The sequence below is a fragment of the Streptosporangium jomthongense genome, from assembly GCF_042650425.1.
Taxonomy (GTDB): Bacteria; Actinomycetota; Actinomycetes; order Streptosporangiales; family Streptosporangiaceae; genus Streptosporangium.
Genome location: NZ_JBHSBC010000037.1, coordinates 61,071 through 174,786, shown reverse-complemented (window position 1 = coordinate 174,786; position 113,716 = coordinate 61,071). Strand labels below are relative to the sequence as shown.

The 113,716-nt window shown below is 70.7% G+C and carries 101 protein-coding genes, 7 tRNA genes and 1 pseudogene (2 of these 109 only partly in view); 41 read left to right on the top strand and 68 right to left on the bottom strand.

Annotation, left to right across the window (positions count from 1 at the left end):
* The 8 genes from argH to argC form a co-directional block, all read right to left on the bottom strand.
* On the bottom strand, positions 1-554 hold the start of the coding sequence (gene argH / locus ACFOYY_RS31990) for an argininosuccinate lyase (RefSeq protein ID WP_352011717.1). Its footprint begins 865 nt before the window's first position; only the first 554 of its 1,419 coding nucleotides appear in the window; its start codon is at positions 552-554; the stop codon falls past the left edge of the window.
* A 40-nt stretch (positions 555-594) separates the two neighbouring features.
* Entirely contained in the window at positions 595-1,794 is a 1,200-nt protein-coding gene (locus ACFOYY_RS31985; protein ID WP_352011716.1) for an argininosuccinate synthase, read from the bottom strand.
* A gap of 65 nt (positions 1,795-1,859) precedes the next feature.
* Positions 1,860-2,354: an arginine repressor gene (locus tag ACFOYY_RS31980; RefSeq protein WP_184716701.1), complete on the bottom strand. Its 495-nt coding sequence runs from the start codon at positions 2,352-2,354 to the stop codon at positions 1,860-1,862.
* Positions 2,355-2,362: 8 nt separating this feature from the next.
* A complete protein-coding gene (gene argF, locus ACFOYY_RS31975; protein ID WP_352011715.1) occupies positions 2,363-3,331 on the bottom strand; it encodes an ornithine carbamoyltransferase in 969 nt (322 codons plus the stop codon).
* Positions 3,324-4,472 (bottom strand): acetylornithine transaminase, encoded by a 1,149-nt coding sequence (locus tag ACFOYY_RS31970; RefSeq protein ID WP_386194768.1) that lies wholly within the window; start codon positions 4,470-4,472, stop codon positions 3,324-3,326. Before ACFOYY_RS31970 ends, argF begins: the two co-directional genes overlap by 8 nt.
* 44 nt (positions 4,473-4,516) lie before the next feature.
* Positions 4,517-5,470, bottom strand: a complete 954-nt coding sequence (gene argB, locus ACFOYY_RS31965) for an acetylglutamate kinase (RefSeq protein ID WP_352011714.1) — start codon at positions 5,468-5,470, stop codon at positions 4,517-4,519.
* Positions 5,467-6,621, bottom strand: a complete 1,155-nt coding sequence (gene argJ / locus ACFOYY_RS31960) for a bifunctional glutamate N-acetyltransferase/amino-acid acetyltransferase ArgJ (RefSeq protein ID WP_352011713.1) — start codon at positions 6,619-6,621, stop codon at positions 5,467-5,469. The genes argB and argJ overlap by 4 nt, the downstream gene beginning before the upstream one ends.
* The gene (gene argC, locus ACFOYY_RS31955; protein WP_352011712.1) at positions 6,618-7,640 is read right to left on the bottom strand and encodes an N-acetyl-gamma-glutamyl-phosphate reductase; all 1,023 of its coding nucleotides are present in this window, start codon (positions 7,638-7,640) and stop codon (positions 6,618-6,620) included. The genes argJ and argC overlap by 4 nt, the downstream gene beginning before the upstream one ends.
* 212 nt (positions 7,641-7,852) lie before the next feature.
* Between argC and ACFOYY_RS31950 the strand changes: the two genes are divergently transcribed.
* A complete protein-coding gene (locus tag ACFOYY_RS31950) occupies positions 7,853-9,514 on the top strand; it encodes a class I adenylate-forming enzyme family protein (RefSeq protein WP_386194760.1) in 1,662 nt (553 codons plus the stop codon).
* Positions 9,515-9,629: 115 nt separating this feature from the next.
* The gene (locus ACFOYY_RS31945; RefSeq protein ID WP_352011710.1) at positions 9,630-10,883 is read left to right on the top strand and encodes an MFS transporter; all 1,254 of its coding nucleotides are present in this window, start codon (positions 9,630-9,632) and stop codon (positions 10,881-10,883) included.
* Here the strand turns inward: ACFOYY_RS31945 and ACFOYY_RS31940 are convergent.
* The 8 genes from ACFOYY_RS31940 to infC form a co-directional block, all read right to left on the bottom strand.
* Entirely contained in the window at positions 10,880-11,128 is a 249-nt protein-coding gene (locus ACFOYY_RS31940; RefSeq protein ID WP_352011709.1) for a hypothetical protein, read from the bottom strand. The two genes, ACFOYY_RS31945 and ACFOYY_RS31940, sit on opposite strands and share 4 nt — an antisense overlap.
* Before the next feature lie 70 nt (positions 11,129-11,198).
* Positions 11,199-13,715 carry a phenylalanine--tRNA ligase subunit beta gene (pheT, locus tag ACFOYY_RS31935; RefSeq protein WP_362775879.1) on the bottom strand — a complete coding sequence of 839 codons (2,517 nt, stop codon included), beginning with the start codon at positions 13,713-13,715 and terminating at the stop codon, positions 11,199-11,201.
* Positions 13,715-14,755 (bottom strand): phenylalanine--tRNA ligase subunit alpha, encoded by a 1,041-nt coding sequence (gene pheS / locus ACFOYY_RS31930; protein ID WP_352011735.1) that lies wholly within the window; start codon positions 14,753-14,755, stop codon positions 13,715-13,717. Before pheS ends, pheT begins: the two co-directional genes overlap by 1 nt.
* Before the next feature lie 130 nt (positions 14,756-14,885).
* Positions 14,886-15,968 (bottom strand): sensor histidine kinase, encoded by a 1,083-nt coding sequence (locus ACFOYY_RS31925; RefSeq protein WP_352011707.1) that lies wholly within the window; start codon positions 15,966-15,968, stop codon positions 14,886-14,888.
* Between the two features lie 77 nt (positions 15,969-16,045).
* Positions 16,046-16,861, bottom strand: a complete 816-nt coding sequence (locus ACFOYY_RS31920; protein WP_386194757.1) for a TrmH family RNA methyltransferase — start codon at positions 16,859-16,861, stop codon at positions 16,046-16,048.
* Positions 16,862-16,945: 84 nt separating this feature from the next.
* Positions 16,946-17,329, bottom strand: a complete 384-nt coding sequence (gene rplT / locus ACFOYY_RS31915) for a 50S ribosomal protein L20 (protein WP_012892552.1) — start codon at positions 17,327-17,329, stop codon at positions 16,946-16,948.
* A gap of 24 nt (positions 17,330-17,353) precedes the next feature.
* Positions 17,354-17,548, bottom strand: a complete 195-nt coding sequence (gene rpmI / locus ACFOYY_RS31910) for a 50S ribosomal protein L35 (protein WP_184716514.1) — start codon at positions 17,546-17,548, stop codon at positions 17,354-17,356.
* A 130-nt stretch (positions 17,549-17,678) separates the two neighbouring features.
* Positions 17,679-18,473: a translation initiation factor IF-3 gene (gene infC / locus ACFOYY_RS31905; protein WP_449343627.1), complete on the bottom strand. Its 795-nt coding sequence runs from the start codon at positions 18,471-18,473 to the stop codon at positions 17,679-17,681.
* 182 nt (positions 18,474-18,655) lie between these two features.
* Here infC and ACFOYY_RS31900 point away from each other — a divergent pair, with 182 nt between their 5' ends.
* Both ACFOYY_RS31900 and ACFOYY_RS31895 read left to right on the top strand, forming a co-directional pair.
* Entirely contained in the window at positions 18,656-19,003 is a 348-nt protein-coding gene (locus ACFOYY_RS31900; protein ID WP_352011705.1) for a PadR family transcriptional regulator, read from the top strand.
* On the top strand, positions 19,000-19,932 hold the full coding sequence (locus ACFOYY_RS31895) for a hypothetical protein (RefSeq protein WP_386194755.1): 933 nt from the start codon (positions 19,000-19,002) through the stop codon (positions 19,930-19,932). Before ACFOYY_RS31900 ends, ACFOYY_RS31895 begins: the two co-directional genes overlap by 4 nt.
* On the opposite strand, the gene ACFOYY_RS31890 is transcribed toward ACFOYY_RS31895, so the two are convergent.
* The 9 genes and pseudogenes from ACFOYY_RS31890 to ACFOYY_RS31850 form a co-directional block, all read right to left on the bottom strand.
* Positions 19,907-20,734, bottom strand: coding sequence for a shikimate dehydrogenase (locus tag ACFOYY_RS31890; RefSeq protein WP_352011703.1), 828 nt, complete (start codon positions 20,732-20,734; stop codon positions 19,907-19,909). The genes ACFOYY_RS31895 and ACFOYY_RS31890 overlap by 26 nt on opposite strands.
* Positions 20,731-21,867: an endolytic transglycosylase MltG gene (gene mltG / locus ACFOYY_RS31885; RefSeq protein WP_386194754.1), complete on the bottom strand. Its 1,137-nt coding sequence runs from the start codon at positions 21,865-21,867 to the stop codon at positions 20,731-20,733. The genes ACFOYY_RS31890 and mltG (ACFOYY_RS31885) overlap by 4 nt, the downstream gene beginning before the upstream one ends.
* A 178-nt stretch (positions 21,868-22,045) precedes the next feature.
* Complete coding sequence (mltG, locus tag ACFOYY_RS31880; protein ID WP_352011701.1) at positions 22,046-23,077, bottom strand: endolytic transglycosylase MltG; 1,032 nt, start codon at positions 23,075-23,077, stop codon at positions 22,046-22,048.
* Between the two features lie 83 nt (positions 23,078-23,160).
* Positions 23,161-23,625: pseudogene (gene ruvX / locus ACFOYY_RS31875) on the bottom strand (Holliday junction resolvase RuvX); the annotation flags it as partial.
* A gap of 53 nt (positions 23,626-23,678) precedes the next feature.
* Complete coding sequence (gene alaS / locus ACFOYY_RS31870) at positions 23,679-26,351, bottom strand: alanine--tRNA ligase (protein ID WP_386194752.1); 2,673 nt, start codon at positions 26,349-26,351, stop codon at positions 23,679-23,681.
* Position 26,352: 1 nt separating this feature from the next.
* Positions 26,353-26,607, bottom strand: coding sequence for a hypothetical protein (locus ACFOYY_RS31865; protein WP_352011699.1), 255 nt, complete (start codon positions 26,605-26,607; stop codon positions 26,353-26,355).
* Positions 26,604-26,996: a DUF948 domain-containing protein gene (locus ACFOYY_RS31860; protein WP_352011698.1), complete on the bottom strand. Its 393-nt coding sequence runs from the start codon at positions 26,994-26,996 to the stop codon at positions 26,604-26,606. The genes ACFOYY_RS31865 and ACFOYY_RS31860 overlap by 4 nt, the downstream gene beginning before the upstream one ends.
* Positions 26,966-28,381 (bottom strand): methyltransferase family protein, encoded by a 1,416-nt coding sequence (locus ACFOYY_RS31855; protein WP_386194749.1) that lies wholly within the window; start codon positions 28,379-28,381, stop codon positions 26,966-26,968. Before ACFOYY_RS31855 ends, ACFOYY_RS31860 begins: the two co-directional genes overlap by 31 nt.
* Positions 28,378-29,292 carry a hypothetical protein gene (locus ACFOYY_RS31850; protein ID WP_352011696.1) on the bottom strand — a complete coding sequence of 305 codons (915 nt, stop codon included), beginning with the start codon at positions 29,290-29,292 and terminating at the stop codon, positions 28,378-28,380. The genes ACFOYY_RS31855 and ACFOYY_RS31850 overlap by 4 nt, the downstream gene beginning before the upstream one ends.
* An 83-nt stretch (positions 29,293-29,375) precedes the next feature.
* Here ACFOYY_RS31850 and ACFOYY_RS31845 point away from each other — a divergent pair, with 83 nt between their 5' ends.
* A complete protein-coding gene (locus ACFOYY_RS31845; RefSeq protein WP_352011695.1) occupies positions 29,376-30,023 on the top strand; it encodes a TetR/AcrR family transcriptional regulator in 648 nt (215 codons plus the stop codon).
* Between the two features lie 4 nt (positions 30,024-30,027).
* Here the strand turns inward: ACFOYY_RS31845 and ACFOYY_RS31840 are convergent, their stop codons facing one another.
* Both ACFOYY_RS31840 and ACFOYY_RS31835 read right to left on the bottom strand, forming a co-directional pair.
* Complete coding sequence (locus ACFOYY_RS31840; protein WP_352011694.1) at positions 30,028-31,341, bottom strand: replication-associated recombination protein A; 1,314 nt, start codon at positions 31,339-31,341, stop codon at positions 30,028-30,030.
* A 38-nt stretch (positions 31,342-31,379) separates the two neighbouring features.
* Positions 31,380-31,853 (bottom strand): hypothetical protein, encoded by a 474-nt coding sequence (locus ACFOYY_RS31835; protein WP_352011693.1) that lies wholly within the window; start codon positions 31,851-31,853, stop codon positions 31,380-31,382.
* Between the two features lie 197 nt (positions 31,854-32,050).
* Between ACFOYY_RS31835 and ACFOYY_RS31830 the strand changes: the two genes are divergently transcribed.
* Together ACFOYY_RS31830 and ACFOYY_RS31825 are read left to right on the top strand one after the other, a co-directional pair.
* Positions 32,051-32,953, top strand: coding sequence for a peptidylprolyl isomerase (locus ACFOYY_RS31830; protein WP_386194745.1), 903 nt, complete (start codon positions 32,051-32,053; stop codon positions 32,951-32,953).
* Positions 32,954-33,120: 167 nt separating this feature from the next.
* The gene (locus tag ACFOYY_RS31825; protein ID WP_352011691.1) at positions 33,121-34,317 is read left to right on the top strand and encodes a cytochrome P450 family protein; all 1,197 of its coding nucleotides are present in this window, start codon (positions 33,121-33,123) and stop codon (positions 34,315-34,317) included.
* 90 nt (positions 34,318-34,407) lie between these two features.
* On the opposite strand, the gene aspS is transcribed toward ACFOYY_RS31825, so the two are convergent.
* The 3 genes from aspS to ACFOYY_RS31810 all read right to left on the bottom strand — a co-directional run bounded on the left by aspS (position 34,408) and on the right by ACFOYY_RS31810 (position 38,387).
* A complete protein-coding gene (gene aspS / locus ACFOYY_RS31820; RefSeq protein WP_352011690.1) occupies positions 34,408-36,144 on the bottom strand; it encodes an aspartate--tRNA ligase in 1,737 nt (578 codons plus the stop codon).
* Between the two features lie 278 nt (positions 36,145-36,422).
* Positions 36,423-37,688 carry a histidine--tRNA ligase gene (gene hisS, locus ACFOYY_RS31815; RefSeq protein WP_386194743.1) on the bottom strand — a complete coding sequence of 422 codons (1,266 nt, stop codon included), beginning with the start codon at positions 37,686-37,688 and terminating at the stop codon, positions 36,423-36,425.
* Between the two features lie 3 nt (positions 37,689-37,691).
* Complete coding sequence (locus tag ACFOYY_RS31810) at positions 37,692-38,387, bottom strand: MBL fold metallo-hydrolase (RefSeq protein WP_352011688.1); 696 nt, start codon at positions 38,385-38,387, stop codon at positions 37,692-37,694.
* Positions 38,388-38,535: 148 nt separating this feature from the next.
* Between ACFOYY_RS31810 and ACFOYY_RS31805 the strand changes: the two genes are divergently transcribed.
* Both ACFOYY_RS31805 and ACFOYY_RS31800 read left to right on the top strand, forming a co-directional pair.
* Complete coding sequence (locus tag ACFOYY_RS31805; protein WP_352011687.1) at positions 38,536-39,399, top strand: peptidylprolyl isomerase; 864 nt, start codon at positions 38,536-38,538, stop codon at positions 39,397-39,399.
* Between the two features lie 60 nt (positions 39,400-39,459).
* The gene (locus ACFOYY_RS31800) at positions 39,460-40,689 is read left to right on the top strand and encodes a DUF349 domain-containing protein (RefSeq protein WP_352011686.1); all 1,230 of its coding nucleotides are present in this window, start codon (positions 39,460-39,462) and stop codon (positions 40,687-40,689) included.
* An 82-nt stretch (positions 40,690-40,771) separates the two neighbouring features.
* Here the strand turns inward: ACFOYY_RS31800 and ACFOYY_RS31795 are convergent, their stop codons facing one another.
* The 20 genes from ACFOYY_RS31795 to pgsA form a co-directional block, all read right to left on the bottom strand.
* Positions 40,772-42,964, bottom strand: coding sequence for a RelA/SpoT family protein (locus ACFOYY_RS31795; protein WP_352011685.1), 2,193 nt, complete (start codon positions 42,962-42,964; stop codon positions 40,772-40,774).
* Positions 42,965-43,203: 239 nt separating this feature from the next.
* On the bottom strand, positions 43,204-43,722 hold the full coding sequence (locus ACFOYY_RS31790; RefSeq protein WP_352011684.1) for an adenine phosphoribosyltransferase: 519 nt from the start codon (positions 43,720-43,722) through the stop codon (positions 43,204-43,206).
* Positions 43,723-43,786: 64 nt separating this feature from the next.
* Entirely contained in the window at positions 43,787-44,839 is a 1,053-nt protein-coding gene (gene secF, locus ACFOYY_RS31785) for a protein translocase subunit SecF (RefSeq protein WP_362775859.1), read from the bottom strand.
* Positions 44,839-46,617, bottom strand: a complete 1,779-nt coding sequence (gene secD / locus ACFOYY_RS31780; RefSeq protein WP_352011682.1) for a protein translocase subunit SecD — start codon at positions 46,615-46,617, stop codon at positions 44,839-44,841. Before secD ends, secF begins: the two co-directional genes overlap by 1 nt.
* A gap of 119 nt (positions 46,618-46,736) precedes the next feature.
* Positions 46,737-47,105: a preprotein translocase subunit YajC gene (yajC, locus tag ACFOYY_RS31775; protein WP_352011681.1), complete on the bottom strand. Its 369-nt coding sequence runs from the start codon at positions 47,103-47,105 to the stop codon at positions 46,737-46,739.
* 226 nt (positions 47,106-47,331) lie between these two features.
* Positions 47,332-48,378, bottom strand: coding sequence for a Holliday junction branch migration DNA helicase RuvB (gene ruvB, locus ACFOYY_RS31770; RefSeq protein WP_352011733.1), 1,047 nt, complete (start codon positions 48,376-48,378; stop codon positions 47,332-47,334).
* Positions 48,379-48,439: 61 nt separating this feature from the next.
* Positions 48,440-49,060: a Holliday junction branch migration protein RuvA gene (gene ruvA, locus ACFOYY_RS31765; RefSeq protein ID WP_352011680.1), complete on the bottom strand. Its 621-nt coding sequence runs from the start codon at positions 49,058-49,060 to the stop codon at positions 48,440-48,442.
* The gene (ruvC, locus tag ACFOYY_RS31760; protein WP_352011732.1) at positions 49,057-49,641 is read right to left on the bottom strand and encodes a crossover junction endodeoxyribonuclease RuvC; all 585 of its coding nucleotides are present in this window, start codon (positions 49,639-49,641) and stop codon (positions 49,057-49,059) included. Before ruvC ends, ruvA begins: the two co-directional genes overlap by 4 nt.
* 103 nt (positions 49,642-49,744) lie before the next feature.
* Positions 49,745-50,902, bottom strand: coding sequence for a GNAT family N-acetyltransferase (locus tag ACFOYY_RS31755; RefSeq protein ID WP_386194738.1), 1,158 nt, complete (start codon positions 50,900-50,902; stop codon positions 49,745-49,747).
* Between the two features lie 68 nt (positions 50,903-50,970).
* On the bottom strand, positions 50,971-51,723 hold the full coding sequence (locus ACFOYY_RS31750) for a YebC/PmpR family DNA-binding transcriptional regulator (RefSeq protein ID WP_352011678.1): 753 nt from the start codon (positions 51,721-51,723) through the stop codon (positions 50,971-50,973).
* A 3-nt stretch (positions 51,724-51,726) separates the two neighbouring features.
* Positions 51,727-52,317, bottom strand: coding sequence for a pyridoxal 5'-phosphate synthase glutaminase subunit PdxT (gene pdxT / locus ACFOYY_RS31745; RefSeq protein ID WP_352011677.1), 591 nt, complete (start codon positions 52,315-52,317; stop codon positions 51,727-51,729).
* 70 nt (positions 52,318-52,387) lie between these two features.
* Positions 52,388-53,608 carry an MFS transporter gene (locus ACFOYY_RS31740; protein ID WP_362775853.1) on the bottom strand — a complete coding sequence of 407 codons (1,221 nt, stop codon included), beginning with the start codon at positions 53,606-53,608 and terminating at the stop codon, positions 52,388-52,390.
* Positions 53,609-53,650: 42 nt separating this feature from the next.
* Complete coding sequence (locus ACFOYY_RS31735) at positions 53,651-54,067, bottom strand: MarR family winged helix-turn-helix transcriptional regulator (RefSeq protein ID WP_352011675.1); 417 nt, start codon at positions 54,065-54,067, stop codon at positions 53,651-53,653.
* Positions 54,068-54,150: 83 nt separating this feature from the next.
* On the bottom strand, positions 54,151-55,815 hold the full coding sequence (locus tag ACFOYY_RS31730; RefSeq protein ID WP_386194735.1) for an alkaline phosphatase D family protein: 1,665 nt from the start codon (positions 55,813-55,815) through the stop codon (positions 54,151-54,153).
* A gap of 191 nt (positions 55,816-56,006) precedes the next feature.
* Positions 56,007-56,921: a pyridoxal 5'-phosphate synthase lyase subunit PdxS gene (pdxS, locus tag ACFOYY_RS31725; RefSeq protein ID WP_352011673.1), complete on the bottom strand. Its 915-nt coding sequence runs from the start codon at positions 56,919-56,921 to the stop codon at positions 56,007-56,009.
* 162 nt (positions 56,922-57,083) lie between these two features.
* Positions 57,084-58,100 (bottom strand): DUF3048 domain-containing protein, encoded by a 1,017-nt coding sequence (locus ACFOYY_RS31720; protein WP_352011672.1) that lies wholly within the window; start codon positions 58,098-58,100, stop codon positions 57,084-57,086.
* Between the two features lie 81 nt (positions 58,101-58,181).
* On the bottom strand, positions 58,182-58,721 hold the full coding sequence (locus tag ACFOYY_RS31715) for a hypothetical protein (protein ID WP_362775848.1): 540 nt from the start codon (positions 58,719-58,721) through the stop codon (positions 58,182-58,184).
* Positions 58,718-59,845, bottom strand: coding sequence for a glycosyltransferase family 4 protein (locus ACFOYY_RS31710; RefSeq protein WP_352011670.1), 1,128 nt, complete (start codon positions 59,843-59,845; stop codon positions 58,718-58,720). Before ACFOYY_RS31710 ends, ACFOYY_RS31715 begins: the two co-directional genes overlap by 4 nt.
* Before the next feature lie 49 nt (positions 59,846-59,894).
* Positions 59,895-60,809: a phosphatidylinositol mannoside acyltransferase gene (locus tag ACFOYY_RS31705; RefSeq protein WP_386194732.1), complete on the bottom strand. Its 915-nt coding sequence runs from the start codon at positions 60,807-60,809 to the stop codon at positions 59,895-59,897.
* Positions 60,810-60,821: 12 nt separating this feature from the next.
* Positions 60,822-61,439 carry a phosphatidylinositol phosphate synthase gene (pgsA, locus tag ACFOYY_RS31700; protein WP_352011668.1) on the bottom strand — a complete coding sequence of 206 codons (618 nt, stop codon included), beginning with the start codon at positions 61,437-61,439 and terminating at the stop codon, positions 60,822-60,824.
* Between the two features lie 199 nt (positions 61,440-61,638).
* On the opposite strand from pgsA, the gene ACFOYY_RS31695 reads away from it, so the two are divergent.
* The 3 genes from ACFOYY_RS31695 (at position 61,639) to ACFOYY_RS31685 (ending at position 67,783) form a co-directional block, all read left to right on the top strand.
* Positions 61,639-63,771, top strand: a complete 2,133-nt coding sequence (locus ACFOYY_RS31695; protein WP_386194730.1) for an elongation factor G-like protein EF-G2 — start codon at positions 61,639-61,641, stop codon at positions 63,769-63,771.
* A gap of 125 nt (positions 63,772-63,896) precedes the next feature.
* Positions 63,897-65,534, top strand: coding sequence for a glycoside hydrolase family 10 protein (locus ACFOYY_RS31690; protein WP_386194728.1), 1,638 nt, complete (start codon positions 63,897-63,899; stop codon positions 65,532-65,534).
* 104 nt (positions 65,535-65,638) lie between these two features.
* The gene (locus ACFOYY_RS31685; protein ID WP_386194726.1) at positions 65,639-67,783 is read left to right on the top strand and encodes a hypothetical protein; all 2,145 of its coding nucleotides are present in this window, start codon (positions 65,639-65,641) and stop codon (positions 67,781-67,783) included.
* Here ACFOYY_RS31685 and ACFOYY_RS31680 read toward each other — a convergent pair.
* Positions 67,726-68,280: an HIT family protein gene (locus tag ACFOYY_RS31680; protein WP_352011664.1), complete on the bottom strand. Its 555-nt coding sequence runs from the start codon at positions 68,278-68,280 to the stop codon at positions 67,726-67,728. The two genes, ACFOYY_RS31685 and ACFOYY_RS31680, sit on opposite strands and share 58 nt — an antisense overlap.
* 125 nt (positions 68,281-68,405) lie before the next feature.
* Between ACFOYY_RS31680 and ACFOYY_RS31675 the strand changes: the two genes are divergently transcribed.
* Positions 68,406-68,939: an Asp23/Gls24 family envelope stress response protein gene (locus ACFOYY_RS31675; protein ID WP_352011663.1), complete on the top strand. Its 534-nt coding sequence runs from the start codon at positions 68,406-68,408 to the stop codon at positions 68,937-68,939.
* Positions 68,940-68,995: 56 nt separating this feature from the next.
* On the opposite strand, the gene thrS is transcribed toward ACFOYY_RS31675, so the two are convergent.
* Positions 68,996-70,963: a threonine--tRNA ligase gene (thrS, locus tag ACFOYY_RS31670; protein ID WP_352011662.1), complete on the bottom strand. Its 1,968-nt coding sequence runs from the start codon at positions 70,961-70,963 to the stop codon at positions 68,996-68,998.
* Between the two features lie 58 nt (positions 70,964-71,021).
* The gene (locus ACFOYY_RS31665; RefSeq protein ID WP_386194723.1) at positions 71,022-71,660 is read right to left on the bottom strand and encodes a glycoside hydrolase family 25 protein; all 639 of its coding nucleotides are present in this window, start codon (positions 71,658-71,660) and stop codon (positions 71,022-71,024) included.
* A 93-nt stretch (positions 71,661-71,753) separates the two neighbouring features.
* On the opposite strand from ACFOYY_RS31665, the gene dapD reads away from it, so the two are divergent.
* Together dapD and ACFOYY_RS31655 are read left to right on the top strand one after the other, a co-directional pair.
* Positions 71,754-72,731: a 2,3,4,5-tetrahydropyridine-2,6-dicarboxylate N-succinyltransferase gene (gene dapD / locus ACFOYY_RS31660; protein WP_352011660.1), complete on the top strand. Its 978-nt coding sequence runs from the start codon at positions 71,754-71,756 to the stop codon at positions 72,729-72,731.
* Positions 72,732-72,849: 118 nt separating this feature from the next.
* Complete coding sequence (locus ACFOYY_RS31655) at positions 72,850-73,446, top strand: hypothetical protein (RefSeq protein WP_352011659.1); 597 nt, start codon at positions 72,850-72,852, stop codon at positions 73,444-73,446.
* A 26-nt stretch (positions 73,447-73,472) separates the two neighbouring features.
* On the opposite strand, the gene ACFOYY_RS31650 is transcribed toward ACFOYY_RS31655, so the two are convergent.
* A complete protein-coding gene (locus tag ACFOYY_RS31650) occupies positions 73,473-74,369 on the bottom strand; it encodes a TIGR03564 family F420-dependent LLM class oxidoreductase (protein WP_386194721.1) in 897 nt (298 codons plus the stop codon).
* A gap of 79 nt (positions 74,370-74,448) precedes the next feature.
* The gene (locus ACFOYY_RS31645) at positions 74,449-75,072 is read right to left on the bottom strand and encodes a DUF4232 domain-containing protein (RefSeq protein WP_352011657.1); all 624 of its coding nucleotides are present in this window, start codon (positions 75,070-75,072) and stop codon (positions 74,449-74,451) included.
* Positions 75,073-75,160: 88 nt separating this feature from the next.
* On the opposite strand from ACFOYY_RS31645, the gene ACFOYY_RS31640 reads away from it, so the two are divergent.
* Positions 75,161-75,604, top strand: coding sequence for a helix-turn-helix domain-containing protein (locus tag ACFOYY_RS31640; RefSeq protein ID WP_386194718.1), 444 nt, complete (start codon positions 75,161-75,163; stop codon positions 75,602-75,604).
* Here the strand turns inward: ACFOYY_RS31640 and ACFOYY_RS31635 are convergent.
* Positions 75,578-75,649: transfer RNA gene (locus ACFOYY_RS31635), tRNA-Val, on the bottom strand. The genes ACFOYY_RS31640 and ACFOYY_RS31635 overlap by 27 nt on opposite strands.
* 461 nt (positions 75,650-76,110) lie before the next feature.
* Here ACFOYY_RS31635 and ACFOYY_RS31630 point away from each other — a divergent pair.
* Positions 76,111-76,527, top strand: a complete 417-nt coding sequence (locus ACFOYY_RS31630; RefSeq protein WP_089210725.1) for an SsgA family sporulation/cell division regulator — start codon at positions 76,111-76,113, stop codon at positions 76,525-76,527.
* 72 nt (positions 76,528-76,599) lie between these two features.
* On the opposite strand, the gene ACFOYY_RS31625 is transcribed toward ACFOYY_RS31630, so the two are convergent.
* Both ACFOYY_RS31625 and ACFOYY_RS31620 read right to left on the bottom strand, forming a co-directional pair.
* Positions 76,600-77,430 (bottom strand): aminotransferase class IV, encoded by an 831-nt coding sequence (locus ACFOYY_RS31625; RefSeq protein ID WP_352011655.1) that lies wholly within the window; start codon positions 77,428-77,430, stop codon positions 76,600-76,602.
* Positions 77,431-77,500: 70 nt separating this feature from the next.
* On the bottom strand, positions 77,501-78,445 hold the full coding sequence (locus ACFOYY_RS31620) for a LysR family transcriptional regulator (RefSeq protein ID WP_362911439.1): 945 nt from the start codon (positions 78,443-78,445) through the stop codon (positions 77,501-77,503).
* A 13-nt stretch (positions 78,446-78,458) separates the two neighbouring features.
* On the opposite strand from ACFOYY_RS31620, the gene ACFOYY_RS31615 reads away from it, so the two are divergent.
* The gene (locus ACFOYY_RS31615; protein WP_386194715.1) at positions 78,459-79,727 is read left to right on the top strand and encodes an NAD(P)-binding domain-containing protein; all 1,269 of its coding nucleotides are present in this window, start codon (positions 78,459-78,461) and stop codon (positions 79,725-79,727) included.
* Here ACFOYY_RS31615 and hutH read toward each other — a convergent pair.
* A complete protein-coding gene (gene hutH, locus ACFOYY_RS31610; RefSeq protein WP_352011652.1) occupies positions 79,708-81,255 on the bottom strand; it encodes a histidine ammonia-lyase in 1,548 nt (515 codons plus the stop codon). The two genes, ACFOYY_RS31615 and hutH, sit on opposite strands and share 20 nt — an antisense overlap.
* 28 nt (positions 81,256-81,283) lie before the next feature.
* Positions 81,284-82,015, bottom strand: a complete 732-nt coding sequence (locus ACFOYY_RS31605) for an ArsR/SmtB family transcription factor (RefSeq protein WP_386194712.1) — start codon at positions 82,013-82,015, stop codon at positions 81,284-81,286.
* A gap of 147 nt (positions 82,016-82,162) precedes the next feature.
* Here ACFOYY_RS31605 and ACFOYY_RS31600 point away from each other — a divergent pair.
* The 3 genes from ACFOYY_RS31600 (at position 82,163) to ACFOYY_RS31590 (ending at position 82,419) form a co-directional block, all read left to right on the top strand.
* A tRNA-Gly gene (locus tag ACFOYY_RS31600) sits at positions 82,163-82,234 on the top strand.
* A 24-nt stretch (positions 82,235-82,258) separates the two neighbouring features.
* Positions 82,259-82,329: transfer RNA gene (locus ACFOYY_RS31595), tRNA-Cys, on the top strand.
* 15 nt (positions 82,330-82,344) lie between these two features.
* A tRNA-Val gene (locus tag ACFOYY_RS31590) sits at positions 82,345-82,419 on the top strand.
* A 39-nt stretch (positions 82,420-82,458) separates the two neighbouring features.
* Here the strand turns inward: ACFOYY_RS31590 and ACFOYY_RS31585 are convergent.
* Positions 82,459-83,637: an alpha/beta hydrolase gene (locus tag ACFOYY_RS31585; RefSeq protein ID WP_386194710.1), complete on the bottom strand. Its 1,179-nt coding sequence runs from the start codon at positions 83,635-83,637 to the stop codon at positions 82,459-82,461.
* Positions 83,638-83,771: 134 nt separating this feature from the next.
* Here ACFOYY_RS31585 and ACFOYY_RS31580 point away from each other — a divergent pair, with 134 nt between their 5' ends.
* From ACFOYY_RS31580 to ACFOYY_RS31560, 5 genes are all read left to right on the top strand, one after another.
* A complete protein-coding gene (locus ACFOYY_RS31580; RefSeq protein ID WP_352011649.1) occupies positions 83,772-85,547 on the top strand; it encodes a phosphatidylglycerol lysyltransferase domain-containing protein in 1,776 nt (591 codons plus the stop codon).
* A 901-nt stretch (positions 85,548-86,448) separates the two neighbouring features.
* Positions 86,449-88,302 carry a tetratricopeptide repeat protein gene (locus ACFOYY_RS31575; RefSeq protein WP_386194708.1) on the top strand — a complete coding sequence of 618 codons (1,854 nt, stop codon included), beginning with the start codon at positions 86,449-86,451 and terminating at the stop codon, positions 88,300-88,302.
* 42 nt (positions 88,303-88,344) lie between these two features.
* Entirely contained in the window at positions 88,345-89,637 is a 1,293-nt protein-coding gene (locus ACFOYY_RS31570; protein WP_386194706.1) for an MFS transporter, read from the top strand.
* Positions 89,638-89,690: 53 nt separating this feature from the next.
* Entirely contained in the window at positions 89,691-89,819 is a 129-nt protein-coding gene (locus tag ACFOYY_RS31565; protein WP_352011646.1) for a hypothetical protein, read from the top strand.
* A 90-nt stretch (positions 89,820-89,909) separates the two neighbouring features.
* Positions 89,910-91,010 carry a HesA/MoeB/ThiF family protein gene (locus ACFOYY_RS31560; protein ID WP_352011645.1) on the top strand — a complete coding sequence of 367 codons (1,101 nt, stop codon included), beginning with the start codon at positions 89,910-89,912 and terminating at the stop codon, positions 91,008-91,010.
* Here ACFOYY_RS31560 and ACFOYY_RS31555 read toward each other — a convergent pair.
* From ACFOYY_RS31555 to ACFOYY_RS31545, 3 genes are read right to left on the bottom strand one after another with little or no spacing between them, the layout of a single operon-like run.
* On the bottom strand, positions 90,989-91,990 hold the full coding sequence (locus tag ACFOYY_RS31555) for a phosphotransferase enzyme family protein (RefSeq protein ID WP_386194704.1): 1,002 nt from the start codon (positions 91,988-91,990) through the stop codon (positions 90,989-90,991). The genes ACFOYY_RS31560 and ACFOYY_RS31555 overlap by 22 nt on opposite strands.
* A gap of 4 nt (positions 91,991-91,994) precedes the next feature.
* Positions 91,995-92,642 carry a response regulator transcription factor gene (locus tag ACFOYY_RS31550; protein ID WP_352011643.1) on the bottom strand — a complete coding sequence of 216 codons (648 nt, stop codon included), beginning with the start codon at positions 92,640-92,642 and terminating at the stop codon, positions 91,995-91,997.
* Positions 92,633-93,880 (bottom strand): sensor histidine kinase, encoded by a 1,248-nt coding sequence (locus tag ACFOYY_RS31545; protein WP_352011642.1) that lies wholly within the window; start codon positions 93,878-93,880, stop codon positions 92,633-92,635. Before ACFOYY_RS31545 ends, ACFOYY_RS31550 begins: the two co-directional genes overlap by 10 nt.
* A gap of 196 nt (positions 93,881-94,076) precedes the next feature.
* On the opposite strand from ACFOYY_RS31545, the gene ACFOYY_RS31540 reads away from it, so the two are divergent.
* Together ACFOYY_RS31540 and ACFOYY_RS31535 are read left to right on the top strand one after the other, a co-directional pair.
* Positions 94,077-95,378 (top strand): acyltransferase family protein, encoded by a 1,302-nt coding sequence (locus ACFOYY_RS31540; RefSeq protein WP_386194701.1) that lies wholly within the window; start codon positions 94,077-94,079, stop codon positions 95,376-95,378.
* 72 nt (positions 95,379-95,450) lie between these two features.
* Complete coding sequence (locus ACFOYY_RS31535) at positions 95,451-97,943, top strand: DEAD/DEAH box helicase (protein WP_352011640.1); 2,493 nt, start codon at positions 95,451-95,453, stop codon at positions 97,941-97,943.
* Positions 97,944-97,951: 8 nt separating this feature from the next.
* Here ACFOYY_RS31535 and ACFOYY_RS31530 read toward each other — a convergent pair whose 3' ends face one another.
* Entirely contained in the window at positions 97,952-98,329 is a 378-nt protein-coding gene (locus ACFOYY_RS31530; protein WP_352011639.1) for an MmcQ/YjbR family DNA-binding protein, read from the bottom strand.
* 54 nt (positions 98,330-98,383) lie between these two features.
* On the opposite strand from ACFOYY_RS31530, the gene ACFOYY_RS31525 reads away from it, so the two are divergent.
* Positions 98,384-98,908, top strand: a complete 525-nt coding sequence (locus tag ACFOYY_RS31525) for a DUF2087 domain-containing protein (RefSeq protein WP_386194698.1) — start codon at positions 98,384-98,386, stop codon at positions 98,906-98,908.
* Positions 98,909-98,932: 24 nt separating this feature from the next.
* Here the strand turns inward: ACFOYY_RS31525 and dusB are convergent, their stop codons facing one another.
* Positions 98,933-100,048: a tRNA dihydrouridine synthase DusB gene (dusB, locus tag ACFOYY_RS31520; protein ID WP_386194696.1), complete on the bottom strand. Its 1,116-nt coding sequence runs from the start codon at positions 100,046-100,048 to the stop codon at positions 98,933-98,935.
* A gap of 237 nt (positions 100,049-100,285) precedes the next feature.
* Here dusB and ACFOYY_RS31515 point away from each other — a divergent pair.
* The 7 genes from ACFOYY_RS31515 to ACFOYY_RS31485 all read left to right on the top strand — a co-directional run bounded on the left by ACFOYY_RS31515 (position 100,286) and on the right by ACFOYY_RS31485 (position 103,384).
* Positions 100,286-100,357 (top strand) — tRNA-Gly (locus ACFOYY_RS31515).
* Positions 100,358-100,382: 25 nt separating this feature from the next.
* A tRNA-Cys gene (locus ACFOYY_RS31510) sits at positions 100,383-100,453 on the top strand.
* A gap of 15 nt (positions 100,454-100,468) precedes the next feature.
* Positions 100,469-100,543: transfer RNA gene (locus ACFOYY_RS31505), tRNA-Val, on the top strand.
* A 112-nt stretch (positions 100,544-100,655) separates the two neighbouring features.
* Positions 100,656-101,162: a hypothetical protein gene (locus ACFOYY_RS31500; protein WP_386194694.1), complete on the top strand. Its 507-nt coding sequence runs from the start codon at positions 100,656-100,658 to the stop codon at positions 101,160-101,162.
* 129 nt (positions 101,163-101,291) lie between these two features.
* The gene (locus ACFOYY_RS31495) at positions 101,292-101,834 is read left to right on the top strand and encodes an RNA 2'-phosphotransferase (RefSeq protein WP_352011635.1); all 543 of its coding nucleotides are present in this window, start codon (positions 101,292-101,294) and stop codon (positions 101,832-101,834) included.
* Positions 101,831-102,499 (top strand): hypothetical protein, encoded by a 669-nt coding sequence (locus ACFOYY_RS31490; RefSeq protein WP_386194691.1) that lies wholly within the window; start codon positions 101,831-101,833, stop codon positions 102,497-102,499. The genes ACFOYY_RS31495 and ACFOYY_RS31490 overlap by 4 nt, the downstream gene beginning before the upstream one ends.
* A gap of 120 nt (positions 102,500-102,619) precedes the next feature.
* Entirely contained in the window at positions 102,620-103,384 is a 765-nt protein-coding gene (locus ACFOYY_RS31485) for a VOC family protein (protein ID WP_386194689.1), read from the top strand.
* A gap of 123 nt (positions 103,385-103,507) precedes the next feature.
* Here ACFOYY_RS31485 and ACFOYY_RS31480 read toward each other — a convergent pair whose 3' ends face one another.
* Both ACFOYY_RS31480 and ACFOYY_RS31475 read right to left on the bottom strand, forming a co-directional pair.
* Positions 103,508-103,738 (bottom strand): transposase family protein, encoded by a 231-nt coding sequence (locus ACFOYY_RS31480; RefSeq protein ID WP_386194687.1) that lies wholly within the window; start codon positions 103,736-103,738, stop codon positions 103,508-103,510.
* Positions 103,735-104,124, bottom strand: coding sequence for a transposase family protein (locus ACFOYY_RS31475; protein WP_386194685.1), 390 nt, complete (start codon positions 104,122-104,124; stop codon positions 103,735-103,737). The genes ACFOYY_RS31480 and ACFOYY_RS31475 overlap by 4 nt, the downstream gene beginning before the upstream one ends.
* 926 nt (positions 104,125-105,050) lie before the next feature.
* Here ACFOYY_RS31475 and ACFOYY_RS31470 point away from each other — a divergent pair.
* From ACFOYY_RS31470 to ACFOYY_RS31450, 5 genes are all read left to right on the top strand, one after another.
* Complete coding sequence (locus ACFOYY_RS31470) at positions 105,051-106,049, top strand: LLM class flavin-dependent oxidoreductase (RefSeq protein ID WP_386194683.1); 999 nt, start codon at positions 105,051-105,053, stop codon at positions 106,047-106,049.
* Positions 106,039-107,190: an LLM class flavin-dependent oxidoreductase gene (locus ACFOYY_RS31465; RefSeq protein WP_352011631.1), complete on the top strand. Its 1,152-nt coding sequence runs from the start codon at positions 106,039-106,041 to the stop codon at positions 107,188-107,190. Before ACFOYY_RS31470 ends, ACFOYY_RS31465 begins: the two co-directional genes overlap by 11 nt.
* Positions 107,191-107,715: 525 nt before the next feature.
* Complete coding sequence (locus ACFOYY_RS31460) at positions 107,716-111,543, top strand: Pls/PosA family non-ribosomal peptide synthetase (protein ID WP_386194681.1); 3,828 nt, start codon at positions 107,716-107,718, stop codon at positions 111,541-111,543.
* A 36-nt stretch (positions 111,544-111,579) separates the two neighbouring features.
* Positions 111,580-112,875, top strand: a complete 1,296-nt coding sequence (locus ACFOYY_RS31455) for a M1 family metallopeptidase (protein WP_386194679.1) — start codon at positions 111,580-111,582, stop codon at positions 112,873-112,875.
* A 53-nt stretch (positions 112,876-112,928) separates the two neighbouring features.
* A protein-coding gene (locus ACFOYY_RS31450) for an RNA polymerase sigma factor (RefSeq protein WP_362775796.1) crosses the window boundary here: on the top strand, positions 112,929-113,716 show its 5' portion. The gene runs 469 nt beyond the window's last position; the window shows 788 of its 1,257 coding nt (coding positions 1-788); the start codon lies at positions 112,929-112,931; its stop codon lies off the right edge, out of view.

The following is a 113,716-nucleotide window of genomic DNA, read 5'->3' as shown; positions in this document are numbered from 1 at the left end:
TCGCGGGTGAAGGCGTGGACGTGGGCCAGGAGCTGGTGGCCGAAGGAGACCGGCTGCGCGTGCTGCAGGTGGGTCATGCCGGGAGCGGCCGTCTCGGCGTGCTGCTCGGCCTGGCTCATCAGCGCGGTCTCCAGCTCGACCAGCCGGGACACGATGTGCCTGACGTGGTCGCGGAGGTAGAGGCGAAGATCGGTGGCGATCTGGTCGTTGCGGCTGCGGCCCGCGCGGAGCTTTCCGCCGAGTGTGCCGAGGCGCTCCAGCAGACCGCGTTCGAGCGCGGTGTGGACGTCCTCATCCGCCACGGTCGGCCGGAACTCTCCGGCCTGGCAGGCCCGCTCAAGGTCGTCCAGGGCGCCGATCATGCGTCCCAGCTCGTCCTCGGTGAGCAGGCCCGCCCTCTGCAGCACCCGGGCGTGCGCGCGCGAGGCCAGCAGGTCGTACGGTACGAGCCGCCAGTCGAAGTGCACGCTCACCGAGAGCCGGGTCAGCGCGTCGGCCGGCCCTCCCTCGAACCGGCCGCCCCACAGCCGCATCGGCTTACCACCATCAGTCACCGTTGTTCTCCTCCCCATTCAATCCGCGACCTTAGCCCAATCAGGCCAGCCGAGCGTCCCGCGCCGCCGCGATCTTGGAAGGAAGGCTCCACAGCTCGACGAAGCCCTTGGCCAGGGACTGGTCGAAGGTGTCGCCGGTGTCGTAGGTGGCGAGGTTGAAGTCGTACAGCGAGGCCTCGGAGCGCCTGCCGGTGACGGTGGCCCGGCCGCCGTGCAGGACCATCCGGATCTCGCCGGTGACGTGCTCCTGGGCCTCGGCGATGAAGACGTCCAGGGCCTTCTTCAGCGGGGAGAACCACAGACCGTCGTAGACGAGCTCGCCCCAGCGCTGGTCGACGGACCTCTTGAACCTGGCCAGGTCGCGCTCGACGGTGACGTTCTCCAGCTCCATGTGCGCGGTGATCAGCGCGATGGCGCCCGGCGCCTCGTAGACCTCACGGGACTTGATGCCGACGAGCCGGTCCTCGACCATGTCGAGCCTGCCGACGCCCTGGGCGCCCGCGCGCTGGTTCAGCTCGGAGATGATCTGGAACGGGGTCAGGTGACGCCCGTCGAGCGCGACCGGGACGCCCTTGACGAAGCTGATGATGACCTCGTCGGCCTCACGCGGCTGGGCCGGGTCGGAGGTGTAGGAGTAGACGTCCTCGATGGGGCCGTTCCAGATGTCCTCCAGGAAGCCGGTCTCCACGGCCCTGCCCCAGATGTTCTGGTCGATCGAGTAGGGGTTCTTCTTGCTGGTCTCGATCGGGAGGTTCTTCTCCTCGGCGTAGGCGATCGCCTTGTCCCTGGTCCACGCGTAGTCACGGGCGGGGGCGATGACCTTGAGCTCGGGGAAGAGCGCGGCCAGGCCGGCCTCGAAGCGGACCTGGTCGTTGCCCTTGCCGGTGCAGCCGTGGGCGACGTGGGTGCCGCCGAACTGCTTGGCCGCGGTGGCCAGGTGCTTGACGATCAGCGGCCGGGACAGCGCGGAGACCAGCGGGTAGCGGTCCATGTAGAGCGCGTTGGCCTGCAGGGCGGGCACGCAGAAGTCGGCGGCGAACTCCTCTCGGGCGTCGACGACGACGGACTCGGCGGCGCCGCAGTCGATGGCCCGCTTGCGGATGATCTCCATGTCCTCGCCGCCCTGGCCGACGTCGATGGCCACGGCGATCACCTCGGCTCCGGTCTTCTCCGCGAGGAACGGGATGGCAACGGAGGTGTCGAGGCCGCCTGAGAAGGCGAGTACGACCCGGTCAGTCATGATCAGTCTCTCCAAAGTCTTGTGCAGGTGTTTCTGGTTGAGCTGGGATGGCCCGTCGAAGCGGGCTACATACGTCGGTCGGCGTGCCTCAGCAGGGCCTCGGCGACCGCTTCCCCACCCATCGGGTCGCGGCTGATGACGAGGATCGTGTCGTCTCCGGCCACCGTGCCGAGGATGGACTTCCAGCCCGCGTGGTCGATGGCGGAGGCGAGGAACTGCGCGGCACCCGGCGGGGTGCGCACGATCACCAGGTTGGCGGACGCGTCCGCCGAGACGAGGAGTTCCTCGGCGATCCGGCTCAGCCGGGCGGCCGGAGTCTCACCGCCGCCGAGCCTGGCCGGCGGGATTCTTCCGCCGCCCTCGCCCGGCAGGGCGTAGACCAGGGAGCCGTCCTCGGCCCGCAGCTTGAGCGCGCCGAGTTCGTCCAGGTCGCGGGAGAGAGTGGCCTGGGTGACCTCCACCCCGCTCTCCAGCAGAAGCTTAGCCAGGTCAGGCTGGGAGCGGACCGGCTGCCGCGCCAGGAGCTCGGCGATTCGCGCCTGGCGGGCCACCTTGGTCATGGGAATCGTCACGGTGTCCGCCCTCCCTTCCCGGACTGCGAGACCAGCCAGTGCAGCAGGGCCTTCTGGGCGTGCAGGCGGTTCTCCGCCTGGTCCCACACCAGGCTCTGCGGGCCGTCGAGGACGTCGGCGGAGATCTCAAGCCCCCGGTAGGCGGGCAGGCAGTGCAGAACGATCGCGCCTCTGGCGGCCCGGTCCATCAGCTCGGCGTTGACCTGGAAGGGCGTCAGGTCGGCGATCCGCTGCTCCTTGCCGTCCTGGCCCATCGAGACCCAGGTGTCGGTCGTGACGACGTCGGCGTCCGCCACGGCCGTCCCGGCGTCCGGCAGCACGGCGACCGAGCCGCCGGTGCCCACGGCGATCTCGCCCGCCTTGCGCAGGACCGCCGGGTCGGGCCGGTACCCGGCCGGGGCGGCGATCCGCACGTGCATGCCCGCCAGCGCCCCGCCGAGCAGGTAGGAGTGGGCCATGTTGTTGGCGCCGTCCCCGAGGTAGGTCAGGGTGAGCCCGGCCGTGGAGCCGAAGTGTTCCCTGACGGTCTGCAGGTCGGCGAGGATCTGGCAGGGGTGGAACTCGTCGGTCAGCGCGTTGACCACCGGCACGGAGGAGGCCGCGGCCATGGCCTCGACCCGCTCCTGTCCCGAGGTGCGCCACACGATGGCGCTCGTCTGGCGTTCCAGGACCCGGGCGGTGTCCTCGATGGACTCGCCCCGGCCCATCTGCGAGGACCCGGCGTCGAGGATGAGGGGCAGGCCGCCCAGTTCCCCGACGCCCACGGCGAAGGAGATCCTGGTGCGGGTCGACGGCTTGTCGAAGAGCACCGCGACCGTCTGCGGGCCCTCGAAGGGGCGGTAGCCGTACCGGTCCTTCTTCATGGCCGTGGCCAGGTCGAGCACCTCCGCCTGCTCGGCGGGCGAGAGGTCGTCGTCACGCAGGAAGTGCCTGGTCCCTGAAACGGTGGTGCCTTGCTCAGTCACTGGATGCCTCGTCGAGAAGTACCGGAAGCGCGGTCACGAAGGTGGTGACCTGTTCCGCGGTGATCACGAGCGGGGGTGCGAGCCGTACGGCGTCCGGCTGGACGGCGTTGACCAGGAAGCCGGCGCGCTGGGCGGCCTCCTGGAATCGGCCCGCGCGCTCGGCGGTCAGGACGACGGCCAGCCACAGGCCCCGGCCTCTGACCCCCTTGAGCAGGGGATGCTCGACCGCGGCGATTCCCTCGGACAGCAGTGTCCCGACGGTCTTGACGTGTTCGAGCAGGTCCTGGCTCTCGATGGTCTCCAGTACGGCCAGCGCCGCGGCGGCCGAGACGGGGTTGCCGCCGAAGGTCGAGCCGTGATCTCCCTTGGCGAAGAGCGTTCCTGCGGCGCCGAGGCCGACGCAGGCGCCGATCGGCATGCCTCCGCCGAGGCCCTTGGCCAGGGTCAGCACGTCGGGCAGGACGCCTTCGTGCTGGTGGGCGAACCAGCGTCCGGTACGGCCGATGGCCGACTGGATCTCGTCGGCGACCAGCAGCGCGCCGGTCGTGTCGCAGATCTCCCTGACGGCCCTGAGGTAGCCGTCGGGCGGCGGGACGACTCCGGCCTCGCCCTGGGTGGGTTCGAGGAAGACCGCGGCGCACTCGTCGGTGACGGCGTTCTTCAGCGCGTCGGCGTCGCCGTAGGGGACGAAGCGGACATCAGCCGGGAAGGGCCCGAACTGGTCGCGGATGGCGCGCTTGCCGGTCAGCGAGAGAGCGCCCAGGCTACGGCCGTGGAAGCCGTTCTCCGTGGCCACGACGTAGGGGCGGCCGTTGGCCTTGCCGTACTTGATGGCGAGTTTGAGGGCGGCCTCGTTCGCCTCGGTGCCCGAGTTGGTGAGGAACACCCGGGCGGGGGCGCCGAGCAGGCCGATCAGCCGTTCGGCGAGCAGCACCTCGGGCTCGTTCAGGAACAGGTTGCTGGTGTGGGCGAGCGTGGCGACCTGCCGGGTGACGGCCTCGACGAGCGCGGGGTGCGCGTGGCCGAGCGAGCTGACCGCGATGCCGCCGATCAGGTCGAGGTACTCGGTGCCGTCGACGTCCCAGACCCGTGAGCCCTCGCCGCGCGCCAGCACCACCGGGGGCACGCCGTAGTTGGGCATGAAGGCGGCCTCGAAACGCCTGCTGAGCGCTTCCGACTGGTTGCTCACGTGTCACTCCCGTTCAGCTCGTTGGTGGTGCTCGCCCGCCGCCCGGCCGTGTCCGGCAGGACCATGGTGCCGACGCCCTCGTCGGTGAAGATCTCCAGCAGCACCGAGTGGGGCACCCTGCCGTCGAGCACGTGCGCCTGGGGCACGCCGCCGCGGACCGCGCTCAGGCAGGCCTCCATCTTGGGCACCATGCCGCTGGACAGGCCGGGCAGGAGCCCGGCGAGTTCGGTGGCCTTCAGGCGCCTGATGACCTCGTTCTCCCCGGCGGCCGCGTCGGGGCGCCAGTCGCGGTAGAGGCCTTCGACGTCGGTGAGGACGATCAGCTTGGAGGCGCCGAGCGCCACGGCCAGGGCGGCCGCCGCGGTGTCGGCGTTGACGTTGTAGACGGTGCCGTCCTCGCTGCGCGCGACCGAGGAGACGACGGGGATGCGCCCGTCGTCGAGCAGCGCCCGCACCGCTCCGGCCTCGACGTCGACGATGTCGCCGACCTGGCCGATGTCGACCTTGACGCCGTCGACGACGGCGTGCTTGCGGACCGCGGTGAACAGGTGGGCGTCCTCGCCGGACATGCCGATCGCGAGCGGGCCGTGCCGGTTGATCAGGCCGACGACGTCACGGTTGACCTGGCCGACCAGGACCATCCTGACGACCTGCATGGCCTCGGGGGTGGTGACCCGCAGGCCCGCGGTGAAGGTCGACTCGATGCCGAGCCGGTCGAGCTGGGCGTTGATCTGGGGGCCGCCGCCGTGCACGATCACCGGCTTGAGACCGGCGTAGCGCAGGAAGACGACGTCGTCGGCGAACTTCTCCCTCAGGTGTTCCTCGGTCATCGCGTTACCGCCGTACTTGATGACGACGGTCGCGCCCTGGAAGCGGGCGAGCCAGGGCAACGCCTCGATGAGCGTGTGCGCCTTGGCCAGGGCCGCCTGGGTCCTTGTGGGGACGCTCATGACGAGTAGGCCGAGTTCTCGTGGACGTAGGCCACGGTGAGGTCGGTGGTGTGGATCGTCGCGGCGTGCGGGCCCGCCGACAGGTCGACGGTGATCGTCACGTCGCGGGGGCGCAGGTCCACCTTGGAGCGGTCGTCCCCCGCGGCTCCGCCACGGCAGATCCACACGCCGTTGATGGCCACGTTGAGCCGGTCGGCCTCGAAGACGGCGTCGGTGGTGCCGACGGCGGACAGCACCCGGCCCCAGTTGGGGTCCTCGCCGTAGATGGCGCACTTGAGCAGGTTGGAGCGGGAGACGGCACGGCCGACGACGACGGCGTCCTCCTCGGAGGCGGCGCCGATGACCTCGATGGCGATCGCCTTGGTCGCGCCCTCGGCGTCGACCAGGAGCTGACGGGCCAGGTCGGCGCAGACGGCGCGGACGACCTGCCCGAATTCGGCGAGGTCGGGGCTGACACCGGAGGCGCCGCTGGCCAGCAGCAGGACGGTGTCGTTGGTCGACATGCAGCCGTCGGAGTCGAGCCGGTCGAAGGTGACCCTGGTCGCCTCGCGCAGCGCGGTCTGGAGCTGCTCGGCGGGCACGTCGGCGTCGGTGGTGATCACGCAGAGCATGGTGGCCAGGCCGGGGGCGAGCATGCCCGCGCCCTTGGCCATGCCGCCGACCATGTAGCCGCCCTCGCCCTTGCGGAAGGAGATCTTGGAGACGGTGTCCGTGGTGCGGATGGCGTCGGCGGCGGCCAGGCCGCCGTCCCTGCTGGCCTGGGAGACCGCGGTGCCGATCCCGCCGAGCAGGGCGTCCATCGGCAGCCGTTCGCCGATCAGGCCGGTCGAGCAGACCGCGATCTCACCCGCGGAGTCCTGGAGCTCCTCGGCGACGCGCTCGGCGGTCGCGTGGGTGTCCTGGAAGCCCGCGCTGCCGGTACAGGCGTTCGCGCCGCCCGAGTTGAGCACGACGGCCCTGACCCGGCCCCCGGCCAGCACCTGCTGGGACCACACGACCGGTGCGGCCTTGACACGGTTGCTCGTGAAGACACCGGCCGCGGCACGTGACGGGCCGTCGTTGACGACCAGCGCCAGGTCGCGGGCGTCACCGGACTTGATGCCTGCGGCGATGCCGGCTGCCCTGAATCCGAGGGGGGCGGTCACGCTCATGGGGCGACTCCGTTGAGAGGAAGGCCGAGTTCTTCTGACAGGCCGAGTGCGAGGTTGGCGCTCTGGATCGCGCCCCCCGCGGTGCCCTTGGTGAGGTTGTCGATGGCGACGACGGCGACGACGCGGCCGGCGCGCTCGTCCAGGGTGACCTGGAGGGCGGCGGTGTTGGCGCCGAGGGTCATCGAGGTCGTGGGCCACTGGCCCTCGGGCAGCAGCCGCAGGAACGGCTCGTCCTTCGTCGCGGCCTGGTAGGCCTCGCGGAGCAGGGCGGCGGTGACGCCGGGTTTGGCGGGCGCCGTGCAGGTGGCGAGGATGCCGCGGCTCATGGGAGCGAGCAGCGGGGTGAAGGAGACCTTCACCGGGGCTCCGGCCAGCGGGGAGAGGTTCTGCTCCATCTCGGGGGTGTGCCGATGGACGCCGCCCACACCGTAGGCGCCGACCGAACCCATGACCTCGCTGCCCAGCAGGTTCGGCTTGAGGGACTTGCCCGCCCCGCTCGTGCCGCTCGCGGCGACCACGACCACGTCGGGCTCGGCGAGACCCGCGGCGAAGGCGGGGAACATGGCCAGCGTGACGGCGGTCGGGTAGCAGCCGGGGACGGCGATCCTGCGGGTGGCGCGGAGTTCCTCGCGCCGTCCGGGCAGCTCGGGCAGGCCGTACGGCCAGGAGCCCGCGTGGGCGCCGCCGTAGAAGTGCTCCCAGGCGGCGGGGTCGGTGAGACGGAAGTCGGCGCCGCAGTCGACGACCAGCGTGTCCTGGCCGAGTTGCTCGGCGACCGCGGCCGACTGGCCGTGTGGCAGCGCGAGGAAGACCAGGTCGTGGCCGCCGAGGGTCTCGGCGGTCGTCTCCAGGAGTGTGCGATCGGCGAGCGGGGCCAGGTGGGGCTGGTGGGCGCCCAGGAGGGTGCCCGCGTTCGACCCGGCGGTCACCGCGCCGATCTCAATCTCCGGGTGTGACAGCAGCAGGCGCAGGATCTCGCCTCCGGCGTAACCGCTGGCACCCGCGATGGCCGCTTTCATCCGCCCCCCAAACACTGCATATTCATGCACGATTACTCATGAACTTACTAGAAAGATTATGCACGCCGGGGGAACGTCATGCAAGCATCAGACAATCTACTCTTCCATCCACAAAACATCACAAAACATGCATGTGATCATGCGGGGCCCGCCCCTGCCCCGCCCGGTATCGTGATGTCTCCCGCCCCTTCATCTCCGGGGAGTACGAACGCATGGCCGTCCCTCACGACCAGGTCCTGGCTCGGCTCACCGCCCCGGGGCAGCTCTTCGAGATGGAGGAGGTCCCGGGTTCCTGTGGCCCGGTGAGAACGTGGAAACACGCCCCTGTCCACTTCCGGACACTGCTTGAGGCCAGCAGGCGCCACGGCCCCAAGGTCTTCCTCGTCTACGAGGACGAGCGCGTCACCTACGAGGAGCACTACCTGCGCGCCGCGACGCTGGCCAGGCGTCTGGCCGGGGAGTACGGCGTGGCCAAGGGCGACCGGGTGGCCATCGCCATGCGCAACTACCCGGAATGGGTGATCGCCTTCTCCGCGGTGCTGGCCGCCGGGGCGGTCGCCGTACCGCTCAACGCGTGGTGGAGCGCCAAGGAGCTGGAGTTCGGCCTGTCCGACTCGGGGGCGCGGGTGCTGATCGCCGACGGCGAGCGCGCCGCGGCGCTCGCCGGGGCCGGGTGCCCGCTGATCGTGGCGCGCGGCGAGGTGCCCGCGGGCGCCCGTTCCTTCGCCGAGGTGCTGGGCGCCGTCGAGCCGGACGTGACGCCGCCGCCGGTCGACCTCTCCCCGCAGGATCCCGCGACCATCCTGTACACCTCCGGCACGACCGGCCGCCCGAAGGGCGCACTCGGCAGCCATCGCAACCTGGGCCAGTCCCCGCTGACGGTGGCCTACGGCACGACGCGCAGCGCGGTCAGGGCGGGCAGGGACCCCGCGCGCAAGGCGGGAAGGCGCCGCGTCACCCTCCTGACCGTCCCCCTCTTCCACGCCACCGGCTGCTTCGCGGTGATGACCACCACGATGTTCGGCGGCGACGGCCTGGTGCTGATGCGCAGGTGGGACGCAGGACGCGCGCTCGAACTCATCGAACGGGAGCGGGTCACCAACCTCAGCGGCGTGCCGACCAACATCTGGCAGCTGTTGTCCCACCCCGGCCTGGCCGAGGCCGACGTCTCAAGCCTCACCTCCCTCGGGTACGGCGGCGCCCCCGCCCCGCCGAGGCTGCTCGAACGGCTCACCGAACTGCTGCCCAGCCGCTCCCCGACCAACGGGTACGGCATGACCGAGACGACCGCGCTGGCCATCGGCAACGGCGGCCCGGACTATCTCGCCAGACCTGACAGCGTCGGCCTTCCCGTGCCGGTGGTCGACGTGCGCGTCACCGGCCAGGGCGGTGAGGAGCTGCCGGTCGGCGAGGTCGGCGAACTGCGCCTGCGCGGCCCCAACGTGATCCTCGGCTACTGGAACCGGCCGGAGGAGACCGCGGAGGCCTTCGCGGACGGCTGGCTGCGCACCGGAGACCTGGCCAGGGTCGACGAGGAGGGCTTCGTCTACATCGTCGACCGGGCCAAGGACATGGTCATCCGGGGCGGGGAGAACGTCTACTGCGCCGAGGTCGAGGCCGCGCTCTTCGAGCATCCGGCGGTCGAGGACGCCGCGGTGATCGGCATCCCGCACGAGGAGCTCGGCGAGGAGGTCGGCGCGATCGTACGGCTCGCCTCCCCCGTGGGGGACGAGGAGCTGCGGACCTTCCTCCGCGAGCGGATCGCCCCCTTCAAGGTCCCCGTCCGGTTCTGGATCCGCGAGAGCGAGTTGCCCCGCAACCCCGGCGGCAAGATCCTCAAGACGGTCCTGCGCCGGGAGGTCCTCGGCGCCTGACCTGCCGCCGGGGGGTGGAAAACCGTTTGCCCCGATGCGGAGCGATACCAAAAACTGTCTCCTTGTGCCGGAGAAATCTGATCGCTCCCTCGGGGGGCTGCTGCGCAGAGTCGGAATGGACCTTGGGCCGCTCCGCGACTCACGTGACTTCCGGCTGCTGTTCGCCTCCGGGGCCATCACGATGTTCGGCACCTTCCTCACCCTGGTCGCGCTGCCGCTGCAGATGAAGCAGCTCACCGACTCCTATGTGGCGGTCAGCCTGGTCAGCGCGGCCGAGTTCGTGCCGATGGTGCTGTGCGGGCTCTGGGGCGGCGCGATCGCGGACGCGCTCGACCGGCGCAAGATCATTCTCTACACCGAGGCCGGGCTCTGCCTCACGACGGTCGCCCTGACGGTCAACGCCCTGCTGCCCAGGCCGCAGATCTGGGTCCTGTACGTGGTCGGGGCGCTCAGCGCGGGACTGGGCAGCCTGCAGCGGCCCAGCCTGGAGGCGCTGCTCCCCCGGGTCGTCCGGCACGACCAGGTCGGCGCCGCCGCCGCGCTGTCCGGCTTCCGCTGGACCCTCGGTGCCATCGTCGGCCCCGCGCTCAGCGGCCTGATCGCCGCCGTGTTCGGCGTCGCGGCGGCCTACGGCGTCGACGTGGCCACCTTCCTGATCTCCATGGCCCTGCTCTGGATGGTCAGGATGCCCGCGCAGTCGAAGGACGCTCCCCCCGCCTCGATCGCAGCGCTCGTCGAGGGGGTCCGCTACGCCGTGCGGCGTCCCGACCTGATGGGCACCTATCTGGTGGACATCGCGGCGATGGTCTTCGCCTCGTGCGCCGCGCTGTACCCCTTCCTGGCCGACGAGCTCGGTTCCCCTCAGGCGATCGGCCTGCTCTTCTCCGCCACCGCCGTCGGATCGCTGGTCGCCTCGGCCACCTCCGGCTGGACGGCCCGGGTCCACCGGCACGGCCTGGGTGTCATCGTCGCGGCGGCCGTCTGTGGGGTCGCGGTCGCGGCGGCGTCCGTCATGCCGACCGTCTGGGGCGTGTTCGCCTTCCTGGCGCTGGCCGGGGCGGCCGACATGATCAGCGGCATCTTCCGCTCGACCATCTGGAACCAGACCATCCCCGACGAGCTTCGGGGCCGTCTGGCCGGGATCGAACTGCTCTCCTACACCAGTGGCCCGATGCTGGGCAACGCGCGAGCGGGCATGATGGCCCAGCTCGGCGGCACCCGCTTCTCCATGGGCGTCGGCGGGCTGCTGTGCGTCGGCGCGGTCGCGGCGATGGCGGCGCTGCTGCCCGGCTTCGGGCGCTACGACGCCCGTACCGACGAGCACGCCGTACGGGAACGTGCCCGCCGTACGGCCGTCACCGAGGCCTAGAGGTCCTGCTCGCGCCAGCCGTCGTGCTCCTCGGCGAGTTCCTCAAGCCGGGTCACGGCCTCGGCGGGCAGCGCGCCGCCGGGGTCCTCAACGACCACGAGCCACTGGGCGTCCTCGGCGTCGTCCTCCCCCGCGAGGGTCTCCCGCACCACCGAGGGCGCCTCCACCTGGGGAAACTCCTCTCCCACCAGGTCCGCGACCTCCTCGGCCTCCGTACGTTCGGCGAACACCAGCAGATGTCTCATTCGTCCCCCACAGGCGAAGGCCCCGGCCGCCACGGGTCGTCCGTGGTGGCCGGGGCCGTACCGAATCCGATCAGACCCCGCGCAGCTGCGCTCCGGTCCGCTCGCCCGCCAGGGCGACCGCGGCGTCGCGGGCCGCGGTGGTCTCCTCGACGGTGAGCGTCCGGTCGGCCGCCCTGAACCACAGGGAGTAGGCCAGCGACTTGTTCCCCTCACCGATCTGGGCGCCGGTGTAGACGTCGAACAGCCGGATCGACTCCAGCAGTTCGCCCGCTCCCTCGCGCAGCGCCGCCTCGACCTCGGCAACCGGCGTCGCGGCGTCGACGACGAGCGCGACGTCCTGGGTGGCGATCGGGTAGGCGGAGATGGAGGAGACCTGCACCGGGCCCGGCATCAGCCCTTCGAGGTGGGTCAGCTCCAGCTCCATCGCGCTGGTGCGCGACGGCAGGCCGTAGGCCTCGATGACGCGCGGGTGCAGCTCACCGGCGTGGCCGACGAGGACGTCCCCGACGTACAGCGCGGCGCAGCGGCCCGGGTGCCAGGGCTCGTGCCGGTCGGCGCGGACGTCGAGGACGACCCCCGCCTCGCGGGCCACCACGCGGGCGGCCTCGACGGCGTCGGCCCAGCCTGCCTGTCGGCCCTTGCCCCACCAGCCGGAGCGCTCGAACTCGCCCGCGAGCACCACCCCGGCCCGCAGCGGCTGGGCGGGCAGAGCCGCCTCGATCGAGGCGAGCTCCTCCGCCTCGGGCCTGCGGTCCACGCCGAGGACCGGCGCGGTCGCGGGCGCGTCCTCGGCGGGCCGGTAGACCAGGCCCGTCTCGAACAACGCCACGTCGCCGAAGCCCCTGCCCACGTTGCGGACCAGCGTCTTGAGCAGGCCGGGCAGCAGCGTGGTGCGCAGCAGCGGCTCGTCCTCGCTGAGCGGGTTGGCCAGCCGTACGGCCAGGCGACGGGCGTCACCGGCGGGCAGCTGCAGGTTGTCGAGGTCGCGCTCCCCGAAGAACGGGTAGGCCAGGATCTCGACGTAGCCGGAGGCCGCCAGCGCCCTTCCCGTACGGCGGCGCAGCCGCTGTCCCGGGGTCAGGCCCGCGCCCGCCGGAGCGCCCGGCAGGATCGAGGGCAGCCTGTCGTAGCCCTCAAGCCGGATGACCTCCTCGGCGAGGTCGTTGGGGTCGGTCAGGTCGGGCCGCCACGAGGGCGGGGTGACGGTCAGCATGTCGTCGCCGACCACGGCCAGCTTGGCTGCCAGTTCGTCCCCGGGCTCGACCGAGCCTTCCACGACCGTGCAGCCGACCTGCTCCAGGTTCCGGACCACCGTCTCGCGGTCGTAGACGACGCCCGCGACCCGGCCGGGGTAGCCGCTCGGGATGGAGATCTGGACGGGCTCGATCTCGATCGCCGCGTGGGTCACCCCGGGCTGGACCACGCCGCCGCCCAGTTCGGCCAGCAAGCTGACCGCACGCCAGGAGGCGTAGAGCGGAAGCTCCCGGTCCACACCCCGCTCGAAGCGCTTGGACGCCTCGCTGACCAGGTTGTGGCGGCGGGACATCCGCGCGATGCCGCTGGCGGAGAAGTGCGCGGCCTCGATCACGATGTCGGTCGAGGTGTCGGAGATCTCGGTGTTCAGGCCGCCCATGGTGCCCGCCATCGAGATGGCACCCGAGGCGTCGGTGATGAGGATGTCACCGGGGTCGAGCGTGCGCACGGCGTGGTCGAGGGTCTCCAGCTTCTCGCCGGGCTCGGCGCGGCGCACGACGATCTCACCGTCAAGCCGGGTCGCGTCGAAGGCGTGCAGGGGCTGGCCGAGCTCCAGCATCACGTAGTTGGTGACGTCGACGGCCAGCGAGACCGGCCGCATGCCCGCGCGCGACAGGCGCGTGCGCATCCACAGCGGGCTCGGCGCCGCCGGGTCGAAGCCCTGGACCTCCCGCAGCACGAAACGGTCGCACGCGCTCGCGTCGGCGATCGAGGCCGGGTAGGACGGGGCCGCCTCGGCGGGCGGGGAGACGTCGGCGGGGTCGAGGAAGGCAACCCCGAAGGCGGTGGCCACCTCCCTGGCCACACCGCGGATCGACAGCGCGTAGCCGATGTCCGGGGTGATCTCCAGCTCGATCACGTCGTCGCGCAGGCCGAGGAGCTCGGCCACGTCCGCGCCGATGGGCGTGCCCTCCGGCAGCACCATGATGCCGTTGTGCTCGTCGCTCAGCCCGAGCTCGCGCTCCGAGCAGATCATGCCCTCGGACATGCGTCCGTAGGTCTTGCGCGCGCCGACCTCGAAACCGCCGGGCAGCACGCCGCCGGGCAGCACGACCGGCACCCGGTCGCCGACGACGAAGTTGGTCGCGCCGCACACGATCTCCCGCGGGGCGGCCTCACCGACCTCGACCTGGCAGTGCCGGATCGGCTTCTTGAAGCCCTGCAGCTCCTCGATGGCGAGCACCTCGCCGACCACGACGCTCTTGACGTCATGACCGTAGGAGGTGACGGCCTCCAGCTTGAGACCGGCGGCGGTGAGCCTGTCGGCCACCTCGTGCGCGGTCACGGCGGGGAGATCGACGTACTCCCGCAGCCATGAAAGCGGGACCTTCATCAGACCTCCATTCCGAACGGAAGCGTGAAACGCACGTCTCCCTCGACCATGTCACGCATGTCCTCGACGTTGTGGCGGAACATCAGCGTGCGCTCGATGCCCATACCGAAGGCGAACCCGCTGTAGCGGGACGGGTCGACGCCGCAGGCGATCAGCACCCGCGGGTTGACCATCCCGCAGCCGCCCCACTCGATCCAGCCCTCCGACTTGCACGTACGGCAGTGCGGGTTGCCCGGCACCGCGGAGGCGCCCCGGCACACGAAGCACCGCAGGTCCATCTCCGCCGAGGGCTCGGTGAACGGGAAGTAGTTCGGCCTGAACCTGGTGGTGATGCCCTCCCCGAACATGAGCTCGGCGAACCTGTCCAGGGTGCCCTTGAGGTGGGCCATGGTCAGGCCCTCGTCGACGGCCAGTCCCTCGACCTGGTGGAAGACCGGCGTGTGGGTGGCGTCGAGCTCGTCGGTGCGGAACACCTTGCCCGGCGAGATCACGTAGACCGGCAGCGGACGGCTCAGCAGCGCCCGGACCTGCACCGGGGAGGTCTGGGTGCGCAGCACCTTGCCCGAGTCGACGGACTCGACGAAGAAGGTGTCGTGCTCGGAGCGCGCCGGGTGGTCGGGCGAGATGTTCAGCGCGTCGAAGTTGAACCACTCGCCTTCCAGCTCCGGCCCCTCGGCGACCTCGTAGCCCATGCCGACGAAGGCGTCCGCGATGCGCTCCTGCAGGGTGGTCAGCGGGTGGCGGGCGCCGCGGGCCGTACGGTCCCAGGGCAGTGTGACGTCGACGGTCTCCTCAACGAGGACCCGCTCGTCGCGCTCGGCCTCCAGCTGTGCCTGACGCTCGGCGAAGGCGTCCGCGACGGCCTTGCGCGCGCCGCCGATGCGTTTGCCCGCCTCTGCCCGGGCCGCGGGCGGAAGCGCGCCGATCTCGCGGTTGGCCAGGGCGATCGGCGAGCGGTCGCCGGCGTGCGCGAGCCGTACCTGCTTGAGTTCGTCGAGGTCGCGCGCCGCCTTGACGGCGTCGAGCGCCTCCGCCTGCATGCGCGCCACCTCGTCGGCGTGCAGCGGGGTCACCTCGACCGGGTCGTAGTTAGACAAGAGAAAGCTCCGAATCCAGGGCTTGAGCGGCCATGAGTCTAGTCGGGGAAGCCCACCGGGCTGGCATCCGCGCTCAGGCGAAGTCAGGGGTGCCGGTGGGCACCATAAATCGAAACTCGGCCCCGCCCTCGGGCCCCCGCTGCACGGAGATGGTGCCGCCGTGGGCCTCGATGAGACCCTTGACGATGAAGAGACCGAGGCCGGTGCCACCGCGGCGGCGGGCGTTGCCCCGCCAGAACTGCCGGAACACGCGCGTGGCCAGCTCGGGCGGAATGCCCTCTCCCTGGTCACGGACGGACACGGTCACTCCCCATTGGTTCGGTTCGACGACTATTGTCACCGTACCGCGCCCGTGGCGCACGGCGTTTTCCATCAGGTTGGCCAGCACCTGGTCGATTTTGTCCTGATCGAGCCAGGTCTCGGGAAGTTCGCCCAGCACCCGGAGCAGGAAGCGCCCCTCGGGCTCCCCCGCTGCGACCCGCCCATCGATGATCTTCTGGACCCTCGCCGGGACGTCGACCACCTGACGATGGATCTCAAGGCGCCCCGACTCGATGCGGGACACGTCGAGCAGCTCGGTGATCAGCCGGGTCACCCGGTCGGCGTCGGCGTTGACCGTCTCCAGCATGACCAGCTTCTGGTCGTCGGTGAAGCGGGTCCATTTGGCGAGCAGGGTCGCGGTGAACCCCTTGACGCTGGTCAGCGGGGAGCGCAGCTCGTGGGCGACGGTCGAGACCAGGTCCGCGCGGCTGCGTTCGAGCCTGGCCCGCGCGCCCGCGTCACGCATCGTGATCACCACACGGGCGATCTCGCCACCCCGCTCGGGCCTGCGCACCAGCCGGGCCGCGACGAGCATCTCCTGACCGCCGGGAGTGCGCAGCGGCAGCTCGGGCTGTCGGGTGCGGGTCGGCAGGCCGCCGTAGGTGTCGAGCCACTTCCACCAGTCGCGCCCGTCGTGATCGCGGAAGGAGAACACGTCCCGCACGTGACGTCCGACGGCCTGGTCCCAGCCGATCCCGGTCAGCCGGGTCGCGGCCCGGTTGACGCTCAGCACGTGGCCGTCCCGATCGGTCACGACGAGGCCGTCGGGAAGGTCGTCGACGTCGATCACACAGGCGGAATCAGCGCTCCGCTCGTCGGTGTGTTCGCCGTGCACGACCCCGCCTCCTCGACGCTACAACGCCGACAATAGCGGGTTTCGCGTGTCCTCCGGCAGCCTCGGGACGGGGGGCCTCACCCGCTCAGGGGACGTACACGTTGAGACCGGGCAGAGGCATACAGACACACCGCGGCGGCCGTCGCGAGGTTGAGGCTCTCCGCCCCGCCGTAGATCGGCACCCTGACCACCTCGTCGGCAAGGTCGAGGATCTCCTTGGGCAGCCCCCAGGCCTCGTTGCCGAAGATCCAGGCCGCGGGCCCCGAGAGGTCGACGTCGTCGAGCGTCCGCGTTCCCGCGCCGTCGGCGGCGAACACCCGCAGGCCCGCCCCTTTGAGCCTGTCCACGGCCTGTGCCACCGGGGCACCGGTGACGACGGGCAGGTGGAAGAGGCTCCCGGCGCTGGCCCGAACGCACTTGCCGTTGTAGGGGTCGACGGAGGCGTCGGTGAAGACCACCGCGTCGGCCCCCGCGGCGTCCGCGGTGCGCAGCACGGTCCCGGCGTTGCCCGGGTCGCGGACGTGGGCGAGCACGGCGACGAGCCTCGCCTGGTCGGTGACCGCGCCCTCCAGGGGGACGTGCACGAACCGGCACACCGCCAGGAGGCCCTGCGGGGTGACGGTCTGGGCCAGTTCGGCCATCACCTCACCGCTGGCCCGGTGCACGGGCACCCCCGCGGAGACGGCGGCGGCGACGAGGTCGGCGTGGCGCGCCTCGGCCTCGACGGTGGTGAACAGCTCGGTCACGACGCCGTCGAGCGCCAGCGCCTCACGAACCGCCTGCGGCCCCTCCGCCAGGAAGGACCGGTCCCGGTCCCTGAAGGCTCGTTTGGTCAGCCGCCTGGCCGCCTTGACCCGCGGCGACTTGATGTTGGTCAGCTCAGATCCCGCCATGTCCGTTCCCCAGGAATGCGAATGCGGCCCACAGCGTGATCGCTGTGGGCCGCGTGTTCTTCAGCGCGTTCGTCGGCGCCGGATTCAGCCGGCGACCGGCGCGTTCACGTCGGCCGGAAGCGCCTTCTTGGCGGCTTCGACCAGGGTCGCGAACGTGGCGGCGTCGTTGACCGCGAGGTCAGCGAGGATCTTGCGGTCGACCTCGATGGAGGCCAGACGCAGCCCCTGGATGAGGCGGTTGTAGGTGATGCCGTTCTGACGGGCAGCGGCGTTGATGCGCTGAATCCACAGACGGCGGAAGGTGCCCTTGCGGTCCTTGCGGTCGCGGTAGGCGTAGGTCATCGAGTGGAGCATCTGCTCCTTGGCCTTGCGGTACAGCCTGGAGCGCTGCCCCCGGTAGCCCTTCGCCCGCTCGAGAACGACCTTGCGCTTCTTCTTGGCGTTGATCGCCCGCTTCACGCGTGCCATTTGTATCTATCTCCCCGGGGGCCGTTACTTAGCGAGCAGCTTCTTGATCTTCTTGGCGTCGGCGTCAGAGAGCACGACCTCGGGCTTGAGACGACGCGTCAGCTTGGAGGACTTCCACTCGTTGTAGTGGGCGCGGTTGGCGCGGCGGCGCTTGATCTTGCCTGAGCCGGTGAGCCGGAACCGCTTCTTCGCACCGCTGTGCGTCTTCATCTTCGGCATCTCAGCCGTCTCTCCCTCGATCGTGCCGATGTCCCGGGCCGGTAACCCGAGTCAAGGGCATGCCTGACTGTGAGACCGGACCCGGCCTCGGCTTCATCTCGCGACTGCCTGACGGTTCAGGCTATGCGAGTCACTCCTGCGGAGCGGGCACCTGCTCGTCCTGAGACCCGTCCGCGGCATCGTCGTCACGCCGCGCCTTGGCCGCCGCCTTCTCGGCCTTGGCCTCGGCCTTCTTCTTGTGCGGCCCGATAACCATGATCATGTTACGGCCATCCTGCTTGGGCTGGGACTCGACGAAGCCGAGCTCCGTGACGTCCTCGGCCAGCCGCTGCAGGAGCCGGAAGCCCAGCTCGGGCCGGGACTGCTCCCGGCCGCGGAACATGATCGTTACCTTGACCTTGTCCCCCGCCTTGAGGAACCGCACCACGTGACCCTTCTTGGTCTCGTAGTCGTGCGGGTCGATCTTCGGGCGGAGTTTGATCTCCTTGATGATCGTGTACGCCTGGTTACGCCGCGCCTCGCGTGCCTTCATCGCGGACTCGTACTTGAACTTGCCGTAGTCCATGAGCTTGCACACGGGCGGGCGAGCCGTAGCCGCGACCTCGACGAGGTCGAGATCGGCTTCCTGAGCCAGCTTCAGAGCATCGCCGATGGAGACGATGCCAACCTGTTCGCCGTTCGGACCGACGAGGCGGACCTCGGGGACGCGAATACGGTCGTTGATGCGGGGCTCGGCGCTGATGAGGCCTCCTAGGTTGCGATCCGCCGCCGTCCTTGCAGGCGGCTTTGCACATACTCGATCGTGCCGGGAGGGTCGCGGAACACAGGCCGTTTCCAGGTCGAGAAGCGCGAATGCCCCGCACGTCGCGCATGCGGGGCCACATGAACTCGCCGATTCACACACCGCGAGCTCGGCCGGAGTCATCCGGCTGTGATCCTTGACCTGCCGACCTCTCGGTCGACCAGGTGGGAGGTGAACCTCCGCTTGCGCGTCCAGCAGGCATGCCGGACCGATCGAGTAGTTACTCTATCACACCCCCCGACACCCGCCGAATCATTCCCGATCCCACCTTCTCAATATGCCGATGGTCGATATATAAAGACCATATGAACCAGAGATCGATGCAGGAGCCGACGTTCCTGATCCTCACGGCCCTGGCCGCGGGACCCCAGCACGGTTACGGGGTGATCAGCGACGTCCAGGAGATCTCCGGCGGCCGGGTGCGCCTGCGGGCGGGAACCCTGTACGCCGCCCTCGACCGCCTCCAGTCCGAAAACCTGATCGCCACCGACCGCGAGGAGGTCGTGGAGGGCCGGATACGGCGCTACTACCGGCTGACCGCGGAGGGCGGCACCCGCCTGGCCACCGAGGCCGAACGGCTGCGCAGGCACGCCGAGGCGGCCTCGACCCGGCTGCGTGCCCTGGTCCCCGGCGTGGGCGGGGGTGTGGCGTGAGCACACTGGAGGAGCGTTACCGCAGGCTGCTGGCCCTCTACCCGGCCGAGCACAGGGCCAGGCACGGGGAGGAGATGCTCGGGGTGATGCTGGCGCAGGCCGGGCAAGGATGGCGGTTCCCCGACCCGCGTGACGTGCTCGACCTGGTCAAGGGCGGGGTGCTGATCCGCCTGCGGCACGCCTTCGGCCCGGGCAGCGGCGGATCCTGGCGTGACGCGCTGAACATCGCCGCGATCGTCGCCCCGCTCCACCTGCTGGTCCTGGAGATGAGCACCTGGGGCACCATACTGTTGACCGTCGACGGCACCCAGCCTCTCCTCTACGCCCTGACGCCCGCCGTCTACGCGCTGCCGCGCCTGCTGATCGTCTGGCTCGCGCTGCGCGGCCCGCGCTGGGCGGCCGCGGCGGCGGCCTGGGTCTTGACGGCCGCCAGCACGACGATCCCGGCTGTGCTCAGCATGGGCATCGACCCGTTCACCCCCTTCGAGAGGGCGTTCTACGCACTGCCCGACCTCGCTGTCGCGCTTCTGCTGACGTTCGCCCCCAGTCCGACGGCGGGGGCGGCACTGGTCGGCCGCCGTTCGCTGCTGCGCTGGACCGCCGCGGCGATCCTGACGATGAACGTCGCCTCGGCTCTGGAGCACTTCCTCGCCCCCGAGTACTTCCTCGGTTCCCTGGCCATGACGACGATGGTCTGCATGGCCTGTGGAGCGGCCAGCCGCACCCCGGCGGGACGCCGGGCCGTCGTCCTCCTGGTGCCGCTGTTCCTGGTGCTCTACCGCGGCGTGCCGTGGTCCGGGATGTCGCACGACGAGTGGCTTCCCGGACTCGTCCAGGTCCTGGTGGGCGTCACCGCCTTCGTCGTGGCCAGGAGGGGCTTCCGGCCGTACGGCTCGGGGACCGTCAGCTCCCCGGAGCCGCTCGCCTGACGATCTCGGCCTTGCCCGCCGCGCGCATCGCCTCGACCGGGACGTCGGTCCGGCCGGTCATCATCTCGACCTGCCGGACCGCCTGGTGCAGCAGCATCGGGAAGCCACCGACCACGGTGCCGCCCGCGGCCTCGACGGCCGAGGCCAGCCGGGTCGGCCACGGCGCGTAGACCACGTCGAAGAGCGCGGGCACCCCGGCCAGCAGGCCGGCGAAACCGTCCGCGGCGCCGGAGGGCAGGGTGGAGACGACCAGGTCGACGTCCAGGACGCTCTCCAACTCGTCGAAGGTGCGCACCGACAGGGCGGTGCCGAGCCGTTCGGCCACCTGTGCCGTCTCGCCCGCCCTGGCCGGGTCGCGGACCACCAGATTGGCCCGCGAGAGGCCCAGCTCGCGCAGGGCGGCCAGTGTCGAGGCGGCCGTCGCCCCGCCGCCGAGGACCGTGGCGCCGTGCGGCGGCTTGACCCCGGCCTCGGTGAGCGCCTGGACGATGCCGTACACGTCGGTGTTCTCCCCGTGGCGACCGCCCTCGGAGAGGATCACGGTGTTCGCCCCGCCGACCTCGACCGCCAGGTCGGAGACCGTGTCGAGCAGCGGGAGCACGGCGCGCTTGAGCGGCATCGTCAGCGACAGGCCCGCCCAGCCGGGGCCGAGCCCGTCGAGCAGGGCGGGCAGCCCCGCCTCGTCGCATTCGAAGGCCTCGTACTGCCAGTCGTACAGGCCGAGGGCCTCGTAGGCGGCCCGGTGCAGGTGGGGCGAGAGCGAGTGGGCGATGGGCGAGCCCAGGACCGCCGCCCGCGTCATCCGCCGTTCCTGTTCTTCTCGAACTCCGCCTTCAACTGGAAGAACTCAGCCTCCGTCGAGGCGAACTTGGTGATGCCGCGCTTGGGGTCTGTGGTGACGAACCAGATCCAGTCGCCCTTGGCCGGGTCGAGCGCCGCCTGGATGGCGTGGTCACCCGGGTTGGCGATGGGGCCGGGCGGCAGGCCGAGCCGCTTGTAGGTGTTGTAGGGCGACTTGCTCTCCAGGTCGGCGTTGGTGGCGGAGATGCCGTACTTGTTCAGCCCGTACATCACCGTGCTGTCCATCTCCAGCTTGCGGTTGCCGTCCAGGCGGTTGTAGATGACCCGGGCCACCTTGGACATGTCCTCGACGCTGCCCGACTCGGCCTGGACGATGCTGGCGATCGTCATGATCTCGTGCGGGGTGTGCCCGAGGCTCTTGGCCGCCGAGACGAGCCCGTCCTTGTCGGCCGTCTGGTTGAAACGGTCGACCATCGCGGTGAGGATGTCCGCCGCGGTCATCTTGGGGGTGATGTCGTAGGTGGCGGGAAAGGCGTAGCCCTCCAGGCGTCCCTTGGCGTAGCCGGGCAGGCCGAGCGCCTTGACGTTCTTCGCGGCCTGCTGGAACTCCTTGAGCGGCTTGCCGGTCTCCTTGGCGAGCGTCGCCAGGGTGTCGGACAGGCGCAGTCCCTCCTTCAGCGTCACCCGCTCCAGCAGCCGCAGAGACGGATCGAGCAGCTTGACGGCCGCCGCCGAGGACATCCGCTTGCGCATGCGGTACTCACCCGGTTGCAGGGAGGCGCTCTTGCCCGCGTCGGCGACGGCCCCGGTGAACGTCCTGGCGCTCTTGACGACGTCCTGCTTCTCCAGGGTCTGGGCGACATCGGAGGCGGTCTGACCGTCCTTGATCTCGATGACGACCTCGCCACTGCCCTCACCGGCGTAGTCCTGGGGAGTCGTCATCTCACGCAGCCAGGTGTAACCGTAGAAGCCCGCCGCGCCGAGACCGCCGATCAGGACGATGACCGCGAGCATCGGGGCGAGGAAGCCGCCCCTGTTGCGGCGACGCCTTCTGCGGCCGCCACGCCGTCCTGGAGACTGGCGAGAGCCACGCCGTGACCCGTCGTCGTCCTCGGCGCCGACCAGAAAGTCCATATCGAGCCCGTTCATAGATGCGCTGGCCAATCTCCCGGCAGGGACGGCGTGGCGTCAAGCGGGTCCGCCAAACCGAGGAGGAGCCCCGGACCGGACACCTCGGACCGCCGTTGGCCCTCGTTCGGACCGCCGGAGTGGATCGCCGCGCGCGGCGGAACGGGGGGTGTTCCGCCGGACATCAGTGCGTCCCGAGGTATCTGTTCAGCTGTTCCCGGTATCTCACAAACTCACTCTCTTTGTCAGTGAATTTCGTGATTCTATGCGCCGGATCCGTGGTGACGAACCAGAACCACCTTCCCCGGCCAGGCCGAAGCGCCGCTCTCAGCGCCTTCTCCCCGGGACTGGCGACGGGGCCCGGCGGCAGGCCGGGCCTCAGATAGGTGTTGTACGGCGAGCGCACCGTGGTGTCCTTCTCCGAGACCATGAGGCTTCTGCGCCTTTGCGCGTAGAGCACCGTGGTGTCGAGCTGGAGGGGGGAACCGGCCTTGATCCGGTTGTAGATCACTCTAGCGATCTTCGGATAGTCCGAGTATCTCCCACCTTCCGCCTGGACGATGCTGGCCACCGTGACGGCCTCAAGCGGGGTCAGGTCCCTCCTGGCGGCCCGCCGTTCCAGGTTCAGGTCGGCGGCGGCGTCCTTGAAACGTTCCACCATGGCCCCGAGCAGCTCGGCCGGGGTCGTGTCCGGCTCCACCTCGTAGGTCGCCGGGAACAGGAAGCCCTCGGGGCCCCTGGCGTAGCCGGGCAGGCCCAGCGCCCGGAGGTTCCTCGCCGCCCCGGCGAGGTCGGCCCTGCGCATCCCCGTGCCCTCCGCGAGCCGGTCGAGCAGCTCCGGCAGACGCAGTCCCTCGGGGACGACGACACGCCGCACCATCCGGGAGCGGGGCTCGGTCAGCAGGTCGAGTGCCGAGGTGGCCGACATGCCTTTGCGCATCCGGTAGTGCCCGGGGAACAGGCTGCCCGCCTTCCCGCGTTCCTCGGCCACCGCGACGAACGAGCCCGCGCTCGCCACGACCCCCGCCTCGGCCAGCGTCGCGGCGATCTCCCCCGCGCTCGCGCCCTGCGCGATCCGCACGGTGACCGCTCCCGTGCCGGGCCCCTCGAAGTCGGCGGGGGTGAGGTAGGGCCTGGCCAGGACATAGCCCCCGGCTCCGAGCAGCGCGGCGCCCGCGCCGCAGGCCAGCAGCCATGCCAGCCGCCGCCCGCTCACCGTCCGGTCCCGCCGCTCGGCCTCTCCTCACCGGGCCGCCGGGCGCCCGGCGGCCCGGACGAAGAACCTCTCGGCGACCCGGAGGACGGCCCTGCCGGTGGACCGGCCGCCACGCCCGGCGGCCTGCCGGTCGCCCGTTCGTTGTCCAGGGCAGCCTGGAGCAGCACGACCGCCGCCGCCTGGTCGACCACGCCGCGCTGCTCCCTGGCCCTGACGCCACTGGCGCGCAGCCCCTGCTGCGCGGTGACCGTGGTGAGCCGTTCGTCGAACAGCCTGACGGGGACGGGCGCCAGCCGCGAGGCGATCCTGCCCGCGAACTCGCGGGCCACCCCCGCCGCCTGCCCCTCACGGCCGGAGAGCGAGGTCGGCAGGCCGACGACGATCTCCACCGCCTCGTACTCGGCCGCGATCTCCGCGAGCCGGTCGAGGTCGCCTCTGCCTCGCCGTACGGTCTCCACCGGCGTGGCCAGCAATCCGGACGGATCGCTGCGGGCCACGCCGATGCGGACCGAGCCGACGTCGACACCCAGCCGGATGCCACTTCTCATCATGTTCTCCGCCTCCGCCTCAGAGCCGCGCGCGGCTCACCGGCTTCGGCCGCTCAGGCGAGTGTCTGGGCGATCGCCTGTTCGACGGCGCCCAGCGCGTCGCCGATCGCCTCGGGCCGGGTCCCGCCGCCCTGGGCGACGTCGTCCTTGCCGCCGCCGCCACCGCCGAGGGCCTTGGCCGCGACGCCGACGAGCCTGCCCGCCTTGAGGCCGCGCTCACGGCCCGCGTCGTTGACCGTGGCCACGACGACCGGCCGGTCGGCGGGAACCGCCGCGACGACGACGACCGCCGCGCGATCCCCTGGGAACCGTCCGCGCACGTCAAGGGCGAGTTTACGCAGATCATCCGCAGAGGTGCCATCAGGCGCGCGGTGTGTCACCACGGACACTCCGCCCAGATCACGTGCTCCGGCGGCCATCTCGCCCGCGAGCGCGAGGACCTGGGCGGAACGGAGCCTGTCCAGCTCCTTCTCCGCGGTGCGCAGCCGGGTGACGATGCCCTCGATCCGCTCGGGCAGCTCCTCCCTGCGGGCCTTGAGCTGCTCGGAGAGCTGGGCGACGAGCACGCTCTCACGGGCCAGGAAGCGGAAGGCGTCCAGGCCGACCAGGGCCTCGACCCGTCGCACTCCGGCGCCGATCGAGGCCTCGCCGAGCACCTTGACCAGGCCGAGCTGGCCCGAGCTCGCGACGTGGGTGCCGCCGCAGAGCTCACGGGAGTAGTCGCCGACCTCGACGATGCGGACGGTCTCGCCGTACTTCTCGCCGAACAGGGCCAGCGCGCCCATCGCCCTCGCCTCCGCCTGGGAGGTGTGGAAGGCGTTGACCTTCAGGTCGTTGATCAGGATGGCGTTGACCTCGTCCTCGACGTCACGGAGCACACTGGGCGGCACGGCGCCCGCCGCGGTGAAGTCGAAGCGGAAACGGCCGGGCGAGTTCTCCGAACCCGCCTGCGCGGCCGTCTCGCCGAGCGCGTTGCGAAAGCCCCTGTGCACCAGGTGCGTAGCGGTGTGGCTGCGGGAGATGGCGCGGCGCCGCTCGACGTCGATCTCAGCCTGGGCCTGGTCACCGGCCCGGACCTCACCGGTCCTGACCTTGCCCCGGTGCACGATCACGCCCGAGACCGGGGACTGCACGTCGACGATCTCGACCTCGGCCCCGTCGGTGCGGATGATCCCCTGGTCGGCGAGCTGGCCGCCGCCCTCGGCGTAGAAGGGGGTACGGCTGAGCACGACCTCGACGGTGGTGCCCGCGCCCGCGGCGGGGACCGGGAGCCCGTCGACGAGCAGGCCGATGACCGCGGACTCGGCGGTCACGTTGTCGTAGCCGAGGAACTCGACCCTGCCGGTCTTCTCCAGGATCTGGCCGAAAACCGAGATGTCGGCGTTTCCGGTCTTCTTGGCGGCGGCGTCGGCCTTGGCGCGGTCGCGCTGTTCCTTCATCAGCCTGCGGAAGCCCTCCTCGTCGACCTTGAGGCCCTGCTCGGAGGCCATCTCCAGGGTCAGGTCGATCGGGAAGCCGTAGGTGTCGTGCAGTTGGAAGGCCTGGTCACCGCCGAGGGTGCCCCGTCCCTTGCGCTTGGTCTCCTCGACGGCCGCGTCGAAGATCGCGGTGCCGGTGCGCAGGGTGCCGAGGAAGGAGGCCTCCTCCGCGTCGATGACGCCGTGGATCTGCGGGGCGTCGGCCTTGAGGTCGGGATAGAGATCGCCCATCACGTCGATGGTCACCGCGGTCAGGTCGTGCATGTAGCGCTGCTCGCCCGCGCCCAGCAGGCGCAGGTTGCGGATCGCACGGCGCAGGATCCGCCGCAGCACGTAGCCCCGGCCCTCGTTGGAGGGCAGCACGCCGTCGGCGACGAGCATCACGCCGGTGCGGACGTGGTCGGCGACCACGCGCAGCGAGACGTCGGCGCGCTCGTCACGGCCGTAGCGGGTCCCGGTCAGCTCCGCGGCCCTGTCGAGGATCTTGTAGGTGGTGTCGATCTCGTAGATGTTGTCGACGCCCTGCAGGATCGCGGCCATCCGCTCCAGGCCCATGCCGGTGTCGACGCTCTTGGCGGGCAGTTCGCCCACGATGTCGAAGTCGGTCTTGCTGCGCACCGTACCGAGCTGGAACTGCATGAAGACGTTGTTCCAGACCTCCAGGTAACGGTTCTCGTCGGCGATCGGGCCGCCGTCCCTGCCGTACTCGGGGCCGCGGTCGTAGTAGATCTCGGTGCAGGGGCCGCCGGGGCCGGGCACGCCCATGTGCCAGTAGTTGTCGGCCAGGCCGCGGCGCTGGATGCGCTCCGCGGGGATGCCGACCTTGTGGTGCCAGATGTCGTAGGACTCGTCGTCGTCGTGGTAGACGGTGACCCAGAGCCGCTCCTCGGGGAAGCCGAAGCCGCCCTCGGACTCGGGCTTGGTCAGCAGCTCCCAGGCCAGCGGGATCGCCCGCTCCTTGAAGTAGTCGCCGAAGGAGAAGTTGCCGAGCATCTGGAAGAAGGTGGCGTGCCTGGTGGTCTTGCCGACCTCGTCGATGTCGGGGGTGCGCACGCACTTCTGGACGCTGGCCGCCCGGGGGTAGGGCGGCTTCTGCTGGCCCAGGAAGTAGGGCTTGAACGGCACCATGCCCGCGGGGACGAGAAGCAGCGTCGGGTCCTCGGCGATGAGGCTGGCCGAGGGCACGGCGGTGTGCCCACGCTCCTCGAAGAAGCGCAGGAAGCGGCGGGCGATCTCTGCCGACTCCATGTCAGCGGCCATCCTTTACGTGGTAGGTGTAGGTGTTCTCAACACTGTCGAGGCCGAATCGGGAGCGCAACTCGGTTTCCCGCTGCGCCGCGCCGTCCAGCGCCTCGGCCGCGAAGTCCCGGGCCTGGTCCAGGACCCCCGAGGCGCCGCGCACCGCACGGCGCGCCAGGTGGTTCGGATGCAGTGACTGCAGCTTACGCATCGCCCACACGGCGCCGAACGCGCCCAGGGAGATGTAGAAGAGCCTGCGGATCATCGCCGCCGCCCTTCGAGGACCCGGGAGCCGGGCCTGCCGTTCCTGCGGGCCGACAGGGCGCGCCTGACGCCGTGGGTCAGCGCGGCGAGCTTGATCAACGGCCCGGTCACCAGGGTCTGGGTGACGTCGCTGATCTTGGCGGCGTGCCCGCTGACCTGCTTGACGTCCTTGGCGATGGCCTCGACGGCGACCAGCTGGCGGTTGGTCTCGCTGACGGTGACCGTGACGTCCTCCAGCAGCGGGACCACACGTTCGCCCAGCTCGGAGACCATCTTGGTGGTCTCGGTCAGCAGCCGGGCCAGCTTGACCAGCGCCACGGCCAGGAAGCAGACCAGGATCGCCCAGGCCATCGCGACGATCAGTCCGGCGACCTCTCCTGCGGTAAGCATGCGCCGATCTCCTTAGTTGACCCGGCTGGAACAGGCAAGACCTTACCGCGTCCCGAACCGCTTCCCCGGCATACCGTGACACGACGCCCAGGCGGTCGGCCGTACCCGCCCGGCTTCCCCGCCGGCGACGGCCCGTTCCGTACGGCCAGGGTCCTGGGCGCGCCCCCGAAGGCGTCCATGCAGAGCTGGGCGAACCGGCCGACCCCCGGGATCATGAGCGTCCAGCCCGCCAGGGCCCAGCCGAGGTGGATGTGGGTCAGCACGTGGGCGATCGCCGCCACCCCCTGGGCACCGCGCCCGTCCGCCGACTCGTAGGTGATCCGGCGCAGCCCCGCGGGGTGGTCCTCCGCGGCGAGCACGCGCAGCCCGGCGGGACGGCGCGCGACGATCCATCCGCCGACCTGCGAGCAGATCCCGCAGGTGGTGGCCACGTACACGGACGCGACGGCCCCGGGGAAGGCGACGGGCCGCCACCTGGGCACCCACGCCCGTACGGCGCGCCGGTAGGCGGCCCACTCCCCGCCGAAGCGCGCGGTGAGCCCCTCCCCCTCGTGCCAGGCCGCCAGCCCCGCCCCGTAGGCGAAGGCGACCAGCGCCGCGGCCAGGAACACCGGGTCGAGCAGGGCGAGCAGCAGGTAGCCGCCCGTCATCGCGGCCTGCATCGGGTTACGGACGTAGGCGTAGGGCCCGGTGACCACCAGCCGTTCCGGCGGGTCGTACGGCAGCGGCGTCCCCCGGCCGGCGAGCGCGAACTCCCGTACGGCGGCCAGCCCGAGCAGCGAGGGCACGGCCAGCGCCTGCGCCATGAGGCCGAGCACCCACGTGGGCTGCCGCCACGCCCCGGTCAGCACGATGGGCAGCGCCATGCCCCCGGCGGCCGCGAGGACGATCTGGGCGGCGGCCCTGAGGGGCAGGCGGCGGCCTCCGGCCGTCCAGGAGGCCACCAGCAAACCGGGGAGCAGGGCGACGGCCATCGCGACCGCCTCCCCGGCGAGCCAGTGCTCACCGAGCACGACGACGGGCTCGGCCAGGGGCATCACCGCCAGGTCCAGCCAGCCGAGGGACGCGGCGACCAGCGGGATCGGCGCCCGGCGTGCCACCAGGCCGGGCACCGCGCCCCAGAGCAGTGCCCAGCCCAGCAGCAGGTCGATCGGAACGCCCCGGTAGAGGGCCCCTACCGCGGTGAAGCGCCACCAGCCGAGGTCCTGGGCGAGGAGGTTCACCGCGATGAGCGCCTCCAGGTTCCACAGCGTGGCCAGGATCGCCGCGGCCGCGTCCCGTTCTCCGAACCCCCGGCGGACCCGGCCTCTCCAGGTGGCCGCGAGCACCGCGGCGACCGGTACCGCGAGGGCCAGACCGCGCACCAGCACGGGGTCGCCCGTCATCGGGCGAAGGTCCCGGCCAGGTAGTCGGCGGCCTGGCCGACGGCGTAGCGCTGCAGGGGGCCGAAGTACCAGCCGGGGTCGAAGGTACGGCGGTAGCGCAGGGTCACCGCGAGCCTCCCGTTCCCCCAGGTGAACTCCGCCTCGCGGAGGTCGAGCCAGCGGGTCAGCGTGGTGTCGCGGACCACGGAGAAGGTCACCCGCCCCGGGCCGCGTTCCTTCACCCTGAGGGTCATCGAACGTGGTTCGGGAAGGGCGCCGATGCCGAGGGAGCGGCGCGGGTTGAAGGTGATCTCCCGCAGGGCGCCGACCTCGAGGCCGGTGCCGGTTGCCGCCAGCGGCCTGGGGAAGCCGATCTTCAGGAACGCCGACTCGAACGGGCCGAAGCGGGGGACGGCGGCCAGGGCCTGTTCCGTCCCGGTCCCCGGGGCCGCCCGCACCGCGGTGACCGCGTTGTCACGGGCCGGTCCGGCCACCTCCGCGCCCACGGCGACGAGCGTGAGCAGCACCAGCGGGGCGGCGAGCGCGTGGGGTCCCCGCCGGTCGAAGTAGTCGATGACGGCCCCGATCAGCAGGCCGACGAGGTAGAAGAGCGGGGCCGCGAACAGCAGGCAGACGATCCCCTCGCCGAGCAACGGTCCCGCGAAGGCGAGGGCCACGGTGATCGTCGCCAGGATCGCGCCGGTCGCGGACCTCGGTTTGCTCGTCAGCACGACCGTGATGGCGATGACGGCGGGGAGGCCGACGTAGAAGAGCGTCGTCTCCTCCAGGTGGCCCGCGTGCAGCACCCGGTAGAGCAGGAGCGCGACGAACAGGGCCAGGAGCAGACCGGCGAGGTTCCAGCGTGCCCTGCGCTCGGTCCGGTCCTCGGGGAGCGGTTCCGAGTCCGGTGATCTTCCGGACGGGTCATCCATGGGGCCACCCTCTTCATCGATCGGTTTAATCAGTCGATTAAACCGTATGATCGAAGAGATCGTCTTGGCAAGGGAGCGGTGAAGTGAACAAGCAGGCGGGCGCGGAGACCCGGGAGCGGCTGATCGAGGCCGCCGCCGAGACCGTGCGGACCGAGGGATACGCCGGGGCCAGCGCCCGTACCATCGCCAAGGCCGCCGGGGTCAACTCGGCGCTGGTCTTCTACCACTTCGGCGGGGTCGATCCGCTGCTGCTCGCCGCACTCGACCGCGCCTCCGAGCAGCGGATGACCGACTACCGCAGAGCCGTCGAGCGGGCCCGCACGCTGGAGGAGCTGGCCGAGATCGCCACCGCGATCTACCGGGCCGACCTGGAGGCGGGGCACATCACGCTCTTCTCCGAGCTCGTCGGCGCGAGCATCGCCAGGCCCGAGCTCAGGGCGGAGATCGTCAAACGCTCCGACCCGTGGATCGACTTCGTCGAGCAGACGCTGGAGCGGGTCATCGGCGGCTCACCCCTGGCCAGGCTCATGCCGCCCCGCGACCTCGCCTACGCCGCAATCACCTTCTACCTGGGCGTCAACCTCTTCACCCACCTTGACGCCGACCGCTCCCGCACCGACGCCCTGTTCACGCTGGCCCGCCGGGTCGCCCCCCGCGCCAGGCTGCTGACCGTGCGCTTCCCCCGCCGCGGACCTCGCGCCCGACGGCAGGACGGCGCGCCTCCCTCCTGAGGGGCTACTGGCCGCCGCGCAGGAAGGCGCGGATCCTGCTCCAGCGGTCGGCGAAGGCGGCCTCGGCTCCGTGCCGGGTCGGCCGGTAGTAGCGGCGGTCCCTGAGCTCGGCGGGGGCGTAGTCCTGGCGGACCAGGCCGTGCTCGAAGTCGTGCGGGTAGCGGTAGCCCTCACCGTGGCCGAGCCCCCGTGCCCCGGGGTAGTGCGCGTCGCGCAGGTGGGCGGGGACCTGGCCGATGTCGCCCCGCCGTACGTCCTGGGCGGCGGCGTCGATCGCGGTGATCACCGCGTTGGACTTGGGGGCGAGCGCGCAGTGGACGACCGCCTGGGCCAGGTTCAGGCGGCCCTCGGGCAGGCCGATGAACTCGACCGCCTGCGCCGCGGCCACCGCCACCTGCAGGCAGGTGGGATCGGCCATGCCGACGTCCTCCGAGGCGAAGATGACGATCCTTCGGGCGATGAACCTGGGGTCCTCCCCCGCCTCGACCATCCTGGCCAGATAGTGCAGCGCGGCGTCGGCGTCGGAGCCCCGCATGCTCTTGATGAAGGCGCTGACCACGTCGTAGTGCTGGTCGCCCTGGCGGTCGTAGCGCACGGCCGCCTTGTCGACCGCGCGCTCGACCACCTCGACGGTGATCTCGTCCTCGGCGATCAGCGCGGCCGCCTCCAGATAGGTGAGGGACCTGCGGGCGTCTCCCCCGGCCAGCCGTACCAGGTGCTCGACCGCCTCGGGCGCCAGCCGTACCCGACCGTCCAGGCCGCGCGGGTCGGCGGCGGCGCGTTCGAGCACGCCGCGGATGTCCTCCTCCGACAGCGACTCCAGGGTCAGCAGCAGCGAACGGGACAGCAGCGGCGAGATGACGGAGAAGAACGGGTTCTCCGTGGTCGCGCCGATGAAGGTGACCCAGCGGTTCTCGACGGCGGGCAGCAGGGCGTCCTGCTGGGCCTTGTTGAAGCGGTGCACCTCGTCGACGAACAGCACGGTCTGCCGCCCCGACATGCCCAGCTCGCGGCGGGCCTGCTCGATGGCGGCGCGGACCTCCTTGACCCCGGCGGAGACCGCGGAGACCTCGACGAAGCGGCGCTTGGTCACCCCCGCGACCACGTAGGCGAGGGTGGTCTTGCCCGTGCCCGGCGGCCCCCACAGGAACAGCGACATCGGGGCCTCGCCCTCGACGAGCCTGCGCAGCGGCGTGCCCGGCCCGAGCAGGTGACGCTGGCCGATCACCTCGTCCAGGCCACGGGGGCGCATCCGCACCGCCAGTGGCTCATGGCCGCGGTGGGCCTCCTCCGCCGCCGAGTCGAACAGGCTGTCCACGCTCAGACAGTACCGTCAGGGGGCGGGCTCCCGATCCCTCAGAAACCTCCCCAGACCGCGACGGCGCCGCTGTGGCCCGCCCTCACCACGTAGTAGCCGGCCACCACGGCCAGGACCACCGTCAGCGCGCGCAGCGCCGTCCCGACCCCCTTGGGCGCGCTCTCCGAACGCCCGGGACGCGTGAGCCGGACGAGACCGAGTGAGACCACTCCGAGCGCCAGTACGGCCAGCAGCAACGGGGTCGCGAAGCTCTCGTGCTCGGCGACGCGCTGCCCGAGCTCCCCGCTCGCCGAGGAGAAACGTCCCCTTTTGAGCTCCTCACCGCTCTGCCTGGCCGCGAAGACCGTCACGGGCGAGATGACCGCGAGCCCGACGACCGCCCAGGTCAGCACCGCGCGCGTGCGTGCGGCCAGGGCGTAGACGGCGGCCAGCACCACCAGCAGGGGCGTCAGGACCACGGCGGCGTGGACGATCAGCGGGTGGGCGGGCAGGCCCAGAATCTCGTCGAACATAGGGGGGCTCCGGTCATCGGCGGCGTCTGTGCAGGTGGGATCCCACCGTGAACGCTACCTGGAACGCGGCACTTCACCCGCGTCTTCCTCTCCTACCCCATCTGACGGATTCTGTCACTTACATCCATCACACGCCGAGGCGGGTACGCTTTCGCCCAGTCAATAGTCATGGAACAGCAATTCTGGAGGACGAAGCGGTGAGCGGCGAAGACCGCCAGAGCCAGCTGGCGCGGGAGCACAAGGAGCGGCAGGCCCAGCGGGCCCAGCAGACCGCCCAGCAGTCGACCGCAAAGTCGAGGCGGAACACCTTCATCGGAGCCGGCGTCGCGGTCGTCGTCGTGGCCGGAGGCCTGTTCGCCGCGACGAACCTCCTCGGCGGCAACGACCCCAAGCGCCCCACCTCCCCGGAGAAGAGCGCGGCGGCCGACCCAAGTCAGGCCCCCGCCCTGCAGCCGTCGCCGACCCCCTCGGCGGAGCTGGCCAAGCTGACCTGCTCCTACCGCAAGGACACCAGCGGCAGCCCGGCCAAGTACGTGGGCATGCCCCCGGCCAAGCCCAACCTGAAGCTGAAGAACATGAAGATCACCACCAACCTCGGTGACATCGTGATCGAGCTCCAGACGGACCGGGCCCCCTGCGCGGTCAACTCCTTCGCCTTCCTGGCGAAGAAGAACTTCTTCGACAACACCAGGTGCCACCGCCTGGCCACGCCGGAGAACTCCGGGCTCGGCCTGCTGCAGTGCGGCGACCCGCAGGCCAAGGCCGACGGCAAGAACCCCACCGACGGCCAGGGCAGCTCGGGTTACGTCTTCAACGACGAGAACCTCGGCGGGCTGCCCTACACCAGGGGAACGGTCGCGCTGGCCCAGGCGGCCGAGGCGGCGAACCAGAACGGCAGCCAGTTCTGGATCTCCCTGTCGGACGAGACCGCCCAGCTGCAGCCCGACTACACGCCCCTCGGCACGGTCACGCAGGGCATGGACATCCTCGACAAGGTCTACAAGGGCGGCTGGATCGAGAACCCCAACGACATCACCGGCGACGGTGGCTCGAACGCCCCCAAGATCCCGGTGATCATCAAGGACGTTCAGCTCACCTAGGGCCACCTCGGAGGGCCTCGACGGGGGTGAGGTCCTTTCGTCGCAGGCTCGCTCGCACCGACATACCGGTCATCACGGCCACCATCTCGCACACGGCGGGCGAGCCGCGACCTCCCGGGCCAGACTGGAGGGGAACAGGATCCGATCCATCTCCCCGGGGGGCGCCGATGCCGGAGAAGTTACCTTTCGAGTTCATACTGAGCCCCGATCCGCACGCCGCCTGCGCCGCGCTCAGGGGGAAGGGCCCCGTCCATCCGGTCGACTTCCCTCCCGGCATGGGCGCCTTCCTGGTGCTCGACTACGAGCACGGCCGTCCCGCCCTCAACGACCCCCGCCTGGCCAAGAGCGTCTCCTGGGTGCCCGAGCCGTTCCGCGCGCGTTTCCACGCCGACAACCGGATCCTGGCCGGCAACATGCTCGACAGCGACCCTCCCGACCACACCCGGCTGCGCCGCCTGGTCTCCAAGGCCTTCACCCCCCGCAGGATCGAGGCCCTGCGCCCCCGCGTCCAGAAGATCGCCGACGACCTGGTCGACGCGATGCTCCCCAGGGGCGGGGCGGACCTGCTCGACGACTTCGCCTTCCCCCTGCCGATCACGGTGATCTGCGAACTGCTCGGCGTGCCCGTCGAGGACCAGGACGCCTTCCGCGACTGGTCCGGCACCCTCGTCGGCCCCGCGCTCAACGAGGAACAGGCCAGGCACCGCGGCGAGGTGAACCTCGCCGTCGGCGACTACTTCACCGCGATCATCGCCGAACGGCGGGCCGCCCCGCGTGACGACCTGGTCAGCGCGCTGGTCCTGGCCCGCGACGACGACGAACTGCTCGACGACCAGGAGCTCCTGGCGGGCCTGACGCTGCTGCTCATCGCCGGGCACGAGACCACGGTCAACCTGATCGGCAACGGCATGCTGGCCCTGCTGACCGCCCCCGAGCAGCTGAAGCTGTTACGGGAGCGGCCGGAACTGCTGCCGTCGGCGGTCGAGGAGTTCCTCCGGCACGACGGACCGGTCGAGCGTGCCACGTTCCGCTTCGCCACGGAGGATCTCGAACTCGCGGGAGTCCACATCCCGAAGGGCAGCGTGGTCCACATCCTGCTCGGCGCGGTCAACCGCGACCCCGAGGTCTTCCCCTGCCCCGACGTCCTGGACATCACCCGCGCGGACAACCGGCATGTGGCCTTCGGCCACGGCATCCACTTCTGCCTGGGCGCGCCGCTGGCCAGGCTCGAGGCGTCGATCGCCTTCGGGACGCTGCTGGAACGCCTGCCGGGCATCGAGCTGGACTGCGATCCCGCCGAGATCCGGTGGAACCTCAGCGGGTCACTCATCCGCGGCCTGCGTACGCTGCCCGTCCGCTTCTGACCCGCCGTGCCCGTACGGCCCGCAGCCGTACGAGCACGGCCCCGGGGCGTTGACCCCCGGAGCCGTGCCCCACCGGCCCTCAGGACCGTCTCAGGCGTCCGCCTTGGGCTTGGCGTCGACGCCCGCCTCCTTGCGCTGCTCGACCGTGATCGGGGTCGGCGCGCCCGTCAGCGGGTCGAAGCCGGAGGCCGTCTTCGGGAAGGCGATGACGTCACGGATCGAGTCGCCGCCGGAGAGCAGCATGCAGACCCGGTCCCAGCCGTAGGCGATGCCGCCGTGCGGCGGCGGGCCGTACTTGAACGCCTCGAGCAGGAAGCCGAACTTGCTCTCCGCCTCCTCCTTGGAGATGCCGAGCACGTCGAAGACGCGCTGCTGCATCTCGGCGCGGTGGATACGGATCGAGCCGCCGCCGATCTCCATGCCGTTGCAGACCATGTCGTAGGCGTAGGCGAGGGCCTCGCCCGGGTGGTCCTGGAAGTTGTCGGCCCACTCGGGCTTCGGACCGGTGAAGGGGTGGTGGACCGCGGTCCAGCCGCCCTCGCCGTCCTCCTCGAACATGGGCGCGTCGACGACCCACAGGAAGCTCCACGCCGACTCGTCGATCAGGCCGCAGCGGCGGCCGATCTCCAGCCGGGCCGCGCCGAGCAGGTCGCGGGAGGCGGCGGCCGTACCGGCGGCGAAGAAGATCGCGTCACCGGGCGCGGCGCCCGCCTTCGCGGCCAGGCCCGCGGTCTCGGTCTCCGACAGGTTCTTGGCCACCGGGCCGCCGAGCGTGCCGTCCTCGCCGACGAGGACGTAGGCCAGGCCCTTGGCGCCGCGCGACTTGGCCCACTCCTGCCAGCCGTCGAGCTCCTTACGGGTCTGCGAGGCACCGCCCGGCATCACCACGGCGCCGACGTAGGGCGCCTGGAAGACCCGGAAGGTCGTCTCGGCGAAGAACTCCGTCATCTCGACGAGTTCCTGGCCGAAGCGCAGGTCGGGCTTGTCCGAGCCGAAGCGGGACATGGCGTCGGCGTAGGTCATCCGGGGCAGCGGCGTCGGCAGCTCGTAGCCGATCGTCTCCTTCCAGACGCGGCCGATCAGCGCCTCGCCCAGCGCGATGACGTCGTCCTGGTCGACGAAGGACATCTCAACGTCGATCTGGGTGAACTCCGGCTGCCGGTCGGCGCGCAGGTCCTCGTCGCGGAAGCAGCGGGCGAGCTGGTAGTAGCGCTCCATGCCGCCGACCATGAGCAGCTGCTTGAACAGCTGGGGCGACTGCGGCAGGGCGTACCAGTTGCCCGGCTGGAGACGGACCGGCACCAGGAAGTCACGGGCGCCCTCGGGGGTCGACCGGGTGAGCGTGGGGGTCTCGATGTAGACGAACCCGTGCTCGTTCATCACCTCGTGGGCCAGGTAGGTGGCCTTGGAGCGCGCCCGCATGGCCTGGGCGACCTGCTGGCGGCGGATGTCGAGGTAGCGGTACTTCAGGCGGGCCTCCTCGGAGACCCCGGTGCCGCCCTCGATCGGGAAGGGCAGCGGCGCGGCCTCGCTGAGCACCTCGACCTCGGAGGCCACGACCTCGATCGCGCCGGTCGGCAGCTCGGGGTTCTCGTTGCCCTCGGGGCGGACCCGCACCTGCCCGACGACCTTGACGCAGTACTCGGCGCGCAGGCCGTGCGCGTCGTCCTCCTCGCGGAAGACCACCTGACAGGAGCCTGAGGCGTCGCGCAGGTCGATGAAGACCACGCCGCCGTGGTCACGGCGGCGCGCCACCCAACCGGCCAGCGTCACCTGCTGCCCGGCGTGCTCCTTGCGCAGTGATCCCGCTTCGTGCGTGCGGATCATCGAAACTCCTTAAGCATGGAAACCCGGTCCTTCGAGGCCGGGAGGAAACGCGGCGCGGCGCCGCAGGACTCGGTAACGTGTTCGGTGGCGGCGATAACCAAGCCGCCACCTGCACGATCGGCTCCACCCTCGCCGCCGGGCCGGCGGAGAGGCGAAACGCCTGCGGAGCTGGTGTAAGACCCCAACGAAAGATCCTTTTCGGGCGGGCAACCGGCGGTGAAACAGGAAACCCTGCGGGCGACCGTGGGAATCCCCTTCCTTTCAGGGAGGGGATGAGGTCAATTCTCCAGTCTCTCCTTCAGGGTCGTGACGATCTCGGCGAGCGGTACGGCGCTCTGGTCGCCGCTGACCAGGTCCTTGACCTGGGCGGTCCCGGCGGCGATGTCCCGCTCGCCGAGGATGACGGCATAGCCCGCGCCCGACCGGTCGGCACCCTTCATGGCGGCCTTGACGCCCTTGCCTCCGAACGACATGTCGGCGTCGAGGCCCGCCCGGCGCAGCTCGGTGATGAGCAGGAACATCCGGCGGCGTGCCTCCTCGCCCAGCGGCACACCGTACACCTGGACGTGCGGGCCGTCCGCCTCGTCGTCGAGCAGCCCCTCGGCCTCCATGGCCAGCAGCGTCCTGTCGACGCCGAGCGCCCAGCCGACGCTGGGCAGCGCCGGGCCGCCGAGCATCTCGCTCAGTCCGTCGTAACGCCCCCCGCCGCCGACCGCGGACTGCGAGCCAAGCCCGTCGTGGACGAACTCGAACGTGGTGCGCGTGTAGTAGTCAAGCCCGCGCACCAGCCGGGGATCGTCGGTGTAGGCGACCCCGGAGGCGGTCAGCAGCGTGCGGACCTCCTCGTGGTAGGCCTTGCACTCCTCGCACAGGTGGTCGACGACCAGCGGGGCGTCCGCGAGTTGGGCCTGCACCTCGGGACGTTTGTCGTCGAGCACCCGCAGCGGGTTGATCTCGATCCTGGCCCTGGTCGCCTCGTCGAGGTCGAGACCGCGCAGGAAGTCCTGCAGCGCGGCGCGGTAGGCGGGTCTGCAGACGCGGTCGCCCAGCGTGTTGAGCAGCAGCCTGACCCCGGTGAGGCCGAGCCCGGCGTAGCCCTCCGCGGCCAGCAGGATCAGCTCGGCGTCGAGGGCCGGGTCCTCCGCCCCCAGGGCCTCGGCCCCCACCTGCCAGAAGTGGCGGTAGCGGCCCTTCTGGGCGCGTTCGTAGCGGAACTGGCTGCCGGAGTACCAGAGCTTCACCGGGAGCCTGCCGTTGTGCAGGCCGTGCTGGAGGACCGCCCGCACGACCGACGCGGTGCCCTCGGGGCGCAGCGTGATCGAACGCCCGCCCTTGTCGGTGAAGGTGTACATCTCCTTGGAGACGATGTCGGTCGACTCGCCGACGCCGCGCACGAACAGCGCGGTGTCCTCGAAGACCGGCGTCTCGATGTAGCCGTACCCCGCCCGCCTGGCGGGGGCGGTCAGCGCCTCCCGGACGGCCAGCGCGCGCTCGGAGCGCGGCGGGAGCAGGTCGAAGGTGCCCTTGGGCGCCTGCAGAGTCATCTTCTAAAGTCCCCTGGTGGGACCGGCGTACGGCGCCGCCTCCGCCAAGTACGGATTGGTCGCGCGCTCGTGGCCGATCGTGGTCTGTGGTCCGTGTCCCGGCAGCACCACCGTCTCATCGGACAGCGGCAGGCACTTGGCCGCCAGGCTGCGCAGGATGGTCGGATAGTCCCCGCCGGGAAGGTCTGTGCGGCCTATGGAGCCGGCGAACAGCAGGTCTCCCGAGAACATCACCTCGGGGATCTCCCCGCTCCCGGGCAGCCTGAAAGCCACCGACCCCCTGGTATGGCCGGGGACGTGGTCGACCGTCAGCTCCATCCCGGCCAGGCTCAGCACCTCTCCGTCCGCCATCTCGCGCACGTCGTCGGGCTCGGAGAAGGTCAGCCCGCCGAACAGCTGCTGCCCGAAGGCCAGGGACATCCCCTTGATCGGGTCGGACAGCAGTTCCCGGTCCTCGGGGTGGATCCACGCGGGGATGTCACGCGCTCCGCAGACCGGGGCGACCGACCACATGTGATCGAGGTGGCCGTGGGTGAGCAGCACGGCGACCGGCTTCAGGCGATGCTCGCGCAGCAGGTCGTCCAGGTCGCCCACGGCGTTCTGACCGGGGTCGACGACGACGCACTCCTCGCCCGCGGCGGGAGCCACGGCGTAACAGTTGGTCTGAAACGACCCTGCGGGAAAGCCGGCGATGAGCATCTGCCTCAGCTGATCTCGTCAAGAAAACGGATGGGAATGTAACCGAAGGGTACCGGTGCGGGTCGGCGGGCTGCGAACCATTACCCATTGGCCGATACGATTCGCCCACCTCAATAAGTGATACTCCGGCACTCGGGAGGGCGAAGTGGTGAGCGGCAAGGACCGCCAGAAGCAACTGGCCCGCGAGCACTACGAACGGCAGATGCAGCGGCGCGCCGAACGTGAGTCGCGTATGAAGCGCAATGCGATCATCGGCACGAGTGTGACCGTCGTGGTGCTCGTCGGCGGTGTGATCGCCGCGATGTCCCTGCTCGGAGGTGGTGGAACGTCCCCGGCGACCGCCGCCTCGGGCACCCCGTCCGCGCCTGCGAGCCCGGCTGAGACGGGCACCGGCGCCAAGCCGGCGGCCTTCGACCCCGCGGCGGGCACCTGTGGTTACGTCGCCGAGACCGAGGGCGGACCGGCCAAGAACGTCGGCCTGCCTCCGGCGAAGGTGGACACCACGCCGAAGACGATGACCCTGAAGACCAACCTGGGCGACATCGTCATCGCGGTCTCGGCGGAGAAGACCCCCTGCACGGTCAACTCCTTCGCGTTCCTGGCCGGGAAGAAGTACTTCAACGGCTCCAAGTGCCACCGTCTCGGTTCCGAGCAGTTCCCCGTGCTCCAGTGCGGCGACCCGCTGGCCAAGGCCGACGGCAAGAACCCGACCGACGGCCAGGGCGGCCCGGGGTACCGTTTCGTCAACGAGAACCTCGAAGGCGCGAAGTACACCCGCGGTGTCGTGGCCATGGCCAACAGCGGCCCGGACACCAACGGCAGCCAGTTCTTCATCGTCTACGGCGACGCCCAGCTGTCTCCGGACTACACCCCGTTCGGCACGGTCACCAAGGGCCTGGACATCCTCGACAAGGTGAACAAGGCGGGTGTCATCACCCCGGGCCCGGACGGCACCGGCGCCCCGAAGGAAACCGTGGAAATCAAAGACGTGACAATGTCCGACAAGAGCTGACGTAATACATCCAAGAGGCGGATAGCCTCGAAAGGCTGATGAAAGTTGCGGGAGGACACGGTGAGCACCGACCCGTGGGGCCGGGTAGACGACGACGGCACCGTCTACGTGCGTACGGCTGAGGGAGAACGGGCCGTCGGGTCCTGGCAGGCCGGCGAACCGGAAGAGGCTCTGGCCTACTTCCACCGCAAGTTCGACGAGCTGGCCGGGCAGGTCACGCTGCTTGAGCAGCGGGTCCGCGGCACGGATCTGCCGCCCGCCCAGGCGGAGGCGACGATCGTCAAGCTCCGCGAGGCGATCGTCGACGCGCACGCGGTCGGCGATCTCGACGGGCTGCTGGGCCGCCTCAACAGCCTCACGGAGCTGGTCTCCCAGCGCCGCGAGGAGGTCAAGGCCGCCCGCGACGTGGCTCGCGCCGAGGCCAGGGGCGTCAAGGAACGCATTGTCGCCGAGGCCGAGCGCATCGCCGACGACACCACCCACTGGAAGACCGGTGGGGAGCGGCTGCGCCAGCTCGTCGAGGAGTGGAAGGCCGCCGAGCGCATCGACCGGGTGACCGAGGCGGCGCTGTGGAAGCGCCTGTCCGCGGCCCGTACGGCCTTCGCCAAGCGGCGCAAGGCCTACTTCGCCGGGCTCGACGAGCAGCGCGAGGGCGTGCGTTCGGCCAAGGAACGCATCGTCGTCGAGGCGGAGGCGCTGGCCTCCTCGACCGACTGGGGCGCGACGGCCTCCGCCTACCGCGAGCTGATGCAGCAGTGGAAGGCGGCCGGCCGGGCCTCGCGTGAGGTCGAGGACGAGCTGTGGGGCCGTTTCAAGGGCGCCCAGGACCAGTTCTTCCAGGCCCGTTCGGCGGTCTTCGCCGAGCGTGACGCCTCGCTGGCGGCCAACGCCGAGGTCAAGGAGCAGCTGCTGGCCGAGGCCGAGAAGATCCTTCCGGTCTCCGACGCCCGCGTCGCCAGGAACGCCCTGCGTGGCCTCCTGGAGCGCTGGGAGGAGGCCGGCCCGGTCCCGCGCGAGCAGCGTGACCGGCTTGAGGGCGGTCTGCGCAAGATCGACGAGGCGGTCCGCAAGGCCGAGGAGGCCGAGTGGAAGCGGTCCAACCCCGAGGCCCGCGCCCGCGCGCAGAACACGGTCGACCAGCTGCGCAAGTCGATCGGGCAGCTTGAGGGCCGTCTGGCCAAGGCCCAGGCGGCCGGCAGGGACAAGGAGGCCAAGGACGCCGAGGAGGCCCTGACCGCCCGCCGTTCCTGGCTTGAGGAGGCCGAGCGCACGCTCGCCGAGTTCTCCTGACCCTCCGGCGCCAAAACGGGGGACGCTCCTTTCCGGAGCGTCCCCCGTTTCGCTGTATGGCCCGGGGCGGGCCTGAGAGGGCCTAGGAGGCGCCGCTCACCCGGTAGACGTCGTAGACGCCCTGGATGTTGCGTACGGCCTTCAGCACGTGCCCCAGGTGCTTGGGGTCGCCCATCTCGAAGGTGAACCTGCTGATCGCCACCCGGTCCTTCGAGGTCGTCACCGACGCCGACAGGATGTTGACGTGCTGGTCGGACAGGGTCCGGGTGACGTCGGACAGCAGGCGCGGCCGGTCGAGCGCCTCGACCTGGAGCGCCACGAGGAACACCGAGTCCTCCGCGGCCGACCAGGAGACCTCGACCAGGCGGTCGGGCTCTGACCTCAGCTGCTGCACGTTGGGGCAGTTGGTGCGGTGCACCGAGACGCCGTGGCCGCGGGTGACGAAGCCGATGATCTCGTCTCCGGGGACCGGGGTGCAGCAGCGCGACAGCCGTACCCAGACGTCGGAGTCGCCCGCGACGACCACGCCCGCGCCGCCCCGGCCGCGGGGACGGCCGCGCAGCTTCGTCGGCACCGAGACCTCGGCGATGTCCTCCTCGGCGCCCTCGACCCCTCCGAGGGAGTGCACGAGCTTCTGCACGACCGCCTGGGCGGCCACGTGGCCCTCTCCGACGGCCGCGTAGAGCGCCGAGACGTCCGCGTAGTGCAGGTCCCTGGCGAGCACCAGGAGGGACTCTCCGGACATCAGGCGCTGCAGCGGCAGGCCCTGCTTGCGCATCGCCCTGCCGATGGCCTCCTTGCCCGCCTCGATCGCGGTCTCGCGGCGCTCCTTGGAGAACCACTGCCGGATCTTGTTGCGGGCCCGGCCCGACTTGACGAACTTGAGCCAGTCACGGGAGGGACCGGCGTCCGGCGACTTGGAGGTGAAGATCTCCACGGTGTCGCCGTTGCCGAGCCGCGACTCCAGCGGCACGAGACGGCCGTTGACCCGGGCCCCGATGCAGCGGTGGCCGACCTCGGTGTGCACGGCGTAGGCGAAGTCGACCGGGGTCCCGCCCTCGGGAAGCGCGATCACCTGACCGCGGGGGGTGAAGACGTAGACCTCGGAGACCGACAGGTCGAACCTCAGCGACTCAAGGAACTCGCCCGGGTCGGCGGTCTCCTTCTGCCAGTCGAGGAGCTGCCTGAGCCAGGCCATGTCGCTGGCCGGCTTGAGCTTCGCCCCGGGCGGGCCCGAGGTGGTCATGTCCTCCTTGTACTTCCAGTGCGCCGCCACGCCGTACTCGGCCCTGTGGTGCATGCCGTGGGTGCGGATCTGCAGCTCGACGGGCTTGCCCTCGGGGCCGATGACCGTGGTGTGCAGCGACTGGTACATGTTGAACTTGGGCATCGCGATGTAGTCCTTGAACCGGCCGGGCACCGGGTTCCATCGCGCGTGAATCGTTCCCAGGGCGGCGTAGCAGTCGCGGACCGTGTCGACCAGCACCCGGATGCCGACCAGGTCGTAGATGTCGTCGAAGGCGACGTCCCTGGCGATCATCTTCTGGTAGACCGAGTAGTAGTGCTTCGGGCGCCCCTTGACCACCGCGCGGATCTTGGCCTCGCGCAGGTCTCCGGAGACCTTCTCGATGACCTCCTGCAGGAACAGGTCCCTGCGCGGGGCGCGCTCGGAGACCATGCGGGCGATCTCGTCGTAGCGCTTGGGGTAGAGCATGGCGAACGCGAGGTCCTCAAGCTCCCACTTGATGGTGTTCATGCCGAGGCGGTGGGCGAGCGGCGCGAAGATCTCCAGTGTCTCCCGGGACTTCTGCTGCCGCTTGTGCTCGGGCAGGTAGCGCATGGTGCGCATGTTGTGCAGCCGGTCGGCGAGCTTGATCACCAGCACCCGGATGTCGCGGGACATCGCCACGACCATCTTGCGGACGGTCTCGGCCTGGGCGGCGTCGCCGTACTTGACCTTGTCGAGCTTGGTGACGCCGTCGACCAGCAGGGCGATGTTGTCGCCGAAGTCCTTGCGCAGCTCGTCGAGGCCGTAGGCGGTGTCCTCGACGGTGTCGTGCAGCAGCGCGGCGCACAGCGTCTCGTCGTCGGTGCCCAGCTCGGCCAGGATCGTCGCGACCGCGAGCGGGTGGGTGATGTAGGGATCACCGCTCTTACGCTTCTGATCACGGTGGTGGTAGGCGGCCACGTCGTAGGCGCGCTCGATGAGCCGCAGATCCGCCTTCGGATGCGTCGCGCGGACCGTCCGGAAGAGCGGCTCAAGCACCGGGTTCATGGCGCCACCCCATTGCCCCCCAAAACGCGCGAGCCTACGCCTTACCGCAGGCCTGTCCTCGGTGGCTCCGGACATGGCGGAACCGGCATCGCCTGCCGGGACGGCCGTCTCGGGACCGCCACCGTCGGCGGTCACGTCGGGGACGACCACATCACGGGGCACTCAGACTCCTCACGTTCGAGTCCAGATCCCCCCAGTGTATCCAGACTGGCCAGGATGCCTTCCCCGGCGGGGTGGGATCAGACAATCACCAGGGAATGCACCTCGACGCCGTCCAGCCGTTCCCGTCCTTTGAGGAAGGCCAGCTCCATGAGCACGGCGATGGCGACGACGTCGGCGCCCGCCCTGCGGACCAGCTCCACCGCCGCACGCGCCGTACCGCCGGTGGCGAGCACGTCGTCGATGATCAGGACGCGTTCCCCTGGGGTGAAGGCGTCTCGATGGACCTCGATGGTGGCGGAGCCGTACTCCAGATCGTAGGACGCCTCAAGGGTTTCCGCGGGCAGTTTGCCTTTCTTGCGCACCGGAACGAAGCCCGCGCCCGCCCGATAGGCCGCGGGAGCGGCCAGGATGAAGCCTCTGGCCTCGATCCCGACGACCTTGTCGACCTGGTGGAGCCCGGCGAAACCGTCGATCACGGCGGCCAGGGCCTCAGGATCGGCGAGCAGCGGGGTGATGTCCTTGAAGAGGACGCCGGGCTGGGGGTAGTCGCGGATGTCCCGGACGTGGTCCAGGATCAGCCTGCTCAGGTCACTCATCGTCGCTCCCTCAAGGAAAAGCCTCCGTCCCCTCGGCGGGGACGGAGGCCTTGCTGACTTCCGGCTACTTCTTCTTGCGCTTGTCGCCGTCGGGCGCCGAGCCGTTGGCGGCCCCCGCGGGGACCGGCTGCTTGGCTCCCTTGACCGTCTGGCCGCCCTTGGCCCCGCCGCCCTGTGAGGAGAGCCTGCGGGCGATCGCCTGGTAACGCGGCTCGCGCTCCTTCAGTGTGACCAGCATCGGCGTGGCCACGCACAGGGACGAGTAGGTACCGACGATCATGCCGACGAACAGGGCGAGCGAGAGGTCCCTCAGCGTGCCCGCGCCGAACAGCGTGGTGCCGATGAACAGGATCGCGGCCACCGGCAGGATCGCCACCAGGGTGGTGTTCAGCGACCGGATCAGGGTGTGGTTCAGCGCGTTGTTCGCCGCCTGCGTGTAGGTCATCTTGGAGGTCGTGCCGAGCTTGGCGGTGACCTCCTTGATCATGTCGAACACGACGACCGCGTCGTACAGGGAGTATCCGAGGATCGTCAGGAAGCCCAGCAGGGTCGCCGGGGTGACCTCGAACTGGGTCCACGCGTAGACGCCCGCGGTGATCACCAGGTCGTGGAAGAGTGCCACGACCGCCGACAGCGCCATCTTCCACTCGAAGGCCACCGTGAGGTACAGGATGATCGCCAGCATGAAGACGATCAGACCGGTGACCGCCTTGTCGGCCACCTGACCGCCCCACGAGGCGCCGATCACCTGGAGGGTGACCTCGTTCTGCTGTATGCCGTACTTCTGGGCGACCGCCTTCTGGACCGTGGTCACCCGCTCGGGGGGCATGCTGTCGGTGGTGACCCGCCAGCCGTTGTTGGTCGTCTGGACGATGACCTGGTGGGCGCCCGCGCCGTTGAAGGTGTCGCGGACCTCTTCGATGTGGGCGCTGGGCGCCTTGAAGGAGAAGACCGAGCCGCCCCTGAACTCGACGCCCAGGTTGAGGCCTCCGTTGAAGAGCAGGCCCGCGATGGACACCAGCAGCAGCACGGCGGACAGGCCGTACCAGAGCTTCCTGCGTCCGACGAAGTCGACGTCGATCTCGCCGCGGTACAACCGACTCGCGATGCCGGACATCATGCCTCCTGCGGAACGGTCTTGGTACCGGCGACCGTCGTGCTGCTCATGCGCTCGGCGTCGAGACCGGAAAGCTTGTGTCCCTTGGCGAAGAACTTCAGCCTGGCCAGCAGCGTGACGAACGGCTTGGTGAACAGGAAGACCACGACGATGTCGATGAGCGTGGTCAGGCCCATCGCGAAGGCGAACCCGGCCACACCGCCGACGGCCAGGAAGTACAGCACGACGGCGGCGATGAACATGACCGCGTCGGCGATCAGGATCGTCCGGCGGGCGCGGGTCCAGGCGACCTCGACGGCCGTGCGCAGCGACCGGCGGCCCTCCTTCATCTCGTCTCGTATTCGTTCGAAGTAGACGATGAAGGAGTCGGCGGTGATACCGATCGAGACGATGAGGCCGATGATGTGCGGCAGCGACAGGCGGAAGCCCGCGAAGGCACCGAGGATCACGACCGCCTGGTAGGTGAGGATCGAGGCGGCCAGCAGGCTCAGCACCGAGACGACGCCAAGGCCGCGGTAGTACAGCATGGAGTAGACGACCACCAGGGCCAGGCCGATGCCACCGGCGATCATGCCGCCGCGCAGCTGGTCGGCGCCCAGGGTCGAGGAGACCTCGTCGATCGAGCTCTTCTCGAACTTCAGCGGCAGCGCGCCGAACTTCAGCTGGCCGGCCAGCTCGTTGGCCGTCACCTGGGTGAAGTTGCCGGAGATCTGCGCCCGGCCGCCGGTGATGGGCTCCTGGATGACCGGCGCGGAGATGATCACACCGTCCAGGACCATGGCGACCTGGTTGCGCGGCGGCTGGGAGTTGAACGCGGTGGTGGTCACCTTGGACCACTGGTCGGGGCCCTGCCCCTTGAAGGAGAGCTGGACGAGCCACTCACCGGTGGTCTGGTCGACGCCCGCGTTGGCGCTGGCGATCGCGCTTCCGGTGACGGCCGCCTTGTCGAGGACGTACTTGGCGCTGCCGTCCTGGCTGCAGCCGGCGTACTGCTTGTTGGGGTCGTCCTGGGCGCCCTGGCCCTTGTTCTTGGAGCAGTCGAGGGCCTCGAACTGCTTGAGCACCGCCGGGTCGATGCCGGTGGTGTCCACGTCGGCCAGCGGGTTGTCCGCGGGCGAGGAGGGCTGGGGCGAGGGGGAGCCGCTCTGGCCGGGCTTGGCCGAGGGGGAGGCCTCCGCCTTGTCGCCCTTCTTGCCGGTGTCCTGCTTGCTCTCCTGCTTGCCGGTGGCGGTCGGGGTCGCCTCCGGGCTGGGGTTGAGGAGCGCCGCCGACAGGGCGCGGCCCGCGGGCGAGGCGCTCGGGTTCGCGGCGGCCGTCGCGGTCGGCTCCGGCGTCTTCGTGCCCTGCTCGGCCGCGGGGGAGGCGGACGGGGCGGGGGACTTGTCGCCCTTCTTGCCGGGAGCCGTCGAGGAGGGGGAGGATGACGGCGTCGGCGCCTGGGTGGGCATCTGCCCCGGCGGCTGGGGTGCCCCTGCCGCGACCGCCATCACCTGACGGAAACGCAGTTCCGCGGTGGTGCCGACCAGCTTGACGACTTCCTCCTGGCCAACTCCGGGGACGGAGATGACGATGTTGTCACCGGATTTGGCGACCTCGGCGTCGGAGATACCGCTGCCGTTCACCCTGTTTCGGATGATGCCGACGGCGAGATCCAGGCTTTCCTCTGTGGGAGCCGTGCCGTTCGGGGTGACGGGCTGCAGTGTCACTGTCGTGCCACCGGCGAGGTCGAGGCCATATTCGGGGGTGTAAGCCCTGTTCAGGAGCATCACCCCACCCATGGCGAGAATAATCGCCAGTAGCAGTAGGAGCACGCGCCCCGGTCTGCTCTGGCCGCTGGTCGGTCGGGCCACTGGTCGTCAGTTCTTTCGGCTATAGGGAATGTTGGCGAGCCTACTTATCACTTCTTGGTCGTCGAGTCCTGGTCGTCACCGGGCGACTGCGCGGTTTCCACCACATTGTCATCTACGGTGTCGGTGTTCTCGGCGTCGCCCTGCGTGTCGTCGACCGGGCCCACCACACGCCCGATCGCGGCCTTGACCCAGCGGGTCTCGACGCCGGGGGCGATCTCCAGGATCACATCTTCGGCGTCGATCGCTACCACCGTCGCGAAAAGCCCGGTAGTGGTCATGATGCGGGTCCCCGGGGTGAGGGAGTTCTGCATCTGCGCCTGCTCCTGCTGCCGCTTACGCTGCGGCCTGATCAGCAGGAAGTAGAACACCACGACCATCAGCGCGATCATGATAAGGCTGGAGTAATTGCCGCCCATTGGGCCGCTCCTTCGGTTAAGGATGACCGGCCGGAGCCGGACGTCATGTGAGGCCACGCCGCGCTCAGCACGTCAGCCTACACAGCCAGCCAAGCCACGGAGTTTAGGCGAGCTGTTAGGAGCGCGGCAACGAGGTCACGTTCTGGCGCGCGGGGAAGTTCCCATTTTGATACGGTTGTCACCTTTTTGTGATCAACCCCGTGCGTTTTCTCACCGTAACTCAACGTCAGGAAGCCGCGGGGTCATCCCCAAGATCATGCAGGTCAGGCCCCTGGCCGGGCATCGGCACCGCGCCGAAGGCTCCGGGAGGGGGCGTCAACCCAAGGTGGACCCAGGCCGCCGCGGTCGCGACGCGTCCGCGAGGAGTGCGGGCCAGCAGGCCCTGCCGTACCAGGAACGGCTCCGCGACCACCTCGACGGTCTCCGGTTCCTCCCCCACCGCGACCGCCAGTGTTGACAGACCGACGGGACCGCCACCGAACTTGCCGAGCAGGGCGCCCAGGACGGCGCGGTCGAGACGGTCGAGTCCCTCGGCGTCCACCTCGTAGAGGTTCAGCGCCGCGGCGGCGACGTCCCTGCTGATCACCCCGTCCGCCCGGACCTCGGCGAAGTCGCGCACCCGGCGCAGCAGCCGGTTGGCGATGCGGGGCGTGCCCCGGGAGCGCCCGGCGATCTCGTGTGCCGCGTCGCCCGGGAGACGCAGGCCGAGCAGCCGTGCCGAACGGTGCAACACCTGTTCGAGCTCGGCGGCCTCGTAGAAGTCCATGTGCGCGACGAAGCCGAACCTGTCACGCAGCGGCGCGGGCAGCAGGCCCGCCCTGGTGGTCGCCCCGACCAGGGTGAAGGGCGCCACCTCCAGCGGGATGGCGGTCGCGCCCGGCCCCTTGCCGACCACGATGTCGACGCGGAAGTCCTCCATCGCGAGGTAGAGCATCTCCTCGGCGGGACGGGCCATCCGGTGGATCTCGTCGATGAAGAGGACCTCTCCCTCGGAGAGGGTGGACAGGATCGCCGCGAGGTCACCCGCCCGTTCGAGGGCGGGCCCGGAGGTGAGCCTGAGCGGCGCGGAGAGCTCGGCCGCGATGATCATCGAGAGGGTCGTCTTGCCCAGACCGGGCGCGCCGCTCATCAGCACGTGGTCGGGGGGACGGTTGCGCCGCAACGCGCTGTGCAGCACCAGGGAGAGCTGCTCGCGCACCCGCGCCTGGCCGATGAACTCCTCAAGACGTTTGGGGCGCAGCGCGGCCTCGATCAGGCGCTCGTCACCCTCCATCTCGGGTGAGACCAGATCCCGTTCCGCGCTCACGTCGTCTCCGCCTTTCCTGTGCCCTGTCTCACCGGACGCTCAGCACGCGAAGCGCGGCCTTGAGCAGCACGGCGACCTGGGGAACCCTGCCCTGCGCGATCTCGGCGTCAGCCTGGACGGCCACCGTGGCGACCGCCTCGTCGGCGTCCCTGACCGAGTAGCCGAGACCGACCAGGCCCGAGTGCACCTGGTCGCGCCAGGGCGGGACTGCGGCGGTGCCGTCGAGCGCGGCGTTGACCGCCTCCTCCGGCGTGCCGAGCTTGTCCTTGAGGTCGACGATGATCCGCTGAGCGCCCTTGGGGCCGACTCCGGGCACCCTGGTCAGCGCCTTGACGTCGGCGCTCGCCACCGCGATCCGCAGGGCGTTCGGCGTGTGCACGGCGAGCATGGCAAGGGCGACCTTGGGACCGACCCCGTTGGCCGTCTGCAGCAGCTCGAAGACCAGACGCTCGTCGTCGGTGCCGAAGCCGAACAGTGTCAGGGAGTCCTCCCTGACCACGAGCGAGGTGGCCAGTCTGGCCTCCTCCCCCACCCGCAGCGCCGCCAGTGTGCCGGGTGTGCAGTGGACGAGCACGCCGATCCCGCCGACCTCGACCACCGCCCCCTCCGGCGCGATCGCGGCCACCCGTCCCCGCACCGAGGCGATCACTTCGTGCTTCCCTTCGAATATCCGGCCCTGCCCCCGCCGCGGAAGTAGGCGGCGGCGCTCGTGCCGGGAGCGGCGGCCTTCGCGACCGCCTCCGCGAGCCTGTTGCGCGCCCCGCCCCGCCACACGTGACAGATCGCGAGGGCGAGGGCGTCGGCGGCGTCGGCGGGCTTGGGCATCTCGTCCAGGCGCAGGAGCCTGGTCACCATCGTGCCGACCTGTCGTTTGTCGGCGGTGCCGCTGCCGGTGATCGCGGCCTTGACCTCGGAGGGCGTGTGCAACGCCACCGGCAGCCCCCGGCGGGAGGCGCACAGGATCGCCACCGCGGAGGCCTGCGCGGTGCCCATCACCGTCCTGAGGTTGTGCTGGGCGAAGACCCGCTCCACGGCGACCGCGTCCGGCTTGATCTCGTCGAGCCAGCTCTCGATGCCCGCCTCGATCGCCACGAGCCTCGCGCCGGTCTCGTCTTCCGCGGGGGTGCGCACGACCCCGACCTTGACCAGGGTCAGCGGCGCCCCCGGCCGTCCCTCGACCGCGCCGAGCCCGCACCGGGTCAGCCCGGGATCGACCCCCATCACCCGCAGTTCGGGCAACCGCACCGGCACGCCTCCACTCGCCGAACACCTGTTCGGTGCCAGACTCTACCGCCTGCGCGCACACGACGCACGGTTCCCGGGCAGGCACCCCTCAGAAGTGGTCCAGCATGTACGGCCTGGCGTGGAAGGCCCCGTCCAGGGCGGCGTCGCCGTCCGCGGAACCGGTCAGTCCGCCGGTCCTGCGCAGGGTCGCGGCCGGAACCCCGCAGAACAGGGCGGAGAACGCCCCGGCCGTGAAGACGGGCAGAGCCGAGGGGAGGGTGCCCGCGGGCTCGGCCGTCGCCCGCCCTCCGGAGACGGACAGGTGCCAGGGTCCGGAGTTCTCCGGCCGCTGGGGGTCCTCGACCTGGATCACGGTGTCGAGGGTGACGCCGGGCGGGAAACCCCGCTCACGGATCGCCGCGGCCAGGTCGACGACGCGGAACATCCAGCGGGTCTGGCCCACCTCGTCCGTCGGACGGTTCCCGATCAGCCAGAAGACGGGGTCGTCGGGGGCCACGACCGCGTGGACGGACCTGGCGATCGAGGCCGAGGAACCGACCAGGGACCACAGCGTCCGCGCGGTCGCCTCCGAGCCCGCGACCAGGACGGGAACCTCCAGGTCCTGGTCGCGCCAGCGGTAGACGACGAGGCCGTCGTGTGCGAGATAGACGAAGTCGTCCCCCGTCGCCAGGCGCGCCCGCCAGACGTCGGCGTCCCAGCAGACGGGGCCGCAGGCGCGGGTGGCCAGGTGGACTCCCCGCAGGACCGAGACGACCCGCTCTGCGTCCTCCGGCCCGGCCCTGCGGACCTGGACCTGCTCGGTCCGCCTGATGGTCCGCAGCGCCTCGGCGGGCAGCACGGCGCGGTGCATGGCTCCGGCGTGCTCCCAGCCCAGCGATCGGTAGATGTGGGTGGTGGCCGGGTAGAGGGCGGAGACCGGGTGACCGAGGCTGGCGCAGCGCTCAAGGGTGGCCAGCATGATGGTCCGGCCGGCTCCCCCGCCCCTGTCCTCCGGGGCGACGGTCACCGAGGCGACGCCGCCGAGGGAGATCGGCCTGCCGTGCCAGTACTGGGTGAAGTCGTTGATCCGGCTCGTCGCGACCAGGCGGGCGCCGTCGAAGAGACCGAGATATCTCCCCGCTTCGAGTGCGGGAGTCACCATCCCGACCCACTGCCGCTGGACCGCCTCCGACACCGGTCCGAAGGCCCGCCTGCGATTGTCCGTCACCGCGTCGAGATCGCCCGCGGTCAGTTCACGTAGCTTCACAGCCACCCAACCTAGGCGGCGCGGTCCGGGCGGGGCGAATCGGTCGTCCCGCCCGGCACGACGGCCGTTCAGGCGTCGAGCTTCTCCAGGACGTCGTCGGAGACGTCGAAGTTGGCCCAGACGTTCTGGACGTCGTCGCTGTCCTCAAGGGCGTCGATCAGCCTGAAGACCTTGCGGGCGCCGTCCTCGTCGAGCGGGACGTTCATCGTCGGCACGAAGCTGGACTCGGCGGAGTCGTAGTCGATGCCGGACTCCTGCAGGGCCTTGCGGACCGGGACGAGGTCGGTGGCCTCGGAGACGACCTCGAACTGGTCGCCGAGGTCGTTGACCTCCTCGGCGCCGGCGTCGAGGACCGCGGTCAGCACGTCGTCCTCGCTCAGCGAGCCCTTGGGCACCAGCACGACGCCCTTGCGGTTGAACATGTAGGACACCGAGCCCGGGTCGGCCAGCGAGCCGCCGTTACGGGTCAGGGCGACGCGGACCTCGGAGGCTGCACGGTTGCGGTTGTCGGTGAGGCACTCGATCAGCACCGCGACCCCGCCGGGGGCGTAGCCCTCGTACATGATGGTCTGCCAGTCGGCGCCGCCCGCCTCAAGGCCGCCGCCACGCTTGCGCGCGCGCTCGATGTTGTCGATCGGGACCGAGCTCTTGCGCGCCTTGGTGATGGCGTCGTACAGCGTCGGGTTGCCGTCCGGGTCGGGGCCGCCGGTTCGGGCCGCGACCTCGATGTTCTTGATGAGCTTGGCGAACAGCTTGCCCCGCTTGGAGTCAAGCGCGGCCTTCTTGTGCTTCGTCGTCGCCCATTTGGAGTGGCCGGACATCGGCTAGAGCTCCCTCACCATGTCAACAAAATATGAATGCACACCGACATCCCCGGTAAGTTCCGGGTGGAAGGACGTGGCGAGCAGCGGTCCTTGGCGGACCGCGACGATCCTATCCCCAGCTTCGGCCCGAGCCAGCACTTCGACATCGGAACCGACAGATTCCACCCACGGGGCGCGAATGAAGATCGCCCGTATCGAGCCCCGGCCCGCGAAGTCGAGGTCCGCCTCGAAGGAGTCGACCTGACGGCCGAAGGCGTTGCGGCGGACCACCATGTCGATGCCGCCGATGGTCTGCTGGCCCTCGATGCCGCCCTCGATCCGGTCGGCCAGCATGATCATGCCCGCGCACGAGCCGTAGGCGGGCATGCCGCCCTTGATCCTCATCCTGAGCGGTTCGAGGAGTTCGAAGGTCTCGGCGAGTTTCCACATCGTGGTCGACTCCCCGCCGGGGATGACCAGGCCGTCGACCGCCTCCAGTTCACCGGGGCGCCGTACGGCGACGGCCCTGGCACCCGCCGCCTCCAGTGCGCGCGTGTGCTCGCGCACGTCTCCCTGCAGGGCGAACACTCCGACGGTCGGGGCGATGCTCACAGTGGTCCTCTCCAAGGGCTCGGAACGCCCCTTCAGCGTATGGCCACTGTGCGCGTCGCCCCAAACCGGGTCAGGCCGGGGCAGAGGCATCCTGGAAGGTGTGGTCGACGTCGATCCGATCCAGGCTCCTCATGTGGTGGCGCCTGCCGTACAGGACGGCCATGCCCGCCAGGCAGCAGGCCGCGCCCAGGACGTACGGCACCGCGGGCCCGACCTCCTCGCCCAGCTTGGTGACGACGTAGGGCGCGAGCGCGCCGCCCATCCAGCGCACGAAGTTGTATCCGGCGGAGGCGACGGGCCTCGGCGCGTCGGAGACCTCCATGGCCGCCTCGGTGAACACGGTGTTGTTCAGGCCGATCGGCAGGCCGGACAGGATGACGAAGACGACGACGCCCGGGTGACTGCCCGCCTGCTGTGACAGGGCGATGCCCACCTGCAGCAGGGCGAGCGCCCCCAGCGAGAGATGGAGCACGTTGACCGAGCCGATCCTGCGCTGCAGGGCGGGGGCGCCGAAGACCGAGGCCAGCGCGACACAGACGCCCCATCCGAAGAAGACCGCGCCGATGCCGTACGGCGACATGCCGAGGATGAAGGGGGTGAAGGCCAGGACGGTGAAGAAGGCGAAGTTGTAGAAGAACGCGGTGAACGCCGTCGTCGACAGGCCGCCGTGGGCCAAGGCGCGCAGCGGGTCGGACAAGCGGGTGCGCGCGGCCGGTTCCGGCGTGGCCCTCAGCAGGGTCAGGACGAGGACGAACCCGACGGCCATGAGGGTCGCGGTGCCGAAGAAGGGGGCGCGCCAGTTCCAGTCGCCGAGGGCGGCACCGACCAGCGGCCCCATGGAGATGCCCAGGCCCAGGGCCGCCTCGTACAGGACGATGGCCGCCTCCGCGCCTCCGCTGGCGGCGCCGACGATCACCGCGAGGGCGGTGGCGACGAACAGGGAGTTGCCCAGGCCCCACCCGGCGCGGAACCCGACGAGTTCGCCGACGCTGCCCGAGGTCCCGGACAGGGCGGCGAAGACGACCACCAGGGCCAGGCCGAGCAGCAGGGTGCGCTTGCCGCCGATCCTGCTGGAGACCCAGCCGGTGACGAGCATGGCCACCGCGGTGACCAGGAAGTAGCTGGTGAACAGCAGGGAGACCTGGCTCGGGCCCGCGTTCAGGCCCTTGGCGATGGAGGGCAGGATCGGATCGACCAGGCCGATGCCCATGAAGGCGACGACCGCGGCGAACGCGGTGGCCCAGACGGACATCGGCTGACGCAGGATTGCGCCGCCGCTCTGTGAGGACATGGAAGGCGCTCCTTGGGAGAAGGGGGACGGGTGGAGGGGCCGTCAGGGGCGGCCCAGTTTGGCCAGGGCGGGAAGCGCCGCGGCGACGGCCTCGCGTTCGGCCTGGGTGAGGGCGCCGAGCCGGTCGCTCAGGTAGGCGATCCTGGCGCGCCGTACGGCCACCAGGCGGGCGCGGCCCTCGTCGGTGAGCTCGACGGTGCGGACCCTGGCGTCGGCGGGGTCGGCGCCCCGCGCGACCAGTCCCGGCTCCTCAAGGCGGTTGATCTGCACGGTCATGGTCGGCAGCTGGACGCCGTGTTCCTCGGCCAGCTCGGTCATCCGGCGCGGGCCGTCCTGGAGCGAGCCGAGCACGGCGTACTGCTGGCTGGTGATCGGCTGCCCGGCCGCCGCGCGGCGCAGCAGCAGCACCAGGTGGCGCAGCTCCTTGGAGAGGTTCTCCGCGAGTTCATCCGTCATCATAGTTAGCCAGTCTAACTTAGCCTGTCTAACTATTATTCCGGAAAAACGGGACGACGCCGGACATGCGTCGTCCCGTTGGGGGTTCAGGGGCGCCTGGTCTCCAGGTCGACGACCTTCTGGATGAGATCGGTCTCCGGTTCCGTGGGCATCCGGCTCGCCGCAGGCGCGGCCGGGCGCAGGTAGGTCTGCCGCACGCCCGGCACCCGGTCCTCGACCACGAAGGTCGCCTTCACGTGAGCCTGCGCGCCGGCCTGCCGTACCTGCGGGAGCACCGTGAAGTCGGCGGTCAGCAGGTCGGGCTCGATCCGGGTGAGCACGTAACCGCGCTGGTTGTTGTAGAAGCGCAGGTGCGGGTTGATCCTGAGGAACGGCTGCGTCGCGGGGTCGGAGTCCGCGCCGTCGCCCCCGGTGGTGATGGAGGTCGTGACCAGCTCAGAGCCCACCGTGGGGGTGGTCGGGTCGTCGTAGTCGAGCTTGAGGTCGGCCGCCCAGTGCGCGTGCACGTCACCGGTGAGCACGACCGGGTTGCGCACCCCCGCGTCCACCCACCCCTGGGTGATCCGCCGCCGCGAGGCGACGTAGCCGTCCCAGGCGTCCTGACTGGTCACCTTGGCGGGCCCCGCGTCGCTGTCACGCTGGGCGAAGAAGACCTGCTGGCCGATGACGTCCCACCGTGCCCGCGAGCGGCGGAAGCCGTCGAGCAGCCAGCGTTCCTGGGTCTCCCCCGTGATCGAGCGCGCCGGGTCGGTCGCGGCCGGGCAGTCACGGTAACCGTCTCCGCAGCCCTGGTCGTCGCGGTACTGCCGGGTGTCGAGCATGTGGAAAGTGGCCAGGGCGCCCCACCGGACACGCCGGTAGATCTGCATGTCGATCCCCCTGGGGATGGAGGTACGCCGCAGCGGCATGTTCTCGTAGTAGGCGCGGAAGGCCGCGGCGCGCCGGGTGAGGAAACCCGGTTGCGGGATCTCCGGTTTCTCCGGCACCTCGTCGGCCCAGTTGTTGTCCAGTTCGTGGTCGTCCCAGACGACCAGCCAGGGCGCCGCCGCGTGCGCCGCCCGCAGGTCGGGATCGGTCTTGTACTGCGCGTGCCGCTGCCGGTAGTTCGCCAGCGTCTCGGTCTCCGGCCCCTCGTGGTCGCGGACGTTGCCGCCGGGGATGGTGTAGGTGTCGCGGGCGTACTCGTACTGGTAGTCGCCCAGGTGCAGGACGAGGTCGGGTTCCTCCTCGGCCAGGCGCCGGTAGGCGGTGAAGTGGCCGTGCTCGTACTGGGCGCACGAGACGAAGGCCATCGTCAGGCCCGTGCCGAGCGACAGGGGGTGCGGGGCGGTCCTGGCCCGTCCCATCGGCGACAGGTACGGCCCGGTCCTGAAGCGGTACCAGTACTCCCGGCCCGGCTCAAGGCCGTCCAGCTCGACGTGGACCGAGTGTCCCCACCGGCTGTCGGTGATCACCGTGCCCTGCCTGACCGTCCTGTGCCCGGCGTCGTCGCCGTAGACCTGCCACCGGACGGGGAAGGGCAGGTCGGGCATGCCGCCGAGGCCGTCCTCGGCCAGCGGCAGGGGGGCGAGCCTGGTCCAGATCACGAACCCGTCCGGGCTCGGATCGCCGGAGGCGACGCCGAGGGTGAAGGGGTCGGCGCGCGGCCTGCGGGCGGCGGGAACGGCCGCGGCGGCGGGGGCGGTGACGTGCGCCGCCGCGAGGCCGGCGACGCCGGTGACGAGGAAGGAACGTCGGCTGAGCCGGGACATGGGGGCCCCTCGAAGGTCGTCGGACGTGGTCGCCCGCCAGCCTTACCGACGATCGTGACCTTCGAGTTAACGTTCCGGGTCATGAAAAAGGCGGCGTCCCGCAAAGACGCCGCCTTCTCGTGGTCCGCCCCCACCGGCCGTGCTCCGCCAGGCGGTGCTCCAGCCGGTGGAACCGGTCCGGTCCTGATCGGCTACCAGCCGCGCTCCGCCAGGCGGTGCGGGACCGGGATGTCGTCGACGTTGATGCCGACCATCGCCTCGCCCAGGCCACGGGAGACCTTGGCGACGACGTCCGGGTCGTCGTAGAAGGTGGTGGCCTTGACGATCGCCGCGGCGCGCTGGGCCGGGTTGCCCGACTTGAAGATGCCGGAGCCGACGAACACGCCCTCCGCGCCGAGCTGCATCATCATCGCGGCGTCCGCCGGGGTGGCGATACCGCCCGCAGTGAAGAGCACGACGGGCAGCTTGCCCGCCTTGGCGACCTCGACCACCAGCTCGTACGGCGCCTGCAGCTCCTTGGCGGCGACGTACAGCTCGTCCTCGGCCAGCGAGGACAGCCGCCTGATCTCACCGCGGATCTTGCGCATGTGCATGGTGGCGTTCGAGACGTCGCCGGTGCCCGCCTCACCCTTGGAGCGGATCATCGCCGCGCCCTCGGTGATGCGGCGCAGCGCCTCGCCCAGGTTGGTGGCGCCACAGACGAAGGGCACCGTGAAGCGCCACTTGTCGATGTGGTTGGCGTAGTCGGCCGGGGTCAGCACCTCCGACTCGTCGATGTAGTCGACGCCGAGCGACTGGAGCACCTGCGCCTCGACGAAGTGGCCGATGCGGGCCTTGGCCATGACCGGGATGGAGACGGCGGAGATGATGCCGTCGATCATGTCGGGGTCGCTCATCCGCGAGACGCCGCCCTGGGCGCGGATGTCGGCGGGGACCCGCTCAAGGGCCATGACCGCGACGGCACCGGCGTCCTCGGCGATCTTGGCTTGCTCAGGGGTGACGACGTCCATGATGACGCCGCCCTTGAGCATCTCTGCCATGCCGCGCTTCACCCGGGCGGTTCCGGTGACGGCGGTCTCGGTGACTTCGGGCGTGCTGCTGGACACGGTCTCTACCTCACGACGAGCGGGTTGCGGATCACGGTCCGCCTCCCTGGGCGGGTTTCCGGCGTTCTCTATCGTAGGCGCTGAGTGGCATGTGCCCTTACACACCATCTTGTCGCGCTTATGCGATCTTCTTGGACATGATGGTAAGGACCGTCATGGTTCTCAGGGAATGACAGGCTTGGGCGCCGCCAGCACGATCCACACCTGGCCCGGGGCGAAGTTCATCGGCTCACCCGCCTCGGTGGTGAAGACCGTGCCGTCCTCCTCCGTCTTGCGCGACCAGGTGGCCTTGAACGCCTGGCCGTCCCTGAGCACGACCGCCCTGCCCTTGCCGACGCTGTGCACCAGGGGCGTGTAGCTCTGGTTCAGGTCGTGGAACTCCGAACGCTCGGTCTTGGCGTACTGCACGACGATCGTGGGGGCGCCGAGCTGGCCGCCCTCGGCGGCCATGTCCTTCTTGCCGTCCTGCCAGACCAGCCACCTGCCCGCCTCCTGCGACCAGGCGAAGGTGAAGCGCGCCGCCGGGTACCGGACCGTGAACGACTTCTTGGCCACGCCTCCCTCGGGGGCGTCGCCGAAGGTGAAGCCGATGTCCTTGGCCTTGGAGGCCCCCGGCGCCTTGGCCAGCAGCTGCTTGGTGTTCGCGAACAGGTTGTAGGGCGCGTAGCGGCCCGGCTGGCGGAAGTAGGCGCCGGGGGCCCTGCTGTCGGAGACGTCGACCAGGGACGCGGCCTGGACCTTGGGGATCATCTTGGTCTGCACGCCCGAGTAGGCCAGGGCGGGCTTGCCGAACTGCGGCAGGATGTGCAGGTCGGAGATTCTGGCGCTGCGGACCGGGCCGATCTTGGGCGGCAGCTTCGAGGAGAAGACGGCCATCAGGCGGGTCAGCCCCGCCTCGACCTGCTCCACGTAGACGATGTCGGCACTCCTGAGCCCGAGCTGGGGCTTGCCCGCCGAGGTGTTCTCGATCTTCGCGGCGAGCACGGGCCTGCGCGCGGCACCGGGAAGCCCGGTGAAGGGGTGGGTCGGCGGGGGCTCGGGGGTGGGCGTCTCCGACGGGGAGGGGTCGGCGGCCTGCGGACTGCCTCCGGCTGCGGGCTCGTTCGAGGAACAGGCCGCCACCGGCCCGAGAACAGCCACTCCCGCCAGCGCGACGGCGATCATCCGGGGCACCCGCACGGTTCATCTCCTCAAATCGGCCATGAAACGCCCAAGAGCTTACCTGTGCCCGACTTGCCGGATATCCGAGTTCCGCGTGTCCTATTCGATGGCGAGCGCCTTCGGAGGGGTGTCGTCGATCTCGAAGAAGGAGGGATATTCGGTGTGTCCGGCCAGCCTGAGGGTCCTGGCCAGCCATCGGCGCTGGGCGGTGCGCGTCACGCCGACCGCGTTGTTGTAGAAGCGGCGGGAGTAGATCACCTTGGCCACCGCGGCGCCGAGTTCGTCGAGCAGCTCGCCCCCCTCCGGGACGTCGGCCAGGCGCTCACGGAAGCGCTCCTGGTCCACCACCGCCCGCAACGCGCGTGACAGGTCGCTCTCTGCGTGCTCGCGTTCCTCGGGCCCCGCCGTACGGGCCTCGTGCGCCGCGGTGGCCAGCACCAGGCTGGTGGCCGGGTCGAGCAGCCGGGAGGCGGCCAGTTCGAGCGCCACGGCGGCCCGCCGTACCAGGGCGGCGTCCAGCGACTCCCTGGCCAGCTCAAGGCGGATGTGCAGGCGGTCGAGACGCCCGGCCCGCCAGGAGACGTAGACGGCGGTGAGCAGCACGATCGCGCCCACCACCAGGATCAGGGTGGTCGTCACCGGTTGTCGTCCTCCTCGACTCCCGCGGTGCTGGCGACGGTCTCGTAGACCCGCAGGACGTCGCGGGCGACCGTCGACCAGTCGTACTTCCACACGGCCCGGCTCGCCTCGGCGGACAGTTCGGCCCTGCGCCCGGGGTCGTCGAGCAGCGCCGCGGCCTCACGGGCGAGCGAGGCGGCGTCCCCGGTCTCGAACAGCGCCCCCGCCCTGCCGTCGTCGAGCACCCTGCGGAAGGCCGGGATGTCGCTGGCCAGAATGGCGGCGCCTGCGGACATCGCCTCGGTCAGCACGATGCCGAAGCTCTCCCCTCCCAGGTTCGGCGCGCAGAACACGTCCACCGAGTGGTAGGCGCGCACCTTGTCCTCCTCGCTGACCATGCCGAGCAGGACGACACGGTCGCGGAAGGCGGCGGGAACCCTCGCCAGGGCCTCCTGTTCGTCTCCCGGACCGGCCACGAGCAGGCGCAGTCCCGGGCGGTGCGGGGCGAGCTCGGCGAAGGCGTCCAGCAGCACGGGCAGCCCCTTGCGCGGCTCGTCCATCCGCCCGAGGAAGCCGATCACCTCGCCCTCGTCCCAGCCGGGCAACGGCTCGGCGTGCGTGTAGCGGCCGACCGCGACCCCGTTGGGGATGAGCACCGCGTCGCCGCCGACGAACTCGACCAGGGTCTTCCTGGCGGCGTCGGAGACCGCGATCCGGCCGCTGATCTTCTCCAGCGCGCTCATGAGCACCGGCGTCGTGACCGACAGCGAGCGGTAGCGCTCGTGCGAGGTGTGGAAGGTGGCCACGATCGGCCCCTTGGCAACCCAGCAGGCCAGCAGCCCGACGGAGGGTACGGCGGGCTCGTGCACGTGCAGCACGTCGAAGCGGCCCTCACGCACCCAGCGCCGCACCCGGTTGGCCGACAGGAAGCCGAACGACAATCTCGCGACCGAGCCGTTGAAGGGCACGGGGACCGCCCTGCCGACCGAGGTCACGTAGGCGGGCAGGGGGGCGTTCTCCGAGGCCGGGGCGATGACCGAGACCTGGTGGCCCTCCTCGATGAGGGCCTCGGCCAGGTCGCGGACGTGCGCCTGCACCCCGCCGGGCACGTCCCAGGTGTAGGGACAGACGATGCCGATCCTCACCTCCGGCCCACCCCTCGCGCGCCGTACCGGCCGTGTTCCGCGAAGGCGTTCATGTGCGGGGCTCCAGATCCTCCAGCCAGAGCCGCTGGAGCATGTGCCAGTCCTGCGGGTGCTCCGCGATGCCCTTGGCGAAGACGTCGGCCAGGGCCTGGGTGAGGATGGCGACCTTCTCCGCGCGGGTGCCCTCCTGCGGGACGGCGATCTCGTCGTGGAACTGCAGGCCCCAGTCGTCTCCCTCGAACCACAGGGTCGTCGGGACCAGCGCCGCCCCCGTGTGCACGGCCAGCAGGGCGGGCCCGGCGGGCATGCGCGTGGCCGAGCCGAAGAAGCCGACCTCGATCCCCTTGGCCGTGAGGTCCCGCTCCGCGGGCAGCGCGACCGCGCCCCCCGCCCTCAGCCGCTGCGACAGGGTGCCGAAGGTGTGCCCGTCCCCGCCGGTGAGCGGCAGCACCTCCATCCCCAGCCCCTTCCTGAAGGCGGTGTAGCGCAGGAACAGCGACTCCGGCCGCAGCCGTTCGGCGACGGTGGTGAACGGGTGCCCCGTCGCGCGGAACCAGGCGCCCGCCATGTCCCAGTTGCCCATGTGCGGCAGCGCCATGACGACCCCCCGGCCCGCGGCGAGGTTGTCGTGGACCCGCTGGACACCGACGGCGTGCATGCGGGAGAGGATCTCCGCCTTCGGCATGGAGGGCAGGCGGAAGACCTCGTGGAAGTAGCGGAAGTAGGAGCGCATGCCCGCACGGCTCAGCTCGCGGATCGCCGGGTCGTCCTTCGACGTGCCCTTGACCCGGGCGAGGTTGGCCTCAAGACGGAGGACGGAGGCGCCGCGACGCCTCCACAACCGGTCGGCGGCCGTCCTGAACGCCCAGGCCGTGAGGCGTTCCGGCAGGTGGGGGACGATCGCCCAGCCCGCGCCGAACCCCGCGGCGACGAGACGATCCTGGGGAGATGGCTTGCCTGTCATCGCTTTTTCCGATCAGCGGAGGGGGCGTGACGCCGAGGAGGAGGCCTGGCGGTAGACGTGCAGGAGACGCTGGACGACCGTGACCGCGCTTCCCACGGCCAGCAGCCAGAGCCCCCCAGACAGCACGTACGGCACGCCGAGCCCGCCGATCCCTGCGGCGACCAGGCCGACGACCAGCCGTTCCGGCCGTTCGACGAGACCGACGTCGCACGTCATGCCCAATCCCTCGGCCCTGGCCTTGACGTAGGACACCACGGCCCCGGCGACCAGGCAGAACAGGGCGACCATCGCCAGCGTCCGCTGTCCGTCCAGCATGAGCCAGATCACCAGCCCCGAGAAGATCCCGGCGTCGCCGACCCGGTCGAGGGTGGAGTCGAGGAAGGCGCCCCAGAGGCTTCCCGGGCCCGACATCCTGGCCATGACCCCGTCGAGCAGATCGGCCAGCACGAAAATAGTGATCACGACACTGCCGGGGAACAACTGCCCACGGGGATAGAAGAAGAGAGCCGCGGCCACGGTGCCGATTGTGCCGACCGCGGTGACCATGTTGGGGCTGATCCCCCGGCGGGCGAGCGCCCTGCCCAGGGGGGTCAGGATTCGGGTCACGGCGGGGCGCAGAAGTTTCAGCATCGCGCTCCGATCGTAGGCCACACAACCTGTGAGCGCGCATCCAACGCTCCGCGACCGGATCACCTCGGCCCTCTTGTGATATTCGCCACACGGGTATTTGGTGAACACACCGCGTCCTTGCGGTGTACGGACGCGGCGGCGGACCCCGGGGTGTGGCCGCACGCGGCCGCGCTCCTTCGGCAACGACGCAGGAGGCGACGTGGCAGAGAAGGCAACCGGCGGGACAGCGGGAGCCGCGGGTAGGGCGCCCGCGGCCGACCGGCCGGACATGATTCGCAATGTCGTACTGGTCGGCCATTCCGGCTCGGGCAAGACGACCCTCGTGGAGACGCTGCTGGCCGCGACGCGGACCGTGCAGCGCGCGGGCCGGGTCGAGGACGGCGGCACGGTCAGCGACTTCGACGAGGTCGAGGTGCGCCAGCAGCGCTCGGTCAACCTGACCCTGGCCCCGCTGGTCCACAACGGCGTCAAGGTCAACCTGCTGGACACCCCCGGTTACGCCGACTTCGTGGGTGACCTGCGGGCCGGGCTGCGCGCGGCGGACGCGGCGCTCTTCGTCGTCTCCGCCTCCGAGGGGATCGACGGCCTCACCCGGATCCTCTGGGAGGAGTGCACGGCCGTCGGGATGCCCCGCGCCGTGGTGATCACGAAGCTCGACCACCAGCGGGCCGAGTTCGACGAGGTGCTGACCGCCTGCCAGGACGCCTTCGGCGACGGCGTGGCACCGCTGTACCTTCCGGTCGCCGAGGGGGGCGAGCTGAGGGGCCTGGTCGGGCTGCTGACCCAGACCTTCCACGACTACACCGGCGGCAGGCGCACCGAGGGCGTCCCCGACGCCTCACAGCGGGACAGGATCGACTTCTACCGCGCCTCCCTGATCGAGGGGATCATCCAGGAGAGCGAGGACGAGTCCCTGATGGACCGTTACCTCTCGGGTGAGGAGATCGGCACCGAGACCCTCATCGGCGACCTGGAGAAGGCGGTGGCCCGCGGGGGCTTCTATCCGGTGCTCGCCACCGGGGCGGGGGTCGGCGCCTTCGAGATCCTCGAACTCGTCACCCAGGGCTTCCCCTCCCCGCTTGAGCACCCGCTGCCCGAGATCACCACGATCGACGGCAAACCGGTCACCGATGTCACCTGTGACCCGGAGGGACCTCTCGTCGCCGAGGTCGTCAAGACCACCAGCGACCCCTATGTCGGCCGCATCAGCCTGGTCAGGGTGTTCTCCGGCACGCTGCGCCCCGACATGACCGTGCACGTCTCCGGCCACGGGCTGGCCGAGCGGGGGCACGAGGACCACGACGTGGACGAACGCATCGGCGCGCTCTCCTGCCCCCTGGGCAAGACCCAGCGCACGGTCGCCGCATGCGTGGCGGGCGACATCGCCGCGGTGGCGAAGCTGTCGCGCGCCGAGACCGGCGACACCCTGTCCGACAAGGAGCGGCCACTGCTGATGACCGCCTGGAGCATGCCCGACCCGCTGCTGCCCGTGGCGATCCAGGCGAAGTCGAAGGCCGACGACGACAAGCTCGGGCAGGCCCTGCAGCGCCTGGTCGCCGAGGACCCCACGCTCAGGCTGGAGAACAACCCGGAGACCAGGCAGCTGGTGCTGTGGTGCATGGGCGAGGCCCACGCGGACGTCCTGCTCGACCGGCTGAGCAGGCGCCACGGCGTCGAGGTCGAGAAGATCGGGCTGCGGGTGCCGCTCAGGGAGACCTTCGGCGGCAGCTGCCAGGCGCTGGGCCGCAACGTCAAGCAGACCGGCGGGCACGGCCAGTACGCCATCTGCCATCTGGAGATCGAGCCGCTGCCCTCCGGCGGGGGCTTCGAGTTCGTCGACAAGATCGTCGGCGGTGTGGTCCCGCGTCAGTTCATCCCCTCCGTCGAGAAGGGGGTGCGCACCCAGATGCAACGCGGCGTGCTGGCCGGCTACCCGCTGGTCGACGTGCGGGTGACGCTGTACGACGGCAAGGCCCACTCGGTCGACTCCTCGGACATGGCCTTCCAGATCGCCGGGGCGCTGGCGCTGAAGGAGGCCGCCGCCAAGGTTCCCACGCTGCTGCTCGAACCGGTCGACGAGGTCACCGTGCTGGTTCCCGACGACCACGTCGGCTCGGTGATGTCGGACCTGTCCTCCCGCAGGGGACGCGTCCTGGGCACCGAGCCGGTCGGCACCGGCCGCACGCTCGTCCGCGCCGAGGTGCCCGAGCTTGAGATCACCCGTTACGCGATCGACCTGCGGTCCATGTCGCACGGCACGGGGACGTTCCACCGTGTCTTCCTGCGCTACGAGCCGCTGCCCGCCCACCTGGCGGACAAGGTCGCGAGCTGATCCGAGGGAGGCGTGGGCGCCGCCGCCCACGCCTCCCAAGGATTGACTACATAACAGTAGCGTCACGGAATGATTTCTTTTTTCAGGGCCAAAGTACCCCGGTCCCGATGACAGACTGATGAACCATGCGAACCGGACGTCCTTTGCTCGCCGCAACCGCCCTCGCTGTCCTCACGACCGGCGCGGCCTACACCTTCGGCCCGGACGCCCCTCCGGCGAAGCCGGCCAAGCACTCCAAGGCCTCCAAGACCACCAAGGCCGCCGAGTCCGCCACACAGACCGGGACCGAACCGGCTTCGGGCACACCGGCGGCGGACAGCGTGACGGCCGCCTGCGAGACGGACGCGAGATACCCCAAGCGGGAGATGCGCGGCATCTGGATCGCGACGGTGAAGAACATCGACTGGCCCTCCCGCACCGGGCTCTCGCCCGCCAGGCAGCGCGCCGAGTACGTCAAGATCCTCGACCAGGCGGTCAAACGCCGCTTCAACGCGGTGTTCTTCCAGGTCCGCCCGGCCTCGGACGCGCTGTACAAGTCGTCTCTTGAGCCCTGGTCGGAGTATCTGACCGGCACGGCGGGCAAGGACCCCGGCTGGGACCCGCTGCCGTTCCTGATCGCCGAGGCCCACCGGCGCGGGCTTGAGTTCCACGCCTGGTTCAACCCCTACCGTGCCGCGTTCGAGGGGGGCGCGGAGGGGCTTCCCGCGGGCCACCCCGCCCGTGAGCACCCGGAGTGGATCGTCAAGCACGAGGGCAAGATCTACTACAACCCCGGCCTGCCCGCGGTCCGCGACCACGTCACCGCGGTCGTCAAGGACGTGGCCCAGCGCTACGACGTGGACGGCGTCCACTTCGACGACTACTTCTACCCCTATCCCGGCGCGGGCGCGCCGTTCGGCGACGACGCGGCCTTCAGGAAGTACGGCAAGGGCGCCAAGCGGGCCGACTGGCGGCGTTCCAACGTCAACGCGCTGATCTCCCAGGTCGACACGGCGGTTCACCAGGTGAAGCCGTACCTCAAGTTCGGCGTGAGCCCCTTCGGGATCTGGCGCAACAAGGCGCAGGACCCGACGGGCTCGGCCACCGGCGGCATGTCCGCCTACGACTCCATCTACGCCGACGCCCGCCACTGGATCAAGAAGGGCACGGTCGACTACGTCATCCCGCAGCTGTACTGGCCGCGCGGCTTCAAGGCGGCCGACTACGACGTGCTGGTGCCGTGGTGGGCCGCCCAGGTCAAGGGCACCGACGTCGACCTGTACATCGGGCAGGGCCTCTACCGGGTCGGGGCGACCGACACCCCGGCCTGGACCAAGGCGGGTGAGCTGGCCTCCCACCTGGCGGTGAACCGCAAGTACAAGGAGGTCAACGGCGACGTCTACTTCAGCGCCAAGCAGCTCCTGACCAACCCGCTCGGCGCGCTCGACCGGGTCGTGGCCAAGTACTACACCCGCCCCGCGCTGCTGCCCCTGATCAAGGGTCTCGGCGGCAGGGCCCCGGCCACGCCCGCGGACCTGAGGGTCCAGGACGGCACGATCAGCTGGAACCCCTCCCCCGACGCCCGCTCCTACGCCGTCTACCGGGTCGCCTCCGGTGAGGCCGGGGCGTGCGCGACCGCGGACGCCCGCAACCTTCTCGCCGTGGTGCCCGCCTCGGACCAGGCGCGGCAGAGTTTCACCGCGCGCGGGAGCGGGACCTACCTCGTCACCGCGCTCGACCGCCTGCAGAACGAGAGCCCAACTGCCAAGATCGTCCTACCTTGACCCGGTTGATACCGGTGATTCTCTCCTTCCGGTAGACCTCGGACGGGCTCTTCCCCTACCTTCCCGTACGGTGCCGACACTCGGCTGAGTCAGGGAGGTCTCCGGTGAGGCGAACGCTTGCCGTGTTCGCGCTGGTCCTGGGAGTGCTGTGGCCTGGGGCCGCGCACGCGGCGGCGCAACCGGCGGTCCGGGTCACGGCCCATGCGGACGGTCCCGCGCGGGTGGTGCTGATCGGGATCCCCGGTCTGCTGTGGAGCGACCTGACCCCCGAGGGCACGCCGAACCTGTGGGCCCTGGCGGGCCGGAGCGCGACCGGGTCGCTCTCGGTCCGCACGGTCGGCCGCGTGACCTGCCCCTACGACGGCTGGCTCACGGTCTCCGCCGGGATCAGGTCCGCCGTCGGGTACGGCTGCGGCCTGCCGCCCGAGCCCACCCCCGAGGGACAGGGCGCCGTCATCCCCGGCTACGACTACCTGTACCGGGTCGCGGGGCAGCGCGGCACCGGCACGCTCGGCGACGCCGTGCACGCAGCGGGCGGCTGCACGCTCGCGGTGGGGCCCGGGGCGGCCCTCGCCCTGGCCGACCGGTCGGGGCGGGTCGACCGCTACGCCGCCTCCCCGGAACGGCTGACCCCCGGCGCGTTCGACGCGTGCCGGGTGGCCGCGGTCGACGTCGACGACCTGATCCGGCCCTACGTGACCGGCGGGCGGTTGCCCGAGGCCGAGGACGCCCTCACCCCGGAGCGGCGGGCGCAGGCCCTGCGGCTGGCGGACGCCAAGACGGGGGCGGCGCTGAACGCCCTCCCGCAGGACGCCGTCGTGCTGCTGGCGGGTCTGGGAGACCACGGGGGCGTCCCGCACCTGCGGGTGGCCATGATGCGCGCTCAGGACGCCTCGGGCCGTTTCCTCGGGGCGCCCTCGACCCACCGTGAGGACGTCTCCATCGTGCCCGACATCACGGCCACGATGCTCGGGGTCACGGGCGTGGCCGTACCGCCCTCGGTGATCGGGGTGCCCTGGCGGGTGGCGGCGAGCCGTACGGGCGGGGTCGAGGGGGCCAAGGCCGAACTGGTCGACGACGACGGGGCCGGCCAGGCGATCAGGGACATGGGCGGGATCTTCTTCACCTCGGTGGCCGCGCTGCAGGTGCTGTTCTACGTCGTCGCCTTCCTGCTGATGCGCCGCAGGCGCGGGCTCGGCGGGGTCAGGGTGGCCGCGGTCACGCTGGCGTGCCTGCCGGTCTCGACCTACCTGGTCAACCTTCTCGCCTGGGAGCACACGGGGACGCCGCTGGCCGCCGTGGTCGGCGGGATCGTCGTGATCACCCTGCTGCTGGCCGTGACCGCGCTGGCGGGCCCGTGGCGCCGTTCCCCGCTCGGGCCGCTGGTGTTCGTCACGGGCGTCACCGCGGCGGTCATCGCCGGTGACCTGGTGACCGGGACGAACCTGCAGTTCAACAGCGTCATGGGCTACACCGCCGTGGTCGGCGCCCGTTACTCGGGTCTGGGCAACATCCCGTTCGCGCTGTTCGCCACCTCGGTTCTGCTGGTGGTGACCTCGATCGCCCACCGGCTGGTGAGCGTGGGGCGTAAGAACGCGGCGGTCGGGATCGTGGCGACGCTGGGAGGAGTCGCGATGATCCTGGGCGGCTTCCCCGGGATCGGCAGTGACTTCGGCGGGGTGATCGCCTTCGTGCCCGGCATCGCCGTGACGGCGCTGCTGATCGCGGGCAGGCGGGTCTCGATCGTCAAGCTGGGCGCGTTCTGCGTGGCGGGCGGTGTCATCGTGATGACCATCGCCTATCTCGACCACCTGCGCCCGCCCGGCTCCCAGACCCACCTGGGCCGTTTCGTCGGCCAGATCTTCACCGGCGAGGCCTTCGAGGTGGTCAGCCGCAAGCTCGGCGCGATGCTGGGCACGCTGCTCAACCCGAACCTGATGCCGATCGTGATCGCCGCGTTCGCCTTCCTGGTCTACGCGCTGCTGCGGCCGGACGCGGCCAGCGCGGGGGTGCTGCCCGCGGCCTTCGAGTACTCCCCCACGCTGCGCGCCGGTCTGATCGGCACCCTGGTCAGCGGGGTCGTCGGCACCCTGGTCAACGACTCCGGCGCCGCCGTGCTGTCCATGGCCCTGGCGCTGGCCGTACCGCTGGTGCTCTCGGTCGGGGTCAGGGCCCTCGGCGAGAGGGGGTCCTACGCGGAGGCGGGCCAGGAGCCCGCGAGCAGTTCCCTGGTGTCGCGCAGCAGCTGAGGCAGCACCTTGGTGTGACCGACGACCGGCATGAAGTTGGTGTCCCCGCCCCAGCGGGGCACCACGTGCTGGTGCAGGTGGGCGGCGATGCCCGCTCCGGCGACGTCGCCGAGGTTCATGCCCACGTTGAAGCCCTGCGCGCCGCTGGCCTTGCGCAGGGCGGTGAGCGCCCGTTTGGTGAAGTCGGCCAGCTCGGCGGTCTCCACCTCGTCGAGGTCGGCGTAGTCGGCCACGTGCCGGTAGGGGCAGACCATCAGGTGGCCGGAGTTGTACGGGTAGAGGTTGAGCAGGGCGAAGACCGCGGTTCCCCTGGCGACGATCAGGCCGTCCTCGTCGCTCAGTTCGGGGATCTCGCAGAAGGGACAGCCGTCGCCGGGGCCGGAGCCCGCCGGCTTGTTCTCCCCCTTGATGTAGGCCATCCGGTGCGGAGTCCACAGTCGCTGGAAGTTGTCAGGGACCCCAGCCCCCGCCTGCTCGATCGGCTCGCTCTCCTGCATGCATTGCAGCATAGGCCCACCGGTTTCGGGCGTCCCCAGCCGGTGCCGCCTGTATATGCGGACAAAGCGGCCTATTTTCCGGCAGAATCCTCGCGAGCATGACCACCGAAAGCCGAGGAGTACCCATGACCGACGTCTCCGTCGAAGAGATCACCGAGGAGACCGACTCTCCCGCTGAGGCTCCGGCCGCCCGCCCGTTCCCGCTGAACCTCTCGGCTTCCCTCGCCACCGCTCCCGCGGTCTCCGAGAACCCGGGAACCGCCGGGGCCGCCGCGGTGGTGAAGGGCCGCATCAGGGTGGCCGACGAGGTGGTCGAGAAGGTGGCCGCCCTCGCGACCCTGGAGGTCGCCGGTGTCGTGGGGCTCGGCGAGGACCCCTCCGGCGTGCTTGAGGCGATCGGCGAGCGGGTGGCCCCCGGAGCCAGGAGGAGCGGGCGGGGTGTGAGCGCCCACGTCCAGGACCGCACGGTCGCGATCGACGTCTCGATCGTCGCGGAGTACGGCCACGTCGTGATGGACGTGGCCAACGAGGTCAAGAACAACGTGGCCCGCACGGTCAGCCGGATGCTGGGCATGCGGGTCGTCGAGGTCAACGTGGGCGTCGAGGACGTCCGCCTGCCCGGCGAGCCCGTCACCGGCCGTTCCGCCGAGGACGTCTGACCCGGTGAGCGGCCCGTGCTCCGCGTCGGAGGCACGGGCCGCGCCGGAGGCGGGGATCAGACCTGGACGCGCCGCTCGATCGCGTCGACGATCTCGTCGATCGCCTGGGCGACGGGGACGCCGTTCTTCTGCTCGCCGTTGCGGAACCTGAAGGAGACCGCGTCGTTGGCGATGTCCTCGTCACCGGCCAGGAGCATGAACGGCACCTTGGCCTTCTGCGCGTTGCGGATCTTCTTCTGCATGCGGTCGCCGGAGGCGTCGACCTCGATCCTGACGCCCCGCTCGCGGGCCTTCTTGGCCAGGTCCTGAAGGTAGGGGACGTGGGCGTCGCCGATCGGGATGCCGACGACCTGCACGGGGGCGAGCCAGGGAGGGAAGGCGCCCGCGTAGTGCTCGACCAGGACGCCGAAGAAGCGCTCGATCGAGCCGAACAGCGCCCGGTGGATCATGATGGGCTGCTGGCGCGTGCCGTCCGACGACTGGTACTCCAGCTCGAAGAGCTTCGGCAGGTTGAAGTCGAGCTGGATGGTCGACATCTGCCAGCTGCGCCCGATGGCGTCGCGCGCCTGCACGGAGATCTTCGGCCCGTAGAAGGCGGCCCCGCCGGGGTCGAGGACGAGGTCGAGGTTCTCCGACTCGGCGACCTCGCGCAGTGTCGCGGTCGCCTCCTCCCAGTCCTCGTCCGAGCCGACGAACTTCTCCGGGTCCTTGGTGGACAGCTCAAGGTAGAAGTCGTCGAGGCCGTAGTCACGCAGCAGGTCGAGGACGAACCTCAGCAGCGACTTCAGCTCGTCGCGCATCTGGTCGCGGGTGCAGTAGATGTGCGCGTCGTCCTGGGTCAGGCCGCGCACCCGGGTCAGGCCGTGGACCACGCCCGACTTCTCGTAGCGGTAGACGGTGCCGAACTCGAACAGCCGCAGCGGCAGCTCACGGTAGGAACGCCCGCGCGACCTGAAGATCAGGTTGTGCATCGGGCAGTTCATCGGCTTGAGGTAGTAACTGGCCCCCTCAAGCTCCATGGGCGGGAACATACCGTCGGCGTACCAGTCGAGGTGACCGGAGATCTCGTAGAGGTGGCCCTTGGTGATGTGCGGGGTGTTGACGAAGGAGTAGTCCGCCTCCTCGTGCCTGCGCCGCGAGTAGTCCTCGAGCACCCTGCGGATCACGCCGCCCTTGGGGTGGAAGACCGGCAGTCCCGAGCCGAGCTCCTCGGGGAAGGAGAACAGGTCGAGTTCGGCGCCCAGCTTGCGGTGGTCGCGCTTCTCGGCCTCCTCCAGCATGTGGAGGTACTCGTCCTGCCGCTCCCTGGACTCCCACGCGGTGCCGTAGATGCGCTGCAGCTGCGGGTTCTTCTCGCTGCCCCGCCAGTAGGCGCCGCCGGTGCGCATCAGCTTGAACGCCGGGATGGAACGGGTGCTGGGCACGTGCGGGCCCCGGCACAGGTCCTTCCAGCACAGCTCGCCGGACTTGGGGTCGAGGTTGTCGTAGATGGTCAGCTCGGCGCCGCCCACCTCGACGCTCTCCTCGGCGTCACCGCCGCCCTTGAGCCCGATCAGCTCCAGCTTGTACGGCTCGGCCGCCAGCTCCGCGCGCGCCTCCTCGTCGGAGACCCTCCTGCGGGAGAAGAGCTGCCCCTGCTTGACGATCTCCCGCATGCGCTTCTCGATGCGCTTGAGGTCGTCGGGGGTGAAGGGGTCCTTGACGTCGAAGTCGTAGTAGAAGCCGTTCTCGACCGGCGGGCCGATGCCGAGCCTGGCCTCGGGGAAGATCTCCTGCACCGCCTGGGCCATGACGTGGGCGGTCGAGTGGCGCACGATGGCCCGGCCGTCGGCGCTGGCCGCCTCGACGGGCTCGACCTGGTCGCCCTCGGACACCACGGCCGCGAGGTCCCTCAGCTCGCCGTTCACCCTGGCGGCGACCACCGAGCGGCCGTCCGCCCCGAGGGCGTCGCCGTACGTCGTGCCCCCCGCCACCACACGCTCGGCTCCGGCGAGGGTGATGCGCAGTTCTGACACGGCCGACACGGTTGCTCCTCGGTATGCGTGACGCTGGTTCTCGGGAAACCCGACTATGGATCCGATGCTACCGGTGTCCGCCACGCCTTTTTCCAGTGCGCCGCCGGGGCCGGTAGCCCAGCGAGGTGAGCTGCGCCCTGGTCCCCCGGAAGACGTTGCGGTCCAGCGGTTCGTGACAGTACTGGTGGATCGTCCATCTGTGCCACGGCTGCGGGATCTCCGGCCTGCCCGTCGGATGGTCGGGGGCGGCGATCCACAGCGGGTGGTCCTCAAGCCCGGCGCAGTTGCCCGCGTCGGCGAAGGCCAGAAAGGTGTAGATCACCGGCCTGACCCTCGCGCGGGCGGCGACGGCCTCGCACCAGGCGCGCGCGAAACGGGCCACCTTCCTGGGCGGCAGCCGGTCACCGGTCTCCAGGTCGAGGGCGACCAGGTCTCCGTGGCGCAGCCCGCCCGCCCGTTCGACCGTCCCGAGGAAGCGGCGCGCCTGGTCCTCCGGGTCGCCCGCGGGCCTGGCGAAGTGATAGGCGCCACAGACGATCCAGTTCTCCCGCATGCCGGTCCAGTTGCGCTCGAACCACCGGTCGGTGAAGGTGCTCCCCTCGGTGGCCTTGGCGAAGGCGAAGGACACGCCGTTGTCGGCGTGCCCGCCCCAGTCGACCGCCCCCTGCCAGTTCGACACGTCGATGCCGTGCAACATGGGCAACATGGCGGCCAGGCTATTGACGGAGAGGCTTGCGCACACGCCGGCCACACCCTCGCCGTACGGCCGTTGCACCCGCTTTGACTAGGCTTGGTCGGCGTGAACGCAGCAGCTCAGACCTCCGGCGCCCACGGCGTCGGCATCGCCACCATCGCCTCAGACGGCACCGTGCTCGACACCTGGTTCCCCGACCCGCGCCTGGGTGACCCCGCCTCGCCGGGCACCAGGCGGCTGACCGCCCAGGAGGCCGCCGAGGCCCTCGGCCCCGAGGTCACCGCGCTTCTCGGACCGGACGATGCCAGGGGAGTCGAGGTGGTCGCGGTCTTCACCGGGATCACCAAGCTGTCGGAGGCCCCCGCCGACACCCACGACGTCTACCTCCGTCTCCACCTGCTCTCCGCCCGGCTCGTCCAGCCGCACGGGCAGAACCTGGACGGCATCTTCGGCCTGCTCGCCAACGTGGTGTGGACCAGCCACGGCCCGTGCCCCGTCGAGGGCTTCGAGGCCGTACGGCTGCGCCTGCGCGCGCGTGGCCCGGTGACCGTCCACGGCGTGGACAAGTTCCCCCGGATGGCCGACTACGTGATGCCCTCCGGAGTGCGGATCGCCGACGCCGACCGGGTCCGCCTCGGCGCCCACCTGGCCGCGGGCACGACCGTGATGCACGAGGGGTTCGTCAACTTCAACGCGGGCACGCTCGGCACGTCCATGGTCGAGGGCCGCATCTCGGCGGGCGTGGTGGTCGGCGACGGCTCCGACGTCGGCGGCGGCGCCTCGATCATGGGCACCCTGTCCGGCGGCGGCAAGCAGGTCATCTCCATCGGGAGCCGCTGCCTGCTCGGCGCCAACAGCGGCGTGGGCATCTCGCTGGGCGACGACTGCGTCGTCGAGGCGGGCCTGTACGTCACGGCCGGGACGAAGGTCGTCCTGCCCGACGGGAAGGTCGCCAAGGCCGCCGAGCTCTCCGGCTCGCCGGGCCTGCTGTTCCGCCGTAACTCCACCTCCGGGGCCGTCGAGGTCGTGCCGCGCTCCGGCACGGGCATCGAGCTCAACAGCGCCCTGCACGCCAACGACTGACCTCACACGCCCACCGCGCTCCGGCGGCCTGCGGGATGTCACCCCGGGGCCGCCCGCCTGCCAAGGTTATCCCGGCGGACCTGGCACAGGCGGGGAGGACGGCATGGACGGTCGGGAGATGGCACGCGATGAGCCGGGGACGGCGGCGGCCCGGCTGGTCACCGGCGTCTTCGCCCCGCAGGTGCTGGTCATCGCGCTGCCCCCGGTCGTCGGGCTGCTGGCCGACGGCTGGCCGGGCGTCCTGTGGGGCCTGGGGACCTCGGCGCTGTGCGGCGGGGTCCCCGCCGGGGTGATCGCGGCCGGGGTCCGCTCGGGGCGGCTCGACTCCCACCATCTGGTCGACCGCGCGAGCCGGACGAAGCCGCTGCTGGTCGCCGTCTGCGCGGTGCTGGCCGCGCTGGTGCTGCTGGTCCTGCTGCGGGCGCCCACGCTGCTGGTCTCCACGGTGACCGCGATGCTGGCCGCCCTCGCGGTGACGGTCCCGGTCACGCTCAGGTGGAAGATCTCCTTCCACGCCGCCGTGTCCGCGGGGAGCGTCGTCGTGCTCTCCAGGGTGCTGCCCGCCGTACCGACACTGGCCGCGGGGGCGCTGGTCGTGGCCGTCGTCTGCTGGGCCAGGGTACGGCTGGGCCACCACACCCCGCCCCAGGTCGCCGTCGGGGCGCTGACCGGGCTCGGCACCGCGTGGGTGACGCTGACCGCGTTCGGCCTCTGACAGGAGGGCGGTCATGACGGCGGGCGTCACAGGAGGGTCTTGAGGAACTCCCGTGTCCTGCGGCCCTCGGCGAACACCGCGGCGGCGAAGTCGGTGACCCCGGCCTTGGCGAGCTCGCCGATCCTGGCGGAGACGCTCTCCTCGTCCCCGATGATCGCGACGTCCGCCGGGCCCGCGGCCCCCTCCCGGTCGAGGACCGCCCGGTAGGACGGCAGCTCACCGTAGAGCGCGAACAGCTCGGCGGCCTTCGCCCTCGCGGCCTCGGCGTCGTCGGTGACACAGACCGGCAGGACGCACACGATCCTGGGCGCGGGCCGTCCCGCCGCCCGCGCGGCCTCGGTCACGGCGGGCGCGATGTGCTCGGTCACGGTCTTGGGGCCGGTCATCCACAGCACGGTTCCGTCGGCCAGCTCTCCCGCCAGCTTGAGCATGCGTGGGGCCAGCGCGGCGACCAGCACGGGCAGGTTCCCGGCGCCGGGGGTGGTCAGCCCGATCCGCGCGGTGAGGGTCTCGCCCTCGAAGGCCACCTGCGCGCCGCGCAGTAGAGGCACCAGGACGGAGAGGTACTCCCGCATGTACCTGGCAGGCCGGTCGAAGCTGTAGCCGTACATGCCCTCGATGACGACCTTGTGCGACAGGCCGACGCCCAGGGCGAGCCTGCCGTCGAGGGCGGCGTTGACCGTGAGCGCCTGCTGGGCCAGAGCCGCCGGATGGCGCGGATAGGCGGGCACGACGGAGGTGCCCAGTTCGATCCCGGGCACCTGACCACCCGCGACGGCCAGCGCGGTCAGCGCGTCGAGGCCGAAGATGTTGGACAGCCAGGCGGAGGAGAAGCCGTCGTCGGCCGCCCTCTCGATCTGCCTGCGCAGGTTCACCAGTTCGCCGGGGCCCGCCGGCTCACCGAGTGACAGTCCGATCCGCACCACAGAACTCCGTTCTCGTGACTGCGGCCAGTTTAGGCACCTGTTGATCGTTTTTCGGAGAACGCGGCTCCCGGCGCGTTCACAGCCTGGAGCCGGAGACCATCGGGGTGACGTCGAGCCTGCCGTCGCCGCAGACCACACCGGCGAAGGGGATCTCCAGGTGCGCCACCTCGTCCGGCGGAATGATCATCAGGCGTGCCGCGGACGGGCACGAGGTCTCGCGCCCGCTCGGCACCGTGGTCCAGTGGAGTCTGGCGTGCGCCGAGGCCCCGGGGCGCAGTGTCACCCGGTGCGCCGGGACGTTCTCCCTGCGGACCCTGGTGCGCAGGGCGTCCCCCTTGGCGTCGAACATGACCAGGCCGACGAAGCCGTAGACCCAGCAGCTCTTCGCCGAGGTGTTGGTGAGCACCAGCGGCGCGTACCGCTGCCCCGCCCCCGCGTCCACCCGGCCGACGCCCGCCCTGAGCCCCTCGGTACGGCAGCGCCCGGCGGCCGCGGTGGACAGGCTCGCCCCCTCGAACACCGCCGTCCCGGTGCTCTGCTGTGTCCCCGTGCCCGCCGGGGGGCCGGTGGGCCGTGCCGGAACCGGTGCGGCGGCCGTCCCGGAGAGCGCGGGCGGGGCGCACGCGGTGACGGCGGCCAGCACCGCCGCCGTCACCAGGGAGGTCGCCGGGCCACGTCGTGTCCTGTTTCTCCATTCCATATCTTCTTGGACACACGGCGCCCGGGTTTTGTTGGCGTGCCTCGCCGGCCAGGCGTACCCCGTGGTCACGGCGGAACGCCGGATCGCCGTGACCACGGTATGGCTCGACGCCCGGCTCCCCGTCGACCAGCTGAGCAGGGCCGAGCACCGGGTCGCCGTGCTCGCCGCGCGTGGCGACACCGACCAGCAGGTCTCAAAGAAGCTCTACGTCACCACGAGCACGGTCGAACGGCGCCTCACGAAGACCTACCGCGAACTGGGCGCCGGAAGCCGCACCGATCCGTCCTTCGAACTGGAGTGCCTTCCCATGCCGAGCATGTCGTCCGGCGGGTACGGGCTCCCCGCAGGCCGGGAAGGAGGAGCCGTCGTCGACCATGACGGAGAGCGGGTCGTGATCCTCGCCTTCGGCGGAGGGGATCCTTCCAGGGTCTGCATCCGGGGCCGGACAGCAGCAGGCCCGGAGGTTCGGGTAAACCTCCGGGCCAATGTCTGCGTCTTACTCGCGTGGGCGATACTGGGATCGAACCAGTGACCTCTTCGGTGTGAACGAAGCGCTCTCCCGCTGAGCTAATCGCCCGCCCTGTCGGCGCCTGACGGTGCCGACGTGGAAAACCATACAGCAATCCGAGAGCACTGGCGAAGCGACGCGGGAGAGGAGACGATCTTGAAGGCGCGACACGGACGCGAACCAAAGGTCCGTGGATGCGTCCAGCAGGGGGCTACGGTGTCATAGCATCGTCCTGATCCGTAGAAGCACCGTACGACCCAGGCTCAACCTCTATGGCCCGAGACGCCCCGGCAGGGGGAGTCGACGGTGACCAAAACGATACGCAAAACCCTTGCAAATATGGCCCTGTTGGTGATGTTTAGCCAGGTAGAGACCCAAATGTCGCGCTGTGATGTGCGTTACAGAAGGGCCCGGAGGCGGAATCTTCCCTACAGGTTTCTTTGTTCCGCGTCATAGCTCGGGACGAAGAGTCCGCCAGAGCAGTGAAAGCCCCGCAGAGGGGACCGACGACGAAAAAGGTTTGGCTGACGATGAACAGCTCCACCGTCTCTGCCGAGCTGGGCCTTCGGCTTGTGGTCCCCGACCGTACCACCGTCCCCCTGCTCGCCGGACTCAGCTACACGGCCGATGATCCCTACGCGATCAGAATGGCCTTCCATGTGGGGAACGACGAACCGGTCGAGTGGATCTTCGCCCGTGAACTGCTGACCGTCGGCATCGTGCGACGGGTCGGCGACGGAGACGTCCAGGTGTGGCCCGCGCGCGCCGACGGCGAGCGGACACTGCACATCAGTCTCACCTCGCCCTTCGGGCAGGCTCTGTTCGAGGTGCCTCTCGCGCCTCTCACCGAGTTCCTGCACCGGACCTACGAGCTGGTCCCCGCAGGCCGTGAGACCGACTTCATGGATCTCGACGCCGAGCTCAGCAACATGCTCTGGAGCTCCTGAGGCTCCGTCCGGCGCCGCCCGCAGGCTTCAGGCCCGCGGGCGGCGTCGCGTTTGCGGCGTTCCCGTGACGGATCACGGGTCGACGTCGGCCGCGCTCCGTTCGGCGAAGACCCGCATCGCCTTGGCCGTCACCGGGCCGGGGGCGGTGGGGAGCACGGTCTCTCCGACCGTCCTGATCGGCTGGATGTCGCGGGTCGTCGAGGTCAGGAAGGCCTCCTCGGCCTCGGCGAGCGCGGAGAGGGGAAGGTCCTCCTCCGCTCCCCCGCACCATTCGAGGGTGAGCGCGCGGGTGATCCCGGCCAGACAGCCCGAGGCGAGCGTGGGGGTGACGATCCGCCCGTCACGGACGACGAAGACGTTGCTGCCGGTGCCCTCGCACAGGTTTCCCGCCAGGTTCCCGAAGATCGCCTCGCCACCTCCCCTGGCCTTGGCGTAGGCCAGGGCCAGGACGTTCTCGCCGTAGGAGGTCGACTTGACCCCGGCCAGCGCGCCGTGCTCGTTGCGGGCCCACGGCACCACCGTGACGTCCGCGGTCACGGGGAAGGGCTTCTGGTCCGCGACGATCACGACGACGGTGCCGTCCGTCCCGCCCCGGTCCGAGCCGAGAGGGCCGGGGCCGCTGGTGTAGCTGATGCGGATCCGGCCGAGCGGCCACGACGGCGCCTGTGCCAGGCAGGCGCGCACGCCCGCCTCGACGAACTCCACGTCCGGCTCCGCCATGCCCATCCGCGTCGCGGAGACCAGCAGCCGGTCGAGGTGCCGGGTGAGCGCGAAGGGGACGCCGCCGACGCACTTGACGGTCTCGAACACGCCGTCGCCGACCAGCAGGCCGTGGTCGAAGACCGAGACCGTCGCCTGCTCTGGCTCTACGAGCCGCCCGTTGACCCAGACGGGGACGTTCATCGGGCTCCTCCTGAAACTGCCGGATCTGATGGTGGAACAAGTGCCGTTCCTCACGGGACGCCGCCCCAGGTTATGCCCGCGCGGACGGCGGTGCCGATCCCGCCGGCGGAAACGCCGCCGTCCCCACGGCGTCGGCCAGGAACCCGGCCAGCGCGCGGGCCGCGGGCAGGACCGAGGGCGGGGTGGCGCGTGGCAGCGCGGCGTACACGGACCTGCGCGGGGCGAGGTCGCCCAGCGAGCGCAGGACGAGGTCGCGGGGTACGGCGTGCGCGGCGATGCCGGGAACCAGCGTGACGCCGAGCCCCGCGGCCACGAAGCCGAACTTCCCGGTCCACTCGGCGATCCTGAGCCTGGCGCGCGGGCTGAAGCCCGCCTTGGCACAGGCCGTGTCGAGCATGGTCGTCCCGCCGGGAGGGGCCGCCTCGATCCAGGTCTCCTCCCGCAGTTCCCGCAGGTCCACCTCCGGCCCCGCGGCGAGCCGATGGTCCCTGGGCAGCGCGACCAGCAGCTCGTCATCGACCAGTTCGACGGTCTCGACCTCCTCCTCGTACGGCAGGCCCGACGGGTAGTCGCTGATCACGGCGATGTCGAGGGCCCCCTCCCGCATACGGCGCAGCAGGCCCGCGCTCGGCCCCTCGACCACGGTGAGCGCGACTCCCGGGAACTCGCGGCCGAAGTCCCGCAGGGCCCTGGGAACCAGCGCGACGTTGGCGGTGGCGAAGGCGCCGACGCGCAGCCGTCCCCGGTAGCCGCCGTGGATGCCCGCCAGTTCCTCCTCGGCCATGGCGAGCCGGTTGAGCACGGCCAGCCCGTGCAGGTGGAGCGCCTGGCCCGCGGGCGTGAGCCGTACTCCTCTGGGGAGGCGTTCGAACAGCGGGCCGCCCGCCTGCTGTTCGAGGGAGGCGATGCGCCGGGAGACCGCGGACTGGGTGTAGTTGAGCAGGGCCGCGGCCCCGGTGAACGAGCCGGTCCTGACGACGGCGTCCATGAGGCGCAGGGCGTCGATGTCGAACACATTCCTCCTTCACATGGGATGCATGAAATCTAGTCGCTGGTGGAATGTCTTGGCCCCTCATAGCGTGAACGGCATGATTTCCTTCCTGGGTTTGGGGCGTATGGGCGCCCCGATGGCACGACGGCTCGTGGCGGCGGGGCACGAGGTCACGGTCTGGAACCGCACTCCCCGTACGGTCGAGGGGGCCGTGAGCGCGGCGACGGCGGCCGAGGCCGTCGCGAAGGCGGACCTTGTGATCACGATGCTCACCGGCCCCGCGGCGGTGCGGGAGGTGCTCACCGCGGCGGCCCCGGAGCTGCGGCCGGGAGCCCTGGTCGTCGAGATGTCCACGATCGGCCCCGAGGCGGTCACCGGGCTCCGTGACCTGCTGCCCCCCGGGGTCGGGCTGGTGGACGCGCCGGTGCTCGGCAGTGTGGGACCCGCCGCGGACGGCACGCTGACGGTGCTGGCCGGCGGCGACGCCGGAGACCTGGCCCGCTGCCGCGAGGTGCTTGAGGTCTTCGGGCGGGTACGGGAGAGCGGCGGTCCCGGCTCCGGGGCGGCGCTGAAGCTCGCGGTGATGAGCGCGCTGGTCCCGGCGCAGGTGCTGCTCGCGGAGAACCTGGCCCACGCGGCGGCGGCCGGTGTGGACACCGGGACGCTGCTGGACGTGCTCGGCGGGACCCCGCTGGCCTCACTCGTCGAACGGGTGCGCCCCGTCGTCGAGAACGGGCCGCAACCGACCGCCTACTCCCTCGGGCTCGCCGCCAAGGACCTGGGGCTGGCCGGACACGGGACGCTGGCGGCGGCGGCCGAGGAACTGCTGCTCGGGGCGGTCTCCGCCGGGCTCGGCGACCAGGACCTGACGGCCGTCTTCGGATACGTGACGGCGGGCCGTACGGGGAGCGCGGGGGTGCGCAAGGTGAACCCGGCCTCGGTGCCCGCGACCAACGGGTACTACTCCCACGCGACCAGGACCGGGGATCTGCTGTTCGTCTCCGGCCAGGTGGCGCTCGACGAGGAGGGCCGGGTGGTCGGCGAGGGGGACATGACCCGCCAGTCGGAGTACGTGATGGAGATGCTGGCGCGCATCCTCGCCGACCAGGGGTGCTCGTTCGACGACGTGACCCACATCCGGACCTTCCTCACCGACATGTCACGGCTGAGGGAGTACGGCGAGGTCCGGGGGCGTCACATCACCGGTGAGCCCCCGGCCAGCACGACCGTCGAGGTGTCCCGGCTGTTCATGCCGGGCCTGATGATCGAGATCGAGGTGGTGGCGGCTATTCCAGCGGCCCGGTGACGGACTCGGCTGCGGCCACGACCGCGTTGCTCGCCACGAGCCTGGTCACCGCCTCGATCTCGGGGGCGAGGAAGCGGTCGGGGCCCGGGCCCGCGACCGTCTGGCGCAGCGCGGCGACAACGGCCCCGGTCGCGGGGGCGGGCCGGTGCGGCGCGCGGAGGTCCAGCGCCCTGGCCGCGGTGAGGATCTCCACCGCCAGCACCCGGGTCAGTCCGTCGACCGCGCGGCGCAGCTTGCGCGCGGCGGACCAGCCCATGGAGACGTGGTCCTCCTGCATGGCGGAGCTGGGGATGGAGTCGACGCTGGCGGGTGCCGCCAGACGCTTGAGTTCGGAGACGATCGCGGCCTGGGTGTACTGCGCGATCATGTGACCGGAGTCGACGCCGGGGTCGTCGGCCAGGAAGGCGGGCAGGCCGTGGCTGCGGGCCACGTCGAGCATCCGGTCGGTACGGCGCTCGGAGATGCTCGCCACGTCCGCGACCGCGATGGCGAGGAAGTCGAGCACGTAGCCGACGGGAGCCCCGTGGAAGTTGCCGTTCGACTCGACCCGTCCGTCGGCCAGGACCACCGGGTTGTCGACCGCGGAGGCCAGCTCACGTTCGGCGACGACGGCGGCGTGGGCGAGGGTGTCCCTGGCGGCTCCCGCCACCTGGGGGGCGCAGCGCAGGGAGTAGGCGTCCTGGACCCGGGTGCAGGTGCCGTCCCGGTGGGACTCCATGATCCCCGAGTCCTTGAGCAGGGCCCTGAGGTTGGCGGCGCTGGCCGCCTGGCCGGGATGGGGACGCAGCGCCTGCAGGTCGGCGGCGAAGACGCGGTCGGTGCCGAGCAGCGCCTCGACGCTCATGGCGGCGGAGACGTCGGCCGTCCTGAACAGGCGGCCGAGGTCGTCCATGGCCAGGATGAGCATGCCCAGCATGCCGTCCGTGCCGTTGATCAGCGCCAGGCCCTCCTTGGCCGCCAGCTCGACGGGCTCGATGCCCGCCTGCTTGAGCGCCTCGGCGGCGTCACGCAGGTCTCCGGCCGCGTCGCGGACGACGCCCTCCCCCATGATCGTGAGGGCCACGTGGGAGAGCGGGGCGAGGTCGCCCGAGCAGCCCAGGCTGCCGTACTCGTGCACGACGGGGGTGATCGAGGCGTTGAGCAGGTCCTGCAGGACCTTGGCCGTCTTCGGGCGCACCCCGGTGTGGCCGGTCGCCAGGGTGTGCAGGCGCAGCAGCATCAGCGCCCTGACGACCTCCTTCTCCACCTCGGGGCCGGAGCCCGCGGCGTGCGAGCGGACGAGGGAACGCTGGAGCTGGGCGCGCAGCGAGGGGTCGATGTGCCGGGTGGCCAGCGCCCCGAAGCCGGTCGAGACGCCGTAGGCGGGGGTCGGGCTCTCCGCGAGCTCGTCCACGCGGATCCTGGCCGCGGCCATGGCCGCGACGGCGTCGTCGGTGAGGCGTACCTCGGCGCCGTGCCGGGCCACCATGGTCACCTCGTCGAAGCTCAGCGGTTCCGGCCCGACGTTCACGACCGCTCTGTCACCCATGGCGTCACTCTCTCGAACTCAACGCGTCTCAGCGCATCTCAGTAACTAGTGCATGCGATGTTAGCTCCTTACATGCATAGATCGCCGCTATGCCTTTTCTGCCCTTTTCTGTGACTTCGACCACTCTGCGGACCACCCCACGTCTGTACCATCCGCGCTCTATAAGAGCGCAGGTCACAGCCGCGCCGAGGGCTCCGCCGAGATGGAACCTGCGTTCCGTCCAGTCGAGGCACGCGGGGGCGAATCTGCGCCGCGTGTCCCTGACCGCGTCCACGTCCACTCCGAGGTCGCCGAGCTCCCGTCTGCCCCGGCCGGTCACCTCGAAGGCCTCCTCCCCGGCGAGGTACCCGGCGGCCTTGAGAGCCCCGAGCAGATCGACCCCCGCACGGCCCGCCAGGTGGTCGTAACAGGTCCGCGCCTCCCCCAGCAGCCGCGCCTGGCGGGACTGGCGCAGGGAGCGGACCTCGGGACGCGCCCCCACCCGCGCGAGGACCTCCAGCACCTCGGCGACCTCGGGGCCCGCAAGGCGGTAGTAGCGGTGTCTTCCCTGGGCGACGACCTCGACCATCCCGCCCTCCAGCAACCTGGCCAGGTGGGAGCTGGCGGTCGGCGGGCTCACCCCGGCGAGCCCGGCCAGCTCACCGGCGGCCAGCGCGCGGCCGTCCAGCAGCGCGGTCAGCATCGCGGCCCTCGCCGGATCGGCGATGAGCGCGGCGACGGGGGCGATGTCAGCATCGGCGGCGATGTGTTCGGCGACCATGCCCTGACGTTACCTTTCACATCTTTCGCCCGGTATCGAAGTGTCCATGGGAGTCACGAACCCCCTGCGGCGGCGAGATCCGGTTTGGGGAGTCGGCGAGTATTCGCTAGAGTTCTGTCCGTGAGACCGGCTCGTCCGGGAACACACGCGGAAGTGGCTCAGTGGTAGAGCATCACCTTGCCAAGGTGAGGGTCGCGGGTTCGAATCCCGTCTTCCGCTCGAACAGGGGCCGCGGCCCCGCTCGGTGGAGTGGCCGAGAGGCGAGGCAACGGCCTGCAAAGCCGTGTACACGGGTTCAAATCCCGTCTCCACCTCTGGTTCTTCGACGAGGACGATTAGCTCAGCGGGAGAGCGCTTCCCTGACACGGAAGAGGTCACAGGTTCAATCCCTGTATCGTCCACCATCCCAGCGATCCCCTCGGGCCACGGCCCGGGGGGATCGTTCATTTCCGCCCCTGCCGTACGGCCCGGCCGCCCGCCTGGGCGGGGTGCTCCCCGGGAGCCGCCGGGGCGTGCAGCCGCTCGCCCAGCCAGGGCAGCGCCTGGGGGATCTCCCGGTTCCAGGTGTTGAAGTTGTGGCCGCCGCTGGGCAGGATCAGCGACGCGGTCCGCATCGGATCCCTCGCCAGCGCCAGGAACGCGCGGGTGTCGGCGTAGCCGCTCTCCCCCCTCTCGCTGCTGGTGACCAGCACCGAGACGGGCGGGACCGGCAGGTTCCGCAGCCGCCACATCAGATCGTTCTCCTCGCGCAGCCTCGCGCTCCCGCCGAACAGGTCGCCCGTGGTCACATCGACGGCCGCGCGGAAGTAGCCGGACAGGGAGACCGCGGCCGAGAACGCCTCCGGATGGCGCATGGACATCTTCAGCGCGCAGTAGCCGCCGGTCGAACCGCCGAAGACGCCCCAGCTCCGCGCGTCGAGACCCGTCCGGTAGGAGGCGGCGACGGCCGCCCGCAGGTCCCTGGTGAAGTACGTCTCCACCTGGGGCCCGCCGGGCACGTCCACGCACTCGGTGTCGCGGGGCGGGACGACCGTCGGACGCATGAGCACCATGATCGTGGGAGGCATCCGCTTCCCGGCGACCGACTTCGCGGCCATGGCGGGAAGGTTCAGCCTGGTGATCAGGTTCCTGGCGTCTCCCGGGTAACCGGTCAGCGCGAGGATCACCGGGAAGCGCCGGCCGGCGTACTTCTTCTCGAAGTACTCGTGGGGCAGGTAGACGTATCCGGGAGAGGAGATCCCGCTCTCCCCGCCCGAGATGACGACCTGCTCCAGCCTGCCCGCCGTACCCGGGGGCAGGGCGACCTGGCCGACCTCGGTCACTCCCTGGCCGGGACGTCCCGAGGCTGCGGTCCGGCCGTCCCCGGCGACGATGGGCGGCGCCGCGTCGCCTTCGGTGCCGAGCAGGTCACCCCAGGAGCCGTAGAACCCGAAGTAGGCGTTCGCCACCAGGCCGAGCGCCACCAGGGTGAGAATCTGGTTTCCCGCGAGCACCCCGACCCGGCCGAGGACCGAACGCCAGGTCCGCCCGCTCAGCAGCGGCCAGGCCCAGACCGACGCCGCCAGCGCCGCGACGGCGAGCAGGCCGAAGAGAAGCTGCACCCCGACTGCGGTGATTCCCATGCCGCCCCTCACCCGGTTACCGCGTCCCCGCTCGATCTGTGCGCCAAACTTACTCAGCGCGGGTAAGGCCGCAGTTAACGTCGTGTTGGCCGGGCTTGCGCGGAGCGACGACCGTCACCGCTTAGCCTCCTCTCATGAGGGAACGTCCACCCATCTCCCGCCCCTGGGTGCCCGCCGCGGCGGGCTACGCGTCGCTGACGATCGGGATTCTGGACATCGTCAAGGCCGTCGTCCCCCCGTTCAGGGGGACGCGGGTCAGTGAGATCGCGGGTTTCCTGCCGGGCACGGTCACCTCGATCGCCCAGGCGGCCTCTCTCGTCATGGGCATCCTGCTCGTCATGCTCGCCCACGCCCTCAAGCGCAGGAAGGTGCGGGCGTGGCGGACCGTGGTCCTGCTGCTGCCGCTGAGCGCCCTCATCGAACTCGTGCACATGCACCGGATCATCGGCGCCGCGATCAGCATGCTGGTCTTCGCGGTGCTCGTCGTCAACCGCCGCGAGTTCCACGCCCTCTCCGACCCCAGGACGCGCTGGCGCGCGGTGTGGAACCTCCTGCTCATGTTCGTCCTGGACGTCGCCATCGGCTGGGTCGTGGTCAACACCCACCCGCACACCATCGTCGGGGACCCGAGTCTCAGCGACCGGCTCCAGCACGTGCTGCTGGGACTCGTCGGCCTGGAGGGACCGGTCGTCTACTCCTCCGGCAGGACCGCCGACCTGGTCTACTTCTCCCTCACCGGCCTCGGGCTGCTCACCGCGGTGACGACCGCCTACCTGGCGTTGCGCCCGGAGAAGCCGGCCGCCGAGCTCAGCGGGGAGCAGGAGGAGGCCGTGCGGGAGATGCTCGCCCGGCACGGCGCCCGCGACTCGCTGGGCTACTTCGCGCTGCGCCGCGACAAGAGCGTGATCTTCTCCCCCTCCGGCAAGGCCGCGATCGCCTACCGGGTCGTGGCCGGGGTCATGCTCGCCAGCGGCGACCCCGTCGGTGACATCGAGGCGTGGCCCGGCGCGATCAGGCGCTTCCTCGACGAGGCGACCCGGCATGCCTGGGTGCCCGCCGTGATCGGGTGCAGCGAGGCGGGCGGCGAGGTCTGGACGCGGGAGGGCGACCTGTCCGCCCTGGAGATCGGCGACGAGGCCGTCGTCGAGACGGCGGGCTTCACCCTCCAGGGCAGGGCGATGCGCAACGTCCGCCAGATGGTCAACCGCGTCGAACGCGCGGGCTACACCTGCCGGGTGCGGCGGGTCGGGACCCTCTCCGAGACCGAGAGGAGGCTCATCCGCGAGGCCGCGGACTCCTGGCGCGGAACGGAGACGGAACGGGGCTTCTCCATGGCGCTCGGCCGCTTCGGCGACCCCGCGGACGACGAGTGCGTCGTCGTCACCGCACACCGGTCCTGTGAGGACGGCGCCGCCCCGCCCGGCGAGGACATCCGGGCCGTGCTGCACTTCGTGCCCTGGGGACGGGACGGCATCTCCCTGGACCTGATGCGCCGTGACCGCGACGCCGATCCGGGGCTCAACGAACTGCTGATCGTCAAGGCCCTCCAGGCCGCCCCCGAACTCGGGGTGAGCAGGGTCTCGCTCAACTTCGCGATGTTCCGGGCGGTGCTGGCCAGGGGCGAACGGCTGGGAGCGGGCCCCGTGCTCCGCGCCTGGCACGCCGTGCTCGTCTTCCTGTCCCGGTGGTTCCAGATCGAGTCGCTGTACAGGTTCAACGCGAAGTTCCACCCGCTGTGGGTCCCCAGGTTCGTGGTCTACCCGGCCGCCCGCGACCTGCCGCGCATCGGCATCGCCGCCCTCCAGGCCGAGGCCTTCATCAACGTCGCCCTCCCCGGTGTCCCCCTCAGGCGCAGGCGCCGCTCCCGTCCCGGGGACGTCCCCGGGGAGCGGACGGCGCTGCCCGGCTGAGGTGCGCCGGAACCGGTCACGCTCCGGTACGGCGGGCCGCGGGCCGGACCGTCCCGTGGAGCGGTTTCCGGACCCCCTCCCCAATATCCGGGCTTTTCCAGAAAAGCCATCCCAACACTTGACTTTTCCAAGAAATAAACCATGGGGACTTATCTCGATTTCTCCACCAGAAGAGGCGGATTTACCGTTGAGTCCCTCGTTCCCCAGAAGATGCTTTCCTCCCACGAGGCACCCCGCCGTCCTCCGGGACCTCTTCTCGCACCCGTTCCCCCAGAGGCCCCCGCGCTCCCGGCGCCGCACCGCCGGAGCGGATCGCCGGCACCCGGGAGGTCCCGCCAGGCGCGCGGCACACGGGAAGGTCAGGGGTCGTTTCCGGCACCCGTGCGGCTCCGCGCCGGAGCCCGTCGTACTCTGGGAGCGTGCCCACACCAGGTGACCCCGCCCCCGGCGCCCGCCCTCCGCCCCGCCCCACGGCGCGGAAGTGCCCTGCCGTACGAGCACACCGTGTGACCGTACGTGCCCGGCCCCGCCGGATCGGGCACGTACGGGCTCGGGCGACCCGTCATGCCGACTCCTCCGATCAGGCGCGTATGGGCTTTCGCTGGACACAGCCTCGCCAGAAATATGCCCCTTGAACCGGTTTGTCCATAGGCGTGTCCTGATTCGGCCAGTCTGAGGATATGCCTTGTCAATCCATATGACTGGTGCGAATACTTGCGATTTGTTCTTATTTATGGGAGAGGCAACGCAATGAAGCGAGTAATTGTTCACAAGCCCGGCACGATTACGCTCAGCGGAGCCGCCAGCCCCAAGCATGTCGGCTGACGTCGAGCCAACGGAACCGGCGCCCAGTGGTGGGCGCCGGCCCCTTACGAACACACAGGTGACTTAAAGGAGACCGGTGAGTCTGGGATCGTTCCCCCAGGAGGACCCGCCCCTCGCCCCGCTGCTCCTGCCCCCCGTGGACGCCGACCGGCGGTTGCGCGGGCCGTACACGGCCGCGAGCGCGATCGTCTCGGCTCTCGTGCCCGTCGCGCGGCCCGAGCTGGTGGCCCGCTACGACATAGAGCTGCGGGCGGTGGCGCCCGACGCGCACCACCTGATCCCGCTCAGGCGCCGGTCGCTGACCGGTCTGCTGCCGAAGGCGGAGCGGATCCTGGTCCACGCGCCCCGCCGTACCCTGCGTCTGTCGAACGGGTTCGCCGAGTTCCTCCGCGAGCATCTGGCCGAAACCGGGCCCAGGACGCTCGTCGTGGAGAACGTCCACGAGGCGGACCCGACCGACAGGGAACTGCTGGCGGTACTGCGCCGCCGGATCGACCCCGGGCTGCTGACCGTGGTGACCGGCGGGCAGGTCGTGCCGGAGAAGTCCCTCAGCCCCGAGGAGCACGACGCGCTCGCCGACGCGCTGGAGCGGGAGGGGACGATCGGGGCGCGGCTCGGCGCGATCCCGCACCACCGTGAGCACGGCACGCGGCCGCGCAGCGCGGTCGAGGCGCTGCGCTTCGCCGTCGAGTGGTGTCTTGAGGCGGGTTGTCACGACGCGGCCGCCGAGCTGGGATCACGCGCGCTGGCCCTGGCCGGTCCCGCCGAGACCCGGGAGACTCCCGAGGAGACCTGGTGGCGGCTGGTGCACGACACCGCGACCGCGCTGGGCGCGCTCGGCCGCGAGCCCGAGGCCCTGGCCCTGTTCGACCGGGCCAGGAGAGAGAGCGTCTCCCCCGTCACGCACGCCTCCGCGGCCTACTCGACGGCCATGCTCAAGGTCCGCGACCACGATCCGGCCAGGCGCGACCCCGAGGCCGCGCTCGCCTGGGTGAACCAGGCCGTCGCCATCTCCGGGCTGCTTCCCGACCCCCGCGAACGGGCCTTCAGGCTGGGCTTCGACCTCAACGGCCGGGCACTGGTCGAGCTGCGCCTCGGCCGTCCCGGCAGGGCCTTCGACCTCGTCCAGGAGGCGCTCGGCCTGGCGGAGCGGGACCTGCCGCCCGGCGAGCACCCGATCCACCGGATGGTGCTGCTGGCCAACAGGGCGCAGCTGGCCGTCGCGCTGGGCCGCCCCGAGGAGGCCCTGGAGAACCTGGACACCGTGATCGGGATCGATCCCGGCCATCCCGACTACTACATCGACCGGGGGAACCTGCTCCACCGGCTGGGCAGAAGCCAGGAGGCGGTCGCCGACTACGAGACGGCGATGCGGGTCGGGCCGCCCTTCCCCGAGCCGTACTACAACCGGGCCGAGATCCGCTTCTCGGCCGGTGACCACGAGGGAGCGCTCGCCGACCTGGACCACGCTCTCGAACTCGACCCGGAGTTCGTGGACGGGCTCGCCAACCGGGCGGGCCTGCTGGCCGCGCTCGGCGAGTACGGCAGGGCCAGGGCCGACGCGGAGGCGGGGCTGCGGATCGACCCGCTCAACCCGTACCTGCTGTGCGCACTCGGCCAGATCGAGATGGCGCAGGGCCGTACCGAACGGGCGAGGGCAGCCTTCGACAGGGCCATCGAGCTCTCCCCCTCGCTGATGGCCGCCTGGGCGAGCCGGGGGATGCTGGCGTTCGAGACCGGCGACCCCGAGGGAGCGGTCTCCGACTTCACCCGGGCCCTCGAACCCGGCGCCGACCCGGCGTTGCTGTTCAACCGGGCGATGGCGTTGCGCGCCGCCGGACGGGAGGAGGAGGCCGTGGCCGACCTCACCCGGGCGCTGGATCTCGCCCCTGACGACGATGAGATAAGAGAGGCGCTACAGCGCCCTTGACAACCTTGTTACCCACGGGGAAATAGCGCATCATTCACCAGCATGAGCGCCCTCCGAAGGCTTATCCCAAAGTGGCCCACCGGCTCGGTATTAGGAAATCGGGAATTCCGGACTCTTTGGATAAGCCTTATCGCTTCCGTGGCCGGAGACCAGGTGTTTCCCGTCGCGGTCGTCGTCTCACTGCTCGACGCGGGCGGCACCGCCACGGAGGTCGGGGCGGTGCTCGCCTCGCGCTGGGCCGCCCTGGTCCTGTTCGGGCTCTTCGGCGGCGTGTGGGCCGACCGGCTGCCCAGACGGCACGTCATGCTCGCCTCGCAGGTGTTCCTGTGCTGCGTGGTCATGGCCGGCCTGGCGGGCGTCACCTCGGCCTGGGTGCTCGGCGGGATGGTCTTCCTCGCCGGGGCGGCCGAGGCCTTCTTCCGCCCCGCCTTCCAGGCGTGCCTCGGGTCGGTGCTCACCCCGGAGCAGCGGCCCGCGGGGGCGGCCCTCAACGCCGTCTCCTGGCGTGTCGGCGCCATCGCCGGTCCCGGCCTCGGCGCCCTCCTGGTCTCGTCGGCCCCGGTCAGGGCGGCCTTCGTGGCGGCCCTGGGGGCCTTCGCGTTCAGCCTGTGCGCCCTGGTCCTCCTGCGGGAGCCCGTGGTCGTCCGTACGGCCAGGGCCTCGGCCTGGCGGGAGATCGCCGAGGGGGTGCGTGAGGTCTGGCTGAGGCGCTGGATCGGGACCGTCATCGTGGTGACCGCGCTGCAGTCGATGCTCACGATCGCCCCGGCGCAGGTCCTGCTCCCGGTCCTGGCCAGGGAGAGCTTCGGGGGCGACGCCTTCTACGGGACCGCTCTCGCCCTGCTCTCCGTCGGCGGCCTGGCGGGAGGGGTGTTCAGCATGCTCTGGAAGCCCCGGCGGCCGGGGCTCGCGGCGATCACGGGGCTGACGGCGTACGGGCTGGTGCCTCCGGCCCTGTGCTTCTCGCAGGCCCCGTGGATCGTCTACGTCTGTTTCGCCCTGGCCGGGTTCGGGATCGAGGTCTTCTCCGTGCAGTGGGTGGTCTCGCTCCAGCACGAGGTGCCCGCGGAGCGGCTGGCGCGCGTGGTCTCACTCGACTGGATCGCCGCCTCCGCGCTCACTCCTCTCGGCCTGATTCTCACCGGCCCCGCCGAGGCGGCTCTGGGAAGCGCGCCGGTTCTTCTGATGGCCGGTTTCGCGGGTGTCGCTCTGCCATTGACGGCCTTCATGACTTCGGGAACGACATACTTCAGAAGTAAATACCGTCCAAATCCCACTAAAGCGAGAAAGAGGGTTGAAGTCGTTTCCGTCGCCTCCCATTATGATCATCAGTAAGGCGGGACAGCTCGAAGGAAAGACCAGCACGACCGATTCGGATGGAGTGCGTGATGGCCGGAAACGACAAGAGCCCGAGGCCCACCGCGGGTGCGGCACAGATCAAGAGAAGAATCCGCATCCGCAGGCTCGACAAGATCGAGATGGCCGGTAACGTCGCCAGCAACTCCAGTGGCAACTGACACCTAGGGTTCCGGCCGGTCCGGTGTCTCCCGAGTGACGCCGGACCGGCCCAGTGAGGTCCTCCGGGGGAGGCCGTGCGGTTACCGAGAGTGAAGAAGGAGCACACCGCCTACCGGCTGGCGGACGGCAGAATCCGGATCGGCGGCCAGGTCTACGGGGTGGCGGAGGAGATCGAGGATCCGGACGGCCTGGTGTGGGAGGCCCTGCGGGCGATGGACGGCACCCGGAGCCCCGCCGAGATCGCCGGGCTCCTGACCGGCCTGCCCGCCGCCGAGGCGGCCGAGCTGGTCGGCGAACTGATCCGCTCCGGTCACGTCGAGGACGCGGGGGCTAGCGCGCCCGAGGAGCTGTCCCCCCGCGAAAGGGAGCGCTACAGTCGCAGCCACGCCTTCTTCCGCTGGGCCGACCTCACCCCGAGAGAGCACGGCTGGGAGGCTCAGCTGCGGCTGCGCCAGGCCCGGGTCCTCCTGATCGGCCTGGGCGGCACCGGGGCGACGGCGGCACAGGCCCTGGTGGCCTCCGGCGTCGGGACCCTGCACTGCGTCGATCCCGACCTGGTCGAACTGTCGAACCTCAACCGGCAGGTCCTCTACTCCGAACGGGACGTGGGCAGGCCGAAGGCCGAGACCGCCCTGGAGCGGCTGCGCGCCCTCAACTCCGACGTGCGGATCACCGGCGAGCGGGCGCGGACCACCTCCCAGGAGGACCTGGCCCGGCTGATGGACGGCTACGACGTGGTGGCGCTGTGCGCCGACGAACCCGGCGGGCCCGGCGGGATCAGGGTGTGGACGAGCCGGGCGTGCGCGGCCGCCGGGCTGCCGTGGGTCGGCGGCGGCTACAACGGTCCCTTCGTGACGGTCGGCGTCTTCCTGCCCGGACACGGGCTCTGCTACGAGTGCGTCATCGAGGCGCAGGAACGGCACAGGAACCTCCAGACCCCGCTGCATGCCGACTCCCTTGGCCTGTCCGTCGACCTCGGCGGCCCCGGCGTCACGGCCGCCTCCGCCGGGATCTCCGGTCACCTGGTCGCCAACGCGGTCGTCAGGACCATCACCCGCGTCCCCGAGATCCACGCGAACTTCATCCACGGCGTCAACCTGATCGCGCCCGACCAGCTCGTCTTCCGCGAGTACGGCGAGGCCGGAAGGTGCGACAGCTGCCGCGGGCCTCACAGCCTCCCGGACAGGTAGCGCTCCGCCAGCTCGCAGGTTCCCTCGGTGTAGGCGGCGCCGAGTTCGGCTGCGGTCTCCACGCCGGTGTGCGTGCCGATCCAGGCGACCAGCAGCAGACGGCGGAACATGACGAACGTCCAGACCTCCGCCTCGTCCCGCGCGGGCAGGGGGGTGACGGCGCGATAACCCCGCAGCCAGGCGTCGACCAGTTCGGGGACCCTGGGGTCGTGCTCGATGAAGCTGAGCGCCGCGGCCAGATCGTAGAGGTACCACCCGAAACCGCAGTCGTCGAAGTCGATCACGCTGGGCTCCCCGCCACCGGTCACCAGCAGGTTGGCCAGGCGCAGATCCGCGTGGATCAGGCCGTAGCGCTCCGGGCCCCGGCCGAAGCGGCGCAGCCGTTCCCGCAGCCGCGCGTCGAGCCGCCCCAGTACGGCACGGGCCCGGTCGTCGACGCCCACCCCGTCCCGCCAGCGGCCCCAGCGCGACTCGACGCCCAGGGCCGCGTCGTGGTCCCAGTGGAAACGGGTGAACCAGGTGGGGGGCCGCCAGGCGCGCGCGTGCCGGTGCATCCGCGCGGTGAGCGCGCCCAGCCGCTCGAACCCGGCCACCAGGGCGTCGTCCTGGGGCGGTTCTGCGCCCGGCAGGAACTCGAACATCACGCAGTCGCGGGGCTGCGCGCCGGGAACGGTCAGCACCCGCCGTCCCCCGGGCGTGGGAATCACCTCGGGGGTCCTGACCCCGGCCTCACGTCTGAGCGCCTCCAGCCACGCCAGCTCCGACATGATGGCCGGGGCCGAGTGGTAGCCGAGCCGGTGCACCCGCAGGATCCGGCGTTCCCCGGTCGCCGGGTCGTCGATCCGGTAGGTGGCGTTCTCCGACACGTTGATCAGCGTGACCTCGGCGTCCGGCAGGCCGTACAGGCGGGCCGCCTCACGGGCGACGCCGTGCACCCGGGCCAGCACCGCCTCTCCGGCGGACAGGTCGTGGGCCCGCATGTTCCTAGGAGCGCAGGTAGGCCAGGACGGCCAGGACGCGGCGGTGCTGGTCGCCGTCCTCGGCGTAGAGGCCGAGCTTGGCGAAGATGCTGCGGATGTGCTTCTCGACCGCGCCGTCGCTGATCACCAGCTGACGTCCGATGGCCGGGTTCGACCTGCCCTCCGCCATCAGGCCGAGCACCTCGCGCTCTCTCGGGGTGAGCTGGGCGAGCGGGTCGTCGCGGCGGCGCCGTACCATCAGCTGCGCCACCACCTGCGGGTCGAAGACGGTGCCCCCGGTCGCGACCGCGCGCAGGCCCGCCATGAAGTCGTCGACGTCGACGACCCGGTCCTTGAGCAGATAGCCGACCGCGCCCCTGGCGTCGGCGAGCAGGTCGTCGGCATAGGAGACCTCCACGTACTGGGACAGGATCAGCACCGGCGCGCCCGGCACCCGCCTGCGCGCCTCGACGGCCGCCCGCAGGCCCTCGTCGGTGAAGCTCGGAGGCATCCTGACGTCCACGACCGAGACGTCGGGCCTGTGCTCGGCGACGGCCTCGATCAGCCGGTCACCGTCGCCGACGGCCGCCACCACCTCGCATCCGAACTCCTCAAGCAGCCTGATCAGGCCCTCCCTGATCAGGACTGCGTCGTCGGCCACGACTACCCGCACGGAACCTCCGCCACGATCACCGTCGGCCCGCCCAGCGGTGAGTCGACCGCGAGTGTCCCGTCGACCGCCTTGAGACGGTCGGTCAGGCCGGACAGGCCATGTCCCTTGGCGGTGTGCGCACCGCCGACCCCATCATCCCCGATGGTCAGCATGAGGACGCCACCGGCCTTGCTCAGCGTCACCGTGCAGACGTTCGCGTGGCTGTGCTTGGCCACGTTGGTCAGGGACTCGGCGACCACGAAGTAGACGGTGTTCTCGATGGCGGCGGCGAAGCGGCCGGTGATCTGGATGTCGAGTTCGACCGGGATCGTGCAGCGGCCGGCCAGCGCGGCGAGGGCGGGGGCCAGTCCCCGGTCGGTGAGGATGGGGGGCGCGATGCCCCGGGAGAGGGCCCGCAGCTCGTCCAGGGTCTCCCTGGTCGAGGTGATGGCCTGGCTGAGCATCTCCTCGACCGCCTGCGGGTCGCGCTTGAGCTGGCGCTGGGCCCGGGACAGGTCCATGGCCAGGGAGACCAGGCGCTGCTGCGGCCCGTCGTGGATGTCGCGTTCGAGACGGCGCAGCGCGTTCGCCTCGGCGGAGACCGCGGCCGCCCGGCCCTGGGCCAGGTCGTCGATGCGCTCGTGCAGTTCGGCGACGCCGGTCAGCATGGCGCGGCCGAGGCCCGCCCGCACCAGCGCGGCGCCGTGCAGCATCAACGGCAGGGTGACGGCGAACAGCACCCCGATGGCGGTGTTGAACGCCACCTCGACCACGGCGCTGTCGCCGAACCCGAGCAGTTCGGCGAGTCCGTGGTTGTCCGGCATCCTGGCGATGGCCCATCCGTAGATCGGGTAGGTCAGCCCCAGGATCGTGCCCGCCCACCAGACGACCGCGACGACGAAGGTCAGGATGGCCAGCGGGAGGGACACGATGCCGTAGAGCAGGTCGAGCCACGACTGCCCGCTGGTCAGCGGGTTCACCATGCGGCGGAACGCTCCGGCGCGCTCCGGTGCCGGCCGGTAGCGCGGCCTGGGCACGGGACGGCCGAGTATCTCGGGCAGCATCCGCCGCTCCACATCGGCCATGCCACGCGCCATCATGAGCGTTCCCGCCAGAATCGGCAGACCGACCCAGACGACCACCGTTCCGACGCCCGCGGAGAAACCCACCACCGCCAGGACGAAGAAGACGAGGGAAAGCGGGAACCCGGCGATCAGATATCGGGTGTCGGAGCCGATGCGGCGCAAGACGGTTCTCATGCCGCCAACCGTATGAGCGCCGTAGCGGTCCTTCGACCCTGCGTGCCGGTGTCAAGGGGTGGGGTTTTCCCTACCCCGGGCAGGGGGGTGACGGCGAGGTCAAGACGGATGCGTGCGTTACTGCGCCGGCACGGGGCCGCGCGGGAGGGTCGTCTCACCGGCCCCTCCCCGAGTTCTCCCGAGAATCGAGACCCCCGTGACCCTCATCGCCCCCCGTTCGACGGCCCGCTCCGCACCGCCTCCTCTGGGACGTGACCCTTTTCTGGACGTTCTGCGTGTGTTCGGCATGGCCCTGGTCGTGCTCCAGCACTGGAGCATGCCGGTGCTCTCGTTCGCCGAGGGCCGGATCACCACGGGGAACGCGCTGGCGACGGGCTGGGCGTGGGCGATCACCTGGATCAGCCAGGTGATGCCGCTGGTGTTCTTCGCCGGGGGCGCGGCCAACGCGATCAGCTGGCGCGCGGCCGTACGGCGTGGGGAGACGATCCCGGTCTGGCTGGCGGCGCGGCTGCGCAGGCTGGCCCTGCCCGTTGTGCCGCTGGCCGCGGTCTGGATCCCGCTGCCGCACCTGCTGCTCGCCCTGGGCGTTCCGCAGCAGCCGGTGGTCACGGCCGCGCGGCTGGCCGGGCAGTTGCTGTGGTTCCTGGCGGTCTACCTGGTCGTGGTCGCGCTGACCCCGCGGATGCTCAGGCTCAACATGGTGTACGGCTGGCGCGTGCCCGTGGCCCTGTCCGCCGGGGCCGTGGTGGCCGACGTCGCGCGTTTCACCAGCGGGCTTGAGGTGATCGGGTTCGTCAACGTCGGACTGGTCTGGCTGGCCGTGCACCAGCTCGGTTTCCTCTACGCCGACGGACGCCTTGGCCGCCCCTGGCTGCTGGCACTCGCCGGGTACGGCACGGCGGCCGCCCTGGTGGCCTTCGGCCCGTATCCGGGCAGCATGATCGGGATGCCGGGGGCGGCCGTCTCGAACATGGCGCCGCCGACGATCGCGCTGCTGGCGGTCGGCGTCGGCCAGATCGGGCTCGCCGCCGCGCTGCGCCCATGGATCACGGAGTTCGCGGGATGGCCGGGGGTCGCCAGGGCGCTGCGCTGGGCCGGTTCCAGGATGATGACCGTCTACCTGTGGCACATGAGCGCGTTGTTCGTGGTGGCCGCGGTGGTCGTGGTGGGTCTCGGTGTCTCGACGCCGGAGCCGGGGACGTCCGCGTGGCTGTCCGGATGGCCGCACTGGCTGCTCGTGCTCGTCCTGGCGCTGTGGCCGCTGCTGCGGGGGTTCGCCAGGTTCGAGGCGGCCGGCGCGGCCTCGCCGTACCGGGGCGGGACGGCCAGGATCGTGGTGGCCGGGGCGCTGACCGGGGCGGGGCTGCTGATCTTCACCGTGATGGGCTTCGTTCCCGGGCCGGTGCCGATGGTGGGGGCGGGCATGCTGGTGACGGGCTTGTTGCTCGGCCACTCCCCGGTTTCAACACCCCGTCAAATCCCGATTTATCGTGATTAAGTGGGGTGGTTCCGGCGCGTGGTGGCCGCCGGGCCGGTCCGACCACCTCCAGTTCTTCGGCAGTATTGAACCGTGAGCCTTGTAGATCGCCTGCCAGAAGAGATCGACGCCGACCCCGACACCATCTTCGACGCCTTCGTCGAGTGGAACGCCGAGCGTGGGCTCACCCTCTATCCCGCCCAGGAGGAGGCGCTGATAGAGGTCGTCTCGGGCAACAACCTGATCCTGTCGACCCCGACCGGCTCGGGAAAGAGCCTGGTCGCGGCCGGAGCGCACTTCGTCGCGCTCACCCGGGACGTGCGCACCTTCTACACCGCGCCGATCAAGGCCCTGGTCTCGGAGAAGTTCTTCGACCTGTGCGCGATCTTCGGCACCGAGAACGTCGGCATGATGACCGGGGACGCCAGCGTGAACCCCGGCGCCCCCGTCATCTGCTGCACCGCGGAGATCCTCGCCAACGTCGCGCTGCGCGACGGCGCCCAGGCCGACATCGGCCAGGTCGTGATGGACGAGTTCCACTTCTACGCCGAACCCGACCGGGGCTGGGCCTGGCAGGTGCCGCTGATCGAACTGCCGAACGTGCAGTTCATCCTGATGTCGGCGACGCTGGGCGACGTCACCAGGTTCGAGGCCGACCTCACCCGCCGCACCGGCAGGCCGACCGCGGTCGTCAAGCACGCCGAGCGCCCGGTGCCCCTGGTCTACTCCTACCGGCTCACCCCCCTCCACGAGACCCTGGAGGAGATGCTCACCACCAACCAGTACCCGGTCTACGTCGTCCACTTCACCCAGGCCGCGGCCATGGAGCGGGCACAGGCCCTGATGAGCATCAACATGTCGACCAAGGCGGAGAAGGAGGCCATCTCCGCCATGATCGGCAACTTCCGGTTCACCACGCGCTTCGGCCGCGCCCTGTCCCGTCTCGTACGGCACGGCATCGGCGTGCACCACGCGGGAATGCTGCCCAAGTACCGCAGACTGGTCGAACGGCTCGCCCAGGCGGGCCTGCTGAAGGTCATCTGCGGCACCGACACCCTCGGCGTCGGCGTCAACGTGCCGATCAGGACGGTGCTGTTCACCGCGCTGAGCAAATACGACGGCAACAAGGTACGGCGGCTGCGCGCCCGCGAGTTCCACCAGATCGCCGGACGCGCGGGCCGGGCGGGCTTCGACACCATCGGCTACGTCGCCTGCCAGGCCCCGGAACACGTCATCGAGAACGAACGGGCCCTGGCCAAGATCGGCGACGACCCCAAGCGGCGGCGCGGCTACTCCCGCAAGAAGCCGCCGGAGGGCTTCGTCGGCTGGAGCGAGGAGACCTTCGAGAAGTTGCAGACCGCCGAACCCGAACCGCTGACCTCCCGGTTCAAGGTCAGCAACGCGATGCTCCTGGCGGTGATCAACCGGCCGGGCGACTGCTACGCCGCGATGAAACACCTGCTCACCGACAACCACGAGGACCGCAAACTGCAGCGGCGGCACATCAGCCAGGCCATCGCGATCTACCGCTCCCTGCTGGCCGGCGGCGTGGTCGAGAAGCTTCCCGAGGCCGACGAACAGGGCAGGATGGCCCGGCTCACCGTCGACCTGCAGGAGGACTTCGCACTCAACCAGGCGCTGTCCACCTTCGCCCTCGCCAGCCTCGAACTGCTGGACATGGAGTCGCCCTCCTACGCCCTGGACATGGTCTCGATCATCGAGTCCATCCTCGACGACCCGAGGCAGATCCTGTCCGCCCAGCTCAACAAGGCCAGGGGGGAGGCCGTCGCGCAGATGAAGGCCGACGGCGTCGAGTACGAGGAGCGGATGGAGCTCCTCAACGAGGTCACCTACCCGATGCCGCTCGCCGACCTGCTGCTGGGCGCCTACGAGACCTACCGCCGCGGTCACCCCTGGGTCGGCGACTACACCGTCAGCCCGAAGTCGGTCGTCAGGGACATGTACGAACGGGCGATGACCTTCGCCGACTACGTCCAGTTCTACGAGCTGGCCAGGTCGGAGGGCACCGTACTGCGCTATCTCGCCGACGCCTACCGCACCCTGTCACGGACCATCCCCGAGCACCTCAAGACCGAGGACCTCATCGACCTCATCGAATGGCTCGGCGAACTGGTCCGGCAGGTCGACTCCAGTCTCCTGGACGAGTGGGAGCAACTGCAGAACCCCTCCGGCGAGATCGAGGCGCCCTCCCTTGAGGAGAAGACCAAGCCCGTCACCGCCAACAGCCGCGCCTTCCGGGTGCTGGTGCGCAACGCGATGTTCCGGCTGGTCGAGCTGGCCGCCGTGGAGAGGGAGGAGGAACTGGCCGAGCTGGCCCCCGACGTCGACTGGGGAGCCGCGCTCGACGCCTACTACGACGACCACGACGAGATCGGCACCGGCCCCGACGCCCGTGGCCCCGGCCTGCTCCGCATCGAGGAGGAGAAGGAGTTCTGGCGGGTCCGCCAGGTCATCGCCGACCCGGCGGGCGACGGCGACTGGGGCATCGACGCCCAGGTCGACCTGGGCGCCTCCGACGAGGAGGGCCGCGCTGTCGTGCATGTGATCGGCCTGAATCGGTTGTAACGGGGTTTTCAGTCGTCCACCAGGTCCGGGGACAGGGGGACCAGACCCAGGCGGCGCTCGTGGTCGGCGGCCAGGGAGCGGGGAGCGGTCAGGCACCAGGCCTCGGTGACCACCTCGGTCAGCTCCTCGGGGTCGGCCAGCGACAGGCGGATCTCGACCCAGCCGAACTGGCCGCTGGTCCACGACCGGCCGTAGACCTCCGGACTCTCGCCGACCATCGCCGCCTGCTCGGCCAGGGTCGCCTTGAGCTGCGCGCTCTGCTTGGCCTCCGACAGGTAGCCGAAGCCCTTGCCCCTCACCCTGAGCCCGACCCACTCCTCACTGTGCTGGACCAGCTCGACCTCCGGCAGCGAGGACGCGATCCGCAGGAACTCATCAGGGCTCACTCCGCGACTGTGCATGGTGCAGAACTACCAGAGGGGACCGACAAGAATGGTGGCATGAGCGACGAGGCGATCAGGCAGGTGCTCGGCCTGCTCTACCAGGAGGACACGCTGCGAGTGTTCTCCACCCTGGTCCTGGGAGGCGCCCCCGAGGAGGCCGGGCCCGACAGGCAGGTCGTGCGGCGGGCGCTGGACAGGCTGGAGCGTGGCGGGCTTGCCGTACGGGACGAGAAGGGGAACTGGGAGGCGCGGCGGGAACGGTTCCGTGAGCTGCTGCACGCCTCGGCCAAGCCCGCCGAGCCCGCGGGCTCGGCTGAGGAGAGGATTCTGCGGTCCTTCCTCGTCGAGGGACGGCTCCGGGCGATCCCCAGCAAACGGGACAAGCAGCTGGTCGTGCTGAACTACATCGTCCAGGTCTTCGAACCCGGGGTCCGCTACCCGGAGAAGGACGTGGACGTCACGCTGCGCGCCTTCCACGACGACTACGCGGCGCTGCGCCGCTATCTGGTGGACGAGGGGCTGCTGAGCCGGGAGAACAACGTCTACTGGCGCAGCGGCGGCCCGGTCGACACGGTCGGCTGACCGGGCCTGGGCCGTGGGCTCCGGTCAGCCGCCCGAGACCTCCAGCTCGGCGTCCGGGACGACGATCTCGTAGGGGTCGTCCAACCAGCCGGCGGGCAGGTGGACGCGCTCACGCGGATGGGTCTTGCCGCGCGGGGTGTCGGCGCCCTCGGGCCAGGACTGGCCGGGGTCCAACTCGGCCAGCCCCCGCCTGAGATCGTCCAGGGTCTCCGCGGTGGCCAGGCGGCGGCGCAGGTCGGCGCCGACCACGAAGCCCTTGAGGTACCAGCCGACGTGTTTGCGGAAGTCGGCGACGGCGTGCTGCTCGCTGCCGAAGCACTCGGCGAGCAGCGTCGCGTGCCGGTCCATCGTCGCGGCGACCTGTCCCAGCGTCGGCCTGGCCACCTCGGCGCCACCGGCGCACGCCGCCGCCAGGTCGGCGAACAGCCAGGGGCGACCCAGACAGCCCCGGCCGACGACGACACCGTCGCAGTCCGTCCGCGCCATCATCCGCATCGCGTCCTCGGCGCTCCAGATGTCGCCGTTGCCGAGCACCGGGATCTCGGTCACCGCCTCCTTCAGCCGCGCGATGGAGTCCCAGTCGGCCGTGCCGCCGTAGTGCTGCACCGCCGTACGGCCGTGCAGGGCGACCGCGGCGATCCCCTCCTCGACGGCGATGCGCCCGGCGTCCAGGTAGGTGAGGTGGTCGTCGTCGATGCCCTTGCGCATCTTCATCGTCACCGGCAGCGTCCCCGCGTTGCGCACGGCCTCACGCAGAATGGCCCGCAGCAGGTTCCGCTTGTACGGCAGCGCCGACCCGCCGCCTCGCCGGGTCACCTTGGGCACCGGGCAGCCGAAGTTGAGGTCGACGTGGTCGGCCAGGTCCTCCTCCGCGACCATGCGGACCGCCCTGCCCACGGTCGCCGGATCGACCCCGTAGAGCTGGAGGCTGCGCGGGCTCTCGCCGGGGCCGAAGCGGATCATCTTGAGCGTCTTGGCGTTGCGCTCGACCAGCGCCCTGGTGGTGATCATCTCGCAGACGAACAGCCCCCCGCCCTGCTCCCGGCACAGCGTGCGGAACGGCGCGTTGGTGATGCCCGCCATGGGGGCGAGGACCACCGGAGGCCAGACCTCGAGCGACCCCAGTTTCAACGACTCCACCTGGTGTTTCTACCGCACTGAGCCCGATGGGACGAATTCCGCCTGGACGGGGTGGACCCACGCCGACAGTCGCCGACGGTGGAGGACAGGACGCTCCTGCGGCCACGGATCACCTGCCCGCCGTCGAACGTGGTTTCGCCGCGTCTCCGCGGTCCCGGCTGACCGCGGTTACGCAAGCACTCGGAAAACCCGCTAGAGTTCTCTCGTTGCCGCAGGGAAAACACCCGGCGAAAACACGCGGAAGTGGCTCAGTGGTAGAGCATCACCTTGCCAAGGTGAGGGTCGCGGGTTCGAATCCCGTCTTCCGCTCGAAGGGTCTTCGGGCTCTCACTCCGGTGGAGTGGCCGAGAGGCGAGGCAACGGCCTGCAAAGCCGTGTACACGGGTTCAAATCCCGTCTCCACCTCTGGTTCTTCAACGAGGACGATTAGCTCAGCGGGAGAGCGCTTCCCTGACACGGAAGAGGTCACAGGTTCAATCCCTGTATCGTCCACCAGAATTCACCGCCAGGCCCGGCCTGGTCGGCGGACAGACGAAGCTCCAGCTCACGGCGCGCGCCGAGAGTCTGGGGCTTTTGTCGTTTCCGGCCGATCCCCTCGCCGGTACCGATGTTCGTCCCGTCATCCGGCTCTCCTCCCACGAAGGACTGCGACGATCCGGAGATCAAGGCCTGGCTGCTGCGGTACGGCTTCCGCAACGACATCATGAACGAGTACCTGGCCCACCTCGCGGCCACGACCGGTGACCTGTACTCGGCACTCCTCGAAGCGGAGGTCGACGACGCCCTGCTCGACGGCGCGGGGGACATACTGACCGCCCTGGCACAGGGCGGGCCGGCCGAGGACATGGACGACTACCCCGACGCCCTGCCCGTCATTCGCCGCTTCGCCGAGCTCCTCGCCACCCGGCAGGCCACTCTCGGCAGGCTGAACAGCCTGCTCAGCGTCCTGGCCTTCCTCCGCACGTCTCCGGACGACTCCCCCTGGGCCGCCCTGTCCGTCTGGCCCGAGGAGGCCGTACCCGATCAGGCCCGGGACTGGGTACGGCGGGCCTCGGCCGTCGAGCCGGACGAGGGCACCCGCACCGAGATGCTCGCCTTCCTCCGGGACCGGTGACCGGACGAACGCCGGGGCGGGCGAGCGCGAAAACGTGTTGGCCCGCCCCGCGCGGACGCGTGAGAATCCATGGGAAACGGTGGAGGCCGCCCGCCCGCAGCACGGGTGCGGCGTCCTGGAAAGGCTGTGATGGACGAACGGCGGACGGTGCGGATCTCCAAGTATCTCGCCAAGCACCTGCGGCACCGGCCCGAGCGGATCGGGATCACCCTCGACGCCGGTGGCTGGGTCGAGGTCGACACGCTCCTGACGGCCGCCGCCGCGCACGGCTTCCCCTTCTCCCCGGCCGAGCTGGAACAGGTCGTCGCCGACAACGACAAGCGGAGATACGTCATCGAGGACGGCCGCATCCGGGCCAACCAGGGCCACTCCGTCGCCGTCGACCTCGGCCTTCCCGTGGCGGAGCCGCCCGCGACCCTCTACCACGGCACGGTCGCGCGCAACCTGGCCGCGATCCGCGCCGAGGGGTTGCGGCCGATGAACCGCCACCACGTGCACCTCTCCCCCGACCGGGAGACCGCGACCCGGGTCGGATCCCGCAGGGGTGTCCCGGTCGTCCTCGTCGTGGACGCCGCGGCGATGCGGGCCGCGGGTCACGAGTTCCGGATCAGTGCCAACGGCGTCTGGCTCACCGACCACGTTCCCCCGTCGTTCCTGCGCCTTCCCGGATGACGCGCTCTTCCCGGACGGGACAGCGGATGCGGATCAGCCGGGTACGGCTCGGCCGCGACGAGTACCGGGTGCTGTGGCCCGACCGGCCACCACGACGGGCCTTCCTCTTCGACGACGGAGGCTGGGCCCTGGCCATGTATGTGGACGGTGAGGCGGCGGCCGTACTGGCCGTGGCGTGGGGGCTGGCCGCGCGTTCCCGTCACTCGCTGGTCCACCTGCCCATGCGGGCCAACCTCCCGCCGGAGGAACCGGCTCCCGACTCCGGTGTGGAGCCCCTGGACCTGGTGCTCGTCCACCACTCCATGCGGTTCCCCCCGTCGCGCTGGCCCGCCGTACGGGCCAGGCTGGGGACGGGACGTCCGCACACCGTGTCGCCTCCCGGGGACGTCTTCCCCGACGCGGGCATGATCGACCACGACCGGGTCGCCCACCGGGAGTATCACGACCACCTCCACTTCGCCGTGGCCGCCAGGACGCTTTTCGTCGTCGGCGGTCCAGAGGCGTTCCTGCGCACGGGCGCCACCATGATCCGTCCGCTGGTCACCGAGGCCCCCGCCCATCTGGCGGAGCGGCCGGACGGCCACTTCTGCGCGGAGATCGACTTCGGCCGGCGGAGACGTTCGGGCAGATTGCACGTCGAATATCGGCCGACCTGGGCCCTCTGATCGCGCGCCGGGAATTGTCGGTCGCCTCTGCGATGCTGTGCGCGATCCGAAGGGGGCGCCTTCCCGCAGTGGTGGTCTCCGGAGGACACGTCCTTGATCCTCCTCCTCAGGAAGCACGCCATGATCACCACTGACCACGTCCCCGGCGCCCCCGGCTGGATCGACCTGGGTTCGCCCGACGTCGCGGCCTCGGCCGCCTTCTACGGCTCCCTGTTCGGCTGGAGTTTCCAGGCCGCCGGTCCCGAGGCCGGAGACTACGGTTTCCTCCAGCTCGACGGCAGGACCGTCGCCGCAGTCGGGCCGCTCGACGCGGGGGCGACCTCCGCCTGGACCCTCTACTTCGGCACCGACGACGCCGATGCCACGGCCAAGGCCGTCGAGCAGGCGGGCGGCACGGTGCGCTTCGGTCCCCACGACGTCTTCGGCGAGGGCCGGATGGCCGGTTTCACCGACCCCGAGGGGGCCGAGTTCGCCGTCTGGCAGCCCATCGCGACCACGGGTTTCGACCTGGCCACCGTCCCCGGCTCCCTGACCTGGACCGAACTGTACGTCCCGAACCCCGACGCCGCCCGCTCCTTCTACCAGGCGGTCTTCGGATGGCGGGCCCAGGAGACTCCGTTCGGCGACATGACCTACGTCGTGGTCTCCCCCGCCGAGGGGGAGAACGCCGACCAGGGCGGGCTCATGCCGCTTCAGGAGGGTGGCAGGCCGCACTGGCTGCCCTACTTCGAGGTCGCCTCCTGTGAGGCGACCGTGGCCCTGGCCGAGCAGCTCGGCGGGGCCGTCCACGTGCCCGCCTCGGACGTGCCCGGCGTCGGCTGCTTCGCCGTGCTCGCCGACCACCACGGCGCCCTGTTCGCCGTCATCACCAGCACCACCGCCTGAGGCCCCCGAACCGCCCGGCCGTTTCACCGGACGGCCGGGCTCCGGGCTGCTTTCGACCAGGACAGAGCCTTGGCACACAGCCGTTCGCCGGGGGGGACGGCCCAATGACGGTCGGAGAAGAGGTCAGGAGCCAGACGAGGGCTCCGGCTTGTTCTTGCCCTTGTACGGGGTGATGACGACGGAGCCCCCGATCCCTTGGTAATCCTTGTCGGCCGGGGTGAGGATCCCCGCCTTCTCCGCTTCGCGCGGAATGCCCCATGCTCTGGCGGCGGTCAGGTCGTGGGTCTTGCCCGACATCGCGCCGGACGTCCACAGGATCGCCCCATCCGGACCTGCGATGACCTGCACGTTCATCCCGTGCACCCGATGCCTGCCGGAGAAGTGGGGCGGTCGGCCCGAACGCGGCCGGTGGGGATGAGCGTCCCGTCCAGGATCACGTGGGTCAGCCCGGCTTTCTTCGCCTTCCGCAACGCCGGTGTGAGCTTGGGTGAGCGGGCTGACAGCAGCATGACGGTCTCCTCCACGTACCGCCAGGCCGTCGTCGCCGACCCCCCGAAGCCGGCGCCGATCTCGGTGAACGTCTCGTCCTTGCGCGGATAGACCAGCACCAGCAGGGCCTGCCGGCCGGGGTTGAGCAGCCGCCACGTCGACCCGATCGCCTTGCGACGACGGCGGATCAGCCCGGCAACGTAGTTCAGCGTTGAACGCGACAAATCGACGGCAGCGCGATAGAACAGCACGCAGAGACCTCTGGTTCGGACGCGGTGATTGTGGTGATCAACCCGCCTAACAGGGGTTTCTCTATGTCACACGCCGAATCCGCAACTCGCGATCATGCTGTGACCAGCGGCCCAGCGCCAGAAGATGAAAAAGGCTCACTAAACCGATAATTCATCTCACAAGCCTCATTATCTATCTCGGCGGAGATCTGGAAATCCCCAGACGTATACGACCGACGAGAAGAACGGATGGATTCGTTCGCGGCACCCCGCAGGTGGAATCGTCACCTTATTGACGTTCGCGGCCCGCCGCGAGGGTCCCGAAGGCCCGCGTGAGCGCCAGGCCGTAGCCGTACTCGACAGCCGAGATCACCTCGGTCACGAGGGCCGGGGAGCGCGCCGGTCCCCAGAGCGACGGAAGGGCGACCGGCGGGCCCGGTAGGACGCGGTGGAGAAAGTCGATTTCGCCCTGTCCGTAAAGCCTGCGGGACTTCGAGGACATCTGCCGCGGAGCGCGCCCGCCGGAATCGCGGGGCCTGCCGCCGCGCCGTCGTCATGCCCCGCCGGGAGCCCGTGACGCGGGCCGACGCCGTGGAGGTTCGCCCTGGCGGCGGCGCGTGGCGGGTGACCCTGAAGGCTTCGGCAGTGAACAGGGGTACCTGAAGCCTCACAACCGCCATCTTTTGTGGGAAATATCGGACTCTTCGTGGATTTTGTGGGTTTTTATCTTACGATCACTGTCTGGGGACCCCTGCCCGGCGGCGGGAAAAGTGAGCCCTCCTCGCCGGGCGCAGCACCGAAACACGTTTCCGCAGGACTGAAACCTGAAGTCCCTACGCAGAAAGGATTTCGATGACTGTTCGTTCCGGTATGCACCGGAGTGACGCACTTACGTCCCCTTTCGCCGCTCCGAGGTTTTCCGTGGCGATTCAGCAGGGGGCTCGCACGTGAGACCCGAGTTCCATCTGACCCTGCCCGCAGAGGACGGCACGAGCACCTTTCCCACGTTGCCGGGGTTCGTCACCGACGTACGACCCAGCGCGGCGGGGCCGTACGAGCGGTTGGCCAGGATCGGCAGGGCGGCCGAGCTGGCCGGACTGGGCGGGGTACTGGCGCCCTTCGACCCCGCGGGACAGGACTCGCTGATCGTGGCCGGAGGGCTGCTGCGCGGTTCCCGGCACATGCGGGTCTCGGCGGAGTTCCACGCGGGAATCGCGACCCCGGTGTACGCGGCCAAGCTGTCGGCGTCGCTGCAACGCTTCTCCGGCGACCGTCTCGACTGGCGGCTGGCCGTCGACCTCGACCCCCGGGTGGCCCGCTCCCAGGGAGACTTCGTCGAGGGCACGGAACGTTACGCCCGCGCCGAGGAGTTCCTCACCGTGGCCAGGGGGGTGTGGCACGAGGAGGACTACGGTTTCGCCGGGCGTTTCTACGAGGTGCTCGGCGGAGGCCTGCTGTTCCCCCTCTCCGGCCGGGAGTTCCCCCGCGTCCAGCTCTCCGGCACCTCCGCCGAGGCGATGTCACTGTCCGCCCGCCACGCCGACCTGCACGTCTTCGGCCCCGAGGACGACCTGGACCCCGCGATCGCCGAACTGCAGGCGCTCGCCGCCCAGTTCGGCCGCGACCTGGCGTACGGCCTGCGCCTGCCTGTGCTGGCCAGGGAGGACGACGACGAGGCGCGCAGGGACGCCCTGCGGCTGTGGCTCCTGCGCTCGGGAACACGGGAGACCTTCCCCGAGCCGGAACGCGGTACGAGACTGTGGCACGGCTTCGGGGGTGTCGGCCTGGTCGGGTCCTACGAGAACGTCGCCGCGGCGATCCGCGGCTACCTCGACAGGGGTGTCTCCGCGTTCTTCCTGGAGGTGGAACCGCACCTGGAGGAGACCTACCGGCTGGGAGAACACCTGCTCCCGCTGTTGGCTAAGGAGATCCATAATGCCGGTTGACTTCTACTGGCGAATGGCCATGGAGGGCGACCAGCCGTCGCTGCGCAGGAAGGGGACCGCGAGCCGGGGCGGTTTCGCCCCCGGCGCGGTCGGCGGGCTGGCGCCCGGCCTCAGGCACGGCAAGCCCGACGGCTACAGTCACGTCGACTATCTGGCGGAGGTGGCCAAGGCGACGGAGGCGTCCGGTTTCGTCGGGGCGTTGCTGCCCTCCTTTCCGCACACCGACGACCCGTGGGCCGCCGCGGCGGCGCTCGCCAGGGAGACCAGCACCTACCGGTTCATGATCGCCTTCCAGCCCGGGTTCCTGCACCCGGTTCAGGCGGCGCGGATGACGGCGAGCCTGCAGCTGGCCACCGGCGGGCGGGCGGTCTACAACGTCATCTCGGGCGGTGGCGGCCCGCAGCAGCTGTGGTGGGGGGACAGGGTCGAGCACGACGACCGCTACGCCCGCACCTCGGAGTTCCTCGACGTGCTCAGGGGGGTCTGGTACGCCGCCGACCACTCCTACGACCACGAGGGCCGCTTCTACCGGGTGCGGGGTGGCGGCCTGCCCCCGGCGCTGGCCGGGCAGCCGTTCCCCGAGGTCTTCTTCACCGGCTCGTCGAAGGCGGCGATCGCCGCGGCGGGCAGGCACGCCGACTACTACCTTTCCTGGCTGGAGCCCCCGGCCGCGCTGGCCGCCAAGTTCGAGCAGGTGCGCGAGCACAGTGTGGGCGTCGGCCGTGCCCCGAGGTTCGCCGTACGGCTCGACGTGCTGGCCAGGGAGACCGAGGAGGAGGCCTGGCAGGAGGTCGAGCGCGGCTGGTCGCGGCCCGGCCCCGCCGCGACCCCGGCCTACGTCGGGCTGGGCGACTCCGTCGGCTGGCAGCGGGGTCAGGACATGGGCTCCGGCGGGAACGGCGCGCGGGGCGGTTACCGCGCGCTTGAGATCTCACCCAACGTGTGGGGCGGGTTCCACGTGCTGCGCGCGGGCCCCGCCTTCGGGCTGGTCGGTGACTACCGGCAGGTGGCGGCGCGGCTCGACGAGCTGATCGGGCTCGGCGTCGAGGCGTTCGTCCTGGGCGGGGTGCCTCACCTTGAGGAGGCCTACCGGGTCGGGGCGCACGTCCTGCCGCTGCTGCGCGGCGCCGCCGTACGATAGCCCGGAAGGTGTGACCGGGGCGGGGGCCCTGGTCCTCCGGCGCCGGGGAAGATCCCAATCCCCTACGCCCGGAAATATCGGTTCGCCTCTCCCTTTAATTAACCCTGCCTTTCTAAAGTGTGAACAAATAATTGCCACGATGATCGACGGGGCATCGTGGACCCACGAGGACGGCAAGGCGCGGGAGTTTCTCGTCACACACAACGGGAAGAACAGCGGCCGACAATCGGGTTAACTTCCGGGAAAGCCTCCGGACCTGCGACAACGCCACTCGGCACACATCCTGGACCACGCACGGAAAGTGGCAGGAATCACACTCCCCGTACGGCCTCGCACCCCGTGATCGCTTTGACCTGGGGAAGTCGTGGTCCCCCATTGACCAGCCATAACGCCAAAAGACCGAAAATGTCTGAATAGCGGGTGTTCTAGGATCGTCGGATGGCGACGGCAACGAGTGGACTCACAGGGAGCCACATGCGGCGAGCGTGATCCGGCGCGCGCCTCGGTCGTCCGACTGGAGAGACCTTGCATCCGACCACGGTGGACATCGAGCACGCCCCGGCCCAGGCGACCCTCTCGGGAGGGCCCGCCGCGCCCGCCCGCACGCTGATCGACATCCTCGACGAGACCACGCGGCGCCACCCCGACGCCGCCGCCCTCGACGACGGGCGGACCAGGCTCGACTACGCCGGCCTGCGCGAGCGGGTGGACCGGATGGCGCGGGAACTGCGCGCGGCGGGCGTGGGACGCGGCGACCGGGTCGGCATCCGGGTGCCCTCCGGCACCGTCGATCTCTACGTCGCGATCCTGGCCACGCTGACGGCGGGCGCGGCCTACGTGCCGGTCGACGCGGACGACCCCGAGGAGCGCGCCGAGCTGGTCTTCGGCGAGGCCGCGGTGAGCGCCGTCGTGGGCGAGGGCGCGGCGATCACGATCTCCGGCCCCCTCGGCGGTTCCCTGAGCCGGGAGTCCGCCGCGCCTCCCTGCCCCGACGACGACGCGTGGATCATCTTCACCTCGGGTTCGACGGGCAAGCCGAAGGGCGTCGCGGTCTCCCACCGCAGCGCGGCGGCGTTCGTCGACGCCGAGGCCGGCCTGTTCCTGACCGACGAGCCGCTGGGGCCGGGAGACCGGGTGCTGGCCGGGCTCTCGGTCGCCTTCGACGCCTCCTGTGAGGAGATGTGGCTGGCCTGGCGGCACGGCGCCTGCCTGGTCCCCGCGCCCCGCGCGCTGGTGCGCACCGGCATGGACCTGGGTCCCTGGCTGACCGAGATGGGCATCACGGTGGTGTCCACGGTGCCGACGCTGGCCGCGCTCTGGCCGGTCGAGACGCTCGACGACGTCCGGCTGCTGATCTTCGGCGGGGAGGCGTGCCCGCCCGAGCTGGCCGAGCGGCTGGCCGTACCGGGGCGGGAGGTGTGGAACACCTACGGGCCCACGGAGGCGACCGTGGTGGCGTGCGCCGCCCCGCTGACCGGGGAGGGGCCGGTGCGGATCGGCCTGCCGCTGGCCGGGTGGGAGCTGGCCGTCGTCGACGCGGGCGGCGACCCGCTGCCCATGGGCGAGACCGGCGAGCTGGTCATCGGCGGCGTCGGCCTGGCCCGCTACCTGGACCAGGCCAAGGACGCCGAGCGGTACGCCCCGCTGGTCTCCCTCGGCTGGGAGCGCGCCTACCGCAGCGGTGACCTGGTGCGGGCCGAGCCCGAGGGACTGCTGTTCGTCGGCAGGGCGGACGAACAGGTCAAACTGGGCGGACGCCGGATCGAGCTGGGTGAGGTCGACTCCGCCCTGCAGGCGCTGCCCGGCGTCGCGGGGGCCGCGGCCGCGGTGCGCACCACCGGTGGCGGGCACCAGTTGCTCGTCGGCTACGTCGTGCCCGGCGAGGGGTTCGACCAGGCGGACGCCAGGAAGAGGCTGCTCGACGCGCTGCCCGCCGCGCTGGTCCCGCGTATCGCGCTGGTCGAGGAGTTGCCGACCCGCACCTCGGGCAAGATCGACCGTGACGCCCTGCCCTGGCCGCTGCCCCGGCAGGCGCAGCGGCAGGTGGACGTGGACCCGTGGGTGGCCGAGTGCTGGCAGAACGTCCTCGGCGGGACCGAGGGCGACTTCTTCGCCGAGGGCGGTACCAGTCTCGCCGCGGCCCGGCTGGTCTCCGCGCTGCGGGAGCGTCATCCCTCGGTGACCGTCGGGGACGTCTACGAGCACCCGACGCTGCGGCGGCTCGCCGCGCACCTGTCGGCCGGGGACTCCACGGAGACGGCGACCACGAAGCGGGTCGTCGCGCCGATGCCGCGCCGCGCCTCGCTCGTGCAGGCGGCGCTCACCGTGCCGTTGCTCACCGCGGGCGTGCTGCGCTGGCTGGTCGGTCTGGTCGCGCTGACCAATCTGATCGTGCCCGGCGCGCCCGTCGTCTCGTGGTGGTGGGTGCTGGCCGGGACGGTGCTCTTCGTCTCCCCCGCCGGACGGATCGCGCTGGCCGCGGGCGTGGCCAGGCTGCTGCTGCGCGGCCTGCGCCCCGGCTCCTACCCGCGGGGCGGCTCGACGCACCTGAGGCTGTGGTTCGCCGAGCGGTTCGCCGAACGGCTCGGGGTCATGGAGCTGTCGGCCGCGCCCTTCCTGACCCACTACGCGCGGGCGCTCGGCGCCCAGGTGGGCGCGGACGCCGACCTGCACTCCGCCCCGCCCGTCACCGGCATGCTCAAGCTGGGCAGGAACGCCGCCGTCGAGCCCGAGGTCGATCTGAACGGCTACTGGATCGACGGCGACCGGGTACGGGTCGGCGAGATCAAGATCGGCGCCTCCGCCACGATCGGTGCCCGCTCGACCCTGTTCCCCGGCGCGAGGGTCGGCAAGAACGCGCAGGTCGCTCCGGGCTCAGCGGTCGCGGGCGCCGTCCCGGCCGGGGAGCGCTGGGCCGGGGCTCCCGCGATCAGGATGGGCAAGGCTCGCCACACCCCGGGAAGCAGGCCGCCGCGTTCCCCCCGCTGGGCCGCCGTCTACGGCCTGTCCGCGCCGCTGCTCGGCCTGGTTCCCGTCGTCGCCGCGCTGCCCGCGCTGGTCGTGCTGATGGGCGGGGCCCCGGCCTCGCCCGCCGAGCTGCTGTACCGGGTGCCGGTCGCCACCCTCGTGTGGATGGCCTGCACTGCCCTGTCGATCCTGGTCCTGGTACGGCTGCTCGCGATCGGCCTGCGGCCGGGCAGCCACCCGGTGCACAGCCGCCAGGCCTGGCAGGCGTGGGCGACGGGGCGGCTGATGTCGATGGCACGGGTCTGGCTGTTCCCGCTGTACGCCAGCATGGCGACCCCCGTCTGGCTGCGCGCCCTCGGCATGCGGGTCGGCCGGGACGCCGAGCTGTCCACGGTGCTGGCGCTTCCCTCGATGACCTCCGTCGGAGACGGCGCGTTCCTCGCCGACGACACGATGGTCGCGCCGTACGAGCTGGACGCCGGGCGGCTGCGGGTCGGCCAGGTGCGGATCGGCAAGCGCGCCTTCCTCGGCAACTCGGGGATGACCGCCCCCGGCCGCAAGGTGCCCAAGGACGGGCTGGTCGCGGTGCTGTCCGCCGCGCCGAAGAAGGCCAAGGCCGGTTCGTCCTACCTGGGCATGCCGCCGGTCGAGCTGCGCCGTACCGCCGAGGAGACCGACCGCAGCCGCACCTACGACCCGCCCGCCCGGCTGCGGGCCGCCCGTGCCGCGGTCGAACTGTGCCGTGTCGTGCCCGCGATGTGCACGGTCGCGCTCGCCGTGCTCGTGGCGCTGTGCCTGCTGTGGCTGACCCGTTCGTACGGCTTCGCGGTCGCGGCGCTGCTGGGCGGGGTGGTCCTGCTCGGCGCCGGGGTGCTGGCCGCCGCGGTCACCACCGTGGCCAAGTGGGTCTTGCTCGGCCGGATCACGGTGGGCGACCGGCCGCTGTGGAGCTCCTTCGTCTGGCGCAACGAGCTGGCGGACAACTTCACCGAGGTGCTGGCCGCGCCCTGGTTCGCCAGGATGTGGCTGGGCACCGCGCCGCTGAACCTGTGGCTGCGCTCGATGGGCGCGCGCGTCGGCCGGGGCGTGTGGTGTGAGACGTACTGGCTGCCGGAGATCGACCTGGTGACCCTGGGCGACGGGGTCTCGGTGAACCGGGGCTGCGTGTTGCAGACCCACCTGTTCCATGACCGGGTCATGAGCATCGATACTGTCGTTCTGCGGGACGGGGCGACGCTCGGCCCGCACGGGGTGGTGCTGCCCGCGGCGACGATCGGGGAGAACACCACGGTCGGACCGGCGTCCCTGGTGATGCGCGGCGAGTCGGTGCCTCGGGCGACCCGCTGGTTCGGCAACCCGATCGCGGCGTGGCACAAGCGCGCGTAGGCGTCCCCGCGTCGCAGGAAGGCACACAGGAAGTACGTGGTCGCGAACACCCCCCGTCCCCCCTACTTTCCCTCGCACGGTGACGACGCCTACCGGGTCGAGCACTACGACCTCTCCCTGGACTACCGGGTCGGCCCCAACAGGCTGGGCGGCGTGGCCAGGATCTCGGCGCGGGTGCTGCGGCCGCTCACCCGCCTGTCCCTGGATCTGGGGGCGTTGCGCGTCGACGGGGTGCTGCTCGACGGCAGGGCGGCGCGCTTCGCCCACCACGGCGGCAAGCTGCACCTCTCCCCGAAGGGACGGGAGCGGATCGAACCGGGTCCGCTCACCGTCGAGGTGCGCTACGCGGGCGCTCCCCGGCCCGTCGCCAGCCACTGGGGCGAGCTGGGCTGGGAACAGCTCACCGACGGCGTCATCGTGGCCAGCCAGCCGATCGGGGCGCCCTCGTGGTTCCCGTGCAACGACCGGCCGGACGACAAGGCCTCCTACCGGATCTCGGTGACGACGGCCTCGCCCTACACGGTGATCGCCAACGGCGAGCTGACCGGCAGACGGCGGGCCTCCTCGGCGACCACGTGGGTCTACGAGCAGGCCGAGCCGATGGCGACCTATCTGGCCAGCGTGCAGATCGGCCGCTACCAGCTGGCCGAGACGGGAGAAGGGGTACGCCTGGCCTTTCCGCAGGGGGCGGCGGCCAGGGCCCGCAACGACTTCGGCAGGCAGGAGCGGATGCTCGCGGTCTTCTCCGAGCGGTTCGGCCCGTACCCGTTCGGCTCCTACACCGCGGTCGTCGTCAACGACGAGCTGGAGATCCCGATCGAGGCCCAGGGCATGTCGATCTTCGGCCTCAACCACGTGGACGGCAGGCGCGGCGAGGAACGGCTGGTCGCCCACGAGCTGGCGCACCAGTGGTTCGGCAACAGCCTGACGGCCGCCGACTGGCGTGACATCTGGCTGCACGAGGGCTTCGCCTGCTACGCGGAGTGGATCTGGTCGGAGGCCTGCGGCGAGGAGAGCGCCGACGCTCACGCGGCGCGCTGGCACCGGCGCCTGTCCGCGCTTCCCCAGGACTTCGTGCTCGCCGACCCCGGGGCGCGGCGGCTGTTCGACGACCGCGTCTACAAGCGCGGCGCGCTCACCCTGCACGCGCTGCGGCGCATCCTGGGCGACCGGATGTTCTTCGCGCTGCTGCGCGAGTGGACCACGACCAACCGGCACGGGAACGTCAGCACCGAGGCGTTCCTGGACCTGGCGCTGCAGTACACGACGCGCTCCTTCGACGGTGTCCTGTCCGCCTGGCTGTACGGCTCCCGCCTGCCCCCGCTGCCCTGAGACCGGCACACGCGGAGTCGACAGCCCGGCCCCGCGGCGGCGAGGGTGGAGAGGTGGTCACTGACGATCCCCGCCGGGATGTGAACGTCGAGGATCTGCTGCGCGAGCTGGCGCCGCGGGTCCTGGGCGCGCTCGTCCGCCGCCACGGGCACTTCGACGCGTGTGAGGACGCCGTTCAGGAGGCGCTGCTCGCCGCGGCCGTACGGTGGCCGAAGGAGGGGGTGCCGCAGAGCCCGAGGGGCTGGCTGGTCACGGTGGCCTCCCGCAGGCTCGCCGACGAGTGGCGCAGCGAGCGGGCGCGCAGGCGTAGGGAGGTCACGGCCGCCTTCCGCGCGCCCGCCGACGAGTCGGTCGTGCCGAGCCCGGAGCAGGAGCGGCCTCCGGGCCGGGACGACACGCTCACCCTGCTGTTCCTGTGCTGCCATCCGGCGCTGAGCGCCTCCTCCCAGGTCGCGCTCACCCTACGCGCCGTCGGAGGGCTGACCACGGCGCAGATCGCCCGGGCCTTCCTCATCCCCGAGGCGACCATGGCCCAGCGCATCAGCCGGGCCAAACAGCGCATCAGGTCGACCGGCATCCCCTTCGGCATGCCTCCGCGTGAGGAACGGGCCGAGCGGCTGCGGGCGGTCCTGCACGTGCTGTACCTGGTCTTCACCGAGGGGCACACCGCGACCTCAGGCCCCGACCTGCACAGCGGGGAGCTGACCGGGGAGGCGATCAGGCTGACCCGCGCCCTGCACCGGCTGCTGCCCGGCGACGGTGAGGTCGCCGGGCTGCTGGCGCTCATGCTGCTCACCGACGCGCGGCGGCCCGCGCGCACCGGCCGGGACGGCGCCCTGGT

Coding starts and splice junctions, on each gene's coding strand:
- ACFOYY_RS31985 (WP_352011716.1), bottom strand. CDS start 1,794: ATGACTGACCGGGTCGTACTCGCCTTCTCAGGCGGCCTCGACACCTCC.
- ACFOYY_RS31980 (WP_184716701.1), bottom strand. CDS start 2,354: ATGACCAAGGTGGCCCGCCAGGCGCGAATCGCCGAGCTCCTGGCGCGG.
- ACFOYY_RS31970 (WP_386194768.1), bottom strand. CDS start 4,472: ATGCCCAACTACGGCGTGCCCCCGGTGGTGCTGGCGCGCGGCGAGGGC.
- argB (WP_352011714.1), bottom strand. CDS start 5,470: ATGAGCGTCCCCACAAGGACCCAGGCGGCCCTGGCCAAGGCGCACACG.
- argJ (WP_352011713.1), bottom strand. CDS start 6,621: ATGAGCGTGACCGCCCCCCTCGGATTCAGGGCAGCCGGCATCGCCGCA.
- argC (WP_352011712.1), bottom strand. CDS start 7,640: ATGAAAGCGGCCATCGCGGGTGCCAGCGGTTACGCCGGAGGCGAGATC.
- ACFOYY_RS31950 (WP_386194760.1), top strand. CDS start 7,853: ATGGCCGTCCCTCACGACCAGGTCCTGGCTCGGCTCACCGCCCCGGGG.
- ACFOYY_RS31945 (WP_352011710.1), top strand. CDS start 9,630: ATGGACCTTGGGCCGCTCCGCGACTCACGTGACTTCCGGCTGCTGTTC.
- ACFOYY_RS31940 (WP_352011709.1), bottom strand. CDS start 11,128: ATGAGACATCTGCTGGTGTTCGCCGAACGTACGGAGGCCGAGGAGGTC.
- pheT (WP_362775879.1), bottom strand. CDS start 13,715: ATGAAGGTCCCGCTTTCATGGCTGCGGGAGTACGTCGATCTCCCCGCC.
- pheS (WP_352011735.1), bottom strand. CDS start 14,755: ATGCAGGCGGAGGCGCTCGACGCCGTCAAGGCGGCGCGCGACCTCGAC.
- ACFOYY_RS31920 (WP_386194757.1), bottom strand. CDS start 16,861: ATGGCGGGATCTGAGCTGACCAACATCAAGTCGCCGCGGGTCAAGGCG.
- rplT (WP_012892552.1), bottom strand. CDS start 17,329: ATGGCACGCGTGAAGCGGGCGATCAACGCCAAGAAGAAGCGCAAGGTC.
- rpmI (WP_184716514.1), bottom strand. CDS start 17,548: ATGCCGAAGATGAAGACGCACAGCGGTGCGAAGAAGCGGTTCCGGCTC.
- infC (WP_449343627.1), bottom strand. CDS start 18,473: ATGACTCCGGCCGAGCTCGCGGTGTGTGAATCGGCGAGTTCATGTGGC.
- ACFOYY_RS31900 (WP_352011705.1), top strand. CDS start 18,656: ATGAACCAGAGATCGATGCAGGAGCCGACGTTCCTGATCCTCACGGCC.
- ACFOYY_RS31890 (WP_352011703.1), bottom strand. CDS start 20,734: ATGACGCGGGCGGCGGTCCTGGGCTCGCCCATCGCCCACTCGCTCTCG.
- mltG (WP_386194754.1), bottom strand. CDS start 21,867: ATGGACTTTCTGGTCGGCGCCGAGGACGACGACGGGTCACGGCGTGGC.
- alaS (WP_386194752.1), bottom strand. CDS start 26,351: ATGGAGTCGGCAGAGATCGCCCGCCGCTTCCTGCGCTTCTTCGAGGAG.
- ACFOYY_RS31865 (WP_352011699.1), bottom strand. CDS start 26,607: ATGATCCGCAGGCTCTTCTACATCTCCCTGGGCGCGTTCGGCGCCGTG.
- ACFOYY_RS31860 (WP_352011698.1), bottom strand. CDS start 26,996: ATGCTTACCGCAGGAGAGGTCGCCGGACTGATCGTCGCGATGGCCTGG.
- ACFOYY_RS31855 (WP_386194749.1), bottom strand. CDS start 28,381: ATGACGGGCGACCCCGTGCTGGTGCGCGGTCTGGCCCTCGCGGTACCG.
- ACFOYY_RS31850 (WP_352011696.1), bottom strand. CDS start 29,292: ATGGATGACCCGTCCGGAAGATCACCGGACTCGGAACCGCTCCCCGAG.
- ACFOYY_RS31835 (WP_352011693.1), bottom strand. CDS start 31,853: ATGTTCGACGAGATTCTGGGCCTGCCCGCCCACCCGCTGATCGTCCAC.
- ACFOYY_RS31825 (WP_352011691.1), top strand. CDS start 33,121: ATGCCGGAGAAGTTACCTTTCGAGTTCATACTGAGCCCCGATCCGCAC.
- aspS (WP_352011690.1), bottom strand. CDS start 36,144: ATGATCCGCACGCACGAAGCGGGATCACTGCGCAAGGAGCACGCCGGG.
- hisS (WP_386194743.1), bottom strand. CDS start 37,688: ATGACTCTGCAGGCGCCCAAGGGCACCTTCGACCTGCTCCCGCCGCGC.
- ACFOYY_RS31810 (WP_352011688.1), bottom strand. CDS start 38,387: ATGCTCATCGCCGGCTTTCCCGCAGGGTCGTTTCAGACCAACTGTTAC.
- ACFOYY_RS31795 (WP_352011685.1), bottom strand. CDS start 42,964: ATGAACCCGGTGCTTGAGCCGCTCTTCCGGACGGTCCGCGCGACGCAT.
- ACFOYY_RS31790 (WP_352011684.1), bottom strand. CDS start 43,722: ATGAGTGACCTGAGCAGGCTGATCCTGGACCACGTCCGGGACATCCGC.
- secF (WP_362775859.1), bottom strand. CDS start 44,839: ATGTCCGGCATCGCGAGTCGGTTGTACCGCGGCGAGATCGACGTCGAC.
- secD (WP_352011682.1), bottom strand. CDS start 46,617: ATGGGTGGGGTGATGCTCCTGAACAGGGCTTACACCCCCGAATATGGC.
- yajC (WP_352011681.1), bottom strand. CDS start 47,105: ATGGGCGGCAATTACTCCAGCCTTATCATGATCGCGCTGATGGTCGTG.
- ruvB (WP_352011733.1), bottom strand. CDS start 48,378: ATGGAGGGTGACGAGCGCCTGATCGAGGCCGCGCTGCGCCCCAAACGT.
- ACFOYY_RS31750 (WP_352011678.1), bottom strand. CDS start 51,723: ATGTCCGGCCACTCCAAATGGGCGACGACGAAGCACAAGAAGGCCGCG.
- ACFOYY_RS31740 (WP_362775853.1), bottom strand. CDS start 53,608: ATGTCCTCACAGAGCGGCGGCGCAATCCTGCGTCAGCCGATGTCCGTC.
- ACFOYY_RS31735 (WP_352011675.1), bottom strand. CDS start 54,067: ATGATGACGGATGAACTCGCGGAGAACCTCTCCAAGGAGCTGCGCCAC.
- ACFOYY_RS31730 (WP_386194735.1), bottom strand. CDS start 55,815: ATGTCCCGGCTCAGCCGACGTTCCTTCCTCGTCACCGGCGTCGCCGGC.
- ACFOYY_RS31705 (WP_386194732.1), bottom strand. CDS start 60,809: ATGACAGGCAAGCCATCTCCCCAGGATCGTCTCGTCGCCGCGGGGTTC.
- pgsA (WP_352011668.1), bottom strand. CDS start 61,439: ATGCTGAAACTTCTGCGCCCCGCCGTGACCCGAATCCTGACCCCCCTG.
- ACFOYY_RS31690 (WP_386194728.1), top strand. CDS start 63,897: ATGCGAACCGGACGTCCTTTGCTCGCCGCAACCGCCCTCGCTGTCCTC.
- ACFOYY_RS31680 (WP_352011664.1), bottom strand. CDS start 68,280: ATGCAGGAGAGCGAGCCGATCGAGCAGGCGGGGGCTGGGGTCCCTGAC.
- ACFOYY_RS31675 (WP_352011663.1), top strand. CDS start 68,406: ATGACCGACGTCTCCGTCGAAGAGATCACCGAGGAGACCGACTCTCCC.
- ACFOYY_RS31665 (WP_386194723.1), bottom strand. CDS start 71,660: ATGTTGCCCATGTTGCACGGCATCGACGTGTCGAACTGGCAGGGGGCG.
- ACFOYY_RS31655 (WP_352011659.1), top strand. CDS start 72,850: ATGGCACGCGATGAGCCGGGGACGGCGGCGGCCCGGCTGGTCACCGGC.
- ACFOYY_RS31645 (WP_352011657.1), bottom strand. CDS start 75,072: ATGGAATGGAGAAACAGGACACGACGTGGCCCGGCGACCTCCCTGGTG.
- ACFOYY_RS31630 (WP_089210725.1), top strand. CDS start 76,111: ATGAACAGCTCCACCGTCTCTGCCGAGCTGGGCCTTCGGCTTGTGGTC.
- ACFOYY_RS31625 (WP_352011655.1), bottom strand. CDS start 77,430: ATGAACGTCCCCGTCTGGGTCAACGGGCGGCTCGTAGAGCCAGAGCAG.
- ACFOYY_RS31615 (WP_386194715.1), top strand. CDS start 78,459: ATGGGATGCATGAAATCTAGTCGCTGGTGGAATGTCTTGGCCCCTCAT.
- hutH (WP_352011652.1), bottom strand. CDS start 81,255: ATGGGTGACAGAGCGGTCGTGAACGTCGGGCCGGAACCGCTGAGCTTC.
- ACFOYY_RS31605 (WP_386194712.1), bottom strand. CDS start 82,015: ATGGTCGCCGAACACATCGCCGCCGATGCTGACATCGCCCCCGTCGCC.
- ACFOYY_RS31585 (WP_386194710.1), bottom strand. CDS start 83,637: ATGGGAATCACCGCAGTCGGGGTGCAGCTTCTCTTCGGCCTGCTCGCC.
- ACFOYY_RS31580 (WP_352011649.1), top strand. CDS start 83,772: ATGAGGGAACGTCCACCCATCTCCCGCCCCTGGGTGCCCGCCGCGGCG.
- ACFOYY_RS31570 (WP_386194706.1), top strand. CDS start 88,345: ATGAGCGCCCTCCGAAGGCTTATCCCAAAGTGGCCCACCGGCTCGGTA.
- ACFOYY_RS31565 (WP_352011646.1), top strand. CDS start 89,691: ATGGCCGGAAACGACAAGAGCCCGAGGCCCACCGCGGGTGCGGCACAG.
- ACFOYY_RS31555 (WP_386194704.1), bottom strand. CDS start 91,990: ATGCGGGCCCACGACCTGTCCGCCGGAGAGGCGGTGCTGGCCCGGGTG.
- ACFOYY_RS31545 (WP_352011642.1), bottom strand. CDS start 93,880: ATGAGAACCGTCTTGCGCCGCATCGGCTCCGACACCCGATATCTGATC.
- ACFOYY_RS31525 (WP_386194698.1), top strand. CDS start 98,384: ATGAGCGACGAGGCGATCAGGCAGGTGCTCGGCCTGCTCTACCAGGAG.
- ACFOYY_RS31500 (WP_386194694.1), top strand. CDS start 100,656: ATGTTCGTCCCGTCATCCGGCTCTCCTCCCACGAAGGACTGCGACGAT.
- ACFOYY_RS31495 (WP_352011635.1), top strand. CDS start 101,292: ATGGACGAACGGCGGACGGTGCGGATCTCCAAGTATCTCGCCAAGCAC.
- ACFOYY_RS31490 (WP_386194691.1), top strand. CDS start 101,831: ATGACGCGCTCTTCCCGGACGGGACAGCGGATGCGGATCAGCCGGGTA.
- ACFOYY_RS31485 (WP_386194689.1), top strand. CDS start 102,620: ATGATCACCACTGACCACGTCCCCGGCGCCCCCGGCTGGATCGACCTG.
- ACFOYY_RS31480 (WP_386194687.1), bottom strand. CDS start 103,738: ATGAACGTGCAGGTCATCGCAGGTCCGGATGGGGCGATCCTGTGGACG.
- ACFOYY_RS31465 (WP_352011631.1), top strand. CDS start 106,039: ATGCCGGTTGACTTCTACTGGCGAATGGCCATGGAGGGCGACCAGCCG.